Below are 110540 nucleotides of genomic sequence, written 5' to 3'. Positions count from 1 at the left end.
GTACGGCGCCAGCGCCACCTACATGTCCGAGGCCGCCATTCCCGGCCGCCGTGGCTTCCTGTCCTCGTTCCATTACGTCACCCTGGTCGGCGGCCACGTGCTGGCGCAGCTCACCCTGTTCCTGATGCTGAACTTCTGGGGCAAGCCGGAGATTTCCGAATTCGGCTGGCGCATCGCGTTCGGCATCGGTGGCATCGCCGCGGTCGTGGTGTTCTGGCTGCGCCGGGGCATGGACGAGACGATGGAAGAATCGTCGATCGAGGCCGCACGCGAGGGCAAGGCGAAGAAGTCCGGTTCGATGTACGAACTGATCGTGCACCAGTGGCGCCCGCTGCTGCTGTGCTTCCTGATCACCGCCGGCGGCACCATTGCCTTCTACACCTACTCGGTGAACGGCCCGAAGATGATCCAGAGCGCGTTTGCCGCGGATGATCCGATGACCGCCACCCTGGTCAACCTTGGCGTGCTGACGTTCCTGATGGTGCTGCAGCCGGTCGGCGGCTGGCTGTCGGACATCATCGGCCGCAAGAGCCTGCTGGTGTTCTTCGGCGTGGGCGGCGTGCTGTACAGCTGGTACCTGATCACCCAGCTGCCGCACCAGCACGATGCCACCCTCGCCTTCCTGACCCTGGCGCTGGGCTTTGTCATCCTCACCGGCTACACCTCCATCAACGCGGTGGTGAAGGCCGAACTGTTCCCCACCCACATCCGTGCACTTGGCGTGGGCCTGGGCTATGCGCTGGCCAACTCGCTGTTCGGTGGTACCGCCCCGCTGCTGTACCAGGGCGCGCTGAAGACCGGCCACGTCGACTGGTTCGCCATCTACGTCACGGCCACAATCGCGGTATCGTTGGTGGTCTATGTCTTCTTCCTCACCAACAAGGGCCCGAACTGGCTCGACGGCACCCGCAAGTAAGGGCGTCGTACTGATCGCAGCCACCGGTGCAATGCCGGTGGCTGCTACGTCTCCGGCGTCGCCGCTGATGTGGATCGCGGCGGCGCTTGCCGCAGCCACGGCACTGGCCTGGCTGCTGCGCCGCCCCAGCGCGCAGGCCTCATGGCCGCGCATCGGCTTCGGGGTGGCCTTGCTGGTGTTCTCTGCCGCATTGGTGCTGCAGCTGGCAGTCGACCTGGGCAGTGGCCACAGCTCGATGGCGATGAGTACCCACCCGCGCGGCGGGCAACTGCACCCGATGGGCATGCGCACGATGGTGGTGTGCTATCTGGCCGTGCTCGCCGCCAGTGGCTGGGGCGCGTGGGCGCTGCTGCGCCGGCGCCGATGAGCGCGGCTGGGTAGAGTCGACTGTTAGTCGACTGCTCTCCCTAACGAGGCATGAAACCCGCGCTTCGCGCATAGTCGACTAACAGTCGACTCTACCTCCGTCGTCGCACCGGATTGCCGGCCAGCGGCCGGCACTCCCTTCAACGGCGGGCGGCGTCGCTCTTCTCGCGGGCGCCGTGGAATTCCGACTCCTTCTCCCACTGCGGCCAGCGGCGGCTGTTGGCCAGCTCGGCGCCCAGGTCGTAGACCAGCAGGGTGTCGGCGGCATGGCCGGCCGGGTCCCAGCTCGGGGTCCAGGCGTCGCAGGCCTGGTGGTAGCAGTCGGCGAAGTACTTCTCGCGCAGCGCGCGGCCGGCCTCGACGCCGCCGTCCAGCTTGTCCAGGCCCGGGCCGATGGTGATGGCCGGCACGCCCAGGCGGGCAAAGGCGAAGTGATCCGCGCGGTAGAAGAAGCCCGCTTCCAGGTTCGGGTCGGGGCTGTAACTGCGGCCACGGGCCTTGGCCACGCGTTCCAGGTCGCCTTCCAGCGACACCCGGCCCTTGCCCCACGAGGCGATGTCACGGGTCGCGCCATCCGGGCTGAACATTTCGATGTTCAGCACGGCCGCGGTCTTTTCCAGCGGTGCCAGCGGGTGTGCGGCATAGTAGCTGGCACCCAGCAGGCCCTTCTCTTCGGCCGTCAGGGCGACGAAGTACAGGCTGCGCTGCGGCTGCGGGCCGGCAGCGAACACGCGGCCCAGTTCCAGCACGGTGGCCACGCCGGTGGCGTTGTCGATGGCGCCATGGCGGATGCGGTCACCCTTGGCATCGGGCTGGCCGATACCAAACGCATCCCAGTGCGCGGAGAAGATCACGGCCTCATCGCCATGCTCGCCGCCGGGCAGCTTGGCCACCACGTTGCGGGTCACCACCGGCTCGCGCTTGATCGCGAAATCCACGCTCAGCTTGGCGTTGTCCAGCACCACCGGACGGAAGTCGGCCTGCATGGCCTTGCGCTTCTCGGCGTCGAAATCCAGGCCGGCGTCGGCGAAGATCGCCTCGGCCAGCTCGCGCTGCATCCAGCCACGCAGCGGCGTGTGCTGGGCCATCGCTTCGGCCTGGCCGCGCTCGATGTCGAACAGCGGCGAGGTGCCCGAGCTCTTCACCGTGGCCCAGCCGTAGGCGGCCGGCGCGGTCTCGTGCACGATCAGGACACCCTCGGCACCGCGGCGCGCGGCTTCCTCGAACTTGTAGGTCCAGCGGCCGTAGTAGGTCACCGCCTTGCCGTCGAACGCACCCGGCGCATCGGCTTCGAAGTCGGCGTCGTTGATCAGCACCACGGCAATCTTGCCGTGCAGATCCACGTCCTTGTAATCGTTCCAGTGGCGTTCCGGTGCGTCGATGCCATAGCCGACGAACACCAGCGGTGCGTTGTTGATCTGCACGCGCTTGCGCGGCTGCAGGCTCTGCAGGGTCACGTCCACGCCATTGGCCAGCGTGCGCTTGCCCTTCTTCAGCTGCAGGCTGGCCTTGGCCGGGCCGTCCAGCTGCGCGCGCACCAGCGGCACCTGCTGCACCCAGCTGCCATCGGGGCCGCCGGGCTGCAGGCCGTAGCTGCGGAACTGCTCGATCAGATACTGCACGGTGCGCTCTTCGCCCTCGCTGGCCGGTGCGCGGCCTTCGAATTCGTCGGACGCCAGCACCTGCACGTGACGCGACAGTGCCTGCGGATCGATGCCGCCACCGGGCAGGTCGTTGGCCGCATGGGCCAGGCCCCCGACGAAGAGGCAGGACGACAGCAGCAACACACGCATCGGATTCACGGCAATACCACGGCAGGAAGGGGAGTCACCAGAGTGTAACGTGGTCGTGACACCGCCGCGCAGGCCTACGGGTCAGCGGGATGCGCGGTCCAGCCAGCAGGCCAGGCCCTGCGCGTTCAGCTCGATGTCCATCGCCAGCACCTCGGCTACCGCGGCCTGATCCAGCGCGCAGCCATGCTGCTGCGCACGCTCCAGGTACAGCGCCTGCAGCGCGGCCAGCAGGCAACGGTGGCGGTCCGGGCGCCCATCGCACTGGCGGCCGATCGTCGCCATCGCATCGATCTGCTCGAACAGGTCGTCGGCCAGCTTCTGCACCTGCTGCACGCGGCCATAGTGAGTGAGGTACATCGCCTGCGGGCCGTAGCCCAGCATGCGCTGGATCGACGCCTTCATCGCCTCCGGATCGAACTGCACCGGCGAGGACGTGGGAAAGATGAAGGCACCCTGCGCACTGTCCAGCTCGCGGTAGGAGATGCCGAAGGTATCGCCGGTGAACCAGCTGCGGCTGCGCGCATCCCACACGCAGTAGTGGTGCAGCGCATGCCCCGGCGTGTGCAGCAACAGCAGTTCACGGCCGGCCAGGTCGATGCGGTGGCCGTCTTCGGCCACCACCACGCGGGCCTCGGGAATCGCTTCGATGCGGCCGTAGCTGCGTGCGATTTCCTCGGCGCCGTAGACCGCAGTGGCACCGGCAATCAGCCGGGTCGGGTCGATCATGTGCGGCGCGCCGCGCGGGTGCAGTACGGCTTTCGCGTTCGGCAGCTGCTGCATCAGCAGGCCGGCGCCACCGGCGTGGTCCAGGTGCACGTGGGTCAGCAGCAACCAGTCCACCGCCTCCACGCCCAGCCCGGCATCGGCCAGCGCCTGCAGCATGGCCGGCACGGACAGGCCGGTGCCGCAATCGACGAAGGCCGCACGGCCGTTCTCGACGATGAGGTAGGCCGCGTCGAAGTCGGGACGCTGGAAGCCGGTATCGATGGTGTGGATGCTGGGATCGGCGGTCATCGGCACGCACCTGGCAGGATCAGGAACAGACCCCCATGGTAGGCGCGGGCGTGGGGCCGGTTCGATGCGGCTTTGGTCGGGTAGTGCCGGCCGCTGGCCGGCAACCGCGGGATCGCCAGGACAATGCAGGTGCCGGCCAGCGGCCGGCACTACCGGTCCAGGAATCTCGGCCGCAGCAGCAGGGCCAGCACCAGCACCGCCAGGAACGCCCCATAGGCGTACAGCACCGCCAGCACCTGCGGCCAGATCGGGCCGGCGCCGGGCTGCACCCGGCCGATGTGGTAGCCCCACAGCATCGAGGCGATGCTCAGGGCGAAGGCCAGCGCCAGGGTGGTGGTATCGAACAGGCGCCGCCGCGCGGTGCGCGGCTGGCGCGGAAACAGCCAGTACAGGCTGCCCAGCAGCAGGAACCAGGGCAGGAACAGCAGCAGCGACAACCAGGCCATCGCAGACTCCATGTCATCGCGCCGGGGGCGCGTGGGCATCATGCCATGGGTGCAATGCCGTGGTGGTGCCGGCCGCTGGCCGGCATGTCCCGTGCGGTTGCCGGCCAGCGGCCGGCACTACCTGTCATTCGGCGCGCAGCACCGCCAGCGCGGCCAGCACGGCATCGACCTCGGCTTCCAGCTTGAACAGCTCGCTCTGCAGCTGGTCGCCCTGCTCGGCCTGCTTGATCACGGCGATGAGCTGGCCGGCATCGCGCGGCGAATCGAAGCCTTCGCTCTGGATCAGCAGCGTGCCGTCGCCGGCGGTCAGCTTGAAGTAGAAGCGGCCGTCCTTTTCGCGGTACTGCTTGAACAGCGGCGGTGCCGCGCGGGCGACGCCAGCATCCTCGCTGGCGATGTCGCCGGCGCTGGACAGGTCACGCAGGCCCACGGCATGGCGCAGTTCTTCCAGCAGCGGGGCCGCCAGCTGCTCGCGCAGCTGCTGGCCACGGCGCTTGAGCAGCGCTTCGATCTTCTCCGGCTCGGCCATCAGCGCGTTGTAGCGCTCGCGCAGCGGCGACAGTTCGCCGTCGATGCGCTCGAACAGCTGCTGCTTGGCATCGCCCCAGCTGATGCCGGCGGCGAAGGCCTTGGCGAATTCGGCGGTCTGTTCCGGGGTGGCGAAGGCCTGGTACATCTGGAACAGCGCCGAGCCCTCGGTGTCCTTCGGTTCGCCCGGTGCGCGCGAGTCGGTGAGGATCGAGAACACCAGCTTCTTCAGCTCCTCGCGCGGCACGAACAGCGGAATGGTGTTGTGGTAGCTCTTGCTCATCTTGCGGCCGTCCAGGCCCGCCAGGGTCGCCACCTGCTCGTCGATCACCACGTCCGGCAGCGGGAAATACTCCTTGCCGTACACGTGGTTGAAGCGCTGGGCGAAATCGCGCGCCATCTCGATGTGCTGGATCTGGTCACGGCCCACCGGCACCTGGTTGGCCTTGAAGATGAGGATGTCGGCGGCCATCAGCACCGGGTACATGAACAGGCCGGCGCTGACGCCCGCGTCCTCGTCCACGCCCTCTTCACGGTTCTTGTCCACCGCCGCCTTGTAGGCGTGGGCACGGTTGAGGATGCCCTTGCTGGCGATGGCGGTGAGGAACCACATCAGCTCGGTGGTTTCGCGGATGTCGCTCTGGCGGTAGAACCACACGTGTTCCGGGTCGAGGCCGCAGGCCAGCCAGCTGGCCGCAATCTCCAGGGTCGCGCGCTGGGTGCGCTGCGGGTCCTGCGATTTGATCAGGCTGTGCAGGTCGGCCAGGAAGAAGAAACTCTCGATGTCCGGCGCGCGGCTGGCCGCGATGGCCGGACGGATGGCGCCAACGTAGTTGCCCAGGTGGGGCGTGCCGGAGGGGGTAATGCCGGTAAGAACTCGGGTCGTCATGACTGCGTGGGGTAACCTTCGATGAACGGGGCCAGTTTACCGTGCCCGCGACCAACCCCGTCAGGGCCTGCGGCGCGTTTGTTCACCCAACCCCGCTGGAGACGCCCGATGAAACGCCTGCTGCCCCTGCTGCTGATCCTGCCCCTGGCCGGCTTCCGCCCGGCCCCGCTGCCGCCGCCGGTCTCCACGGACGGCCCGGTCCGCATGAGCCTGGTCGACCGCGACCGCGGCACCGAACTGCGCAGCTACCCGGCTGACGGCCAGCGCTGGGTGACTGGCGAGCGCGGCCATCGCTATGCCGTGCGCCTGTACAACGACAGCCCGCGGCGCGTGCTGGTGGTGCTGTCGGTGGACGGCATCAATGCCATTTCCGGCGAAGACGCCAATCCCTCGCAGACCGGCTACGTGCTCAACCCCGGCCAGAGCGCGGACATCACCGGCTGGCGCAAGAGCCAGGACGAGGTGGCCCAGTTCGTGTTCAGCAGCCCCGGCGGCAGCTATGCCAGCCGCACCGGGCGGCCGGACAATGTGGGCGTGATCGGCATTGCGGTGTTCAACGAAATGTACCGCTGGCGCCCGCAGCCCCGCCCGGAACCGCGCCTGCGGCAGTTGCCGCCACCGGCGCCCGCGGCCCCGGCGGCCGAATCGGCCGCTGACAGCAGCGCCAGCGTTGCCGAAGGCTACGCCGCCAAGTCGCAGGCCCCGGCACTGGGCACCGGCCACGGTGACCGCGAGACCTCGCAGGTGCGTGACACCGCATTCGAACGCGCCAGCCGCGGCCCCGCCCAGGTGCAAAAGCTGCGCTACGACAGCGCACGCAACCTGCGCGCACGCGGCATCGTGCTGGATACGCGCTCGCGCCTGCCGCGCGAACCGCAGGCCTTCCCCAACCGCTACGTGCCCGACCCGCCGGCACGCTGAGGCAGACAGCACGACGCCCGCACCATCACGGTACGGGCGCCGGGCTGTGGGGGCGCGCTGTGGGGGAAGCGCGACGGACTTTTACTTGAAGTCCGGATAATCCTTGCGGACGCTGTCGGAGAACTCGTGCACTTCCTTCTCGGCACGGTCCTTGGCCCAGCCATAGCGTTCCTGCAGACGGCCCGCCAGGTATTCGGCGTTGCCCTCGGCCACATCGAAATCGTCGTTGGTCAGATCGCCCCACTTGGCCTGGGCCTTGCCCTTGAGCTGCGACCACTTGCCGGAAATGATGTCTTTGTTCATTGCTGGAACCCTTGGTTGCAACGGCGTTCTTACCGTGGTTCCAGCTTCGCGCACCGGCTGTTGATCGACAGTCAACCTGCAATGAAAGGCATGCTCACCTGCTTGAATGATTCACTACCGACGAGCTCGTCTGCGCGAAATGCGAAAAGAAAAAGGCCGGGACAGTGTCCCGGCCTCTTACATTCGGCACCACCCCGGGCTCAGTTGCCCTTGGCGGCATCCTCAACCGACTGGCCAGCCTTCTGCACATCCTTGCCGGCGCCGGCAACAGTGTTGCAGCCAGCCAGCATGGCCACCGAGAACATCGACAACAGCATCAGGGCAACTACACGCTTCATGGGTTTTCTCCTGGGGTTCGCCACTACATGGTTTTCATCGCGCTTGGCCATTGCCACGGTGGAATGGCCTTGCGTGAAGTGCAATCTGGCGTCTGCCGCGTGCAGCGAGTGTGAACAGGCCCACACGCCATTCAGGCGAAGGTCGCCGGCCTCAGTCGCGCATCAGCGTGGACTTGCCGAACAGGCTCTCCACCAGGTCCACGGCCAGCTCGGCGGTCGCATTCTGCGTGTCCAGCAGCGGGTTCAGTTCAACGATGTCCAACGAGCCCATGCGGCCACTGTCGGCAATCATCTCCATCACCAGTTGCGCCTCGCGGTAGTTCACCCCGCCCGGCACGGTGGTGCCCACGCCCGGGGCGATGCTCGGGTCGAGGAAGTCCACGTCGAAGCTGACGTGCAGGTGCGTGTTCCCGTCGATGCCGGCCAGCGCCGCTTCCACGGCGCGCTTCATGCCGTTCTCGTCGATGTAGCGCATGTCGTAGACATCGACCTTGTGGGTCTTGATCAGGCGCTTCTCGTCCGGGTCCACCGAACGGATGCCGATCTGGTGCATCTGCGCCGGGGTGATGGCCGGGCTGCTGCCGCCCAGCTGGGTCAGCGCGTCCGGGCCGAGACCGCACAGGCAGGCCACCGGCATGCCATGGATGTTGCCCGACGGGGTGACATCGCTGGTGTTGAAATCCGAATGCGCATCCAGCCACAGCACGCGCAGGGTCTTGCCCTGTTCGCGGCACCAGCGGGCGACGGCGGTGATCGAGCCGATGCCCAGGCAATGGTCGCCGCCCAGCATGATCGGCATGCGCCCGGCCTGCAGTTCAGCGTAGCTGGCGTCCATCAGGGCGCGGTTCCAGGCCACCACCTCGTCCAGGTGGCGGTAGCCCTGCACTGGCGAGGTCCAGGGGTTGCGCGGGCCATCCAGGTTGCCCAGGTCGCGCACGTCCACGCCGCGCGCCTCCAGCGCCTCCGGCAGGCCGGCCACGCGCAGGGCTTCCGGGCCAAGCCGCGCACCACGATGGCCCGCGCCCACGTCGGTGGGCACGCCGATCAGGGTGACGGAAATGGGGTGGGCCATGGGTGCCTCCTGCAGACGAAAAAGAAGCACAGTCTAGCCAGAGGGATGTGACACCACTCGCGGCGGTGCAGCAGGGAATCGGATGATCTGCCAGCCCAAAGGGAATCTGGGGTCAGATAAACCCACTCTGGGCCATGCGGAGCTCCGGACTTTATTTACCGACGTCACATGTGAGTCGCGATCGCCTCTTGTTCATTATCTTTCGCGACGCAACTCTGCATTGGCACCTTGATTATCGGTGCACCTTTCTTTCATGCAGAACCGGAGAAGCAATGCTGATGAAGTGCAGGATCAATGGGCTCGTAGCGCTGACAATTGCCCTCGCGACGATTGTCCCCACCGTTGCAACGGCAGCCTCGCCGCGCATCACCCATACCGTCGTTTCCGAAGAGTTTTCCAAGCAGAGCACTGACGCACGGCACGTCCTTGAGTGGGTCACTCAGAATGTCCGCCCTGCATTCGCACCGCTGGGCTATGGCACGGTGCACGTCGAGCACAGTGTGATATCAGTAGGTCGGGCATCTGCAAGCTACAATGACTCGATCCCGGGGAAGCTGCCCACCGAGGGCGTTCCGGGTGAGATCTATAGAGTAGAAAACATACTCCCTGATGGCTCTGTACAGTCCTGGGAATTTACGTGGGTCGCACCATCGTCCGGTCATGGCGGCGGGTGGAGCGTCACCGGGTATACCTACAAAAAGGGTAGCGATCCCGTAGAACAGCAGTGACATTCCCGCGCCGCCGCAGTGTGTAACAGGACAATAGCGCCGGCCACCACCGGCCACAGACCCCGGCACACCGCGCCGGGGCAGTCTGGCACTCAGCGGCGGCGCACCGGGGTCACACTCTGCACTTCACCGTTGTTGCGCAGCATGCACAGGAACCGTCCATCGGGGTAATCGATGATCAGTTCCTGGTAGTCGCTGCCCACCGGTACCTGGGTCACCAGCGTGCCGTGTGCGCCCTTGCGCGTGTTGCACGACCCCAGCGCAGTGCCGCCGCTGGGCGCCGCGTACGCAGCGCGCGAGGTATTGCGGAACACCGCGCGGCAGCCGCCGTTCACCCACACCGAATGCCGCGACAGGCCCCAGTTCTGGCCCTGCTCGCAGCGGGTGTGGCTGATCTGGCGGGCGACTTCCACGTTGCCGCGCGTGTCCATCTCGCACAACACCTGGCGCTGGTCGGTGGACTCGCAGGTGACTTCGCGCGGCAGCGCCGCACCTTCGTCGTCACTGTCATCGTGGCGGCGGTGGTCATGCCGCTCGCCTGCCACGGGCGCGCCGCCGCCGCCGCTGACCTGGCAGATGCCATTGGCGCCGCCCCGGCCGGTGTAGCTGATCTGCGGCGCACCGTCGTCACCGGTGGTGATCGACAGCGTCACCCCGCTCTGCGCGTCGCGCGCTTCGAAATAGCGGTCGTTGAAGCGCTTCAGCGCCGCCTCGCGCCCCTGCACGTACACCGGGCCGCCCTCGTCGGCGTGCACATCCAGGCCACCGGGGCAGCTGGCGTTGAAGAAGGGCACGGCGGCCATGGCCGGGGCCGCGAAGGCGGAGCACAGCAGTGCAGCGGCAAGGGAAACAGCGTGGCGGCGCATGATCGATTCCCGAAGTGGCCCGGACGGGCTGATAGCGACAGTATGCGACGGGACCGGGAGGGCGGTTCGTGAGGAGCGTCATGAAGACGGGGACGGCGCTGCCGAACCTGCAGGACCGGGGCTATCATCCCGGCTCACCCACGGATGATCGATTACCTGCCATGGCCGCACCTGACTTCGAACGTGCCCAGCAGTCGCTGCTGGAACTGCAGCAACGCATCCACGCCTTCAGCCTGGAGACGGCCTGCGAGTACGACCTGGACATCGCCGACCCCGCCGGGCCGCTGTGGTCGGCACTGCAGACACGCCTGACCGTGGCCCCGTTGTACGGCGGCCTGCACGTGGAGTTTTTCGGCGACCCGTGGGACGCGCCGTTCGAATGGACGCTGGCCTGCCTGTCCGATCCGTGCGTGGCCGCGGCAGTCATGTCGCTGCGCTTCACCGGTGGGGATGAAGGCGCGAATGGCAGCCGCGAATGGGAGTTCACTGCCCTGCTGGACAGCAACGTGCAGTTCCCGCGCCTGCGTTCACTGGTGGTCACGCCCACCGCACCGGAGCACCACAATGCCTCGCTGATCCAGCGCGCGGGCCCGATCAGGAAAGAGGCTGGCGAGATCGCCCGCTTCGCCGGCCGTACGACGTATCTGACCGAACTGGTGGTGCCCAACGCCCCCGATGCCACCTTCTTCGATGTGCCGCTGCCGCATCTGAACATCCTGCAGATCGGCCCGGGCAGTGATACCCAGCGCTTCATCGAACACCTGGCTGCATCGCGCAATCTGCCCGCACTGGGCCTGCTGGATTTCAGCGAGTCCACCGAACTGCAGTGCACCTGGGCCGATGAGCGCGAATCCGATGCGGTGACGCCGTTCGCCGCCTACGAGCGTCTGTTCGCCAGTGACGCGTTCGCACCGGTGCACAGCTTCCGTCTGCGTAACAGCGCGCTGTCGCCGGCGCAGTTGCAGGCACTGCAGGCGATGCGGCCGGGCCTGCAGTTCATGGCCATCCAGGCGGGCATGGGCGGTTACGTCAGCCATTTCGCGCGGAACGTGTTCCCGTGGCGACATCTGGTGCCGGGCGATAGCGGGCAGCGCTGAGGCGTGCTTGGTGCTGCGCGGATTGTGTGCGAGGTACGGCACGGCGGTTAAGGCTGCTTTGCAGTGCAGGTACCGATTGGCCTTCAGAGTGGTGGTGTAGTCGCTTGCGCCAGCGCATTGCGATCACGCCCGCGCGAATTGTCGTTTCTGCCTAGAAGACGAGCGAAACAAGCCAATCGCGATAATTCATTCTTTCTTTCGGGAACGGCGAATTCATCAGAACAATTGATTGGTGCGTCACGACTTGGCGTGCCCAAGATGAATTGCTGCCTGCATCGGGTAGCCGGGACTTCCAAGCCCGTGTATCGAAGATGTTTACGCTTGTCAGTCGGCGTCGTCAGGTTGTGGACGACGCCGGCTGGCAATCCGTCTGCGGCGTTATGGCGGGCGGTGCGTGGGGGCTTCGTGCCCGCCGGCTCTTCGATACGGTCTTGGAAGCCACGCATCGCCTGCCACCTTCGCCGGTGGCACCTCCGTTCCCGTTGAGGATGCCCGCATGTCCAAATCCCGCCACCCGTATCTGGCCGCCACGCTCGGTGACGCCATCACCCGCCTGCCGCCCGAACTGGCCCAACCGCTGGAAGCCGCCTTCGCTGCCGCCAACGAAGCGCCCTCCTCCATCACCCTGCGCAGCTGCCTGCAGCAGATCGCGGCCGGCGATACGGCCGACGGACAGCCATGGCATGGCCCGGTCGGCACACCCGGCGAGGCCGTCGCCAACGCGCGCCGGGATCGCGCCGCCACCGGCCTGGTGTCGCTGCTGGAGCTTTACCACGCCACCGAACGCGTGCGCGTGGATGGCGAGGAGAAAGACGATATCGGCGACGGCTCGCGCGAAGGACTGATGCTGGCCTGCCGGGGCCTGGCCGAGTACGTGGCGCTGCAGTCGCGGGCTGGGTGAGCCCTGCAAACTCAGGCGACGTTCTTTGCCGCCGGCTTGCCTGCTTTGCGGGCAGGCTTCGGTTTGGATTTTGCTGGCTTGCCGTTGCCATCGATCGGCACAAGGCTCAATCGAAACCCCAGCGACTTGGCCAGCTTGCTCAGATTGCCCATGGTGGGATTTCCTTCACCACGCAGCATCTTGTACAAGGTCTCGCGGGCGATGCCGGTAGTGCGCGCGAGATCAGCAATGTTGCGCGCTCGTGCCACGACACCCAGCACCGATGCAATGAATGCCGCATCGTCGGGCGCCTCCTCGAGCGCGGCCTCAATGAAGTGGACGATGTCCTGGTTGTCGTGCAGGTGTTCAGCCGCGTCCCAGTCATGCAGTTCCAATGTTTTTTTCATGGCAGCCTGCCTTGTCTGATGTCGCATGCAGCGTGTGGAAGAGTGTGGAATCAGAGCCGGCTCGCCAGTTCGCGAGCGCGCTCGATATCCCGGGACTGGCTGTCTTTGTCGCCTCCGCACAGCAGGATGTAGGTGATGCCCGCCCGCTCTGTGAAGTAGACCCGGTAGCCAGGCCCGAAATCGATCTTGAGTTCCTGCAGGCCACCGCCTAGTGAACGGTGCTGCCCAGGATTTCCCTGTGCCAGCCGGGTGATGCGCACGGAGATGCGCTGGCGTCCTTGCTTGTCACGCAGGCTGCCGAACCAGTCATTGAACTCGGAGGTGGTCTGGATCCTCGCCACATGTCCAATATAATGGACACACGCTGCATTTTCAAGAGGGCGAGAGAGGATGTGTATTGCCAGCTCCTTCAGCGCGTTGCTGATGACTGGCCGGCTGCGTAGCGCGCCGATATGCAGTGTCGGCACGACTCCTCCTTTGCCGCATCACCGGGTTGATTCACAGGCTTAGGACGAAAAAACGCCGCAAGGCGGTTTTCTCACAATGCGCATCGGCGAGGACGACGTTGTCTACCTGTGTGCCGGAACTCCGGAAGATCTACACGAAGGAATTTCGTACTGATTCACGCGCAGCGTGACGCATCTGCCCATGCCCGAGCGGCTGCAGGCGTTATTGCTTCCGCCGGAGGTACATCGTCAAACCTGCAGGAATATTTGCGCTCGCCCTAGCCTGCAGGGCGCTCGCTCGATATGGAAAGGTCGGCTGGATTGAAGCTGCGGATCTAGACGCGTGGCCCCAGTGCGCCTGAAGCGGCAAGATGATGTTCACTCCGCCCACGCAAGCGGATGCGCACTTCTCCTTCCCGTTGGTAGGAGAAGTGCGCTGGCGAACCCCCGCTGTCGGGTGGCGTTCAGGTCGAGGAGTTTCTTGGTCGGCGCACTGCATGCCGTAGACATCGATCAATCCACGGGCGCACTTCTGGCGTGGCACTTGCGAAGGGATATGGAGCATGGCATCCGCCGCTAGGCATCTTCGCCAGCGTTCAGTCGTTCCCTGGCAGGACTTCTGACTTCGGATTTAATTTGGCGTGTCACCACACACTGAACTGACCACTGTAAATTGGAGTTGGAAATGAAAGAGATACTCTTGATTCTGGCGTTGGCTGGCCTCGCAGGATGTGCCCCCACGACAGCTCCTCAGGGCAGCGAGGCAAAAATTTTCGAAGCTGATGAGTCGTCGCACGAGAACCCGATAGATCCTGCGCTCTTAATGAAAATGCATCCGAACGTTGTCGCAGTCGATACTCAACCGTCTGCCACACCACCGCGACTTGTGATGACGCTCAAGGGCAACGGTTGGCGCGAGTCGGACATCCTGCATGGATTCGCTAGCAACGCTACGTCCATACTCAAGAAGATGGCAAAGAAGAAGCTGATTCCGGCTGATCACGGCATCACCTTCATCCTCAGGATTGAAGTGGAATCCGGCGGCGAGATGCTCGACCGCAACGTCCTTCATCTCTCGGTTGACCAACCTTTTGTGGAAGCCGTTGCCGGCGGTGCCAATGTCGGCGCTCAGGCGCTTCTGAATACTTCGGACGTTAGCTTCAATGGCCGACTGGGACGTCGCCTCACAGAGCAGTTCTGCGGAGACGACAAGTATCAGGGTGCAGGTGGTGTGCTGCGTACCGTGGACTTCTGCAGCAAGGCGCTTGGCAATCGGGATCTGTCTTCATCCTGAAGGTCAGGCAGGCAAGTATCCAGCTTGCTTTGGTCGGCAGCGGTGCGCTATGGATGTTTTGCATAGCCGGGTGCAGATACCCGACTGCCAGATGACGAGCGCCCGCATGAAACCTGACGTAGTGCCAAACAAAATTGTTGTTCTCTCTGGCTCCGGCCTGAGCGCGGAAAGCGGCTTGCCTACATTCCGCGATTCGCACGGTCTCTGGAACAACTATTCGTGGCAGGAGGTAGCCAGTCCCGAGGGTTGGAGGCTTCGTCCAGAAGCCGTCCTGGCCTTTTACAACGAGCGTCGCCTGAAGGCATGGAACGCGTTGCCAAACGCCGCACACTCGGCGATCGCTTCCCTGGAATCGGCCTTTGAAGTGGTCGTGATCACCCAGAACGTCGATGAGCTTCACGAACGCGCTGGTTCCAGCAACGTGATTCATCTGCATGGCCAACTTGCCTATGCGCGCGGCACGTCGGATAGCCCGAAGCGCTACCGTATCGAGGACGCTGCGATTTCGCTTGGCCAGCTGTGCGAGGACGGCACTCAGCTCAGGCCTGACATTGTCTGGTTCGGGGAGGAAACGCGGCACATGGATGAGGCGCGATGGCACGTGTCCACTGCAGCAAAGGTTCTTGTCATAGGCACATCACTTGCCGTGCAGCCGGCGGCTTCGCTGGTCAAGGCTGCGCGCGGCCGAGCCGAGAAAGTGCTGGTCTCGCTCGAGATGGACAGGATTCCCTATGGGTTTACCTACCTGCGGGGTCCGGCAACCGCTGTGGCTCCTCGCCTGGCCGAAAAATGGCTCAACGGTGCGAGTTAAGGCTCAAACAGCGCGTCGTGAGGCGCGAAGATGTGGTGCCGCTTATCCGAATCGAACGGATGACCTACTGTTTACAAGACAGTTGCTCTACCAACTGAGCTAAAGCGGCATGGGTGCTTCACCGGCGGCAGCGCCGCGGTGGGGCGATTCTAGCGCAGTCGCGTGCATTCCAGCGACCGCTGCTGCGCGGCACCGCTGCGCTGCTGCGCCTGCGCCGGTTCGCTGCCGGCGGCCAGCTGCCCTTCCAGCCACCACTGGCCAGCGTCACCACTGGCCACCAGGCGCGGCTGGAAACCGGCCGCCTGCACGGCGGCGATGCGGCGCTCGGCGCCTTCGCGGTTGCGGTACTGGCCCAGGGCGATGGCGTTGCTCTCTTCACCCTGGCTGATGATGTAGTAGTCGCTGAGGCCGGCAGCGACGATGCGCTTGACCATGGCCTGGGCGTCTTCGCGGCTGGCAGCGGCCGGCAGCAGCACGCGGTAGCGGGTGCTGCCGCTGGCGGCGGGCTGTTCGCGCAGGCGCGCGGGGGCCAGCAGCTTGCCGGCACGGCCTTGTGCGGCGACGGCCGCGGCACGGTCGGCGAACGGCCCGAGGGCGACGCAGCGCGGCGGCGCCGCAGGCTTCTCCACGGCAGGCGTCTCGACTACGGGCTTCTGCACAACGGGCTCGGCCGGTTTTGCGGCTGCGGCCACGGCAGGCGCGGCCTCCGCAGACGGGGCGGCGGCGGGCGGTGCGGTTGCCGGTGCGGGGGCCTCGGTGGCGGCCACGGCAGCGCTGGGGGCGGCCTCGCGCTCCTGCAGTGCCTCGGTCGGCGCGGCGGTGGCGGCGGTCTGCGCCACGGCAGCGGCATCGGTGCCGCCCGGCAGCCAGCGCAGCTCGGCCACGCCGGTGGCGGGCTGGGGCGGCGTGGCCGGCGCGGGTTCACTGCGCAGCAGCCACCAGCTGGCGACGCCTACGTTGAGGATGGCCAGGACGACGATCAGGGCACGGGTCAGCATGCTGCCGATACTAGCCTGCGGGCTGGTGCACCGCCCAGCGGGCGAGGCCGTCCAGCACCAGCGACGGGTGGTAATCGGCGCCGTCCAGCAACGGCATCAACGCCGGGGCGCCGCCGCCGTGTACCAGCAGCGCGGGGGCCACGCCCAGCAGCGCCTGCGCCTGGCGCGCACTGCGTTCCACCAGGGCAACGGCGGCACCGTCGCAGCCGGAGGCCAGCGCGTCGGCGGTGTCGTTGGCAAATTCGCTGTAGTCGCCGCCACTGGCCGGCAGCTGCACCGCGCGCGCATGCAGTGCTTCGCGCATGGTGGTGGGCGAGGCGGAAATGCGGCCACCGTGATGCTGGCCGTCGGCATCGAGCAGATCGATGGTCAGCGCGGTACCCACGCCTACCACCAGCACCGGGCGCCGCGCGGTAGCCGCGGCCAGCAGTGCAAGGAAACGATCGACGCCGAATTTTTCCGGCTTGGCATAGGCAATGCGCACGCCTGCGCATTCGGCACTGGTGCGCACCACGCGCACATCGCCGAAGCGGGCCTGCAGCTGCTGCAGCATGGCGGTGGTCAGCGACGGCGCGGCCACGCTGGCCACGAAGGCGGTGCCGCCGGTGGGCAGGCTGTGCGGCGGCTGCGCGGCCATGCCTTCGGCGCCATGCGCCCAGGCCTGCACATCACCGGCACGGTCACCCTGCAACGGCGCGAACTTGAAGCGCGAATTGCCGAGGTCGAACAACCAATCGCTCATGCCTTCCTCACGCTCACTTCGCCGGCATGCAGCAGGCGCTCGTGGCCATCGATGCGTACGCGCAGGGCGCCGTCATCGGCCAGGCCCAGGGCGGTGCCGTGCTGCCACTGGCCTTCCAGCTCCACGCGCACCTCGCGGCCGGCCAGCATGTCGAAGGCGGCATAGCGCGGCAGGAACGGGGCCAGGCCCTCGCGGTCGAACACGTCCAGCGCCGGCAGCAGGCGCGCCAGCACGGCGGCCACCACCACGTTGCGGTCGACATGGCTGCCGGCCAGGGTGTCCAGGTCCACCCAGGGCTGGGTGATCTGCTCGGCGAAGGCCGGCGGCATGTGCACGTTGATGCCGATGCCGATGACCGCGCGCGCCGGGCCGGCGTACTCGCCGCCGCCCTCGGCCAGCAGGCCGACCAGCTTGCGGCCGTCCACCAGCACGTCGTTGGGCCACTTCAGCTGCGCCTGGGTGTAGCCGAGGTCGTCCAGCGCCTCGGCCACGGCGACGCCGGCCACCAGGCTGAGGCCGGCCAGGCGGCCCAGGCCACCGGAGAACAGGCGCAGTACCGACAGGTAGACGTGGGCGGCCAGCGGCGAGGCCCAGCTGCGGCCACGACGGCCACGGCCGCCGGTCTGGCGCTCGGCCAGCAGGACGCAAACGCCGCGCTCCGGCGCGCTGCACCGCAACAATTCGGCATTGGTGGAATCCACCGTCCAGGCCACCTGCAGGTCATGCAGCAGGGCCACGGCATCGTCGGGCAGGTGCGCGCGGATGGCCGCCGGGTCCAGCAGCTCCAGCGGCTGGCTCAGTCCGTAGCCCTCGCCTGCACGGCCTTCGATGTCCACACCGGCAGCTCTAAGTCCTTGAATACGCTTCCAAATGGCCGCCCGGGTCTGGCCCAGCTCACGGGCCAGGGCGTCGCCGGACAGGCGACCGGCAGCGAGTTTGGCCAGCAATTGGCGATCGTCCACGGCAGCTTCCACAAGGTCAGAACGGAATTATGCGGGAAAGCCGCCAGCGGCGCCCGCGGGGTGCCGGGGGCGGGGCTTCCAATCCAGGGCCGGGTTCGGGCTAGAATCGGGAACTCACCCTCCCTTAACCTGGATGTCGTCAATGCGCCACTATGCCCATTGCCTGATCCTGCTGGCGATGCCCTTCGCGGCCTCGGCAACAGCATCGCTGGACGACAGCCGTGGGGCCTGTGTGTACTCCACCCCGGATGCCGCTTCGCAGCGTGCTTCGACCGCCACCGCTTCGGCCACCGCGGCCAAGCCGGCGCCGGTGCGCCCAGCGGCGAGCAGCGCGACCAGCAGCGGTGGCGGCGGCAGCGATGACGATGTGCTGCAGCGCATCCGCGCGCCGAAGTGGCACAGCTACCTGCCGGGTATGTTCCGCTGATCAAGTCGTTGCTGCAGTGGCTGCGGCCTGCGCCGCGGCCGATCGAAGATGCAGTGTGGAATGAGGCCTGCGGCCGCGCCGCCTGGCTGCGGGGCCTGGACGATGCGCGCCGCGCGCGCCTGCGCGTGCTGGCCACCCGCTTCCTGCATGAGAAGACCATCACCCCGATTGGCGACCTGCAGCTGCAGGTGGCCGACGGCGTGCTGCTGGCCGCGCTGTGCTGCCTGCCGCTGCTGGAATTTGGCAAGGTCGGGCTGGAAGGCTGGTCGCAGCTGATCGTCTACCCCGATGCCTTCCGCGTGCATCGCAGCCACATGGATGCGGCCGGCGTGCTGCACGAGTGGGATGACGAACTGATCGGCGAGTCGTGGGACAGTGGGCCGTTGATCCTGTCCTGGGCCGACGTGCAGGCCGACCTGGCCGAACCGCACGAGGGCTACTGCGTGGCCGTGCACGAGATGGTGCACAAGCTGGATGCATTGGATGGCGCGATGGACGGCACGCCGCCGTTGCCGCGTGCGTGGCAGCGAGAATGGGCGGCCGCCTTCCAGCAGTCCTACGATGCGTTCTGCGCGCAGGTGGATGCTGGCGAGGAAACGCTGATCGACCCGTATGCGGCCGAGGCACCGGAAGAGTTCTTCGCGGTGGCCAGCGAGTACCACTTCTCCGCGCCGGATGTGCTGGCGCAGGCGCTGCCAGAGGTGGCCGCGCACCTGCGGCGGTTCTATGGTGAGCCGCCGGCGATGGTCGGTTGATTCATCCGTACGCCGGGCATGGCCCGGCGCTACCTGGGGGGCACGTCGAGCGGTAGCGCCGGGCCGTGCCCGGCGGATCGAAGGGCAGTCGAGCAAGCTCGACTCTACGGCCCCGGCGGCAACCGCACTTCGAAGCGCGCGCCGCCCAGTTCGCTGGAACGGGCCACCAGCAGTTCGCCGCGGTAATCCTTGATCAGGTCCTGCACGATCGACAAACCGATGCCGTGGCCCTGCACGCGTTCGTCGCCGCGCACGCCACGCTGCAGCACCTTGCCGATGTCTTCCGGGGCGATGCCCGGGCCATCGTCGTCCACCGCCAGCAGCAGGCCGGCGCGGCGCGCGTTCGGTGCCGGCAGCGGCTGCGCGGTCAGCAGCACGCGGCGCTTGGCCCACTTGAAGGCGTTCTCCAGCAGGTTGCCCAGCAGCTCCTGCAGGTCGCCCGGTTCGCCGTGGAAACGCGCGGCCGGGTCGATGTCGAATTCGCAGAGCACGCCCTTCGACGCGTAGACCTTCTCCAGGCCACGCACGATTTCCTCGGCGTTGGATTCCACCGGCAGCGGCGCGGAGAACAGCTTGTGGCCCGACGAGGCGGCGCGTGCCAGCTGGTAGGACACCAGGTTGTTCATGCGCTGCAGCTGCACGTCCAGTTCCTCGCGCAGGGCGCCATCGCCGGCACCGCTGTCCATCTGCGTGCGCAGCACGGCGATCGGCGTCTTCAGGCTGTGCGCGAGGTCGGCCAGGGTGTTGCGCTGGCGCTCGAGGTTTTCGCGCTCGCTCTCGATGAAGGCGTTGATGCTGTCGGTCAACGGCTCCAGCTCGCGCGGGTGGCGTTCGCTCATGCGCTCGGTTTCGCCGCGCTGCACCTTGGTCAGCTCGGTGATGACCCGGCGCAACGGGCGCAGGCTCCACTGCAGGATGACCGTCTGCAGCAGCAGCAGGATCAGGCCGATGCCGCCCAGGTAGAACCAGACCCGGCTGCGGAACACGCGCAGCTGCGCGCCCAGCGCGCGCGAGTCTTCCATCACGTAGATGGTGTACGGGAATTCGGTGGCGGGGTCAGCGTCGGCATCCCACACCAGGCCCAGGCCGTAGCGGTACACCGAGCCCTGGCTGCCGTCGATCTGGATCATCGGCAGCGGGCCTTCGAACACTTCCTGGCGCGGGGCCAGCAGGCCGCCGCCCACGGTGGGCAGCATCGGGCCTTCGGCGGACATTGAATTGCCCTTGCCGTCCGGCATCACCACCTGCAGGTACAGGCCACTGCCCGGCACGTCGAAGCGCGGATCCGGCGGCTGCTCGCGGATGTACAGCGAGCGGTCGCGGGTGAAGTCGATGCCGGCTGCGTAGGCTGTGGCGTAGTTCTTCAGGCGCTCACGCAGGTTCGCCTTCGCCGTGTCGGCGAAGGCGGCATCGAGCGCGTAACCGGCCAAGGCCAGGAACGCGACCAGACCCACGGACGCGGCGAACAGCTGGCGCGCCTGCAGTGAGCGCGGCCGCCAGCGTCGGAAGAACCACAGACGGCCGGACATCGTTTATCGCCTTGTGGAAGGCTCAGCCCTCGTTGCGCGGGATCGCGAAACGGTAGCCGCGGCCACGCACGGTCTCGATCGGCTTCAGTTCGCCGTCCGGGTCCAGCTTCTTGCGCAGGCGGCCGATGAAGACTTCCAGCACGTTCGAGTCGCGGTCGAAATCCTGCTGGTAGATGTGCTCGGTGAGGTCGGCCTTGGAGACCAGTTCACCGGCATGCATCATCAGGTATTCCAGCACCTTGTACTCGTAACTGGTCAGGTCGACATTGCTGCCGGTGACGCTGACCGTCTGCGCTGCCAGGTCCAGGGCAACCGGACCGCATTCCAGGGTCGGCTTGCTCCAGCCGGCGGCGCGGCGCAGCAGCGCGTTGACGCGGGCCAGCAGCTCTTCCACATGGAACGGCTTGACCAGGTAATCGTCGGCGCCCTGCTTGAGGCCCTCGACCTTGTCCTGCCAGCTCGAACGCGCGGTCAGGATCAGCACCGGGAACTTCTTGCCCTCGTCGCGCAGGGCCTTGATCAGCTCCATGCCCGACATCTTGGGCAGGCCCAGGTCGATGATGCCGACGTCGAACGGTACTTCGCGGCCCATATAGAGGCCTTCCTCGCCGTCCTGTGCAGCATCGACGGCAAAACCTTCGCGCTTGAGCCGGGCTGCCAGGGTCTCACGCAGCGGGGCTTCGTCTTCGACCAGAAGGATACGCATGAACTCTCCCTAGTGTCCTGGGTGTGGCCCGGAGGCCTGTGGGTACGGTGTATTACGGCAACTATCCCTGTTCAGGGGTTATCGCCGCGTAGTGATGACATATCCGACCGCGGCGTGCGCGGCTGTGAACGTGCCGGGGCGGGGTCGTCCATGTAGCGGACCCGGCCCCGGTCATCCATGTACTTGACCCGGTTGATGTCCCGGCCATCGAACGGCACGCGCTCGGCACCCAGGATGTGACCACCGGTGGAGCGCTGCACCCGGCGCACGGCATCGGACAGCGAACGGTCGTCGCCACGGCCACCACGATCCATCATTTCCGCGCGCATGGCCGCACGCGGCTCGCCGCCACCACCGCGCGCTGGCTGCTGGGCCATCGCTGCAGAAAGGGGGGCAGCCGCCAGGGCCACGCAGGTGGCCAGGGCAATGCGGCGGTGGAAGGGAGCGGAAGACATCGATGCGATCCTAGCCGAGCACGGCGATTCGTTCAAAAGTCGTAAATCCGGAGCGCCGGATACGGGACCCGGCCTTTACATTTCCTTTGCAAATGATTGGTTTGGCGCGGTGAATCCGATCTGAACTTTTCCGGGTGCTCTCCGGCGTCGTTCATCTAAGTGAACATTCGGGACGAATCCGCGGGCCTTGTCAAGTCAGGAATGTGACTGAAATCACGCTGCGGCGCGATCGGCGTCGCGCTCGGTGACCGCCAGCGCCTGCTCGATCAGCGCCCAGTCGGCGCCAGGGCGGTGGGCGCCCTCGCTCAGCACCTGGCGGAACGCGCGGCCGCCCGGCTGGCCGTGGAACAGGCCCAGCAGGTGGCGGGTGATGTGCTTCAGGGCCAGGCCCTCGCCCAGGCGGGCCTCGATGTAGGGGCGCATCGCGCGCAGCAGTTCGCCACGCGGGCGCAGCGCGGCGCCGGTGTGCAGCGCCTCCAGCTGATGCAGCAGGTAGGGGTCGTGGTACGCGGCGCGGCCGAGCATGACGCCATCGACATGCGCGGCCTGGGCCTGCACGGCCTCCACCGTGGCCAGGCCACCGTTGATGACCACCGGCAGCGCCGGGCGTTCCTGCTTGAGGCGGTAGGCCCAGTCGTACTTCAGCGGCGGAACCTCGCGGTTCTCCTTCGGCGACAGGCCTTTCAGCCAGGCGTTGCGCGCGTGGACCACGACCATGGCGGCACCGGCGGCGACCTGGCGGTCGACGAAGCTGGCGAACACGTCGTACTCGTTGTCCTCGTCCACGCCCAGGCGGCACTTCACCGTCACCGGGATGTCCACCGCCGCGACCATCGCCGCCACGCACTCGGCCACCAGCGCCGGTTCGCGCATCAGGCAGGCACCGAAACGCCCGGCCTGCACGCGGTCGGACGGGCAGCCGCAGTTGAGGTTGACCTCGTCGTAGCCCCAGTCGGCGGCGATGCGCGCGGCCTGCGCCAGCAGGGCCGGATCGCTGCCGCCCAGCTGCAGGGCCAGCGGCTGTTCGCTGCCGTCGAAGCCGAGCAGGCGCTCGCGGTCACCGTGGATGACGGCGTTGGCGTGCACCATCTCGGTGTACAGCCGGGCACCCGGCGCCAGCACGCGGTGGAACACGCGGCAGTGGCGGTCCGTCCAATCCATCATGGGGGCAACGGACAGGCTGATATCATTCAAATTCAAGGATTTCATAGGCTTATCTTCATTGCTGGCACCCTAAAGCGCCCAAATATTCCCGATATTTCCCGCGTTTTCCCGTTCGTCTGTACCATCTGTGTGCCAGGCACGCCTTGGCACAACAGGGAATGGCACAACGATGGCGACACTGCAGAACCGCAACGGCCGATGGCGCGCTATGGTGCGCCGCAAAGGCCATAAAGACCAAACCCGCACGTTCCCCACGAAGACCGCTGCCAAGACCTGGGCTGACCGCGTGGAGCGCGAGATGGCCGACCTTGAAGCCCGGGGCGGCGCTGCCGGCGATGGCACAACCATCGCCGAGCTGATCACCTGGCGCACCGAAGCGCTGGCCAGCGTGAAAGCGGTGTCCAAGACACAGACCGGCAACATGACGCGCCTGCAGGAGAGCCTCGGGCACATCGTGGCCAGGCAGCTCACTGCCGGCGACGTCATCGAGCACGCCCGGCGACGTATCAGCGGGAACCACATGACGGGAAAGGGGGTCATTATCCCCGCTTGCGCGCCCGCGACCATGAACGTAGAGCTGGGCTACCTGTCCGAGCTGCTCAAACTGGCCGCGCCGATGAAAGGCGTGAAGCTGGTCGCAGACCCTGTCGCAGAAGCCCGGCCGGCGTTGCGGCTGCTGGGCTTGGTGGGGAAGTCCAAGCGGCGCGATCGACGGCCGACAGAGGTGGAGCTGCAGCAGCTGCGGGACCACTTCGGGCAGGCGGCGTGGCGTTCGCAGATCCCAATGGTGGACATCATCGATTTCGCCATCCAGTCAGCGAAGCGCGAGGGCGAGATAACGCGGTTGCTGTGGTCGGACGTCGACCTGGCCACGCGGACCGCCCTGCTCCGTGACGCCAAGCACCCCCGGAAGAAGGCCGGCAACCACAAGCGCTTTCCGCTTCTGGGCGACGCTTGGACCATCGTGCAGCGGCAGCCGCGGATAGCGGGCGAGGACAGGATCTTCCCCTACAACACGAAGTCCATCAGCACCGCGTTCACGCGGGCCTGCATCCGCTTGGCCATCGCGGATCTGTGCTTCCACGATCTGCGGCACGAAGCCACATCGAGGCTGTTTGAACAGGGCTACGACATTCCCGAGGTGGCGTCGGTCACTCTGCATGAGTCCTGGAATGAGTTGAAGCGCTACACCCAGCTCCGCCCCGAGACGCTGCACCGCCTGCCCGTAGATCCAGCCTGACCAGCCCGCAGGCAGTCGCCTACCCCATCCACCCGAAAGGCGGATCGATGCTGGCCTTGGCCAGCCGGTTCGCCTTCACCGCATCGCGGTACCGGCGGATCTGGTCGACGTCGTCGCGCAACCGGGCCTCGTGCCTGGCCACCCACATCTCAGCGCCGGCACGCCCCTGCTCATAGCTGCTGCAGCGCCTGGACGGTCCACCTGGTCCATTCCGATGCCGGTCGAGGGTGGCCACCCAGCTGCCGTCGTCCACGCGCTGGAACATCGCCACCACCCACACCCCGTCGCACGCGATCACGGTCGGCACCTCACCTGGGCGGCTGGTCGAGCTGGTGGTCCACTGGAAGCCGGAGGGCAAGGTCATGCGCGGCAGGATACGCCCAGCGCTCGCACGGCCTGCGACGGATCCAGCAACGACAAAGCGCCGGCGTAGCGTGCGCGGATAGAGCGTGGATATGGCGGCGAGAGGGTGAGTTGGCCCCTTCCCCGCGTTTTTAGGCGATTTAGGTTGTGGCCACCGGAAACAGGTAATTTCTGCAATCGATCCTGAAAAATTGAGAAATACCTTTTACAAACAATGCCTTAGATAACAATTTCAATAGCAATAATTGAGCAATGTTTAGGTAACGGGATTGCTCTTTTGGGGTGCAATTTGGGTCATAAAAAATATCCTTATGAATCAATGACATTGCATTTCCGCCCTCTGGAAATTGCTTCGGATTGCCTCAGTTTGCAATCGCTCATTCCCCAATAGATTCATGCACTTAGAACGCCAAAGCCGGGGCGACACACAGGAATTACCTTTTTCCGGACCCCCCCCATTCCCTGAGCCGTCGCCAAACCCACCTGGCCGCCCCTGAAATGCCCCTCAGCGCGCAGGGATCCGCAGGGAACGGCCCCCCTCTCGCAGAGCCAGACCGCCCTGCTACGGCATGCGCTGGGCGGTGCCGCAGGGGTGCGGAAAAAAAGGGGGGAAAAGACCGCAGGCGTGGCGGGGCGACGACTGCGCGCGCCGGGGGTAGAAGCCACGTCTGCTGGAGTTCTGCCCCTGCAACGCGATGGCAGGCACCATCAGCGCGGCTCTACGCCTCTTGCATCGAGCCCACCCTAGGCCGCCGGTCTCAGGCCGCGGAGGTCGCTAGAGAGGTTGGGCGGTAGAATCGGGGCATGACCTCGACACGATCTGACGGACCAGACACTCAAGTAGCCCCGGTCCTCACCGGGCCTAAGCGTCAACACTACTTGCCCCAGTTCTTTCTCAAAGGCTTCCTAGGTGATGACGAATGCCTGGCTGTGTTTGATCGAGAGAGGAATGAGATCCGGCGCCAGCAGCCAGTCAATACAGGGGCGGTTGGCCACCTCTACACATTGACCGATGATCTGGGTCGCCAGCGGTTTGAGTTGGAAGGCGCACTTAGCCAGATTGAAGCGGCGGCCTCGGAACATTTGCCGGCACTGTTCAGCGGAGGCCAGATATCTGTCGAAGCGCGCGGGGCCATCGCGCACTTCGTAGGAACACTTGCAACACGCACGCCAGAGTTCATCGCAAACATCCAGCACCTAAACGGCGAGCTCATTAAAGCTACATCTCGGATACTGCTGAGCAACGAAGCGCAAGCCAGGCACGCTTTGGCCAAGAATCGCGACCATGCTGGCCTATCTGAGGAAGAGCTCAGTCGCTTAGCTCGTGACCTGGTGGATTTTGCCGAGGGGGAAAATTACGAAGTCAGCACCGACGCTAAGTGGGCAATGACCATGGCTTTGCCCATGGGCGAGCAAGTTGCAGAGATCATGGCTGAGCGTCAGTGGGACGTTTGGCGGGCGCCGCCTAGATGCGCTTTTGTTCTCAGCGACGCGCCCGTCGTTTTAACCACAGCTGCCCGCCGTAGCTCTAACTTCATGGGACTTGGCTTTGCGTCAATGGATGCGCTGGTAATTGTGCCGCTTGATAGCAATCACGCCCTTGCGATGCATTCTGGCGGGCGCTCCAACCACCTCGGCACTGTGAGCAGAGAAGCCGTACGCAGGGTCAACCTCAGCGTAGCAAAGCGAACGCAGCGGTTCTTGATAGGTAGAGACAACCCGCTTGTTGCGTCGATTTCTCGCGCGGCTGGGTTGGAGCAAACAACCTGGAGACCAAGAATGGGGACCGGTTTTTCGCGTTAGCGAAGGGGAGATGCAGCCACTGAAATCAGCGGCTGCATCTGCCTGTGTGATTACAACGATCCGAGACGATTCAACGCCACTTGGGCATAGTGCTCGGTGACCTCGCAGCCGGTCCAGCCGAACCCTTCCATCTGGGCGGCCACCAGCGTCGTGCCCGAGCCGGCAAACGGATCCAAGATCCGGCCACCCGCCTCGCAGATCCGCACGACCTGACGCATCAGGTCGGTCGGCTTGCCGGTCATGTGCAGCTTGTCGTCGCGGCGCACCTTCGCCTTGATCACACCCGGCAGCACCGGCGCGTTGCGGTCAAGCGGCATGGCGCCCTTACTGCCCCACACGATGTACTCGGCCTGGTTACGGAAGCGACCGCGCTGGGGGCGGACGCCCTCGGTCTTGTCCCACACGGTCACCCCGCGCCAGGTGAACCCGGCGCACTGCAGCGCATCAGTGGTGAGCGGCAGCTGCCGCCAGTCGGTGAACACGCACACCGGCGAGCCTTCCTTGAGCAGCCGGGCGCACTCGCTCAACCACATCACCATCCAGCGCAGGTGCGAGCGCTGGTCGCGCTCATCGCCCAGGAAGTCGGCATGCAGATCGGATCGAACGTACTTCTCCGATGGCGGCCGCTGGCGCGCGGCGGCCGTCAGGCCACCGCTGGCATAGGGCGGGTCAGTGATCAGGGCATCGAACGAGCCGGCTTCAAGAGTCGGCAGCAGGGACAGGGCGTCGCCCTTCAACAGCAGGTTTTGCATGGCAGAAGCCTTCTTCAAGTCGCTCGCGGCGAACTGAGGGGAGGCTCTCGGCCTTCATATGGTTGAGCGTGCCGCAGCGCGGGCACTTGATCTGTAGCTCGGCATAGCCGAGGGCGCGGGCGAGCAGCTTGGCGCACTCGCCGCAGCGCAGGTTCTGCATGGCCGGTGGCATTACGCGGCACCGCCCAGGGCTTCCGGGTCGAAGGCATCGAACGCGATCACCTCCTGACCGATCCAGTCGTTCACTCGCAGCATGCGGGTCTGCATGGCCGCCAGTTCCGTCTTGCCCCACACCGTGTAGGCGTCGCGGATGGACCCGAAGCCACCAGCGTTCTGCGGCACCACCCCCAGCAGCTGCGGGGGGATCCGCAGCGATGCCAGGACGTCATCGCGGGTGACGCTCTTGATACCGGTGAATTCATCCTTGGCGGCCACCTCGCTGACCGGGATCAGCTGCAGGCCATCCTTCTTGCCGTTGGGCGAGTGCAGGAACAGGTTGCGGAAGTTGCCCACGCCACGGGTGCTTTTCAGCGACTCGCGCAGCGCATCGACGTCGGCGTCATCGATCTGGTCATCGGTCAGGTAGAGGATGAAGCCGGCATGCGAGCCGTTGTTGTAGTACTTGCGGCGGAACAGGGTGGCCGACTCGTTCAGCAGGGCCGACTGCAGCGAGGGCATCCATTCCGGCAGGCCGTAGATCTCCTGGTTGACGTCGGCCTCGCGCAGCTGGAACACGCTACCCGGCTCAAACTCATGCTCATCCTTCCAGCCGCGGACCTGGTAGAAGGTGCCCGGCTCGACACCGCGCCGCATGTACTTGGCCAGTGCCGGCACCAGCGCCATCGCACTGCCTAGCACCGAATTGCGGCGTTCCAGATACCCCATACCGAAATGCACCCAATCCATGGCGAACTGCTCAAACGCCTCTCGGCTGAGGATCTTGTTCGGCTTGAAGGAGCGGACCAGCATGTTGGTTTTGAAGCGCAGGCCGGATCCCAGGTACACGTTGGCGCGCGTCGCCCGCGACAGGCCGTCCAGCGAAACCGGCGGCTCGTAGTAGCGGCCGTTCTGCCAGCAGTGGACGTAGTCGAGGATGCCGCCCGATTCCAACACCGGCACCGGATCTCCGAAGGTGAAGCTGACCGTGCGGGCGGCGGGGGCCGCAGGTGCGGCGACGTCGTTCATGCGTTGATCTCCAATCGGCTGCGCCGCGCCGAGGTATGCGGGCGCTCAAGCGGTTCGTTGTGCAGGGCATGGAACAGCGCCCACGCCAGATCGGCGTGGCCCGTCTCTTCGCTTCGCCCTGCGGTATAGGTGATCTGCCGCTGACTCTTGGTCAGGGTCTTCTTGATGGCCATGATCGACCGGGTCAGATCGTGCATGCCGGCGTCGTACTCCAGACGGCCATTGCTGATCACGTCGTAGGCCTTCAACACCAGCTTGGCCTTAACTTCCGGCGAGTAGCTGAAAGTGACCAGGCTGGGGAAAAAGGTCTTCACGATCTGGGCAACGCCGGTGCCCATGCCGGTGGTGTCGATGCCGATGTAGGTAACCCAGTAGCGCTGGGTCATCTTGCGGATGATCTCGGCCTGCGCGGCGAAGTCGTTGCCCTTGAACTGGAAGCGTTCCAGCACGCGGAACTTTCCACCCTGCTCGCTTGGGGGTGCCACTACGACCAGGCCGGCGCTGTCCCCCGTCTCGGCCGGGTCGTAGCCGATCCACACAGGACGGTCGCCATAGGGGCGCTGGGCGAAGGGCCGGTAGTCGCCTGCCCAATCCACATAGCTGTCGACGCCGCAGGTCTGCAGCAGGCTCAGGGGGAACACACTGGCGCTGTCGTCCACGAACCCGCACATCAGCAGGTTCTCGAAAGCGTCCGGGCTGTATTCCTCGCGCAGCTCATCGATGTCGAACAGGTCGCAGCCCCGACGCTCGGCGTCGAGGATGGTGACGATCTGCCGCCACATCTTGTCTTGCCCAAGGTGGCCGCCAGCCAACGCATCGTGCGATGTGTCGATCTTGATGCGTTTGTCGGCCGGCTTGCCCCGGTTGCGGCGCTCGCCCGTCCAGAAGCTGTACGCCTGGTGGGCCATGGTCGACGGCGTGCTGAAGTAGGTCTTATGCCACTTCTTGTGCATGGCCATGCCGCTGGCCACCTTGTTCAGCTCATCGAACCCATGCGTCCAGAAGAACTCATCGAAGTAGAAGTTGCCGTGATAGCCCTGTGCGGTGCGGGCGTTGGTGCCCAGGAAGAACAGCTCTGCGCCGTTGTGCAGGACGATGCTGTCGCCGCCCTTGAGATCCTTGTCCAGCGTCTCGCGCACGAAGGACTGCATGTATCCACGGAACAGAAAGGCCTGCGCCTTGGACGCGCTCAGGAAAATCTGGTTGCGGCCCGTCTTGATCGCATCGATCAACGCCTCGCGGGCGAAGTAGTAGGTGGCTCCGATCTGGCGCGACTTGAGGATCATGCGAGTGCGGAGGTTGCTCGCCTTGTACCAGTCCAGCTGATAGTCAAAGCAGCCATCGACAAACGCTGTGGTCAGCTGCTCGACCTCGGCTTCACTGAACTCGTTCCGGCGTTCCTTCTTCTTCGGGCCAGCGTTGCGGTTGGCCACGGCCGGATTCAGATCGGTCTCTGTGCCGCCGCCCCGGTAGCGCTGGATCCGCGCCTGTCGTTCCAGCTGGCGGTGCAGGAGGTCGATTTCCTTGAAGTCGCCGCCGGTCTTGCCGTCTTTGAGGATCAGCTGCACCAGGCGCTGTTCAAGCGCGCCGCCGATGCGCTCAACGTTGTCAGCGCGGTCCCACTCGTCACGCGCCTTCCAGCTGTGTATGGTTTTCTCTTTCTCGCCAATCGCCTCTGCGATCTCGGTGACACGCCAGCCCATCCAGTACAGGAACTTGGCCTGTCTGCGGCTGTCGGTTTGGAGTTGGGCGGCGACGTCGTTCACCGCACTAGGGTCGCGTCCGACGACCGATTCATACAGAAATCAATGACGTAGCGCTGAGTTTTACAACTCGGTTGCGTTGCTGCTGTTTGTCGCTCTGCCGACCATGGACCTGTTGAAGCGCGATCCGCGCACACGGCCAAAATCAGCAGAGGACACCATGTCGGATCCCAAGAAGAAGTACCGCAGCAAATTCTTCCGCGTCGCCGTGGAAGGCGACACCACCGATGGCCGTGTGATCGAGCGTGGCTGGATCCAGCAGATGGCCGGCAGTTACAACCCGTCGCTGTATGGCGCCCGCATCAACCTGGAACACATTCGCGGCATCCTGCCGGACAGCCCGTTCAAGCCCTACGGCGATGTGGTGGCGGTGAAGGCCGAAGAGGTCGACATCGACGGCAAGAAGAAGCTGGCGCTGTTCGCCCAGCTGGAACCGACCGATGCCCTGGTGAGCATGGTCAACAACGACAAGCAGAAGATCTACACCAGCATCGAGGTGTCGCCCAACTTCGCCAAGACCGGCGGCGCCTACCTGGTCGGCCTGGCCGTCACCGACAGCCCGGCCAGCCTGGGCACCGAAAAGCTGTCCTTCGCGGCCAAGCACCCCGAGGCCAAGCTGTTCGATGATCGCAAGCTCAACGCGGAGAACGTGTTCACCGCGTCGTGCGAATCCAGCATCGAGCTGGAAGAGTTCACCGCTGACGGCGCCGACGCCACCGGCAAGCTGCTCTCTGGCATCGCCGGCCTGCTGGATCGATTCACCGGCAAGGCGAACCCGCCTCCGGCACCGGTGACCCCGCCGGCCCCGGAGGGCGCAGCTGATGCGCAGGCGTTCGCTGGCCTGGCCGAGGTGCTGACCGGCATCCGCGATGGCATCAAGGCCAACGGTGAGCAGTTCGCCGCGCTGCGCAAAGACCTGGACGAAAGCCGTGCGGAGTTCAGCGCGCTGGAGAAGAAGCTGTCGAGCACCGCTTCGACCACGCAGGCCTTCCGCCCCGTCGTGAATGGCCAGACCGACAAGACCGCCCTGACCGACTGCTGACGCGAAGCCGCGCCGTAGTCCACCGCCCAATCCCCGCTTCTCGGAGACCTTCCATGCGTAATGAAACCCGCCGCCTGTACGCCGCGTATCTGGCACAGCTGGCCACCATCAACGGCGTCGAGAGCGCCGGCCATTCGTTCAGTGTCGACCCGACCGTCCAGCAGACTCTGGAGAGCCGGATTCAGGAGTCCAGTGAGTTCCTCGGCCGGATCAACATGATCGGCGTCAGGGAGCTCAAGGGTCAGAAGGTTGGCATCGGTGTTTCCAGCACCATCGCCGGCCGCACCGATACCACCGGCAACGGTGAGCGCTCCCCGCGCGACGTCTCGGGCCTGAGCAGCCAGGACTACGAGTGCAAGCAGACCAACTTCGATACCGCCATCCGCTTCCAGCTGCTGGACGCCTGGGCGAAGTTCCCCGACTTCCAGGCGAAGCTGCGCGACGCCATCATCAAGCGCCAGGCACTGGACCGTCTGATGATCGGCTTCCATGGCACCAGCGCGGCGGCAACCACCGACCGTGTTGCCCACCCGAATCTGGAAGACGTCAACATCGGTTGGCTGCAGCAGTACCGCACCAACGCCTCGGCGCGCGTCCTGGACGAAGTGAAGGCCGGCTCGGGCAAGGTGGTGGTCGGCGCTGGCGGCGACTACAAGAACCTGGACGCCCTGGTCTACGACGCGGTGAGCAACCTGATCGATCCGTGGCACCGAAAGGATCCGGGCTTGGTCGCGGTGGTCGGTCGTGGCCTGCTGCACGACAAGTACTTCCCGCTGGTCAACGCAGACCAGCCCTCCACGGAGAAGCTGGCTACTGACATCATCCTGTCCCAGCGCCGCCTGGGCGGACTGCAGGTGGCAGAAGTGCCGTACATCCCGGACGGCACCCTGCTGATCACCTCGCTGGATAACCTGTCGATCTACTGGCAGGAAGAAGGCCGCCGCCGCTACGTCATCGAGAACCCGAAGAAGAACCAGATCGAGAACTACGAATCGTCCAACGATGCGTATGTGGTCGAGGACTACGGCTTCGGCTGCGTCATCGAGAACATCGCCGAACCTGAAGCGGCTGGGGGCTGATCCATGGCCGCCAGTCCCGCCAAGCAACACCTCAGCCGCGTTCGCGCGGCTGAGGAATCGGCCCGCCGCCAGGGTTCGGCGCCGGTGGACAACGCGTCCGAGTACGAACTGCACATGATGAAGCTGCAGGACCATCGCCTGCGCCTCAAGCAGATGCAGTCGAACGAGGCCAAGGGCTTGTTCAAGGCCGAGATCCTGGACGACTACGCGCCCTACCTGCAGGGCGTGCTGCAGGCCGATGCCGGCGGCGACGATGAGGTGGTTGCCACCCTGATGCTCTGGCACATCGATGCCGGTGACTTCGCAGGGGCGCTGCCGCTGGCCGACTACGCCCTGCGCCACAACCTGGCCATGCCCGACCGCTTCGCCCGCACCACCGGCTGCCTGATCGCCGAGGAAGTGGCCGATGCTGCCCTGCGCGCCCAGGTTGCCGGTTCTGACTTCGACGTGGCGGTGCTGGATACCACCACCGCGCTGACCGCCGCGCAGGACATGCCCGACCAGGTCCGCGCCAAGCTCTACCTGGCCGCCGGCCGCAGCGTGATCCGCGCCGACGACGTCGAAGACAACCCGCCGCCCTTCGACCAGCTGGTCAAGTGCGTGGCCAACCTCAACCGCGCTCTGGAGCTGGACACGGCGTGCGGTGGGAAGAAAGACCTGGAGCGCGCAGCCCGCCTCCTCAAGAAACACGCTCCGCCCACCGTCGACGCCCTGCAGAGCACCGCAGCGGATGACAACGGCGACACCGGTACCGGCCCCGCGCCGGGCGCCGGTACCGACAGCGCTGGCACCCCGCCGGCCGATGACGGTGCCACCGGGCAGAGCTAACCGAGCGTCCCCGCAACCCCCGCCGGCTCGGGGCTGATCCACAACGACCTCTCTCCCGTTGTGGTGACGCCCCGACCACCGGCGACTATTCCGAGGCCTTATGTCTGCATTCATCGCCCCCGGCAAGAACGCCCCCAGCGACGACATCACGTCGGGCAGCTGGTGGCCGTCCATCTCGCCGTCGCAGGTGCGAGAGGACATGAGGATTACAGGCACGGTCACCGAGGCGCGCCTGCGCAGCAGCCTGATCAACGCGGTGACCACGGTGAACACCGCGCTCGTCCCGTGGGCACAGCGCCAAATGGCCGAGGGCCACGAATCGCTGGCCGGCATTCCTGCCGATGCGATCTCCGGCGTCTCGTGCCTGGTGCTGCTGTACCGCCGTGCGGTGGCCACCTACGCCGCCGCCGAGCTGACCGAGCGCTACCGCTCCTACGACGCCACCGACAGCGCCAACCAGCGCGCCGACGACCTGACCCCGTCCATCGGTGAGATCCGCCGCGACCACCGCTGGGCCATGCGCGATCTGCAGGGCCTGCCCCGCACCACGGTGGACCTCATCTGATGCTGGTCATCGCTGCCCAAGGCGACACCTTGGACGCCATCTGCTACCGCTACCTGGGAACCACTGCCGCGTGCGTGGAGCAGGCGCTGGCGCTCAACCCCGGTCTGGCCGCGCTCGGCCCGATCCTGCCCCAAGGCACCTCTGTGGTGCTTCCCGACACCACCACCCCAGCCGCCGCCACGCGCCCGCTGGTCCAGCTCTGGGACTGACGATGACCGAACCAACCTCCACCGGCACCCTCTTCGCGCTGGCCACCAGCGTTGGGCTGGCTTCGCTGCTGCCCGGCGTCAACCCCGATGCGCTGATCGGCGCCTTTGCCGGCGCCACCCTGTTCGTGGTGTCGGCCAAGGATCTGCTGCTCTGGAAGCGGCTGTTCTACCTGGCCGTGAGTGTCGTGCCCGGCTACATGGGCGCCACCGACGTCATGCGTCGCTTCGGGCTGGAGTCGGCCGGGCTGGCGGCCTTCCTGCTGGCCGCCTGCGTGGTGACGATCACCCTGCGGCTGATCGAGGGCAGCGGGAGCATCGACTTCAAATCCTTCCGCCGCGGAGATCGAAATGGCTGAGATCACGACCTTCCTCGCCCTGATGGCCAGCCTGGCCATCTGCGTGCGCCTGATCACCTACCGCGCCCACACGGGCGCTACGCACCGGCCAGGGGCTTCGCTGGTGGCGTGGGTGCTGATTGCCTCAACCGGTGGGCAGGCACTGCAGATCTTGCTGTACGGCCCCCGCGCACACGTCAGCCCTTGGCAGCTGGGCCTGCTGCTGGTGGTGCTGCTGCTGACCTTCCAGTCCAAGGGCAACGTCGCCCGCATTCTGAGGACCGACCCGTGACCCTGACCAATGACATCCTTGCCCGTGCCATGCAGATGCCGGCGGCGCGCGTGCAGCGCTGGACCCAGCCGCTCAACGCCGCCATGGCCGAGTTCGGCATCACCACGGGCCGCCAGGTCGCCTACTTCCTCGCCCAGCTGGGCCATGAAAGCGTCAGCCTGACCCGTGTCGAGGAAAACCTCAGCTACAGCACCGCCGAGCGCGTGGTGGCGGTGTTCCGCCGCTTCGACCTCAACGGCGACCGCAAGATCGAGCCGGAAGAGCTGGCCCACGCCAAGGGATTCCTGAACAACCCGCAGAAGCTGGCCAACTTCGTCTACGCCGGGCGCGGGGGTAACGGCAGCGACGCCAGCGGCGACGGCTGGCGCTACCGTGGTCGCGGCCCGATCCAGAACACCCTCAAGGACGGCTACGCCCGCATGGGCGTGCTGCTGGGCCTGCCGCTGCTGCAGAACCCGGATCTGCTGCTGGATCCGGTCAACGGTGCGCGTGCCGCTGCGGCCTACTGGAAAGACAACGGCCTCAACCGCTGGGCCGATGCCGGCGACGTGCTGGCCCTGAGCCGTGCCATCAACCTGGGCAACCCGCGCTCCAAGGCCAAGCCCGAGGGTCTGGAAGACCGCATCGCCCGTACCAACCGCGCCCTGGCGCTGCTGGGGGCCGCGTGATGGGCCTGAGCATCGATCCGATCCGCCCATACCTGACCACGCTCCGCTGGGCTGCTGCGCTGGTCCTGGTGATCGGCTGGGCGTGGTTCTGGCACGGCCAAGGCGCTGCCAAGTGGCAAGGCAAGTACAACACCGAGCAGGCAGCGCACCAGGCCGCGCTGAAAGCCCACGCCGCCGTGCTGGATGGGTTGGCCAAGGCCACCGCCGAGACGGCCGCCAAGGCCCGCGCTGCGGCACTGGCGTTGGCCCACGACCGCACCGACAACGATGACCGCTACGACAAGAAGGTGGATGATGCGAAACAAGCCCGTGATGACCTTGCTGCTGCTCTGCGTCGTGGTGACGTGCAGCTGCAGCCGTGGTGGCAGTGTGGTGCTGCGCCCGGATCCGACCCCGGTGAAGCTGCAGCCCTTGCCCAAGGCGAAGATGCAGCCGCCGACCTTCGGGCAGCGGACACGGCAGCGACTGTTGAGGACGCCGACCACGCCGACGCCTGGATTAGCTGGCTCCAGGACGAACTGACCAGCACGCGCCGGCAGGCCGTTGCCGCCGGCTGCGCGGTGCAGGTCGAGCCATGAAGAAGCCGGCCTCCCTGCGCGCCGCGATTGAGGCCGCTGTGCCTGAGCTGGCCACCGACAAGGATCGCCTGCTCGCCTTCATCGATAACGGCAGCATCGTCTGCACCTCCGTGGAATCGCGCTCGTTTGAGTGGCGCTACACGATGAACCTGATCATCACCGACTATGCCGGCGACCCCAACCAGCTGTGGCTGGCGCTGCTGGATTGGGTGAAGGTGAACCAGTTCCCGCTGCTGGCCAGCCCCAGCCTGCAGGAGCAGATCCGCTTCGAGGTGGACATCCTGGCCGACGACAAGGTCGACCTGGACATCAAGCTTCCGCTGACCGAGAACGTGGTGGTCGCCCGCGACGACCAGGGCAACGAGACCCCATCCGCTGTCGATGAGCCGCTGCCGGCATGGATGATCTGACCTCGCTGGAAAGCTGGATCGGGCCGCTACTGCAGCGGCTTGAACCTGCCGGCCGCGCCCGCCTCGCCCGGCGAATCGCGCAGGATCTGCAGCGTGCCCAAAGCGAGCGCATCGGCCAGCAGCGCGCCCCGGACGGCAGCCAGTACGCCCGCCGCAAGAACCAGAAGCGGCAGAAGGGTGGCCGGATCCGCCGCCGCAAGATGTTCGCCCGCCTCCGACAGTCCAAGCACCTCAAGGCACGCGGCAACGCCAGTGAGGCCTCGGTGTTCTTCATCCGCCGCGCCGCCGCCATTGCCCGCGTCCATCAGGAAGGTCTGGTCGACCAGGTGCGACGCGGTGGTCCGCGCGTGCGATACGAGCGCCGCGAGCTGCTGGGCTTTGCCGATGGCGACAAGCAGCGGGTGATCGACACCCTGCTCAATCACCTGTCCGGTTTGTAGCGCACACCGGTACAGCGCCAGCTCCTGTCGCGCGCGCGTGGGGCTGGCGACCATGGCTGCATGACTACTTTCTCAGCCGTCGACCTGTCTCGCCTGCCTGCGCCGAGCGCGGTCGAAGTCATCGACTACGAGGTGCTGCTCGGCCAGTGGCTGGATATGTACCGCGCGCAGGATCCCAGCTACAGCGCGGTGGTCGAGTCCGATCCGGTCTACAAGCTGGCCCAAGTCGGCGCCTACCGCGAGATGCTGCAGCGCCAGCGCGTGAACGAGGGCATCAAGTCGGTCCTGCTGGCGTACGCAGAAGATTCCATGCTCGATCACCTCGGCGCCTTCTATGGCGTCGAGCGCCGCGTGGTGACCGAGGCCAACCCCGCCCTGGGAACGCCGGCAGTGATGGAGTCCGATGTGGAGTTCCGCCGCCGGATCCAGATGGCGCCCGAGGGCTTTTCTGTCGCTGGTCCCGCCGGCGCCTACATCTTCCATGCCCTGGCCGCCGACGCGCGAGTGTTGGATGCCTCGGCCGACAGCCCCCAGCCGGGCCACATCTCCGTCTACGTGCTCTCGCGCGAAGGCGATGGAACCGCACCCGATGATCTGCTGGCCAACGTGGCCACGGCGGTCACCCACGTCGACGTGCGCCCGCTTACCGACTTCGTGACCGTTCTGAGCGCGGCGGTGATCGAATACGAGATTGAGGCAGTGCTCGACATCTATCCCGGCCCGGATCCGGCCGTGGTGCTGAAAGCTGCCCAGGATGAAGCGGCCGCCTACGCCGAGAAGAACTCGCGGATGGCAGCCCTGGTCAGTCGCTCGGCCTTGGACCGTGCGCTGCACCAGGAGGGCGTGGTGGACGTCAACCTGATCAGCCCTGCGCAGAACATAGCGGTCGGCGTGGGCGAGGCCAGCCGCTGCACCGGTATTCGCATCACCCACCGCACGGTGGGCAATGTCTAGCCTGCTGCCGCCCAACGCCACCACGCAGGAGGTGGCGGTCGCCAAGACAATGGCGCGAATTTCCGACGTGCCGGTTCCCTTCGCGTCCGCTCTGGACCCGATGCGGTCTGCAGAAGAAATGCTTCCGTGGCTGGCGTGGGGATTCAGCGTCGACACGTGGGGGGCTGACTGGCCCGTCTATGTGCGCAGGAATACGGTTCAACGCTCGCTTGGAATCCACCGTCGCAAAGGCACTGTCGGCGCGCTGATGGATGCACTTGCTGCCGTTGGCGTGCCTGTCGAGATCGAGGAATGGCATCAGCGCGCTCCACAAGGCGAGCCGTACACCTTCCGCGTGCTGATCAATTCCATCGCTACGACGGTCACGCGCGAAGACATCGAGCGGATCCTCACCACCATCGAATCGACCAAGAACCTTCGCTCACACCTGGAGGCGCTGGTTCCTGGCCTCACCAGCTACGGATCATCGGTCGCCACTGCGGTGGCGACGGGCGGTACGGATGTGGAGGTCCGCTCTCTGCACTCGGACATATCCATCCTGCTGGCGGCAATCGAGGAAGGGGAACACGAAGTGGAATCCGCTGTGGATGCACTTCACCAACATCTAACCGTAACCATGCCACTTCGGGCCAAGGACTACCTGTGAGCGTCAACAACAAAGTCGATCAGTTCATTGCCGACACCGACACCCTGCACCAAGTCGTCCATGGTCCAGCCGGTGTGGAGGTTCCTACCGATGGCGGCCCGCTGCCGACGCTCGCCGGGATCATCGGTGAGGCGACAACGCTGCCAAGGCGCGTGGACGTACTGGAGAGTGCTCAGTCCTCCGGCAGGCTGGTGCTTTCCACCTGGGCGCAGCTGCTGGCGATTCCCACGACGGGCGGAAATCGGGGCGCCTCCATCATCAGCGATGGTGGCAATCACGTGGATCCGGTCAGTGGTGTCTCTGTCCCCAACAACGGCGACTACACCGAGCAGGCGCAGGGCTGGCATTGGGAGCGCGCCGAAAGCCTTGCCTCCAAGGCAAGCGTCACCTCCGTCGATGCCCTGGCATCCACCCAGAGCGCCCTGAGCTCTGCCCTCGGCGCGGTACACAGCTACACCCGCTCTCACGCAGTGGCGGCCACCGATGTCTACTCCATTTCCAGCTTCCGAGGCTGGCAGGTTGGCTTCGACGTGAGCGATGGCGGCGGCTTTCCGGAAGAAACCGCGCTGGACGGCGTCGGCGTCCCCGGCGTCCGCGTCGCACTGCCAGTCGCCTTCGTCCGTGTGGGTGTCCACCTGCGCACCAAGGAAGGCGGCAATCTCGCCTCGCCGGCGCCAGCTGCGGGTGACAAGACGGTCTACACCGTCGTCCACCGCGTGACCAGCCTCGGCCTGGTGCCCGGCGCATCGCAGTCCGTAGACCTGTTCGTAGTCATCCCCACCGTCAAGGCTGAGGAACTGGCAGGAAAGGTGGTGTTCGTCACTGTCGAAGCGCTCAACGACAAGGGCCAGCTCGCAGACGGATGCTTCATGGGGGTTGGTCGAACCAATGCCGTTGACGCGAGTGTCCCCGGCTATCAGCGCGGGCAGTACATCACAACCGGACTGTGGACGCAGATCAACGGTACGCGCGTGGCGATCTCCGCCTACTCAGGCATCACCGAGATTCCGCAGTTGGAGAAGATTCCTCTGATCGAGCAAGCTGCCAGCAATGCGTCCCTCGCCGCGGATCTGGCCGCGCAGACCACCGGAAAGATGCTGGCCTCTGGCGAGTTCCTGCCGGCATTCATGCAGGTCGGCGGTGTCGATGCGACCGCTACGTATGGCACCAGCAGCTTCACTGGATGGATGGTCGGCGCCGCCGCCGGCTCTGATCTGTCCGTAGGCCACCAAGCACAGCGTTTCAGGCAGTACGCTCGCCTGGGCGGCACTGTCGAGCGTCTGGACCTGGTGGTGTACGAGCGGATTTCCACCGGATCCCAATCCGCCGCGCCAGTGGCCGGGGATGTGACCGTGCTTTCGCAGAGCTTCACGCCTGCTCAGGTCGGCCTTGTTCCCGGACAGGCAGCTGAGGCAGAGGCGACCTTCCCGTGCGATTTCATGGTCAGGGAAGGGCGCACCTACCTGTTTGAAGTCACCGCCTGGGATGGCGCTGGTGTCCGATCCTTCATCGGCGTAGGCAGGCAGAGCGCCGTGGACAGTGACGTTCCGCAGATCAAGCGCGGCTGGTGGCGCACCACCGGTTTGTGGAATGGGATGACCGGATTCCGTGCAGCGTTCGCGGTTGATACCGAGGTGCTGCAGTCCAAGTCCGCAGCTGAGGTTCGCGCCGCGCGGGGCCGCCGGTCTTCGCTCGGCGACCGCCTTGATCGTTGCATCGATCAATACGGCAACCCCGTGCGTTGCTTCAACTCATCTTCGCTCCGCCAGTATCGGTACCGCCGCACGCGCCTGACTGCGGCAAAGCGCAGCGGCGTTGCCGAGAGCATCCAGAACCGCTACGGCGTAATTTCAACCTCATGGGGCCAGAATGGCTTGCGCGGCCAGCAGGCGGTGGCCGAGCACCTCTTCGACACGCAGGGCTTTGCCGCTGCTGGGTTGGTCTCCCTGGGCTTCGCCGCCGGCGGCGGAACCTTTGTAAAGGGTGGCTACCAGCCGAGCAGCATCAACGGCCATGTGCAGCGCGAGCGCTTCAAGCCTGTCTGGCATGGCGCATGGTCCAGCCCTGACTACGGCTACCACTCAACGCCGGACTTCGCCATCTGTGAAAGCTCGGCTCCCGGTGCTTTCGTTGAGCTTGCGATCCCCGAGTCGACCACCGTCGTCCGGCTCTATTGGGAAGCCACGGCCGATGGCGTGTGCGAGTACACCTACGACGGGGTGAACTGGAACACCCTGCCCGTACAGGGTGCGGCGGTCGGCTCGTGCTACTGGTCCGACCTGGCGGCAGCCCCGGCGGCAGGTGCGACCCTCCGCGTCCGCGTGGTGTCTGGCCGCTGTGCGCTGTCCTCGTTCTTCCTGGACACCGGCAGGCCAGGCGCAATGTTCATCAAGCTCGCGGTCGGCGGCGGTGGCATCTCTCGGGTCAAGGACCAGGTCAACAAGGGCCGTTGGAAAGAGGCCATCGCATCGCTGGGCATCAACACCATGATGATCATGCACGGCACCAACGATCAGGGTTCGGTGGCAGGCCCGGCCTTCGGGACCAATCTTGAGATAGTTGCCGACGCGGTTCTGTCGGCGCTGCCGGCCTGCGACATCGGATTCATCGTGGAGCCGGAGAACGCCCGCGCCAACGTGTTCGCGATGAAGGACATGGCGCGCCTCGCAGCAAAGGTTGCGGGTGAACGCGACTGGGCTTTCCTCGACCTGCAGCACGCCTTTGGCAGCGCCGACGATCCCCTCCACTACCAGGCCATCGAGAACGGTGGCACGTTCCCCGCGATCAACAAGGAAGACCTCTTCCACCCGTCCCTCGATGTTGGCGCGCCGCTTATCGCTGGCGAAACCATCCAGCTGCTCGACTTCACGATCTGAGGCCAACATGCAGAAGTTCCGCACCATTCATACCCTCGCAGGCCTCATCAAGCTCAACGCCCTGCGCAGAGGAGGCTCCCTTGAGCTGTCGCAGATCGCGTTCGGCGATGGCAACGGAAACCCGGTGGAGCCGAGCGAAGGCGCGACCGGCTTGGTTCGGGAGTGCTATCGATGCCCGATCAATCGTGTGTACGCCGATCCCGAGAACCCCTTGATGTACTACGCCGAGGCCATCATCCCAGCATCGGCAGGCGGATTCGTGATCCGCGAGATCTGCGCCTTCGACGGTGACGGTGAAATGTTCGTGGTGGGCAACACCCCGGACAACTACATTCCAAAGCCGGAAGAAGGCGCTGTAGGCGACGGCATCTACACACTGGCCTTCGCCGTCGGCAACGCTGGCGACGTAAAGATCATTCTCGATCCCAACTCGGTCGTTGCCTCTCGTAAGTGGGTTATGAGCGTGACCAACTCCGCCACGGTCCTTCCCGGCGGCACCACTGGCCAGGTGGCGAGAAAACTGAGCAACCAGGACGGTGACATCGGTTGGGGTGATCTGGGCGAGGTCAACGTTCTGGTCAGCACGATTGAAGAGCGCCAGTCACTTGCCGAGGGGCAGCGCGCCGTCATCCTGGCCGTAACGACCACGGTGGGACTTGCCATCTACATCAATGGTGAACGAATCTCGCGCGGTGCGGCCATCGATGAGTGGCTGCCCGACGCGGATGATCCCACCAAGCTGATGCTGGGCCAGCCATACCCCGGTGCCCGCCTGATTGCCGCTCAGAATGAGCCGGCAGGCAACATCGGCAATCCGTTGGAACGAAGCGCCAATCTGGCCGACGTCCCCAACAAGGTGGAGGCTCGCAGGAACCTTGGCGTCGTCAGCGCCGAGGAAACCCGGCAGATGGCACCTGCCGGCATGATCGGCACGTTCGCCGGCAGTAACGCGCCCACGGGCTGGCTCAAGGCCAATGGCGCCCAGGTGGCCAAGGACGCCTACCCTGCCCTTTACGCAGCGGTCGGTGACCTGTACACGCCGGCTGGCCAGTCCCCGTCCGCTGGAAGCTTCTTCCTGCCGGATCTGCGCGGCCTGTTCCCCCGCTTCTGGGATGACGGACGCGGCAACGATGCAGGCCGATCGCTGGGCAGCAACCAGGGCGACCAGCTCGCTGCCCATGCCCACAGCGGCCGCACCAGCGAGGCCGGGGATCACGAACACGATTCCTCCTTCGGCGAAGGCAACAAGCACACCGCTGCCGCGCCCTACGGCATGAGTCCTCATCGCCCCGGCAACCGCAACGCAGGCTCCAGCGGCGGCGTCGACTACGACAACTACGCCTGGCAGACCTCCACCGATGGCCGGCACGCGCACGACTTCACCACGGGCGTCACCGGCGGCAACGAGACCCGACCGAAGAACGTCGCCCTGCTCGCCTGCATCAAGTACTGACCATGGCCACCAAGACGGTCTACCTTGTCGACACCGCCGGCCTGCTGGCCGGCACCGCGCAGGCCGATGAGTCGCCGCTGCAGCCAGGCACTTGGCTGCTGCCGGCCGGCGCGGTGGAGACGCCGCCGCCGGCACAGTACCCAGCAGACCGCTGGCCGCGCTGGATCGGCAGCGGCTGGGTGCTGGCCACTGCACCGCGTTCCCGCCGCGCCGCGCTGTAGCGGCGACCGCTACACCCCAGTAGCAGTGCGCACTCCCGCGCGCACGAGCAGCATGGGGATATGGCTCTCGACCTCGCCCGCCTCATCTCCAATCTGATCCGAAACGGCACCATCGTTGCGGTGGACATCGATGCTGGCCTCTGCCGCGTCGAATCTGGCGAGCTGACCACCAACTGGATCCCGTGGCTGACTCTGCGCGCAGGAACCACGGTTACCTGGTCGGCCCCTACCCAGGGCGAACAGGTGATTCTGCTGTCGCCCGAAGGCGAGACCGCCAACGCCATCGCGCTGTGCGGCCTGTACTCCGGGCAAGTGCCCGCCCCAGCCGCCAGCGCTGCCCTCACCCTGATCCAGTTCGCCGATGGCGCGCAGTTGCGCTACGACGCCGACGCGCACGCACTGGACGCCATTCTCCCGGCCGGCGGCACCTTCACCGTCACCGCAGATGGCGGGACGACCATCAACGGCCCGCTGACCGTGAACGGCGTGACCACGCTGAACGGCAACACGGCCGTCGTGGGCGACACCTCGATCACCGGCACGGCAACGGCCGACGTCGACGTGGTCGGTGCCGGCATCAGCCTCAAGGGCCACAGGCACCTCGGCGTGCAGCGTGGCAACGGCCTGACGGATCCGCCGCAGTGAGGGGCATGTCTGCCAGCACCGGCCGCTCTATCGAAGGTGTCGAGCACCTGGCGCAGTCCATCAATGACGTGCTGACCACCCCGCTCAACACCCGCGTGATGCGTCGCGACTACGGCTCGCTGCTGCCCGAGCTGGTCGACCAGCCCTTCAACGGCCAGACCCGAACGCTGCTCTACGGCGCGGTGGCCACAGCGCTGATGCGCTGGGAGCCGCGGATCCGCATCAGCAAGCTCTCGATCTCGCAGGGGGATGCCCCCGGCGCGTTTGTCCTGGACGTGGAGGGCACCCGGACCGACGTCACCCAGGGCAGTGGCTACGCCCGCCTGACCATCCCCCTCCGCTTCCGCTAACTGGAGATACCCCATGGACTACCATCACGGCGTCCGCGTCATCGAAGTGAATACCGGCGTCCGCCCCATCCGTACCGTGGCCACCGCCGTGATCGGCCTGGTCGCCACCGGCGATGCCGCCGACGCCACGCTGTTCCCGCTGAACAAGCCGGTGCTGATCACCGACGTCGACGGCGCCATCACCAAGGCCGGCGCGACCGGCACGCTCAAGGCATCGCTGGAAGCCATCGCCGACCAGACCAAGCCGGTGCTGGTGGTCGTGCGCGTCAAGGAAGAGGACAACGACGGCGAGCAGTCCATCGCCGTGATCGGCAGCAAGACCAACGGCGAGTACTCGGGCCTGCAGGCACTGCTGGCCGCCGAGGCGCAGCTGGGCGTCAAGCCGCGCATCATCGGCGCTCCCGGCTTGGACACCCAGGTCGTGGCCGCCGAGCTGGCCGTGGTCGCCAAGCGCCTGCGCGCGATGGCCTACATCAGCGCCGGCACCGCCAAGACCGTCACTGAGGCCACCGCCTACCGCGATGAGTTCGGTGCGCGCGAGCTGATGATCATCTGGCCGGACTTCACCGCCCTGGACAGCACCACCGGCCAGATCGGCTTGGCCTATGCCGTCGCCCGCGCCCTGGGCCTGCGCGCCCTGATCGACAAGGAACAGGGCTGGCACAAGAACCTGTCCAACGTCGCGGTCAACGGCGTCACTGGCATCTCGCGCGATGTCTACTTCGACCTGCAGGATCCGGCCAGCGATGCCGGCGTGCTCAATGCCGGCGACGTCACCACCCTGATCCAGATGAACGGCTACCGCTTCTGGGGTTCGCGTACCTGCAGCGACGATGTGCTGTTCGCCTTCGAGACCGCCACGCGCACCGCGCAGATCCTGGCCGACACCATCGCCGATGCCATGGCCGTGTACGTCGACAAGCCGATGCACGCCTCGCTGATCAAAGACATCATCGAGAGCATCAACGCCAAGTTCCGCGAGCTGAAAGGCAGCGGCTACCTGATCGACGCCAAGGCCTGGTACGACCCGGACGCCAACACGCAGACCACGCTGGCCTCGGGTGGCCTGGTCATCGACTACGACTTCACCCCGGTCCCGCCGCTGGAAAACCTGCAGCTGCGCCAGCGCATCACCGACAAGTACTTGGCCGGCTTCGCCTCGGCCATCGCCAACTGATCCCACCCTGCCTGCGGCGGTCAGTTGCTGACCGCCTTGGCTCCGCATCGGAGAAAACCCCATGGGCCTGCCCCGCAAACTGAAAGGCTTCAACACGTTCACCGCCGGCGAGAGCTTCCTCGGCGAGGCCAAGACCATCACGCTGCCCGAGCTGAAACGCATCATGGAGGCCTACCGTGGCGGCGGCATGAGCGGCCCGGTGAAGATCGACCTCGGCCAGGATGAGATCCAGATCAAGGTGGTCTACGGCGGCCTGATGCGCCCGATCCTGCGCCAGTACGCTGAGACCAGCCACGACGGCGTGCAGATCCGCTTCGCCGGCGGCTACCAGCGCGACGACAACGGGCAGGTCGACGCGGTCGAGGTGGTCATCCGCGGCCGCCACGAAGGCATCGAATTCGGTGATTCCGAGGCCGGCTCGGACACCGAGTTCACCGTTACCACTGCCTGCAGCTACTACAAGCTGACCTGGAACGGCGAGGTCCTGATCGAACTGGACCTGGTGAACATGGTCGAGAACGTCGGCGGCATCGACCGCCTGCTGTCCCTGCGCACCGCCATCGGCGCGTAACCCCACCGCAACCCGCGACGGGCGCCACGCGCCCGCTCGCTTCCCCCTGCATCCCCGAAGGAGAGATCCATGACCGCCACCACCGTCCCCAACGCCCAGAAGGCCGCACGCAAGGCCACCATCACCCTGGAAGAGCCGCTGCAGCGCGGCGACACCCAGATCACCACGGTGGACGTCCGCCGCCCGGGCGCCGGCGAACTGCGCGGCCTCAAGCTGGTGGAGGTGCTGAACATGGATGTCAGCGCACTGGCCACCCTGCTGCCGCGCATCACCAACCCGACGCTGACCAGCGGCGACGTCGCCGCGCTGGATCCGGCCGATCTGCTGCAGTTCGGCATCGAGACGGCCGGTTTTTTCATGACGCGGGAACAGGCGACTGCCCAGGGCTACCCGACCGCGTAGAGGACTCCATGGCCGACGTGGCCAGCGTCTTCCATTGGCCACCCACGGAAATGGACAGGTGGTCGGTCGAGGAACTGATGGAGTGGCGCGAGCGCGCCCGGAAACGCAGCGGCGCCCCCGATTGAGGGCGCCGTTTTCACATACGGAGACCAGGTAGATGAGCGAGAACATGCGGCTGCGCGTCCTGCTGGACGCGATTGACAGGGCCACCGGGCCGATGCGCCGCGTCCTGGGCGGCAGCCAAGCCCTGACCGCCTCGCTGCGCACCCAGCGCGAGGCTCTGCGCGGCTTGAACGCACAGCAGCGCGACGTGTCCGCGTTCCGCGAGCTGGCGGAGAAGTCCAAGGCATCGACAGCAGCGTTGAAGGACCAACGCGCCAAGGTGCGGCAGCTGGCGGCGGAGATGCGCGCGGCCGAACAGCCCAGCGAAGAGCTGGCGCAGAAGTTCGCCGCCGCCACCCGCACTGCCGGGCGGATGAAGTACGAAGTGAGCCGCAACGCCGAGCGGCTGCAGGCACTGCGCACCCGGCTGGCCGATGCCGGCATCAGCACCAGCCAGCTGGGCACCCATGAGCGTCACCTGCGTACTGACATCGTCCGGGCCAACGAAGCAATCGATCAGCAGCAGAAGCGACTGACCGCGCTCAATGCCGCCCAGAAGCGCTCCCAGTCGCTGCAGAACGCGGGCCTGAAAGCCACAGCGTTGGGCGCGGGGATGGCCTTCGGCGGCCGCAGGGCGCTCGACGCGGCCGTCCTGCCGGTGGGTGAGGCGGTCGGGTTTGAATCGGCCATGGCCGACGTGCGCAAGGTGGTCGACTTCGACACCCCACGCCAGTTCGCGCAGATGGGTCTGGACATCGAGGATCTGTCCCGCCGCCTGCCGATGGTGCCCAACGAGATCGCCAAGATCGTCGCTGCCGCTGGCCAGGCGTCGATCCCTCGCAAGGAGCTTCTGCAGTTCGCGGAGGACGCCACCAAACTGGGTGTGGCCTTCGACACCACCGCCGAGGATGCTGGCCAGACCATGGCCACCTGGCGCACGGCGTTCCGCATGGGCCAGGCCGAGGTGGTCACCCTGGCCGACAAGATCAACTATCTGGGCAACACCGGCCCGGCCAGCGTGCAGAAGATCAGCGACGTCGTGAACCGCATCGGCGCGCTGGGCGAAGTGGCAGGCCTGCAGAGCGGCCCGCTCGCCGCCCTGGGCGCCACCGTTGCGGGCATGGGCATCGAGTCCGAAGTGTCAGCCACCGGCATCAAGAACATGCTGCTCACCCTGTCCTCGGGCGAGGCAGCCACCAAGCGCCAGCTCGCCGCGTTCGACAAGCTGGGCCTCAGCTCTACCAAGATGGCCCAGGCCATGCAGAAGGATGCCGGCGGCGCCATCCTCGACGTGCTGGAGCGGTTGAAGAAGCTGCCGGCGGCGTCGCAGGCGGCCACCATGACCACCCTGTTCGGCCGCGAATCCATCGGCGCGATCGCGCCGCTGCTGACCAACCTTGATCTGCTGAAAACCAACTTCGACAAGGTCACCGACACCCAGCAGTACGCAGGCTCCATGGAGAAGGAATACGCCGCGCGCGTGGCCACCTCCGAGAACGCCATGCAGCTGGCCAAGAACACCATGCTGGTCCTGGCCGGCACGCTCGGCCGCACCCTGCTGCCCGACATCAAGGCCGCCTCCGAGGCCGTGGGCCGCGTGGTGGGCGGCTTCATCAGCTGGACGCGGGAGAACCCGCAGCTGGCGCGCGCGCTCACCGTGAGCGCGGTGGCAGGCGCTGCGCTGGTGACGGCGCTGGGCGGGCTTCTGACCGTGGGCGGGCTGGCATCGATGGCGCTGGGCCAGATAAGCGGCGCGGTGGCTCTGCTGTCCGGTGGCGGTGGTGTCGGCGCGCTGATCGCGCGCTTCGGCACGCTGGCCGCCCAGGTGCTCCCCACCCTGCTCAACGTCGGCCGCGCACTGATGGTGGTGCTGGGTGGCATCAGCTGGCCGGTGCTGGCCATCGCCGCGGCTGTCGCTGTCGTGGCGGCCGTGGTGTGGAAGTACTGGGGGCCGATCAAGGCCTTCATGATCGGCGTCTGGCAAGGGCTGCAGGACGCCTTCGCCCCCGTGCTGGCCGAGCTGCGCACCGCCTTGGCGCCGCTGGCGCCGCTGTGGGATCAGGTGGCATCGGCCATCGGCAAGGTGTGGGATTGGGTCAAACAGCTGTTCGCCCCGTTTGAAGCCACCACCGAGCAGCTGGAGGGTGCCACCAGCGCCGGCCGCACCTTCGGCCAGTTCCTGGGCGTGGCGCTCACGGTGCAGCTGCGCATGGCCGTCAAGGCCATCGGCTGGCTGGTCACCGCTGCCACCACCATGCAGGACGTCGTCATGCGCGTGGTCGGCGGGCTGGGCCAGTACCTTGGCGGCGCCTGGTCGGTGATCGTGGGCCTGTTCACCGGCAACGGTCAGCGCATCACCGAAGGCCTGCAGAGCATGTGGACCGGCATCAACACGCTGCTGGCCAGCTGGCCGGCGAGGATGATGCAGGCCGGCACGGACATGGTCATGGGCCTGGTCAACGGCATCCGGTCGAAGATCTCCGCCGCAACCTCGGCCGTGTCCGGGGTGGGCCGGGGGGTGATCGATCAGTTCAAGGGCATGCTGGGGATCCACAGCCCCTCCCGCGTGTTCGCCGAGCTGGGCGGCTTCACCATGCAGGGCTTGGCCAACGGCCTGCAGGCGGGACAGAACGGCCCCCTGGCAGCGCTGCAGGGCATCACCCGCCGCATCCAACAGGTGGGCGCTGGCGCGGCGCTGGCGGCCCTTGCCGGGCCAGTGGGGGCCGTGGATACCCGGCCGCCTGTGTCGGCCAGCCAGAGCGCGCCTGCGGCCGCTTTCGGGAAGATCGAGATCCACATCCACACGCAGCCCGGCCAGGACGCAGGCGATATCGCCCGGCAGGTCCGCGCCGAGTTCCAGGCGCTGCAGCGAGAGCAACAGGCCCGCGCACGTTCCGCGCTGGGCGATAGGGAGTAACCACCGATGATGATGTGCCTTGGAACCTTCGTGTTTTCCCTACGGGACGGCGCCTACGAGCAGCTGACCCGCGATCAGGCTTGGCGCCACGCCCGCTCCGAGCGGGTGGGCGCACGCGCCGCGTCGCAGTTCGTCGGCCCCGGCGAGGACACCGTGCAACTGAGCGGCCTGATCGCACCGCCGCTGACCGGCCAGTATTCGTCGCTGGCCACCCTGCAGGAGATGGCCGACACCGGCCAGCCATGGGCGCTGGTCTCTGGCGACGGCACCGTGCTGGGGGCATACGCCATCGCCAGCCTCAAGCAGACGCACAGCGTCTTCTTCCCCGATGGCACGCCGCGCAAGGTCGAGTTCCAGCTCAGCCTGGAGAGGGTGCCGGATGAGGCGATGGCCGAGGACCAGGCATGAACGGCCGCACCGGCTACCCGGTCCCCGCCTGGCGCGTCACCCTGGACGGGAAGGATCTGACCGACCGCATCGCCCCGCGCCTGATCGAGCTGACCCTCAAGGAATGCCGCAGCGGCGAGGCCGACCAGCTGGATCTGCGGATCCACGACCATGACGGTCGCATGGCGCTGCCGCGCAAGGGCGTCACGCTCACCGTTGCGCTGGGCTGGCGCGATGCCGGCCTGATCGACAAGGGCACCTTCGTGGTCGATGAGGTTGAGCACAGCGGCCCGCCCGACGTCATCACCATCCGCGCCCGCAGCGCCGAGCTGACCAAGACGATGCGGACGCGGCGGGATCGCAGCTGGCACGACACCACGGTGGGCGCGGTCATCGGCGCCATTGCCGGCGAGCACAGCCTGCGCGCGCGCGTGGCGCCCGCCTTGGCCAACCTGGCACTGGACCACCTGGACCAGTCCAACGAGAGCGACGTGGCGCTGCTGACGCGGTTGGGATCCCGCTTCGATGCGGTGGCCACGGTGAAGGCCGGCAACCTCGTGTTCTCCCCCATCGACAGCGGCACCACGCCCGCAGGCGTCGAACTCCCGCGCGCCTCGATCACCCGGGCCGATGGGGACAGCCACCGGTTCAGCGAGGCCGAGCGCGATACCTACAGCGGCGTGCGCGCGTACTGGAACGACAAGAAGGGTGCCCGCCGCAAGGCGGTGCTGGTGGGCACGTCGACCAACGCCAAGAACCTGCGCGAGACCTACGACAGCGCCAAGACCGCGCGGGAGCATGCCGACGCCGAGTGGAAGCGCGTGCAGCGCGGCGCGGCCAAGATGGATTACTCGCTCGCCCTGGGGCGAGCGGATCTGTACCCGGAGCAGCGCATCGACGTGTCCGGGTTCAAGGCCGAGATCGACGGGCGCACCTGGTTGATCGCAGAGACCACCCACAGCATCACCGGCAGCAGCGGCTTCACCACCGCGCTGGTGCTGGAAACGTCCAGCGCCAATGCCAAGGCGAAAGATCCGGCGGCAGATGACCCATCTGACGCCGAGGACGACGGGGCTACCTGACCGGCCGCAGCCGGCGCACGGATCCAGCCACGGCCTGCCGCAGCCACCGCGCAGAGGATCTGATCACGCCCGGTGTCACGTACCGGGCGCTGGCTCCGCCGGCCAGGAACAGCAGCGCATGCAGCGCGTGCGTGCTGGGCGTGGATCCCCCTGTCGGCAGCGCCAGCCAGGCCTGCCAGATGGCGATGGTCAGCAGCGCCGTCGCCAGCGGCGCACTGCCTGCGCGCCGCCGGTCGTCGTCTTTGGCCTGCTGCTGCCGATCTGCCGCGATGGGGCACGTCATCTCGACGTGCCCCGTGAACACCTGCCCGATGGTTGCCCCTTCGAACACCGTGGTACTGCCGCACCGGCAACCTGCCGGCGTACCTTCACGCGTACTGCCACACCGCATAGTCCTTCACACTCCAATCGCGCAGTCATGCGCCCCCTGTTGGAGGGAAGTAAACCGGGTCCAGCTCGGAAAAAAAGTTAGCGGTTGGTCTTCTTGCCTGAGCCGCTGCCCTTAACGACCAGCTTCTGATTGCGCAGATCCACGTCGCCACTGAACTGCTGGCCGATGCTGGTGTCGTTGAACTGCGTGCGCGGGGCTGCGCCCAGGGTGCTGGCGTGGGACACACCGCCGGTCAATGCCGTCATCGCGGCAGCGCGGGCGGGAGCCGGGGCTGCACGCCAAGCGTCGAGCAGCTCGGTATCGGCAGGGGCCAATCGTTCGTGCTTCCCGACCAATACATATGCAACATCTATGCCCAAATCGTGGGCCAGTGCCAGGTAGGCAGCGCTCGCTCCGACCTCATCCTTTTCGTAGTGGATCTGCGTGCGCTTGGTGACGCCACAGGCCATGCCCATGGCCTCCTGACTCAGGCGCAGTCGATTCCTTTCTTCCTTCAGCCGGTCGCCCACACTCACGCTCAAATCTCCTTGACAGGTGAATAATCTTTCACCAACATTGGTGAAAGAAGTTTCACTAACACAGCATTCAGCTTTTACACAGGGGAAACGGAATGGCGGCACAACGGACTGGTGTAAAGAAGCTGCGAACGCCGGAAGAAGCTCGGCAGTTCCTTCGCGACAACGGCATCACCGTTGTGGAGTTCGCGAGGCAGAACGGCCTGGACCGTCACGCGGTCAACGATGCACTTCGCGGCGTCGGCAAGGGCAACTTCGGCAAGTCTCACCAGGCAGCCATTGCGCTCGGCATCAAGCGCGATCCGGATTCTTGCACAAAACCCGCCAATTCCCGACAGAAACCCACACAGGGTGCCAAGTCGGGCAAAGCCGGTGCCGCCGAGTCGGGGAGCAAGAAACGGTAATGAGCGCTTCGACCAGCAGCAGCCGCGCGACGTTCTCCTGTGAAGCCTGCGATACGCCGTTGCTCAAACGCACCAGCCGTCTGCAGCACCGCCATCTGCGTTCAGATGTGTGGGTGTGTCAGAACCCGCTGTGCGGAGCGACCTACGCTGGTAATTCCGAGCTGACCAGTATCGCCAGCCCCAGCGGCATGCCCGATGCGCCGGCATCTGAGTTGCCACCGACGCCGAGCTACACCAGGGCGCTGCTGCAGATGCAGTGGAAGTTGGAACACGGGTCCAGGCAGCTGGACATGCTCGATGCAATCGAGTTTGTCGAAGCCTCCCGGATCGATGCCGGCGGCGACGCTCGACCGCACCAGGCTGCTGCGCCCTAACGCGTCACACCACCCTTTCCCACCTGCTGGTCTGTCGGCTATGCCGACGGCGATGGACTGCTGCGCATGAACGTTCTGGCACCTGTAAATGTTTCCCACACTTTCCCTCATTTCCCCTTGACTTCCATTCGGGGGGAGAGCACAGTTCGCCGCAAGGAGCTTAGAAACTCCGAGGATACAGCGGCACCCGCGCCCGACAGCATCGCGGTTTTTTTGCGCCTGCATTTCGTGCGCTCCGACGACTTTCTGCGTCGGGAGGCGACAGCTATACAACACCCGCAAGGGGAAGGCTGTCGGCCGGTCTGTATCCCGGTTTCTAACCTCCCGACATCCTCGTTGGGGCGCGTAGAAACGTCTCTTCGAGGCCAATCCTCGGATACAGGAGACGTCTCCATGTCGGATGACACCCCTTCCGCGCCCGGCCCCGGCTCCGCGCGTCAGATCTCGCTCGTTTTCGGCTTCATCGCCGACACCCTTGAATGGCCCCATGCCGACTACCAGGCGCTGATCGCGCGTCTGGAAGCCACCGGCAAGCCTGCGCTGACCATCACCCTCGATGACGTCCTGTCGGCCTACACCGCCCAGCAGAAGGCACGCAGTGGCGGCGCAGCCGGCCAGCAGGGGATGCACTGATGGCCGCCACGCCTCCGCCCCTGCCCGTCCCCCAGCGACCGGTGATCGAACTCAGGACCCCGGTGCCGGGCATCGCCCTGCGTTCCTCGTTCGACCAGCGCAGCGTGATGTACCTGACGCTGGTACACCTCGAAACGGGTGCGCCGATGTCCGTCGCGGTCCACACCATCGACACCATCCGCGCTGCAGCGAACCAATGCCTGCAGTGCGGCCCCGTGCTGTACCTGCTGGCAGATGGCGAAGCCGAGCGTTTCCTCAACTGGCTCCGCAACGGCGGCAGCACCCCGAACGGAGTGAACTGATGGAAAACGACAATCGCGGCCCGCTGCCGCCTCCCGCCCGCAACCCGGCCCCGCCTCTGCCCAAGGGGCTGACCGCCAAGGGTGAGTACAGCCAGGTGGTCAACGGCGACGACTACGACCGTCTCTGGCGTATCGCCTACGCGGTTGAGCTGCTGGCGGCTCTTCCGGCGGAAGCGGCCAAGGTGCTGGGCATCACAGCCGACCACACCCACGCCGTCGCCGAGTACATCTCCGAAGACCTCAAGGGAATCCTCGCCCGCACCAAACCGGCGGACGAATAGCACACACGGCCCAGGGCAGCGCACCACCGCTGCCTCGGGCCGGCAGGAGAGAACCATGCACCACCTGACACCGTCGCCCCGCTTCTTCTAGACCGACCGCACCACACATTCCCAGCGGCGCACCACCGCCGCCGGGGATGCCAGGAGAGAACCATGCACCACCACCACGCCGCTGCTGCGGCTCGACAGGGCTGATTCGGCATGCAGGAAGAGATCCGCCAGCAGGTTCTGTCGCGCATCGAGCGCGACTATGGCCTCAAGCACCGCAATGGCACGCCCTACATGCGCGGCGGCAAGTGCCCGCACTGCAGCAAGAAAGAGCTGTACACCAGCCACGAAAAGCCGTGGGTGCTGCGCTGCGGCCGGCAGGCCAAGTGCGGGCAGGAAGTGCGCGTGCGCGACCTGTACGACGATCTGTTCGACGACTATTCCAAGGCCAACCCGCAGACCTCGGCAGCGCCGAACGCCGCCGCCGATGCCTATCTGGCCACCGGCCGCGGCTTCAACATCAAGCCGCTGAAAGGCCTGTACACGCAGGAGGACTACTACGACCGCGTGAAGCGCGAAGGCACGGCCACCGTCCGATTTCCCCTGGTCAAAGGCGGCTGGTGGGAACGGCTGATCGACCGCCCGCACCGCTTCGGGAAGATGAAGGCCCGCTTTGCCCCCGGCGAGAGCTATGCCGGCGTGTGGTGGGCGGCAGGCGCACTGGACCAGCTGCGTACCGCGCGCCAGGTCTGGATTGTGGAGGGCATCTTCGACGCCATCGCGCTGCTGCAGCGCGGTGTCTGCGCCGTCGCAGCCATGTCCAGCAATGCCTATCCCGAGCTGTCGCTCAAGGAATTGCGCGACGCCCGGCCCAACGACCTGCCCACCCTGGTGTGGGGCTTGGACAACGAGCCGAGCGCCCGCGCCTACACCGTCAAGCATGTGCGCCGAGCCGAGAAGCTGGGCTTCACCTGCAAGGCGGCGCAGATCGAGCAGCCGGGCGACAAGAAGACCGACTGGAATGACCTTCACCTTCGCGCCCAGGCTGCGGAGGACGGCGATGCTCTCTGGCAGGCAGACGTGGACCTGGCCCTGCACAACGGTGCGCTTCTGCTGGCCAAGACCGCCATGGAGAAGGGGTTGATTATCTACGAGCGCGAGAACTGCACGCAGTTTCATCTGGACCACCGTAACCGCATGTATTGGTTCGAGTTCGACCCGGGCCGGTTCGACAAGCTGTGTCGCGAGCAGTCCACGCGCAAGGAGGATGTTGAGGAAGAACTGGATCCTGAGCAGGTCCAGAAGATCCGCCGAGCTTGCTGCAACGTGCGCGAGATCGCCAACTGCAATCCCAAGGCGCTGTACTACCAGCGCAACGAGGTGACCGACGACGCCTGGTACTACTTTCGCGTGGAATTCCCTCACGACGGCGCAGCAGCAACCGGTACGTTCACGTCGTCGCAGGCGCTCAACGCCCCGTCGTTCCGCGACCGTCTGGGCCACATTGCGCGTGGCGCCATCTTCGACGGCACCGCCGGTCAGCTGCTGCAGATCATGAAGATCCAGCTGGACAACATCAAAGAGGTCCACACGGTTGACTTCGTGGGCTACACCCCTGATCACCAGGCCTACATCTTTGGCGACCTGGCCGTGCGCCATGGCGAGATCGCCCAGGCAAATGCCGAGGACTACTTCGACTTCAAGAAGCTGCGCATCAAGACCACCCAGCGCTCCATCCGCATGGACATTCAGCGCGACCACGATAGCTACCGCAAGGAATGGCTGCAGTGGATGTGGACCTGCTTTGGCACCAACGGCATGGTCGCCCTGGTGTTCTGGTTCGGCTCGCTGTTCGCCAATCAGATCCGCAGCACGCACAAGTCCTTCCCGTTCCTGGAGGCCACCGGTGAGGCCGGTGCCGGCAAGACCACGTTGCTGACCTTCCTGTGGAAGCTGCTTGCGCGCAGCGACTACGAGGGCTTTGACCCGGCCAAGTCATCCAAGGCCGGCCGCGCCCGCGCGATGGGACAGACCTCGGGCATGCCGGTGGTGCTTCTGGAAGGTGACCGCGACACGCCGGATGGCGCGCACTCCAAGTCGTTTGAGTGGGATGAGTTGAAGGACTACTACGGCGGCGGCACGCTCGCCACCCGTGGTGTACGCAACGGCGGCAACGAGACCTACGAGCCGCCTTTCAGGGGAACGATCGTCATCAGCCAGAACGCGGCGGTGAATGCCAGCGAGGCGATCATGACCCGTATCGTCAAGCTGCACTTCCGTAAACCACACGCCACCACAGAGAGCCGCCAGGCGGCGGACAACCTTAACGCCCTGCAGGTCGAAGATCTGAGCTACTTCCTGATCAAAGCCTTGCGCGCCGAGGCACAGGTGCTGGAGAAGTTCGGCGAGCGCGTGCGCTTCTACGAGGCGAAGCTGCGCGAGAACAAGGATCTGCGCATGGAGCGCCTGATCAAGAACCACTCCCAGATGCTGGCGCTGCTCGATGGCCTGCGCCTGGTGGTGGATATCCCCAAGGAGATGGTCGAGGAAACCCGGCAGAAGCTGGTGGGGATGGCCTTGGAGCGCCAGTCGGCCATCAGCGCGGACCATCCCCTGGTCAATGAGTTCTGGGAAACCTACGAGTACCTGGAGAGCACCGGCAACGGCGAACGGCCGGTCCTCAACCACTCGCGGGATCCGCAGCGCATTGCCATCAACCTCAACGAATTCGTGGCCAAGGCGGCGTACCACAGCCAGCCGGTCCCGGATCTCAAAAAGCTGCGCGACTTCCTGCGTGATTCGCGGCGCTACAAGCTGTTGGACGCGAATCTCACGGTCAACAGCTGCATCAAAACCAACACGGCCGGAGCAGGCGTAGCCGTTCGCTGTTGGGTGTTCCAGAAGTAAGCGAAAAAGCGGCCCGGCGGGCAGAGCACCACCTCTTACCCCAAGGCCATTCACCAACGAAGTTCAGGAGAGAACCATGCACGACATGATCAGCAACACCGACCACACCAGGGCAAATACGGAGGTTTCAGGCACCGGACCAGGGGCGAAGGCTATCACGGGTGACGGACTGTGTGGATTTGCCCCCAGCCCTGCCAAGGGCTGCAGCGCAACGCTGACGATGCACATCACCCACAACCAGGTGATCGTCACCGCCCAGCTGGATATGGGCGGCCATAAGACCGCCCAGCGAGTGCTCGAGCGCCGCCGTGGCAGCAAGGCCGGGTGGGTGCTGACCGGGGGCTGCGAGGCATTCGCCGTTGATGCCGCCTGGATCTCCGCCGAACTGGCCACCCTGGCCGACCGCCTGCCCTTCCCGTTTGCCGTGGCCAACATGCTGCCGAACGCCAAGGCCAGCCACAGCGCCGTGGCCGCTGCCGCTCAGGAGGTGGCCCATGGGTAAGTACACCACTGTTCGCGGCCAGCAGCCGGCTTCCCAGGCTCTCTCCCGCGTCGTCTATGGCCCGCAGGGCAGCGGCAAGACCTTCCACGGCAAGGCCATCGCCAAACACCTGGGCCTGCTGCACGTTCGGGATCTGGACGACGTCCAGTTCAGCGGTGACCGACTGCAGCGTCGCGGCCACCTGTACCTGGCGGTCGACCGGGACTACGCGCAGCGTGCCGCCGATCTGATCGGTTGCCAGCTGCTCCCCATTGGCAGCGCACTGGCCATGATCGGCGCCAGCAGCAAGGGGGTGGCCCGTGCTTGAGCTGATCCTTCTCTGCCTCGCCCCCGCCGCCGGCGGCGCGGCCCTGCACAAGCTCTGGATCACCCGCCCGGCCCGCCAGCGCCACAGCGGCACGGCCGTGGGCCAGATCCCGCAGCAGATCCGCCGCCGCACCCGGATGGCCGTGCGCCGCGCTGGGGGTGCTGTATGACCGCCTGCGCTTGCATGGATAAGGTCGATCAGCGCCTGGCCGAGGCCGGTGCCAACACGCGGCTGTCACGCTCTTTCTTCTTGGGCGACTCGGTCAGCTCCACGGTGACCATCGCCACCAAGGCCGTGGAGAAGAAGCGCGGCCATTCGCCCTGGTCGGTGAAGCCAACGTTCTGCCCGTTCTGCGGCGTGAAGCTGGACACGCAGGAAGCCAGGGCCGGTGACGACGTGGCCACCGATGAAGAACAGGAACCGATGCCCGACCTGGTTATGAACATTCGACAGGCGCTCGCGCGTGACGGCATCCGTGCTGGCGTCCCCGCTGCCTTCGAATGCAAAGGGGACGGCCCGACGACCTTCGATGTGGTTGTCACTCTGCAGAGCGATTTCCACAACGACACTCTGCTGCGCGCTGCTCTTGATGGCTTGGGGCTGGACGTGCCCAACATCGAGCACGAGATCTATTCGACCTTCAACCGGACGAAGGGAGGGGAGAACGAACACGGCGGCAAGACCTGGGTGGTGCGCGTGGTCGACAGGTCCTATTCCAGCCAGCACCTTGCCGACGCTGAACGTTGCGTCGCGGAGGGCGTCGACCATGGCTGAGGTTTTTGAGATCCGCCACGCTGGCCTGTTCGCTGGTCTTGGCGCAGGTGCGCGCGGCTTCAATCAGGCACGCCCGGACATCGGTGCTGCGCGGGCCACGTTCCGCTGCATCGGCGGAATCGATGTCGACCCGGCTGCGGTAGCAGACTTCGGTCACCTTGCTGGCGTCCCCGGCACCGTTCTGGATCTGTTCTCGCTGCAGCAATACCGCGCGTTCTGGGGCTGCAACCCGCCTCCGGGCTGGCGCGAGGCAGGCACGGCCGATGTGCACCGCGCGTTCGGGCATGAACGGCCGCATGTCGTGTTCCTGTCTGCCCCGTGCAAGGGCTTCTCCGGGCTGATGTCAGAGAGCAAGAGCAAGACGGCCAAGTACCAGGCACTGAATGAGCTGACGCTGCGTGGCATCTGGCTCACGCTGGAGGCCTACAAGGAAGATCCGGTCGAAGTGTTGCTGTTTGAGAACGTGCCACGCATCGCTACGCGTGGCCGCCATTTGCTCGACCAGATCACCGGCCTGCTCCGCGCCTACGGCTATGTCGTGAGCGAAACCACGCACGACTGTGGCGAGTTGGGTGGCCTGGCACAGAGCCGGAAGCGCTTCCTGCTGGTGGCCCGCCATGCTGAGAAGGTTCCGCCGTTCCTGTACGAGCCTGCCAAGCGTCCGCTGCAGGCGGTGGGGACGGTCCTTGGCCGCATGCCTCTTGCCGGCGATGTTGAACGCGCCGGCCCGATGCACCGCGTTCCGTCTCTGCAGTGGAAGACCTGGGTGCGCCTGGCGTTTGTCGAGGCTGGCAGCGACTGGCGCAGCTTGAACCGTCTGTCGGTGGAAGAAGGGGTGCTGCGCGACTACCTGATCGTGCCCGAAAGCCGAGACGGCTTTCTTGGCGTCCGCGGCTGGGAGGATTCCAGCGGCACCGTCGCAGGGAAGAGCGGACCTACGAATGGCGCGTTCAGTGTTGCGGACCCCCGTCACCTGGGGCCGGCCAAACACAACAACGAATACCGCATCGTTCCTTGGGGCGGCGCCGCCGGCGCGGTGACCAGCGCGCATAGCACGGGGCAGTGCGTGCAGGATCCTCGCGCACAGGGCATTTTTGAGGGCGCGGGGAAGTACCCCGTGGCCGCCTTCGATGCCCCATCGCGGACGGTCATCGCTCGCAGCGACACTGGCCATGGGGCCTATGCAGTCGCCGACCCTCGCCCGGCCAATCAGCGCCAGCAGGGCGATGCGTACCTGACCAATGGCCACTACGGGGTGGTGTCCTGGGACGCCAACAGCGGGGCTGTCAGCGCCGCAGCTGGCCATGACAACGGGAAGTGGTCAGTGGCCGACCCGCGCCTGCCTGATGCCCGCAAGAACCTGGTGTGCGTGATCCGCAGCATGGACAACACCTGGCACCGGCCGTTCACCACGCTGGAGCTGGCCGCCCTGCAGTCACTGGTCGACCCGGAGGAGAAGTTGGAACTCGACGGCCTGAGCGACCAGGCATGGCGCGAGCGGATCGGCAACGCTGTGCCGCCGGCCGCTGCTCGCGCCATCGCGGAAGAGATCGGCCGCACTCTGCTGCTGGCATGGACCGGGCAGACCTTCGCCCTGTCGAGTACTCCGATCTGGGTGCGCGACGTTGCCATCGCTATGGCTCTTCCCGGGGAGGTGCGCCAGTGACCCAGCAGCAGAAGGATCCGCCGCGCCCGCTGCCGGCGTGCCCCAACGGTCACCCGGCCAGATACATCATCGACTGCCGGCGGATCGAGGCGCGTGGTGGCCATTTCATCGAATGCCGCTGCAGCCGCACGGCGAAGCATCCGACCTTCGACCTGGCGTGGGCACACTGGCACAAGCAGCATGCGCTGCAGGCGGTGCAGACGCCGGCATCCGCTCCGGTGCCGGCACCCCAGCTGCAGCTGAGGCTGGTGGGAGGAACAGGTTGATGCCTGCACCGGGAACCATCGGCGGCGGTGGATTCGGTACGTTCTGGATGCTGTTCGGCCAGTTCGGTGCCACGCTGACCGTCGAGCAGTTGCGGGACGCCTACTTCCCGGCGTCCAGCATGAAGACCATGGCGAACAAGCACAGCGCTGGCCTGCTGCCGCCCCGCACTGGCGAGGTCTACGACACCCGCGACGTCGCTGACTGGTGGGACGAACAGCGGACGAAGAGGTCGCACTGATCAGGAAACGAAAAAGCCGCCGAAAGGCGGCTTTTTCTATGGCTCGGCACAAACAACGTGTGCCAATAATGTGCCACTACCCCTGAAACCCTTGTGTCACAAAGCAGTCGCACCAGTCCATCATGGGGGCAACGGACAGACGCAGGGAATCGGCGTAACGGGCGGTGGCGGACGTCATTGGGGTGTTGATCGTGGAGACTGGCATTGCCAGTGAGATCAATAGTTTACACCGGGCGGCTGAATGGCGAGGAGCGGATTGGGGGGCGCGCGGCTGCCGTTGACGCATCTGCCAATTGAACGATGTATCCTTCTGGATACGATCACCCGATGACATCCCTGCACGCGACGACGGCGTTTACGCGATGGCTTGAGAAACTCGCCGATGTGCGGGCGCGAGCCATCATTGTCGAGCGCTTGCAGCGCGTGGCGCGGGGCCTGGAGGGGGACATCCGATCCATCGGCAACGGCGTGAGCGAATTGCGGATCGGGTATGGCCCCGGGTACCGCGTCTACTTCACCCGTCGAGAAGGGACGATCGTCGTGCTTCTGATAGGCGGCGACAAATCCACGCAGCCTCGCGACATCCGGCGAGCCATCGCCATGGCCAGCAGGGTGTAGCGCGCTGCTTTCCGCTCCACGTGTTCAGGACCCGCCATGAGCAAGCTCAAGACACTCCCTTTCGATCCCGCTGACTTCCTGCAGGACGATGTTGCGATTGCAGCCTATCTGACCGAAGCCCTCGCGGCTGGCGATGCCGGCCATTTCCAGGATGCGCTTGGGACGGTCGCACGGGCACGCGGCATGGCCGGCATCGCGGAGACATCCGGCCTGGGCCGCGAGAGCCTGTACAAGGCGCTGCGACCGGACGCGCACCCACGATTCGACACGGTGCAGCGTGTGCTGCTGGCCATGGGCGTGCACCTGACGGTACAGGCTGACGCGCAACCCGCTTTACCGGATTGAATGCTTGCGGCGGACGCGTGCCGGCCAGCGGCCGGCACTACCCTACCAGGCGCAGGTAGGCTTCCAGCTGGTCGGCGCGCACGCGCAGACGCTCGGCGTCGTTGCGCGCCTGCTGCAGGTTGTCCACCGGCTGGCTGTCATACAGTGCAGCTTCCAGCGCACCCTCGCTTTCGCGCCACTGCAGCCAGGACCGTTGCGCGGCCACAAGGCGGGCCTTGCCAGCGCTGTCCAGGCGGCCCTGCAGCTGCTTGTAGGCCTGGTTCAAGCGACGGTCCTGCCGCTCCGCTTCGCTGCTCAGGCAGGCAGCCTGTTCGATGGCGCCTTGTGCCTTGCCGGTGCAGGCGTCGAAGGTCGTGCTCAGCCCGCTGGCGGCCCCTGCGTGCCCGGCGGTGAAGGCCAGGACCGCCACGGTGGCAAGGCCCAACATCCTGTTCAACATATTCCATCTCCTGGTCGGGAACGCAGCGCCGCTCCGGAAGCGGTACGCGGTTCGTGCGCGATGACGCAGGCCATGCTACGCCAGCCGCCGTGGCAGCTGGCTGACCTGGCTCACAGTGCACCGCGCGGCACGACTAGTGCCCGCCGCGCGCGCCGCCCACCTGCTCGATCAGGGTCTGGCTGGCGGCATTGAGGCCCACCACCGTCACCTGCGCACCATGCGCGGCCAGCTTTTCCTGCGCGCGTTCCAGCGCCGCCACTGCGGTCAGGTCCCACAGATGGGCATTACGCAGGTCGATCTGCACCTTCGGCGCCACGTGCTGGTAATCAAATGCCGCACCGAGCTGGCCGGCCGAGGCGAAGAACACCTGGCCGCGCACGTGGTAGACCTGGGTATCGGCGGCATCTTCGCGCTGCACATCCAGCATGCGGCCGACCTTGCGCGCGAAGAACAGCGCTGACAACAGCACGCCGCTGAGCACGCCCTTGGCCAGGTCGTGGGTGGCCACGGTGACCACGACGGTCAGCAGCATCACGGCAGACGAGCTTCGCGGATGGGTGCGCAGGTCACGCAGCGAGCGCCAGCTGAAGGTGCCGATGCTGACCATGATCATCACCGCCACCAGCGCCGCCATCGGGATCTGCCGCACCAGGTCGCTGCCGTACACCACCAGCACCAGCAGCAGCGCGCCGGCCACCAGGCAGGACAGGCGGCCGCGGCCACCGGAGGTCACGTTGATGACCGACTGGCCGATCATCGCGCAGCCGGCCATGCCGCCGAGGAAGCCGGTGACCGTGTTGGCCACGCCCTGGCCGACGCACTCGCGGTTGCGCTCGCTGGGGGTCTCGGTGATGTCCTCGACGATCTGCAGGGTCATCATCGATTCGAGCAGGCCGACCACGGCCAGCGTGGCCGACACCGGCAGCAGGATGCGCAGCGTTTCCCAGGTGAGGGGCACGTCGGGGATGAGGAAGTGCGGCAGGCTGTCGGGCAGCTGGCCCATGTCACCGACGCTGCGCACGTCCACGCCGAAGCCGATGACCACGGCGGTGAGCACGACAATGGCGACCAGCGGCGACGGCACCGCGCGGGTGATGCGCGGCAGCAGGTAGATGATGGCCAGCGCGGCGGCACACAGCACGTAGACGGTGGGGCCGCGGCCGATCAGTTCCGGCATCTGCGCCAGGAAGATGAGGATGGCCAGCGCGTTGACGAAGCCGGTGATGACCGAGCGCGAGACGAAGCGCATCAGCGAGCCGAGCTTGAACACGCCGGCCAGCACCTGCAGCAGGCCGGCCAGGATGCTGGCGGCGAACAGGTACTGCAGGCCGTGGTCCTTGACCAGGTCGACCATCACCAGCGCCATCGCGCCGGTGGCGGCAGAGATCATGCCCGGGCGGCCGCCGGCGATGGCGGTGACCACGGCGATCGAGAACGCGGCGTACAGGCCGACCTTGGGGTCGACGCCGGCGATCAGCGAGAAGGCGATGGCCTCGGGAATCAGGGCCAGGGCGACGACCATGCCGGACAGCAGATCACCACGGATGTTGCCGAGCCATTGCTGGCGCAGGGGGTAGGACGTTTGCATGGGAAAACTCCGCGCGCACGGGCATGGGGCCACGTGGCGCTGCAGTGGAAAGACACGGGTTCCTGAGCCGGGCGGGCCGGCTGCCGAAGTGCGGCAAGGGTCAGGGTGGCGTGATCACTGCAGTCGGGAGCCGGTACGTGGGAGGCGCGCAGTCTACGGGAAGCGACCCGGCAGGGGTAGCGCGGGCGGCGGTTGAACGCTGGGTGACATGGCGCGGCCCTACAATCGGGTCATGGCCCTGCCCTCTCCCCGCTTCTTCGACCCCGCCACCGAACAGGGCGTGCTGCGCCTGTCCATTGCCTTCTCGCTGGCCGTTGCGCTGGCCGGGGTGGTGTTCGGCCTGCTGGCCAATTCCTCGCTGATCATCTTCGACGGCATCTACGGCCTGATCGACGTGGTGATGACCTGGCTGTCGCTGCTGGTGGCGCGCCTGATCGCGCTGTCCACGCAGACCGATGCGCTGCAGTCGCGGCTCAACCAGCGTTTCACCATGGGCTTCTGGCACCTGGAACCGATCGTGCTGGGGGTGAGCGGCCTGCTGATGATCGGCGCGGCGCTGTACGCGCTGGTCAATGCGGTGGATGCGCTGATGTCGGGCGGGCGCCACATCGCGCTGGGGCCGGCCATCGTGTTCGGTGTGGTCTCGCTGCTTGCGGAAAGTGCGTTCGGTGCGTTCGTGTGGCGCGCCAACCGCCGCATCGGTTCGGATTTCATCGCCCTGGACGCGAAGAACTGGGTGATCGCCGCCAGCATGTCGGCCTGCTATGTGGTCGCGTTCGTGGGCGGCGTGCTGGTGCAGGGCACGTCGCTGGCCTGGGTCGGGCCCTATATCGATCCGGCCATCCTGGCGGTGGTCTGCCTGTTCGTGATGGTGGCGCCGCTGGGCACGGTGCGTCGCGCGCTGGCCGGGATCCTGCTGGTGACCCCCCCGGAGCTGCAGGCGCACGTGGATGCCGTGGCGCGCGACATCGTGGCCCGGCATGGCTTTGTCGAGCACCGCAGCTACGTGGCCCAGGTCGGCCGTGGCGAGCAGATCGAGCTGTTCTTCGTGGTCCGCGAGGACGACCCGCCGCGGCCGCTGGTGGAGTGGGACCAGCTGCGCGATGAGATCGGCGATGCGCTGGGCGAGGCCTCGCCGGACCGCTGGCTGACGATCATGTTCACTACCGACCGCGAGTGGACGATCTAAGCCGATAGGACGACGCATCAAATATTCAGGACGAACTATCACCCATCGTCCTTCAGGACCGGGCAAAGTAGACCCATCGAAACACCCACCCACTGACCAGGAGCATCCCATGTCCATCGAAAAGGTTCTGTACACCGCCCAGGCCACCTCCAACGGCGGCCGTGAAGGCCGTTCGGTCTCCTCCGACAACGTGCTGGACATCCAGCTGTCGACCCCGCGCGAGCTGGGCGGCGCTGGCGGCCCGGGCACCAACCCGGAACAGCTGTTCGCTGCCGGCTACTCGGCCTGCTTCCTCGGCGCGCTGAAGTTCGTCGCCGGCCAGGCCAAGGTCGCGCTGCCGGCCGAGACCACCGTCACCGGCAAGGTCGGCATCGGCCAGATCCCGACCGGTTTCGGCATCGAAGCCGAGCTGACCATCAACGCCCCGGGCGTGCCGCGCGAGCAGCTGGAAGAGCTGGTGCAGAAGGCCCACATCGTCTGCCCATACTCCAACGCCACCCGCGGCAACATCGACGTGACGCTGATCGTTGCCTGATGTGGTCGGGGTCGGATCCCTTTGCCAACGGCAAAGGGCTCTGGCCCCATCGCGGCATCTTTGGGGTCGGAGCCCTTTCGCGTCGCGAAAGGGATCCGACCCCAAAAAAATGGGCGGATGCCGGTCGAAACCGGGCATCCGCCCATCCCACCTTCGTTGTCCCGCACGGGGGCATGAGGTTGCCGGCCAGCGGCCGGCACTACCAGGTCACTTCTCGCTCGTGATGAGCTGCACGACGCTGGAGAAATCCAGCTTGCCGCGGCCGGCCTGGTGGTTCATCGAGTACAGGTTGCGGGCCACTTCGCCCAGCGGGATCGAGGCGCCGACATTCATCGCCGCTTCCACCGCCAAGCCCATGTCCTTCAGCATCAGATCGCTGCCGAAGCCGCCGCTGTAGCCGCGCGAGGCCGGGGCGTTTTCCAGCACGCCCGGCCACGGGTTGCACACTTCGGTGGCCCAGCTGCGGCCGGTGCTGACCGCCATCATCTGCGACAGCACCTTCGGGTCCAGACCATGCGCCACGCCCAGGGCGATGGCTTCGCCGGTGACGGCCATGATCACGCCCAGCGCCATGTTGTTGCACAGCTTGGCGACCTGGCCGGCGCCGCTGGCACCGACGTGGAAGATGTTCTTGCCCATTGCCTGCAGCACCGGGCGCGCACGTTCCAGCGCGTCCTCTTCGCCACCGACGATGAAGGTGAGCGTGCCCGCCTGGGCGCCGGCGGTACCGCCGGACACCGGTGCGTCGAGCATCTGCAGGCCACGCGCGGCGGCGGCTTCAGAGACCTTGCGGGCGCTGGCCGGAGCGATCGTGCTGCAGTCGATGACCAGCGCACCGGCCGGGATGTCGGCGAGGATGCCGTCATCGCCGAGGTACACGCCTTCGACGTGGCGGCTGGCCGGCAGCATCGAGATCACCACTTCGGCGCCGGCCAGGGTGTCACGCGCCGACGGCGCGGCGCTGGCACCGGCGTCGACGGCGGCCTGGACCGCGGCCGGCACCAGGTCGAACACACGCACGGTGTGGCCGTTCTTGACGAGGTTGGCGGCCATCGGGCCACCCATGTTGCCCAACCCGATGAATGCAATGCGGCTCATGCAAGGCTCCTTTCAGCAAGCGGAGTGCCCAGGTCGGCCAGCGGGTGCGCGGCCTCGGCCCAGGGGGAAACAAAGAAGGTGTCCGCCCACGCGGCGGTGGCCTCGGCCAGGGTGGCCGGGCTCCACTGCGGGTTGCGGTCCTTGTCGATCAGCAGCGCGCGGATGCCTTCGGCGAAATCGCCACGGGCGGCGCAGTGCAGCGCAGTGACGTACTCCAGGCGGTAGACGCTGGCCAGGTCCTGGCCGGCGCTGCGGCGCTGCAGTTCGAAGGCCAGCCGCGCCGAACCGGGCGCACCGGCAGCGAGGGTCTTCTGTGCGGCCTGCAGCCAGGCATCGTCGGTCTGCAGGTCGCAGATGCGCGCGATGATCGCGGGCAGATCTTCGCCTGCGCACAGCGCGTCGACCTGTGCGGCGTTGGCCAGCAGCGGGCCGGTGGCCGCGTCGCTGGCATGCGACTGCAGCAGATGATCCAGGCGTTCGTGGTTGTGCGCGGCATCGCCCGACCAAGCCACCTGCAGCAGTGCATCGAACACCGCGCTGCGGCGTTCTTCCGCGACGTGCACGTCGGCCAGGCCGGCGTAGATGGCATCGCCCGGGTTCAGCAGCGCACCGGTCAGGGCCAGGAACAGGCCGCCCTTGCCCGGCACGCGCGGCAGCAGCCAGCTGCCACCCACATCGGGGAACAGGCCGACGGTGATTTCCGGGAAGGCCAGCTTGGAGCGCTCGCTGACCACGCGGTGGCTGGCGCCGGACATCAGGCCGATGCCACCGCCCATCACGATGCCGTGGCCCCAGCACAGGATCGGCTTGGCGTAGGTATGGATGAGGTAATCGACGCGGTACTCGACGTCGAAGAACTCGGCGGCGTAGTCGTTTTCGCGGATGTCGTCGTGGCCGGCGTCGCGGAAGGCGACCATCGCCTTGTACAGGCTGTGCAGGTCGCCACCGGCGCAGAACGCCTTTTCGCCGGCACCCTGCAGCACCACCATCGCGATGCCGTCATCGTCGGCCCAGGCGTTCAACTGCTTCAGCAGCAGATGCGCCATCGGCAGCGAGAAGCCATTGAGCGTGCGCGGCGCGTTGAGCGTGGCGAAGCCGATGCGCGTGCCGTTGCCGGCCACGCGCTCTTCGAACAGCACCGGTGCGTCGTCGGCAACGGTGTCGGTGGTCATGCGTTCTTCCACTGCGCGGCGCGCTTTTCCAGGAAGGCGCTCACGCCCTCGACCTGGTCGGCGGTGTCGAACAGATCGACGAAGGCTTCGCGCTCGGCCACCAGCGCCGAGGCATGGGTGCCGGTGCGGGTGGACTGCACCAGGGTCTTGCAGGCGGCGATGCTGGTCGGGCTCTGCTTGCCGGCCTTCTTCGCCCACTCCAGCGCCAGCGCCTTGGCTTCGCCCTTGCCGACCTTTTCTTCGGCCAGGCCAATGCGCACGGCGGTTTCAGCATTGATGCGCTCGCCCAGCAGGATCATGCGCTTGGCCCAGCCCTCGCCGACCAGGCGCGGCAGGTTCTGGGTGCCACCGGCGCACGGCAGCAGGCCGACGGTGGCCTCCGGCAGCGCCACCTGGGCGTGGTCTTCGATGATGCGCAGGTCGCAGGCCAGCGCGCATTCCAGGCCACCGCCCATGGCGTAGCCGTTGATGGCAGCGATGGACACGCCACGGAAGGCGGACAGCGCTTCGAAGGCTTCACCGAAACGGCGTGCGGCTTCGCGTGCGGCAGCCTTGTCGCCCGAGGCGAACTGGTTGAGGTCGGCGCCGGCGGAGAAGAACTTCTCGCCGTCACCGGTGATCACCAGCGCGTAGATCTCGCGGTCTGCGTTGAGCGCGCCCACCAGGTCGCGCAGCGCGGACAGGCTGTGCACGGTCCAGGTGTGCGCCGGCGGGTTGTGCAGGGTGACCACGGCGGTGTGGCCATCGGCCTCGACCTTCAGGCCCACGTGCTCCTGGGTACGCCAATCCTTCATCGCAGTTCCTCTTCAGTGTTGAGCAGGTGGCGGGCAACGATCACCCGCATGATCTCGTTGGTGCCTTCCAGGATCTGGTGCACGCGGCTGTCGCGCAGCAGGCGCTCGATCGGGTATTCGCGGATGTAGCCGTAGCCACCGTGGATCTGCAGCGCTTCGTTGCAGATCTTGAAGCCGGCATCGGTGGCGAAGCGCTTGGCCATCGCGCACCACACGTTGGCATCGCTGGCACCGGCGTCGAGCTTGCGCGCGGCCGAGTGCACCATCTGCCGGGCGGCGACCAGTTCGATGGCCATGTCGGCCAGCTTGAACTGCAGCGCCTGGAAATCGGCCAGCGCCTTGCCGAACTGGCGGCGCTCGCCCATGTAGCGGCGTGCGGCATCCAGCGCGCCCTGGGCGGCACCCAGCGAGCAGGCGGCGATGTTGATGCGGCCGCCGTCCAGCCCCTTCATCGCCAGCTTGAAGCCGCCGCCTTCCTCTCCCAGAAGGTGGCTGACCGGCACGCGGACGTTTTCGAAGGTGATGCCACGGGTGGGCTGGCTGTTCCAGCCCATCTTCTCTTCCTTGCGGCCATAGCTGATGCCCGGCAGGTCGGCCGGCACCGCGATGGCACTGACACCGCCCGCACCGGCACCGCCGGTACGCGCCATCACCACCAGCAGCTCGGTGGCACCGGCGCCGGAGATGAAGGCCTTGGAGCCGTTCAGCACATAGAAGTCACCGTCGCGCACGGCGGTGGTCTTCAGCGAGGCCGCATCGGAACCGGCGCCCGGCTCGGTCAGGCAGTACGAAGCCAGCTTGCTGCCCGAGGACAGATCGGTGCCCCACGCATCGCGCAGTTCCGCCTGGCCCCACTTGGAGACCATCCACGAGGCCATGTTGTGGATGCTGACGTACGCCGCGGTCGACGGATCGACGTTGGCGAGCTCCTCGATGACGACGGCGGCGTCCAGGCGGCTGAGGCCGCTGCCGCCGACTTCCGGGTCCATGTACAGACCACAGAAGCCCAGTTCACCGGCCTTGGCGATCGCCTCGCGCGGAAAGATGCCCTCCGCATCCCATCGCGCGGCGTGCGGCGCCAGTTCGGCCTGTGCGAAGTCACGCGCGGCTTCACGATAGGCCTGCTGCGCTTCTTCCTGGTCCGTCGTCATCGAGTGGCTCATGGCTGCTCCTGCCCTTACTTCAGGCTGATGGTGGTGTTGACGCCGTGGCTCAGCGTCTCGTCATCGAACCAACGTGCGGTGACGGTCTTGGTCTGGGTGTAGAACAGCACGACCTGCTTGCCGTACGGGCCCAGGTCGCCCAGCTTGGAGGCGCGCGAACCGGTGAACGAGAACAGCGGCACCGGCACCGGGATCGGCACGTTGATGCCGACCTGGCCGACGTCGATGTCTTCCTGGAAACGACGGGCGGCGGCGCCGGACTGGGTGAACAGCGCGGTGCCGTTGCCGTTCGGGTTGCTGTTGACCATGGCGATGGCCTCGTCCAGCGTTTCCGCTTCGAGGATGACCAGCACCGGGCCGAACACTTCTTCCTGGTAGATGCGCATGTCGGTGGTGACACCGGCAAAGATGGTCGGGCCGACGAAGTTGCCCTTCTCGAAGCCATCGACCTGCGGGTTGCGGCCGTCGAGCACCAGCTTGGCGCCCTGCTCCACGCCCGAGGCGATCAGGCCTTCGACGCGCTCGCGGGCGCTGCAGGAAATGACCGGGCCGACGTCGGTGCCGGACACGGTGCCGCCGCTGACCTTGAGGGTCTTGGCCTTGGCCACCAGGTCCTGCACCCAGTTGCGCGCTTCACCGACCAGCACCAGGGTGGAGGCGGCCATGCAGCGCTGGCCGGCCGCACCGAAGGCGGCGCCGACCATCGCGTTGAGGGTCTGTTCCTTGTTCGCGTCCGGCAGTACCACGGCGTGGTTCTTGGCGCCCATCATGCACTGCACGCGCTTGCCGGCCAGCGAGGCACGGTTGTAGACGTGGGTGCCGACGCGGGTGGAACCGACAAACGACACGGCCTTGATGTCCGGGTGGTCGCAGATCGCGTTGACCACTTCCTCGCCACCATGGACGACGTTCAGCACGCCCTTCGGAATGCCGGCTTCCAGCGCCAGTTCGACCAGGCGCATGGTCACCATCGGGTCCTGCTCGGACGGCTTGAGGATGAAGGTGTTGCCCGTGGCGATCGCCATCGGGAACATCCACAGCGGGATCATCGCCGGGAAGTTGAACGGGGTGATGCCGGCGCACACGCCCAGCGGCTGCATGATGCTGTAGGTGTCCACGCCGTTGGCCACGTTGTTGGCCAGCTCGCCCAGCTGCAGGTTGCCGATGGCGGCAGCGTGCTCGACCACTTCCAGGCCGCGGAACACATCGCCTTCGGCGTCGGGCAGGGTCTTGCCCTGTTCGGCGGTGAGGATGTGGGCCAGCTCGCTCATGTTCTCGCGGATCAGCTGCTGGTACTTCAGGAAGATGCGCGCACGGGTGCCGATCGGGGTCTTGCGCCAGGTCTTGAAGGCTTCCTTGGCGGCGGCGACGGCGGCATCCACTTCACCCGTGGTGGCGAACGGGACCTGGGCCAGCACGTCCTGGGTGGCCGGATTGATCACGTCCTGCCAGTGGGAGGTGGCCGATTCAATGAACTGGCCATCGATCAGCATGCGGATACGGGGCGCTGCAACAGTCATGACGACAATCCCACTGGCTCGAAAGATGCTTGGCATTATTCACAGCACCCTCCTCGATTTCCGGCCTGAATCCGCTTAATCTGGCCAACACGCCAGACGATTCATGTTAATTCTGTGAATTTCCAGCCTTTACAACGCCAGCTGGGCCTGCGCCTGCTGCGCCTGCGCGAGCAGCGCGGCTACAGCCAGGTGGACCTGGCCCGTGCCCTCGGCCTGTCGGCCAGCTACCTGAACCAGATCGAGCGCAACAAGCGCCCGCTGACGCCGGCCGTGCAGAAGAAGCTGGGCGAGGTGTTGGGCGATGTTTCCGCCTTGTTCGACGACGATGAGCCCGCCGCGCTGCAGGAGGCGCTGGGCGAGACCCTGCGCGACCTGGGCCTGGCGGAGGTGAGTGCCACCGAGCTGCGATCGCTGGCCGGCAACCTGCCGCAGGTCAGCCGCGCCCTGCTGGACCTGCACCGTCGCCACCTGGCCCTGCGCGAGCATGCCGCCGCGCTGGAATTCCAGCTGGGCGAGCCCGCGGCCGGCAGCACCCTGCCCGCCGGCGACCAGGTGCGCGAGTTCTTCAACCGCATGCACAACCACATCCCCGAGCTGGACGAGCTGGCCGAGCGCCTGTTCGCTGAGTGGGGGCTGTCACCGGGCCATGTGGCGCCGCGCCTGCGACAGCTGCTGGCCGACCGCCACGGCGTGCTGGTGGAAGTGGCCGCGCTGCAGGCCGGGCGCGAGAAGCGCCAGTTCGATGCCGGCGCGCGGCGGCTGTGGCTGCCCGATTACCTGGAACCGGGCCAGCAGGCGTTCCAGATGGCGGCCGAGCTGGCCCTGCACGGCTACCTGCCGCAGATCGATGCGGTAATCGCCCGCGCGGGCTTCCACGACGATGCGCGCATCGCGCAGGCGCGCATTGGTCTGTCGAACTACTTCGCCGGTGCGCTGGTGATGCCGTACATGCGTTTCCTGCGTGCGGCCGAGGCCAGCAGCTACGACATCGAGCTGCTGGCGCATCAGTTCGGCGTGGGCTTCGAGGCGGTGTGCCATCGGCTGAGCACGCTGGCGCGGCGCAGTGCGCCGGGGCTGCCGTTCTTCTTCATCCGCGTGGACCGTGCGGGCAATGTGTCCAAGCGCCACTCGGCGACCGATTTCCATTTCTCGCAGGTGGGTGGGTCGTGCCCGCTGTGGATCGTCTACGAGGCATTCAACCAGCCGGGGCGGATCCTCACGCAGACCGCGCGCATGCCCGATGGGCGGCGCCACTTCTGGCTGGCGCGGCAGGTCAGCAGCGGGCCGGTGGGTCATGGGCAGCCGCGCAAGACGTTTGCGGTGGCGCTGGGCTGCGATCTGCAGCATGCGGAACGGTTGGTGTATTCGCTGGGGCTGGATGTGCAGAGCCCGGGGAATTCGGTGTCGATCGGGCCGGGGTGCCGGGTGTGCCCGCGGGAGGACTGCATGCAGCGTGCGTTTGCGCAGTTGCCGGGGAGGTAAGGGGGTTTTGCAGGGCTGCGCCCTGCACCCGTGGTAGTGCCGGCCGCTGGCCGGCAACCTGAAAAGCAACAGCGGGCTTTCCGTGGGATGGCGGGGTGGGTCCGGTTGAGGGGGGCGCTGCAAGTACGTCCTTGTAAGCTCGGTCGCCGCATCCATGCGGCTCACGCCCCCTCAACCGGACCCACCCCGCCTTCGACAGTTTCCTGCGAGCTGATGGAACCTGCTGCTGATGCTGGTGGTGATGCTGATGCTGATGCTGATGGTGGGTGCCGACCGTTGGTCGGCACGCTCTGGCCGTGCGCGGGTGCATCCACGCGTGGCGTGGATCTACTGGTAGGTGCCGACCGTTGGTCGGCACGCTCTGGCCATGCGCGGGTGCACCCACGCGTGGCGTGGCTCTACTGGTAGGTGCCGACCGTTGGTCGGCACGCTCTGGCCGTGCGCGGGTGCATCCACGCGTGGCGTGGCTCTACTGGTAGGTGCCGACCGTTGGTCGGCAGGTTTTAGTCCCAGAACACGGTCAGTACGCGGTGGCCTTCCGAGGGCACGGGTGCATCGATGTGCTGACCGTACGGCCAGCCTTCGCCGACGCCGTCGCATTCCAGCCCCTGCAGCCAGCCTTCCACGGTTGCGGCGTCGGCGCGGGTCAGCACGTGCACGTTCTCCGCGGCAGGCCATTCGCTGTCGTCTTCCAGTGCACTGCCCCAGTCCTGGTGCAGGCCCACGTAGACACCTTCCACTTCAGGCTTTTCGGCAATGGCGGCCAGGCATGCGTACAGCTCGGCAATCGGCGGACGGCCGTAGCCCCACTGGTTCGGTGCGATGCACTCTTCGAAATCGTTGCCCTCGAAATACGCGGCCAGCGGTACCACCGGCAGATGCTCCGGATCACGGGCATCGAGGCGTTCAAGCAGATCCAGCAGTTGCTGTCGGACGGACATGGGGCGTTCCTTGCAATGGGGGGCCGCGATTCTATCCATCGCCGTCAGTAGATCGGCGTGACCTTCATCTGCGGCAGCGGACGTGGTGCGCCGTCGGTCAGGTCCGGGCCCAGGTCTTCCCAGGTGCGGCCCTGCTCCACCATCTGCGCCCACAGCTGCTGCGAACCACGACGCTTGTCTTCCGAGCCGAGCTTGTACGACGGCGGCACCGGTTCGCCGCGGGCGACGATGGAATACGCCGCACGATAAGCCAGCACCTGCTGCGCCGGGTCGTCGGTGCGCGCCACTTCCAGCGTGTAGCGCTGGTAGGCCGAAGCGAGGTTGCGCCAACGGATCCAGTAGTGATTCTCGAACGAGAACGCGCAGAAGCGTGCGCCGGCCAGGCTGCCCTTGTCAGCGATGCGGCTCAGCACCTCCTGCGGCATGTCCAGGTTCATGCCGCCTTCGTCGCCCTGCAGGCTCACATGCACGATGCGGTCGCGGTAGCCCGGTGCACGCGCCTGCAGCAGGTCGCGCCAGTTCTGCATGGTGGCCACCACCGCGAACAGGAAGCGACCCAGCTCGGCCGCGGCCAGCGGCGTGGCGATGGACTGGTAATGCCGCTGCCAGCCGTGGCGGTTCTCGGTAGGCAGCACCACCGCACGCTCCAGCGCCTGCTGGCCGGTGGTGCCGTGGCTGACATCCTCGGCGTGCTGCGGGTAGACCAGGTTGATCGCGAAGGTCGGCCAGCGTGGCATCGCCGCGTCGAACAGGTGGATGGGGAAGTTGCTGCTGATGCCGCCATCGGAGAACCAGCAGATGCGGAACGCGGTGATGACCGGCCCGCAGGACTGGCCGGCACTGGTCAGTCCTTCCATGCTGTCGGCCACGTTGTGTTCGGCATCGGCCGCGGCCGGCGACGGCTCGCAGCGGCGCTCGCGGCGCGCGGGTTCATGCAGCGGCACCGCGCTGATCAGCAGCGGGAAACTCAGGCTCATGCGGGTGGCTACCAGCACCGGCAACTGCGGGCCCTGCGGCAGGTGGTAGTACTGCCGGCCCTCCACATCCACCGGCGCACCGGCATGGTCGACCAGCCACTGCACCACGCTGGCCGGGAACAGCTGCTCGAACTCCTCGCGCAGGAACCAGAACTGCGCGCCACCCAGCGGCAGCGTGCGCGGTTCGTTGTGCGATACGCAGGTGGTGATCATCTGCAGGCTGATCGCATGCGGGCTCTCCGGCTCGCCGGCATAGCGGGGCGCGTCGTGCAGATCGGCGAAGGTGAGCGGTGCGTCCAGCGGCTTGCCGGACAGCTGCTGCAGGCTCTCGTGCAGCCATTCGGTCAGCGCCGGCTTGCGCGCATCGCGGCCCAGGCCGCTGCACAGGCCCAGCAGGTTGCGCCGTGCCACCCTCGCCACCCGCAGCGCGGCACCGGCCACACCCGCACCATAGGCGCACAGCAGCGACGGCAGCAGGGTAGCCGCCACGCCGCTCCAACCGCCGCCCCACCAGCCCAGGCCGAGCAGCAGCGCCAGCGACACCAGCACTTCCAGCGGGGCGATTTCGAACACGGCCACCGCCAGGCACAGCAGCTTGCGCGGCCAGCCGTAGCCACCGGTCAGCGCCACCAGCAGCCGGTACGCCGCCCGCGCACCGCGCGCCGGCTGGAACAGGCTGTAGATGAAGCCGCGCCGCGACAGCTGCGCCGACACGGCTGACAGGCCGCCATAGCCGGTGTCGTCGGCCAAGTGCTCGCCGGCCTGCTGGCGGCGATCGCCATAGGCCGCCGCTGCCGCGACCGCCGCGGCAATGGCGCCGGCCGAGGTGCCACCGATGCTCTTGAACCGGTAATCGCGGGCCAGCGCCAGTACCGCATTGGGGTACACGATGCCGCTGGTGATGCCGCCCTTCATGACCAGATCGCAGTACTTGTCTGCCACTACCCTGCCCCCGCTGACTGTGCCTGAGATGCCACCCGACGCTACGGATGCAGTATGACGCGAAGGCTTCTCACAGCCTGAGAACCCGCCCACGGAAGGGCCACTGGCCGCCCCCGCCGTGCCGGGGCACACTGCGCCCAGGACACTCATGCAGGGATTGCCATGACCACCCGTCGCGCGTTCATCGCAGGCTGTGCCGCCGCCACTGCCGCCAGTGCCTGTACCCGGCGCGGCACGCCCGTGGCCAACGACATCAGCCAGCTGGAACCCACCGACGTGGCCGCGGTGCGGGCCGTTGCCGAAACGGCCGACCTGCAGGCCGCCCTGCAGCAGCACCGGGGCACGATCTGCGTGGCCGGCGGCCGCTACAGCATGGGCGGGCAGACCAGTGCGGCCGGCGCCCTGCAGCTGGACCTGACGCCGAGCCACCGCCTGCTGTGGCTGGACGTCGCGCGCAAGGCGGTGCGGGTGCAGGCTGGCATGCGCTGGCGCACGCTGCAGGAATGGCTGGACCCGCACAACCTGTCGGTGAAGGTGATGCAGAGCTTCAGCAACTTCACCGTAGGCGGTTCGGTGTCGGTGAACTGCCATGGCCGCTACGTCGGCAGCGGCAGCATCGCTTCCACCGTGCGTGCGCTGCAGGTGGTACTGCGGTCCGGCGAGGTGGTCGAGACCTCGCGCACGCAGCACCGGGAGCTGTTCGCCGCGGTCATCGGTGGCTATGGCCTGATCGGCGTGGTCAGTGAAGTCGAGCTGGACCTGGCCGACAACGACCGCATGGCGCGGCACATGGAGCGGGTGGCACTGGCCGATTACCCGCAGTGGTTCCGCGAAAACGTGGCGTCGCGCAAGGATGCGTTGATGCACAACGCCGACCTCATTCCTCCGCGTTTCGATGCACCGGTGACCGTGACCTGGCGGCGCAGCACGGCAGCGCTGACTGACACCCGGCGCCTGATACCGGTGGGTGCGAACTATGCCCACGAGCAGAACATGATCTGGGCCGTCACCGAGCTGCCCGGCGGCCCGCAGCTGCGCGAGAACTCGGTGGTGAAGCAGCAGATTGCCGAACCGCGGGTGATCCATCGCAACCTGGAAGCGAGCCTGGACGTGGCCGCGCTGGAACCACGCACGCGCGCGATGTCGACCTACCTGCTGCAGGAATACTTCATCCCCGTGCGCAGCTTCCAGGCCTTCGCCACGCGTATGGCCGCGATCCTGCAGCACCACCGCGTGGATGCGTTGAACGTATCGATCCGCCACGCGCCGGCGGATACGACCGCGTTGATGAAGTGGGCGAACGAAGAAGTGTTCTGCTTCGTGCTGTACCACAAGCAGCGACGACACCCGTGGGGCGACACGATGTCCACGCGCTGGACCCGCGCATTGATCGACGCCGCGGTGGAGAGCGGCGGCCGTTACTACCTGCCCTACCGCCCGCACGCCACACGCGAGCAGTTCCAGCGCGCGTACCCGCAGTGGAACGCATTCGTTGAACGCAAACGCCAGTACGACCCGCAGATGCAGCTGGTGAACCACCTCTGGCAGCGCTACTTGGCCGCCCCCTAGCAATGGGGTCAGAGCCCGTTGCGATGCAACGGGATCCGACCCCGTGCCGTTCCCACAGATCGCGGAAAACCGTCGAAGGCGTGGTGGGTCCGGTTGAGGGGGCGTGAGCCGCATGGATGCGGCGACCGAGCTTACATGGACGTACTTGCAGCGTCCCCCTCAACCGGACCCACCCCGCCAACCCACGGATAGCCAGCTTTTGAAGTTGAGGTTGCCGGCCAGCGGCCGGCACTACCGCAGGTAACCCCACACTTGACCCCCACAACCATCGGCGTAGCATCAGCACCAAGCCAAGGGACAGACCCGCGGCTATCACAACGACATGAGGGATTCTCATGGAATTCGACTATCTCGTCTTCATCGGGCGTTTCGAGCCCTTCCACAACGGCCACGCCGCCGTTGCCCGCCTGGCCCTGAGCCGGGCCCGCAAGCTGATCTTCCTGGTCGGCTCTGCCGATACCCCCCGCAGCCTGCGCAATCCCTGGACCGTGGCCGAACGCGCCGTGATGATCCAGGCCGCCCTCGATGGCCACACCGAACGCCTGCTGATCCGCCCGCTGCGCGACCACCTGTACAACGAAGCCCAGTGGATCGCCAATGTGCAGCGCCAGGTGGCCGAGGCCCTGCGCAACGACGGCGCCGCCGCCGATGCCAAGGTCGGCCTGATCGGCATGGACAAGGACGCCTCCAGCTACTACCTGCGCGAATTCCCGCAGTGGCCGCTGGTGGACGTGCAGCACACCGCCACCCTGTCGGCCACCGAGCTGCGCCGCTACCTGTTCGAAGCCGGCGACGTCGACTTCCATGGTGCGCTGCTGATGCTGCGTGGCAACGTGCCGGCGCCGGTGTACGACATGCTCGAAGCCTTCCGCAGAAGTGCACCGGCCTATGGCCAGCTGGTGGCCGAGTACCGCTTCATGGAACAGTACAAAGCCGCCTGGAAGGACGCGCCCTACGCACCCACCTTCGTCACCACCGATGCGGTGGTGGTGCATTCGGGCCACGTGCTGCTGGTGCGCCGCCGTTCGGAACCCGGCAAGGGCCTGTGGGCGCTGCCCGGCGGCTTCGTCGGCCAGGAACAGAGCCTGCTCGACAGCTGCCTGCGCGAACTGCGTGAAGAGACCCGGCTGAAGATTCCGCTGCCGGTGCTGAAGGGTTCGCTGAAGAGCCAGCAGGTGTTCGACCACCCCGACCGCAGCCAGCGCGGCCGAACCATCACCCACGGTTTCCACTTCGAATTCCCGGCTGGTGAACTGCCGGCGGTGCGCGGCGGCGACGACGCCGACAAGGCGCGCTGGATTCCGGTGAGCGAAGCGCTGGAGATGGGCCCGCAGCTGTTCGAAGACCACCTGCACATCCTGGAGTATTTCCTCGGCCGGGGCTGACCCGACCGGCTTTCCCCACCGGCGGATAGACCGCCGGTGTCACTCGACGCGAAGGAGCTTCCGTCATGCATTACCTCGATAATCCTCTCCTCGACACCGACAGCTACAAGGCCAGCCACTGGCTGCAGTACCCGCCCGGTACCGATGCCACGTTCTTCTACGTGGAATCGCGCGGCGGTCTGCACGACCGCACGGTGTTCTTCGGCCTGCAGGCGATCCTCAAGGACGCCCTGGCACGGCCGGTCACCCACGCCGATATCGACGACGCCGCCGCGGTATTCGCCGCACATGGCGAACCGTTCAACGAAGCCGGCTGGCGCGATATCGTCGATCGCCTCGGCGGCCACCTGCCGGTACGCATCCGCGCCGTGCCCGAGGGCAGCGTGGTGCCCACGCACCAGGCGCTGATGACCATCGAATCGACCGACCCGGCCGCGTTCTGGGTGCCCTCGTACCTGGAAACCCTGCTGCTGCGCGTGTGGTACCCGGTCACCGTGGCCACCATCAGCTGGCATGCGCGGCAGACCATCGCCGGTTTCCTGCAGCAGACCAGCGACGTCCCGCAGGGGCAGCTGCCGTTCAAGCTGCACGACTTCGGCGCACGCGGTGTGTCGAGCCTGCAGTCGGCCGCGCTGGGCGGTGCCGCGCACCTGGTCAACTTCCTCGGCACCGACACCGTCTCGGCGCTGTGCCTGGCCCGCGCGCACTACCACGCGCCGATGGCCGGCTATTCGATTCCCGCCGCCGAGCACAGCACCATCACCAGCTGGGGCCGGGAGCGCGAGGTCGATGCGTACCGCAACATGCTGCGCCAGTTCGGCAGGCCCGGCGCGATCGTGGCGGTGGTGTCGGACAGCTATGACATCTACCACGCGATCAGCGAACACTGGGGCACCACCCTGCGCGATGAAGTGATCGCTTCGGGCGCGACCCTGGTCATCCGCCCCGATTCGGGCGACCCGGTGGAAGTGGTGGCCGAGAGCCTGCGCCGCCTGGACGAGGCCTTTGGCCACACGATCAACGTCAAGGGCTACCGCGTGCTCAACCACGTGCGGGTGATCCAGGGCGATGGCATCAACCCGGATACGATCCGCGCCATCCTGCAGCGCATCACCGCTGACGGCTACGCCGCCGACAACGTGGCCTTCGGCATGGGCGGTGCCCTGCTGCAGCGGCTGGACCGCGATACGCAGAAGTTCGCGCTGAAGTGCTCGGCCGCGCGGGTGGACGGTGCCTGGATCGACGTCTACAAGGACCCGATCACCGATGCCGGCAAGACCAGCAAGCGCGGCCGCATGCGCCTGCTGCGCCGGCTGGACGATGGCAGCCTGCATACGGTGGCGCTGCCGGCCAGCGGTGACGACACCCTGCCGGCCGGCTTCGAGGATGCGATGGTGACCGTGTGGGAGAACGGCCGGTTGCTGTACGACCAGCGGCTGGAGGACATCCGCGCGCGGGCTGCGGCGGGGCGTTGAGGCGCATCCCGCCCGGGGTCAGAGCCCGCTGCTTGGCAGCGGGATCCGACCCCTTCCTTCCGCCGGGCTCTGCCCCCCCTTGCCCCTTGACCCTGGCCGGCAACGCGTCCACCGTGGGCACGCCGAAGGTATCCCTGCCGTCGTTGCGACAACGGCAGGGATTTAAACGGGAATCCGGTGAAGGCGCCTTACGCGCCCATTCCGGAGCTGCCCCGCAGCGGTGAATGGAAACGAATCCTGCCAACAGCACTGGGCTCGCGCCTGGGAAGCGGCAGGTAGTAGGTGGGCTGCGGCCCGTGTCCATCAGCCCGAATACCGGCCCCGGCCGGGGGACACGACCGTCCCCTGACTCGACCTGGAATCTCCGCGGGGAGGTTGCCGGGGCCAATGTCGTCCTGCGCGTGCAGGCGACGTGGCCGCGCGCGTCCTGTTCACGGTTTCCGGCCAGACCCGTTGCCCACGCCCAGATGCACCCGACGATGACCGAGTTCCAACGCCCCGCCCTGTCCCTGCCCGCCGACGGCAAGCGCCTGCTGCTGCATTCGTGCTGCGCGCCCTGCTCGGGCGAAGTGATGGAGGCGATCACCGCCTCCGGGATCGACTACGCGATCTTCTTCTACAACCCCAACATCCACCCGGTGAAGGAATACGAGCTGCGCAAGCAGGAGAACATCCGCTTCGCCGAGCAGCACGGCATCCCCTTCATCGACTGCGACTACGACACCGACAACTGGTTCAGCCGCGCGCGCGGCATGGAGAACGAACCCGAGCGTGGCATCCGCTGCACGATGTGCTTCGACATGCGTTTCGAGCGCACCGCGCTGTACGCGCATGAGCACGGCTACGACACCATCAGTTCGTCGCTGGGCATTTCGCGCTGGAAGAACATGACGCAGATCAACGACTGCGGCGTGCGCGCGGCCTCGCGCTACGAAGGCCTGCAGTACTGGGAATACAACTGGCGCAAGGGCGGCGGTGCCAGCCGCATGGTGGAGATCAGCAAGCGCGAGCAGTTCTACCAGCAGGAATACTGCGGCTGCGTGTATTCGCTGCGCGATGCCAACCGCCACCGCCGCGAAACCGGCCGCGAGCGCATCAAGATCGGCCTGCTGTACTACGGCCAGGAGGCTGAAACGCCGCAGGGCGATTGACGTGTGCGCGGGGGGCGGCCACGCTGGTCGCCCCCTCTGCTGTGCTGGACCCTGCCATGACCGCCCTGCCCGCCGATGTCGCCCTGCTGGTGATCGACCTGCAGCCGGACTTCATGCCCGGTGGCGCATTGGCCTGCGACCAGGGTGATGCGCTGGTGGCGCCGATTGCCGAGCTGCTGGCGCAGCGCCACTACCGCACGGTGGTGGCCACCCAGGACTGGCACCCGGCCGACCACGCCTCCTTCGCCAGCCAGCACCCCGGCACGCGCCCGTTCGAGAGCATCCTGCTGCACGCGCAGCCGCAGACCCTGTGGCCGGACCACTGCGTGCAGGGCAGCGACGGCGCCGCGCTGCACCCGGGCGTGGACTGGACCGTGGCCGACCTGATCCTGCGCAAGGGCACCCGCCAGCAGGTGGATTCGTACAGCGCGTTCCGCGAGAACCATGGTCCGGAGGGCGAACGCCCGCCGACCGGGCTGGCCGGCTGGCTGCATGAGCGCCGCATCCGCGAGGTGCATGTGTGCGGCCTGGCGCGCGACTACTGCGTGCTGTGGAGCGCGCAGGACGCGGTGAAATCCGGCTTCCGGGTGAAGTTACTTTGGGACCTGACCCGGCCGGTGACCGAAGCCAACGACGCGATGGTGCGTGAGGCGCTGGGCAAGGCGGGGATTGCCATCTTCTGAAGCGTGACCGCCGGGCATGGCCCGGCGCTACCGGATCACGCCCGTTGGTAGCGCCGGGCCATGCCCGGCGGACGCGGGGTAGACAATTACCGGAACACCACCGTGCGATGCCCGTTGAGCAGGATGCGGTGCTCGACGTGCCGGCGCACGGCGCGCGCCAGCACCTGGGATTCGGTGTCGCTGCCCAGCCGCACCAGTTCGCGCGGTGCCATGGCGTGGTCCACGCGGGCCACGTCCTGTTCGATGATCGGGCCTTCGTCCAGGTCTTCGGTCACGTAGTGCGCGGTGGCGCCGATGATCTTGACCCCACGCGCGTGCGCCTGGTGGTACGGCTGCGCGCCCTTGAAGCTGGGCAGGAAGCTGTGGTGGATGTTGATCGCGCGACCGGCCAGAGCGCGGCACAGCGTGGGCGAGAGGATCTGCATGTAACGCGCCAGCACCACCAGGTCGATGCGCTCGCGTTCGACAAGGTCGATGATCTGCTGTTCCTGCACGGCGCGCGTGTCCGCGTTCACCGGCAGATGGTGGAACGGCACCTGGTAGGACGCGGCCAGCGGCGCGAAATCGGCGTGGTTGGACGCCACCGCGGCGATGTCCACTTTCAGCTGGCCGCTGTGGGCGCGGAACAGCAGGTCGTTCAGGCAATGGCCCTGCTTGCTGACCAGCACGAGCAGGCGCGCGCGGCGGCGGCCGTCGTGCAGCTGCCAGTCCATGCCGTAGTCGGTGGCCAGCGCGGCCATCGCTGCATGCACGGTGTCCAGCGGCAGGCTGGCGTCGCGGTCGAAATGCACGCGCAGGAAGAAGCGTCCGCTCTCCTCATCGCCGAACTGCTGGGCGTCGAGGATGTTGCAGCCGTGGTCGAACAACAGCCCGGACACGCGGTAGACGATGCCGGTGCGGTCGGGGCAGGACAGGGTAAGAATGGAATCGGGGCGCATCGCCCGAGTTTAGGGCAGCGCCGTGGCAGCGGGGACGATGGTCACCGATGCAACCGTGTGCGCCGATGATCAGCGTGGCGCCTCCATCAGCGCCTGCAGTGCCCGCAGCGCTTGCCCGTCGTTCTCCCAGCCCAGCGCGGTGGTCATCAGCGCGCCGTCCTTCAGCAGATGGAAGGTGGGCGTCTGGCCAGTGCGCAGCGCCGTCCAGGCCGGGCCGGGCTGCAGCGGCTGCATCGGCAGATCGGGATGCGCACGGTTCCAGTCCAGCATCTGCTGGATGGGCCAGTTCTGGTCGTTGGGCACCACCAGCTGCAGGTGTGGCCGCAGCCCTGCGAACGCGGGATCGGTGGTGATCGCCGCCAGGGCACGCTGCGAGAAACCACAGTACGGATGGACCAGCGCTACGATCTGCCAGCCCTGCTGCGGCAGGGTGCGGCGGACGGCGTGGTCGGCGTCTGAAAGCACCAGCACCTGGCGCGCCGCCACCGTATCACCGGTGATCCCAGGCAGAACCTTGGCATCCAGGCCTGCATCGGCGCGCAGCGCATTGGCCTGGGCGAACCGGCGCTGTGCGATCAGCGCACGGTGCAGTTCATCGGCGCGGGCCTTCGCGGCATCGCCCTGACCCCGCAAACGCGGCAACAGGCACTGCATCTGGTCCAGCCGCTGCGCGTCCGGCTCGTAGAAGTTGACCAGCTGGGTGGCCGCGAATGCATCCTCCACGCGCTCGGCCGGTACGGCCTGGCAGCCCTCGGCGAGCATCGATGCCAGCGGATCGGCCTGGTAGGCCACCTGCAGGCGCTGCACGCGCTCGGCCAGTGGCATCGCCCGCGCGTCTTCGTCGATGGCCTGCAGGCGGTCGGCCAGAGGGATCGGGGCGGCGGACACGCCGGCGCTGGCCAACAACAGCAGCCCACCCATCCAACGATGCAGTGCGGTCGACTTCATGCGGCCTCCTTCCCCATGGACGCAGGCAGCCTAGCGCGGTCGATGGGCACACACCAAGTGCGGATACGACAACGCTGCGCGGCTTGGTACAGACCCAAGCGATACTTGCCCTCCCACATGGCAAGCTGGTCGGTCATGAACCTGTTGCAGCTCATCCGCAGCTTCACCCGCACCGCAGAGACCGGCAGCATTGCCGCCGCGGCCCGCCACCTTGGCATCAGCGCCACCGCCGTGGGCCAGAACATCCACCGGCTGGAAGCCCACCTGGGCGTGCGCCTGCTCAACCGCAGCACGCGGCAGCTGGCGCTCAGCGAGGCCGGTGCGGTGTACCTGGCGCAGGTGCGGCACATCGAGGCCGACCTGGCGCGCGCGCAGGCGATGGTCACCGCCGGCGATATCGAACCGTCCGGGCCGCTGCGCATCGCCAGCAGCAGCGCGTTCGGCCGCCACGTGCTGGCACCGCTGCTGCCCCGCCTGCAGCAGCGCTACCCGCAGCTGCAGCTGGAACTGCGCCTGAGCGATCGCGCCGTGCAGCACGGGCCGGAGGCGGTGGATGCCAGCATCCGCATCGGCGCGCAGCTGGAAGACGGACTGGTGGCGCGGCCGCTGGCGCGCATCCCGTTCGTTTTCTGTGCCTCGCCGGCCTACCTGGAGGCGCACGGCACGCCGGCCAATCCGGCCGCGCTGAACGGCCATCGCGGGCTGCTGCACCGCTTCCCCACCGATGGCCGACCGCTGCGCTGGGGCCTGCTGAAGGACGGCCAGCGGGTGGATGCGGCGCTGCCGCCGAGCATGGTCTGCGATGACATCGACGCGCTGGCCGAACTGGCCGCTGCAGGCGCGGGCATCACCCGGCTGGCCGCGTTCGTGGCCGAGCCCTATCTGCGCGATGGCCGCCTGCAGGCGGTGTTCGGCCCGGCCAGCGACTGGCAGCCGGAGCCGATGGAGGTATTCTTCTGCGTGAGCGACCGCCGCGATTTCACCGCGAAGATCCGCGCGCTGTTCGAGCACCTGCAGGCCGGCATCGCGCCGGCCTGGCAGGTCTGAGGCTCAGCGTGCGCGGAACACGTTGCGCGCTTCGCGCGGCTCGCAGCGCAGGTACTGCGGCGACGGCACCACGCTGTCGCCCAGCGCGGCCGCGGCGTGCCACGGCCAGCGCGGGTCGTACAGGATGCCGCGGGCCAGGGCGATGGCATCGGCCTGGTTGTGGCGCAGGATCGATTCGGCCTGTTCCGGCTCGGTGATCAGGCCGACCGCGATGACCGGCATGCGCAGCTTCTTGGCCTTGATGGCCGCCGCGAACGGCACCTGGTAGCCCGGGCCGACGCTGATCTTCTGGCGCTCGTCGAGGCCGCCGCTGGACACGTGCAGGAAGTTGCAGCCGCGCGCGTCGAGGATCTGCGCCAGCGCTTCGCTCTGCACCAGGTCCCAGCCGCCGTCGACCCAGTCGGTGGCGGAAATGCGCACGCCCACCGACACCTTGTCCGACACCGCGGCGCGCACCGCATCGAACACTTCCACCAGCAGGCGCAGGCGGTTCGGCAGCGAGCCACCGTAGCCGTCGGTGCGGCGGTTGCTGAGCGGCGACAGGAACTGGTGCAGCAGGTAGCCGTGCGCGGCGTGGATCTCGATCAGCTCGAAGCCCAGGCGCTCGGCACGCACCGCGCTGGCGGCGAAGGCAGCGATGATCTCGGCGATGCCGGCTTCATCCAGCGCCTCGGGCGCCGGATCGGCGGCATGGAAGGGCACCGGCGACGGGGCGACGGTGGCCCAGCCGTTGGCATCGTCGGCCGGCAGCTGGCGGCCGCCGTCCCACGGGCGGGCGGTGGAGGCCTTGCGGCCGGCATGGGCCAGCTGGATGCCCAGCGGCATCGACGACCAGCGGCGGACGCTGGCCAGCACCTGCGCCAGCGCGGCCTCGGTCTCGTCGTCCCACAGGCCCAGGTCGGCCCAGCTGATGCGCCCGCGCGGCTCGACCGCGGTGGCTTCCAGGATCAGCAGGCCGGCGCCGGACTGCGCCAGGTTGCCCAGGTGCATGGCGTGCCAGTCGCTGGCGCGGCCCTCTTCGGCGGAGTACTGGCACATCGGCGCGATCACGATGCGGTTGGGCAGGGTCAGGGGGCCGAGGGACATCGGCGAGAACAGCTGGCTCAAGACGGTAAGGACATGCGTAGGGGGTGCGTATTGCACCGCTGCACGGCCTGCGGATCAACCATCTGGATGGATCGCTGTTTCGCGCTACCGGGTCGCGAAACCCGCCAACGCCTCGGCGCAGTCCCGTTCATCCTTGAACTGCAGCAGGTCATCGGCGCGGGTGCGGCCGCGGTTCAGCGCCGCCACCGGCAGCCCAGCCTTTGCGGCAGCCTGCACGAAGCGGAAACCGGATTAGACCATCAGCGAGGAACCCACCACCAGCACGGCATCTGCCTGCTGCAGGTGCTCGTGCACGGCCGCCACGCGCTCGCGCGGCACGTTTTCGCCGAAGAACACCACGTCCGGCTTCAGCAGGCTGCCGCAGTACGGGCAATCCGGCACCACGAAGGCGGAGAAGTCGGTTTCCAGGTCGGCGTCACCGTCCGGGGCGATACCCGCGTCCAGCGCGTCCCAGCCCGGGTTGGCTTCGAGCAGGCGCTGCTGGAAATCCTCGCGCCCGCTGCGGCGTTCGCAGCCCATGCAGCGCACCAGGTCCAGCCGCCCGTGCAGGTCGATCACGTTCTGGCTGCCGGCGCGCTGGTGCAGGCCGTCCACGTTCTGGGTCAGCAGCACCTGCAGTTTGCCGCGGGCTTCCAGCGCCGCCAGCGCCTGGTGGGTGCCGTTGGGCAGGGCCAGGCCGAAGCGCGGCCAGCCCAGCAGGCTGCGCGCCCAGTAGCGCTGGCGGGTGGCCGCCTCGCCCATGAAGGCCTGGTAGGTCACCGGCGGCGTGCGTTTCCACTGGCCGTCGGTATCGCGGTAATCGGGGATGCCCGAGGCGGTACTGCAGCCGGCGCCGGTCAGCACGAACAGGCGTTGGGCGCGGTCGATGAAGTCGGTCAGCGGCGGGGTCATGGCAGCGAAATGGGGGCGTTGGGCCGCCCCCGCAAGCGCGTGGTCAGCTGGCCGGGTCGGCCGCCGGAGCGCCCGGCAGGCGCGGCACGGCGGTCGGCTGGCCATCCTCGCCCAGCGCGATCATCACGAAGTGGCCGCGGGTGCACAGCTTGCGCTCGCCGCTGTGCAGGTCTTCGGCAATCAGCTCCACCTCGACCTTCATCGAGCTGCGGCCCACTTCGACGATGCGACCCACGGTTTCCACCATCTGGCCGATGCGGATGGGCAGCTTGAAATCGACCTGGTCGCTGCGCGCGGTCACCACGGTGCGGCGCGAGTAGCGGGCGGCGGCCAGGAAGGCGGCCTTGTCCATCCACGCCAGCGCCTGGCCACCGAACAGGGTGCCCATGTGGTTGGTGTGGTTGGGGAAGACGATTTCGGCCATGCGCACTTCGATGGGCGGCACGGTTTCGGGGATGGGGGTCATGGCGGGGCCATCGGTGTGGGGTGCGGCAATTTTAAGCCAGGCCCGGTGCAGGCGGCGCTACACTGCGCCACGCCCACCGCACGGAACGCCGCCATGCCCGCCGCCACCGACCTGCTGGCCTTCGCCCTGCTGTCGCTGGGCATGGTGCTCACGCCTGGGCCGAACATGGTCTACCTGGTCTCGCGCTCGATCTGCCAGGGCCGCCGTGCCGGGCTGGTGTCGCTGGGCGGGGTGGCGCTGGGCTTTCTGTTCTACATGCTGTGCGCGGCGCTGGGCATCACCGCCCTGCTGATGACCGTGCCCTTCGCCTACGACGCGCTGCGCATCGGCGGCGCGCTGTACCTGCTGTACCTGGCCTGGCAGGCGGTGAAGCCGGGCGGCCGCTCGCCCTTCGCGGTGCATGCGCTGCCCGTGGACAGCCCGCGCCGGTTGTTCGCGATGGGTTTCCTGACCAACCTGCTGAACCCGAAGATCGCGGTGATGTACCTGTCCCTGCTGCCGCAGTTCCTGCACCCGGACGGCCACGGCAGCGTGCTGGCACAGTCGGTGGTGCTGGGCTTCACCCAGATCGCGGTCAGCCTGGCGGTGAACACGGTGATCGTGCTGATGGCCGGCAGCATTGCGGCGTTCCTGGCCGCACGGCCGAGCTGGCAGGCCGCGCAGCGCTGGCTGATGGGCACGGTGCTGGCCGGGCTTGCCGTGCGCATGGCGGTGGAAGGGCGGCGGTAACCGCTCTTTGTAGAGTCGAGCCATGCTCGACTGCTGTTCGCGAAGATCAGTCGAGCATGGGTCGACTCTACAAAAGCACGGCAGCCAAGCATGGGCTTGACTCTACGGAAACAAAAAACCCCGGCATTGCCGGGGTTCTTCGTTGCGACAGACCTGACCGGTTCGATCAGAAGTTCATGTCGAAGGCGACTTCGCCCTGCACGCCGACCTGGTAGGCCGAGACGCGGCGTTCGAAGAAGTTGGTCAGCTCCTGCACGTCCTGCAGTTCCATGAACGGCAGCGGGTTGCGCACGTTGTACTTCTTTTCCATGCCCAGCTTGGCGAAGTGCTGGTCGGCGCAGTGCTGCAGGTACTGGCGCATGTCGCGGGTCGAGATACCGGCCACGCCACCGGACAGCACGTCCTCGGCGAACTGCACTTCACACTCGATCGCTTCAGCCAGCATGTCATAGACCTGCTGCTTCATTTCCTCATCGAACAGGTCCGGCTCTTCCTCACGCACCACGCGCACCGATTCGAACGCGAAGTCCATGTGCGCGCTCTCGTCGCGGAACACCCAGTTGGTGCCCGAGGCCAGGCCCGGCAGCAGGCCGCGCGAACGGAAGTAGTACACGTAGGCGAAGGCGGCGAAGAAGAACAGGCCTTCGATGCACGCAGCGAAGCAGATCTGGTTCAGCAGGAACTGGCGGCGCTCGGCACGGGTCTCGATGCGCTTCAGATCCTGGATCGAGTCGATCCACTTGAAGCAGAAGTCGGCCTTCTTCTTGATCGAGTCGATGTTCTCCACCGCGGCGAAGGCTTTGACGCGCTCTTCCGGATCCGGCAGGTAGTTGTCGAGCAGGGTCAGGTAGAACTGCACGTGCAGCGCTTCTTCGTACAGCTGGCGCGACAGGTACATGCGCGCTTCGGGCGCGTTCAAGTGCTGGTACAGGTTCAGCACCAGGTTGTTGGACACGATCGAATCGCCGGTGGCGAAGAACGCGACCAGGCGGTGGATCAGGTGGCGCTCACCCGGCGACATCTTGCTGTGCAGGTCGGTGATGTCGATCTGGAAGTTGATCTCTTCCACCGTCCAGGTGTTCTTGATCGCGTTCCGGTACATGTCATAGAACTGCGGGTAGCGCATCGGGCGCAGGGTCAGTTCAAAACCGGGATCGAGCAGCATCTGCTTGGGCTTGTCGGCCATGGGTGTTTCCTTGAATTCTCGGGTCAAAACGCCGGGCGTGGCCCGGCGCTACCTTGGTATTTTCTGCAGTCGAGCAGCAGTGCCGACCAACGGTCGGCACCCACCGCGCGATGTATTACTGGCAAGCCTCGCAGGCTTCCGGGTTTTCCAGCGAGCAGGCGATGGCTTCGTCCGGGCTGAACACCTTGGCCGGGGCCGCGCTGCTCACCGTGGTCTTGGCGATCTTGGTGGCCGGACGCGAACGCAGGTAGTAGGTGGTCTTGATGCCCTGCTTCCAGGCGTACATGTACATGGAAGACATCGCGCCGATGTTCGGGCTTTCCATGAACAGGTTGAGCGAGGCCGACTGGTCGATGAAGGCGCCACGCTCGGCGGCCATGTCGATCAGTGCGCGCATCGGCAGTTCCCATGCGGTGCGGTAGACCTCGCGCAGGGTTTCCGGAATCTGCGCGATGCCGGCGATGGAACCTTCGGCCAGCTTGATGGCGTCGCGCATGTCGGCGGTCCACAGGCCCAGCTTCTTCAGCTCGTTCACCAGGTAGCGGTTGACCTGCAGGAAGTCACCGGACAGGGTTTCGCGCTTGAACAGGTTGGACACCTGCGGTTCGACGCACTCGTAGCAGCCGGCGATCGAGGCGATGGTCGCGGTCGGGGCAATCGCGATCATCAGCGAGTTGCGCAGGCCGTGTTCCTTGATGCGGGCGCGCAGGGCATCCCAGCGTGCGGTGTCTTCCGGCACCACGTTCCAGGCGTCGAACTGCAGTTCGCCGCTGGCGGCACGGGTGTCGTTGAACGACGGGTGCTTGCCGCGTTCCTGGGCCAGCTCCGAAGAGGTTTCCAGGGCGTGGAAGTAGATCGTTTCGGCGATCTTCTTCGACAGGGCGCGGGCTTCGGCGCTGTCGAACGGCAGGCGCTTGCGGAAGAACACGTCCTGCAGGCCCATGCAGCCCAGGCCGACCGGACGCCAGCGCAGGTTGGCGCGGCGGGCGGTTTCGATCGGGTAGAAGTTCAGGTCGATGACGCGGTCGAGCTGGCGCACGGCCAGGCGCACGGTCTCGGCCAGCTTCTCGAAGTCGAACTCGTTGTGCTCGTCGAAGTGGTTGCCCAGGTTGATCGAACCCAGGTTGCACACCGCGGTTTCATCGTTGGACGTGACTTCCAGGATTTCCGTGCACAGGTTGGACAGGTGGATCACGTTGCCCGGACGCAGGGTCTGGTTGCTGGCGCGGTTGCACTTGTCCTTGAAGGTCATCCAGCCGTTACCGGTCTCGGCCAGGGTACGCATCATGCGGGCGTACAGCTTGCGGGCGGAGATGGTGCGGTTGGCCTTGCCCTGCGCTTCGGCCTGCAGGTAGGCGGCTTCGAAGGCTTCGCCGAACAGGTCGGTGAACTCCGGCACGACGCGCGGATCGAACAGCGACCATTCCTGGTCGGCCTCGACGCGCTTCATGAACAGGTCCGGCACCCAGTTGGCCAGGTTCAGGTTGTGGGTACGGCGGGCTTCGTCACCGGTGTTGTCACGCAGCTCGAGGAAGTCCTCGACGTCGGCATGCCAGGTTTCCAGGTAGACGCAGGCCGCGCCCTTGCGCTTGCCGCCCTGGTTCACCGCAGCCACGGACGAATCCATGGTCTTCAGCCACGGCACGATGCCGTTGGAATGGCCGTTGGTGGACTTGATGAGCGAACCACGCGAACGCACGCGGGTGTAGCTGACGCCGATGCCGCCGGAGAACTTCGACAGCTGGGCGATGTCGCCGTACTTGGAGTAGATCGATTCCAGCGAATCCTGCGGCGAATCCAGCAGGAAGCACGAGGACAGCTGCTCGTGGGTGGTGCCGGAATTGAACAGGGTCGGGCTGGACGGCAGGTAGTCCAGGTTGCCCATGCGCTTGTACAGCGCCAGGGTCTCGGACACGTCCTCGCTCAGCGCGCTGGCGATGCGCAGGAAGAACTGCTGCGGGGTCTCGATCACCTTGCGGGTGTGCGGGTGGCGCAGCAGGTAGCGGTCGTACAGCGTACGCAGGCCGAAGTAATCGAAGTTCAGGTCCAGCGAGATGTCGATGGCATCGTTGAGCTTGCGTGCGTTGGTCTGCACGAAGTTCAGCAGGCGGTCGTTGATCAGGCCGACTTCGTGGCCACGGCTGACCGACTGCGAGAAGGCGTAGATTTCCTGGCCCGACACTTCCTTGGCGATGTAGTTGGCCAGCAGGCGCGCCGCAAGGCGGCCGTACTCGGGCTCTTCACCGATCAGCAGGGCGGCGGTGCGGATGGACAGTTCGTCCAGCTCGCGGGTGGTGGCGCCGTTGTACAGGCCGGAGATGGTACGGGTGGCCACGCGCATCGGATCGACGGCGTGCAGGCCTTCGGAGGAACGCTGCACCGCGCGCACGATCTTGTTCAGATCCACCAGCTCGGTCGTGCCGTTGCGCTTGGTCACGCTCATCGCGTTGGCCGTCGGCGGCGACGTCAGCAGGAACTCGCTTTCCTTTTCGATGGTGGCGCTGGATTCGGTGGTCACGGCGTGTGTCCTCTTGGCGTGATTGGGGGTGCTGTATGCATCAGGGTTGCTCGACCCGGGACATGACAGCCCAGGGTGGCAGGACGGCGTCGCAGGAGGTGAGACCCTGCGCCTTCCACTGCCGGTTGGCGATCGCTGGCGGGTACCGCGGTAGTGCCCCGTTGCGGACCCCAAGCCATGGGGTCGTTGCGACCGACGGCCACAAGATAGTGGGGGTGATGGGGGCCGTCAACGCCAAATGTAGTGAAATTTGGTAATCCCTTGCGGCGCAAGGATCATGCCATCGGCGCCGCGTCTGGACGCTTTGGACCTGCCGGAACGGGCTGCGCAGTCAAGCCCGGAAGGCGTCACATCGGCGGTACAACGTGCTGCGGAAACGGAACAATGACAGCTTCACATGACAGTGATGAAGCTGGCTAGGGACAACCCTGTGGATAGGTGGTGGGCAGCCGGTGGGAAAGCCGGTATGGCCGGTTGGATGGCCATCGGGCAGTGACTTCCGGCCGGTGACGGCACCGTGCGGGCGCGGGATGCTGGGGCCCTGCACTGACCGGAAAGGATTCCACCATGCGCCTGCCCCTGCCCGCCCTGGCCCTGCTGGCCTGCCTGGCCACCGCCCCGGTGCTGGCCGGCGACGCCCCGAAGCTGCGCTCGGACCAGTGCGGCATGCGCACCGACTACGACGTGCTGGTGGACAGCGGTGGCATCTGGCTGCGGCATGGCCCGCAGGCGCCGCATGAGGTGGTGTTCCACGATGGCGTGCTGAGCCTGGACGACACGATCGTGCCGGTCAGCGAGGCCGACGCCGCCCGCCTGCGGCAGATGGAGGCCGGGGCGCGGCAGCTGATGCCGGCGGCCACCGCGCTGGCCCAGGAAGTGAGCGGACTGAGCTTCGACGTGCTCGACGGGGTCTATGAGAGCCTCACCGGCACCGCCAACAGCCGCAAGGTCCGGCGCCTGCGCCGGCAGGCCGATGACTGGATCGGCGGCACGCTGGGCAAGGGCTACTGGGAACAGGCGGTGTTCGGGCCGGGCTTCGAGGCCAAGGTGCAGGACATGGCCGAGTCGCTGTCCGCATCCATCGCCCGCAGCATGCTGTGGCAGATGGTCACCGGCCGCAGCGAGGCGATGGAGGAGCGCGCCGACCGCCTGGACGCGCAGATGGAACAGCAGCTGGAAGGCCGCGCCGAGCGCATCGAGGCCCGCGCGCAGGCGCTGTGCCCGCTGGTGGCCGCCGTGGCCGAGGCCCACGACGCGCTCGAGGTCCGCTATCAGGGGCAGCCGCTGCGGCTGATCCAGCGCAGTGAGGGCGTGCAGGTGGCGGCCAGCGTGCGCGAGCAGCCGCAGGATGATGCGGTGGCGCCGAGCCGATAAGCCCACCGTGGATGCCGGCCAGCGGCCGGCACTACCGGGGGCACCGCGGGGTAGTGCCGGCCGCTGGCCGGCAACGCGGCCCCCTCACGCCCGGTGCGGCGTACCCAGGTACTCGGCGCTCTGCATTTCGATCAGGCGCGAGGCGGTGCGCTCGAAGGCGCCCTGCAGGCGCTCGCCGGCATACAGTTCCACCGGCGAGGTGCTGGCGGTGCAGACCAGGTTGACGTGGCGGTCGTACAGCTCGTCGATCAGGTTCACGAAGCGGCGCGCGGCATCTTCGTTCAGGCGGTCGAAGGCGGGAATGCCGCCCAGCAGCACCGTGTTGAACTCGTGCGCGATCTCGATGTAATCCGACGGGCCGCGCGGGCCTTCGCAGAGCGCGGCGAAATCGAACCAGGCGATGCTCTTGCCACGGCCCCGCACCGGAATCTTGCGGCCCTCGATCTCGATGTTGCCGGCCTTGGCCGGCTGCCCGCCACTCAGTTCGCCCCAGCGGCTGGCCAGCCAGCCATCGCTGTCGGCGGCCAGCGGCGCGCGGTACACCGGCGAACGGGTCAGCGCGCGCATGCGGTAATCCTCGGTGCCCTCGGCGTACAGCTCCACGCAATAGCGCTGCAACAGGCCGATGGCCGGCATGAAGCTCTCGCGCTGCAGGCCGTTGAGGTACAGGTTCTCCACCGCCGTGTTGGAGGTGGTGACCAGGGTCACGCCCTCGGCGAACAGGCGCTCGAGCAGGCGCGCCAGCAGCATCGCATCACCGATGTCGGTGACGAAGAACTCGTCCAGCACCAGCACGCGCAGGTTGCTGCGCCATTCCTGGGCGATCTTCGCCAGCGGATCGCTCTGCCCCTGGTGCTCACGCAGGCGCTCGTGGACGCTGCGCATGAAGCGGTGGAAGTGCGTGCGGTACTTCTGCTTGATCGGCAGGCCGTCGTAGAACAGATCCACCAGGAAGGTCTTGCCGCGGCCGACGCCGCCCCAGAAGTACAGGCCCTTGACCGGCTCGGGCTTCTTCCAGAACGAGGACAGGCGGTCCAGCCAGCCGTCCTCGGCGCTGTCGACCAGGCCCAGGTGGATGCGGTCCAGTTCGGCCAGGGCCGCGTGCTGGGCCGGGTCGTCCTGCCAGTCGCCGCTGGCAACCCCGGCCGCGTACCGCTGCGACGGGGTCAACGCCTGCTCGCTCATGCCGCCGCGCCCAGCCAGTGCTTGACGCCGTGGGTCAGCGCGCCGCGCAGGTCGATCAGCTTGCGGTGGAAGAAGTGGCTGGTTTCGGGCATGCGCACCAGCTCATGCGGGACATCGAGCGTGTCCAGCCACTGGTAGACGGCCTGCGGGTCGACGATCTCGTCCTGCTCGCCCTGGATGACCAGCCAGCGGGCCGGCGGCTGCACGCCGCTGAAATCCCAGCGGCCGGCCGGCGGCGCGATCGAGATCAGCGCTTCCGGCTGCAGCTCGCCTGCGGCCTTCAGCGAAACGAAGGAGCCGAAGCTGAAACCGGCCAGCCACAGGCGGTCGTCCGGGCGCTGGCTGCGCACCCAGGCGGTGACGGCCTTGAGGTCGTCCTGTTCGCCCCCGCCGTGGTCGAAGCTGCCGGCCGAGCCGCCGACGCTGCGGAAGTTGAAGCGCACCGTGGCGATGCCCAGCTCGCGCAGGGTGGTGGCGGTCATGGTGACCACCTTGTTGTGCAGGGTGCCGCCTTCGGTGGACAGCGGGTGGCAGATGACGGCCACGATCGGCTGCACCGGCACGTCGGCCTTGGGCAGGTCGACGACCACTTCCAGCGGGCCGGCCGGGCCGTCCAGTACGAGGCAGGCGGTTTCGCCGGGGGCGACGGGGAACGAGGGCTTGTGCATGGCACCATGATACCGTCCCCCGCCCCTGCCCTGTGCCCGCCCCATGCTCTACCTGTCCCTGGCCGTGATCTGCAGTGTGCTGGTTTCGGTGTTGTTGAAGCTGGCCAACCGCCGCGCGCTGGACGTGCCGCAGATGGTGACCTGGAACTATCTGGTCGCCGCCACCCTCACTGCCGTGGTGCTGCAGCCGCCGCTGGACGCGCTGCGCGCGCCGCATGCGCCGTGGCTGTCACTGCTGGCGCTGGCGGTGGTGCTGCCCTCGATCTTCCTGGTGCTGGGCCGCGCGGTGGCGGTGGCCGGCATCGTCCGCAGCGACGTGGCCCAGCGCCTGTCGCTGCTGCTGTCGCTGGCGGCGGCCTTCCTGTTCTTCGGCCAGACGGCCACGCCGTGGAAGCTGGCCGGGCTGGGCCTGGGCGTGCTGGCGATGGTGGCCATCAGCCTGCGCCCGCGTGGGCCGGCCGTGGCGGCCTCGCCCGGTGGCTGGGGCTGGCTGCTGGGCGTGTGGGGCGGCTTTGCGGTGGTGGACGTGCTGCTCAAGCAGGTGGCGCTGTCGGGCACGCCGTCGATGGCGGCGGTGCTGGCCAGCTTCAGCGTGGCCTTCGTGCTGATGCTGGCGCTGCAGCTGTGGCGGCATGCCAGCGGCCGCAGCCGGCTGGCCTGGCGCAACCTGGGCGCCGGCGCGCTGCTGGGCCTGCTCAACGGCGGCAACATCCTCTTCTATGTACACGCGCACCAGTCGATGCCGGACAGCCCGGCCACCGTGTTCGCCGGCATGAACATCGGCGTGGTGGTGCTGGGCGCGCTGGTGGGCGTGTTCGCCTTCGGCGAGGCCACCACGAAGTGGAACCGCGCCGGCCTGGCGCTGGCGGTGCTGGCGATCGGATTGATCGCCTGGGGGTGAGGCCGCCCGGGGTCGGATCCCATTCCAACGGAATGCGCTCTGACCCCTGCGTTTGAGACCCCGCGATGCCTTGGGGTCAGAGCCCATTCCGTTGGAATGGGATCCGACCCCGGCGTTTCCCCAAAGCAGTCGAGCATGGCTCGACTCTACAGAAAGCCGCCGGGCGTGCCCCGGCGAATCCTTACTTGCCGAAACCCAGCAGCAGTGGGTCGTGGTCGGAGCTGCGCCACGGGCCCGGCACGTTGCGACCCTGGTAGCCGCTGGCGTCCTGTTCGTCGGCGTTGCTGTGCCATTCGGCGGCCGCGCGCAGGCGCTTGGCCATGCCCGGGCTCAGCAGCGCGTGGTCGAGGCGGCCGGTATAGCCGTTGTAGACGTAGCTGTAGGGATGCTCGACCTTGGCCACCTTGAAGGCGTCCTGCCAGCCGAGGTCATGCAGGGTGCGGATCGGGTCTTCCTGCGCATAGGCGTTGAAGTCGCCCAGCAGCACCGCGTCCTGGGCACCGGTGCCGGTCGGGTTGGTCTTCAGCCAGTCGTTCAATTGCTGCGCCGAGGCGACGCGGGTGGCGTTCCAGCAGCCCTGGCCGTCGTTCCGGTCGGCATCGGCGCCTGCAGCCTCGCGGCAGCCCTTGGACTTGAAGTGGTTGGCGACCACCACGAACGGCGCGCCCTGCTTGGCCTGGAACGCCTGCGCCAGCGGCACGCGGCTGTGCTCGACGAACGGGCCGCCGGTCAGCGTGGCCGGCTTGCCCAGCGGCTGCAGGCGGCTGCTGCGGTAGATGATGCCGACGCGGATCGGGTTGTCGCCCGGGCCGTTGCCGGCGTCGACGAAGCGCCAGTCGCCCTGCGCGCCGCGGTCGCGGTTGAGCGCATCGACCAGTTCGGCGATGGCCGACTGCGGGCCGTAGCCGTCGTTTTCCAGTTCCATCAGCGCGGCGACATCGGCGCCGAGCGAGTTGACGGTGGTGACCAGCTTGGCCACCTGGGCCTTGTGTTCGTCCAGCGTGCGCGCGCCGCGCAGGGTCGGGAAACCACCGCCCTGGCCATCACCGTTGAAGAAGTTCTCCAGGTTGAAGGCGGCGATGTGCAGGTCGCCGGCCACCTTCGGCACCGCCGGGCGCTGCAGTTCCGGCAGCTTCAGCGTGCCCTGCACCTGCAGGCTGGGGCGGCCCTGTGCGTCCACGCGCACGATGCCTTCCACGTTGCGCAGCTGCATGCCGGTGCGCAGCACCGGGTTGCCGGCCAGGTACGGCACGCTGCCCGGGTCGCGGGCATCGCTGCCGTCATCCAGCACCAGACGGCGGCGCTGGTTGTCAGCCATCACCTGTTCGATGCCGGCCGTGCCCGGCGCGGCCACTTCAGTGGGCTGCCAGAGGCGGCCATCGAAGGCCACGGTGAGCTGGCCGAAGCGCTCCAGGCCGTCGGTGCCGGCCAGGGTGAGCGGAGCGGCGATGCGCACGTGCTGGCCGTCCAGCGCGCGCCAGTCGGCCGGGGCCGTGGTCAGCACGACCGGGGCCTTGCTGCGGGCGGTGGTGGAGGTCGGGGTCGGCGCGGCCTGCGGCTGGGCCTGGGCAAAGGCGGTGGCCGGCAGCAGCAGGGACAGGGCAAGGGCGAGGGAACGGCGGCGCATCGACGGGCGACTCCACGAAATGGGCGCACAGACTAACCCCGAAATGTGCAGGCCCGCTTGCAGCGCAGGTTTCGGCCTTGGTAGGCAAAGCCGGGTAGTGCCGGCCGCTGGCCGGCAACCGGCGGCGGGGGCGCGCGGGGGTAGAGTCGACTGTTAGTCGACTGCTCTTCGCTACGTTGCCGAAAAGCCCGCGCTGCGCGCGATAGTCGACTAGCAGTCGACTCTACCCCCGTTCCGCCGTTTCCCGGTTTGGCCGTTCCGGCGGTTACTTCAGGTTGCCCAGCATCCAGTCCACGGTGGCGTGGATCTGTTCCTCGGTCAGCGCCGGATTGCCGCCCTTGGGCGGCATGATCCCGCCATCCGGGCCGGTGTAGCCCTCGATGGCGTGCTTGTAGAGAGTGTCCTTGCCCTGCGCCAGGCGCTGGTCCCAGTGCGCGTGGTCGAGGGTCGGGGCCTGGCCAACGCCAGTGGTGTGGCAGGCGGTGCAGAGGTTGTCGAAGATGACCTTGCCGTCCTTGGTGCCGCCGTAGGCGACCTGCGAGGCGGCCTTGGCCAGTGCGGCCGCCTTGGCCGCGGCCTGCGCGGCGGCGCCGGTGCTGCCGGCATACACCGCGCCAGTGGGCGAGATGCGCTGCTCGGTGCGTTTGGCCGCCGTGGGCGACACCTCGGGCGGAATCCGGGTGTGGATGTACGCCGCCAGGAGGATGAGACCGAGGGTGATGGCCGCCAGCAGCGCGATCACCATGGAGAAGCGTTTCAGGAACTCCAGATCGTAATTCCGCACTCTTCGTTACCCCTGGCTGATAGTCGTTGGACCACGGCTGAGCGACTGCGTGATGGGCCGAGTATAGAACGCGCTTCGCGTGCGACAACAGGCGTCGATGCTGGTGCGGCGCAGCATGCGGCCGTGGCCGCATGCGGGTAGCGCCGGGCCACGCCCGGCGAGCGCGAAGCGCGGCAACAGCCGCCGGGCATGGCCCGGCGAGCGCGAAGCGCGGCAACAGCCGCCGGGCATGGCCCGGCGCTACCGTTTTGAGGGGGCGCCGATCGCGCGCAGGCAGAAGCTGCAGATCGCGTCCACCAGCGCACCTTCGTCGCGATGCACTTCGCGGCTGGGCGCAGTCGGGCCGACCATCGCTTCGGTGAAGGCACCGACCAGGCAGGCGGCCGTGGCATGCGCGTCCTGCGCGGGTAGTTCGCCGGCGGCGACGCCCTCTTCCACCAGGCGCAGGAACACGTCACCGAAGGCGCGGCGCCCGCGCATGCGCTCGGCCTCCACGTCCGGGTCCACCGGCTCGACGATGAAGGCATGGGCCAGCCCCGGCCCGGCCAGGGCGCGACGGACGAAGGCGGTGATCGCCAGGCGCAAGCGCTCGCTGGCCACCTCGGGGCCGCTGGCGATGCGCTCCATGATCTCCACCTCGTGGGCCACGGCGGCGTTGAGCACCTCCACGAACAGCTCGGCCTTGGACGGGAAGTGCCGGTAGATCAAGCCGGTGGACACCCCCGCCTGGGTCGCCACGGCGGTCACCGGGGCATTGCGCCAGCCCCCGGCCGCAACCAGCTCGCGGGTCGCCAGCAGGATCCGTTCACGGGCCCCGGCCAGCCGTTCTTCCATCAATGCAGAGCGTTTGTAGGCCATATCCTGATTCTAGTTTCAATTTTTGAATTTGTATTCACTTCTTTCCCGAACCCCGCTACGCTGGGCCCATCGCCCGTGCTGGCCGCTGCCTTCAACAGCCACCAGCCTCCCCCTGACGGGTGCGTCCATTCCCCCACCTTCCTCGTGGAGCCGCCGCAATGCACGTGCCATCCCTGAACTTCGATCTTGGCGAAGATATCGACCTGCTGCGCCAGAGCGTGGCCCATTTTGCCGCTGCCGAGGTCGCTCCGCTGGCCGCCGAGGCCGATGCCACCAACCAGTTCCCGCTGGCCCTGTGGCCCAAGCTGGGCGAACAGGGCCTGCTGGGCCTCACCGTGGAAGAAGAATACGGCGGCACCGGCATGGGCTACCTGGCCCATGTGGTGGCGATGGAAGAAATTTCGCGCGCCTCCGGCGGCATCGGCCTCTCTTATGGCGCGCACTCCAACCTGTGCGTGAACCAGCTGCGCAAGAACGGCAACGAGGAACAGAAGCAGCGCTTCCTGCCCGGCCTGTGCAGCGGCGCGCTGGTCGGTGCGCTGGCGATGAGCGAACCGGGCGCTGGTTCGGACGTGGTGTCGATGAAGCTGCGCGCGGACAAGCGCGGTGACCGCTACGTGCTCAACGGCAACAAGATGTGGATCACCAACGGCCCCGATGCCGACGTGCTGGTGGTCTACGCCAAGACCGACATGGCGGCCGGTGCCAAGGGCATTACCGCCTTCCTGGTCGAAAAGGGCATGAAGGGGTTCACCACCGCGCAGAAGCTGGACAAGCTGGGCATGCGCTCCTCGCCCACCTGCGAGCTGGTGTTCCAGGATTGCGAAGTGCCGGAAGAGAACGTGCTGGGCCAGGTCGGCGGCGGCGTGCGCGTGCTGATGTCCGGCCTGGACTACGAGCGCGTGGTGCTGTCCGGTGGCCCGCTGGGCCTGATGGCCGCGGCCATGGACGTGGTGATGCCGTATGTGCACGAGCGCCACCAGTTTGGTGAAGCCATCGGCAGCTTCCAGCTGATCCAGGCCAAGATCGCCGACATGTACGTGGGCCTGGGTGCCTGCCGCGCCTATGTCTATGCCGTGGCGCGCGCCTGCGACCAAGGCCGCACCACCCGCCAGGACGCCGCCGGCGCCATCCTGTATGCCGCCGAGAAGGCCACCTGGCTGACCGGCCAGGCGATCCAGATCCTGGGCGGCAACGGCTACATCAATGAATACCCGACCGGCCGCCTGTGGCGCGACGCCAAGCTGTATGAAATCGGCGCCGGCACCTCGGAGATCCGCCGCATGCTGATCGGCCGCGAACTGTTCCAGCGCACCCTGTAAGGCCACTGCGATGACCGTCCTCAACAGCCAGCTGCAACCGGGCAGCGACACCTTCGAAAGCAACCGCGCGGCCATGCAGGCCGTGGTTGATGACCTGCACGCCACGCTGGCGCGCACCGCGCTGGGCGGCAACGAGGCTGCGCGCGCCAAGCACACCGCACGCGGCAAGCTGCTGGTGCGCGACCGTATCGACGCCCTGCTCGACCCCGGCAGCGCCTTCCTGGAAATCGCGCCGCTGGCCGCGCACGGCATGTACGAAGACGCCGTACCCGCCGCGGGCGTGGTGGCCGGCATCGGCCGGGTCAGCGGTGTCGAATGCGTGATCGTGGCCAACGATGCCACCGTCAAGGGCGGCACCTACTACCCTATGACGGTGAAGAAGCACCTGCGCGCGCAGGAGATCGCCGAGCAGAACCACCTGCCCTGCATCTACCTGGTCGACTCCGGTGGTGCGTTCCTGCCACTGCAGGACGAGGTGTTCCCCGACCGCGATCATTTCGGCCGCATCTTCTACAACCAGGCCAACCTGTCCGCACAGGGCATCCCGCAGATCGCCTGCGTGATGGGCAGCTGCACCGCCGGCGGCGCCTACGTGCCGGCGATGAGCGATGAAACGGTGATCGTGCGCGAGCAGGGCACGATCTTCCTGGGCGGTCCGCCGCTGGTGAAGGCCGCCACCGGTGAAGTGGTGACGGCCGAAGAACTGGGCGGCGCCGACGTGCACACGCGCATTTCGGGCGTGGCCGACCACATGGCCGACAACGACCTGCAGGCACTGGCACGGGTGCGCGCGATCATCGCCCAGTTGAACTGGCGCAAGCCGGAACCGGCGATGGCGGTGCAGCCCAGCGAGGAACCGCTGCTGCCGGCGCACGAGCTGTACGGGGTGATCCCGGCCGATACGCGCAAGCCCTACGACGTGCGCGAAGTGATCGCACGCCTGGTCGATGGCTCGCGTTTCGATGAGTTCAAGCCGCGCTATGGCGCGACGCTGGTCACCGGCTTCGCGCATCTGAACGGCTACCCGATCGGCATCATCGCCAACAACGGCATCCTGTTCTCCGAGTCCGCGCTGAAGGGCGCGCACTTCATCGAGCTGTGCACCCAGCGCAACATCCCGCTGGTGTTCCTGCAGAACATCACCGGCTTCATGGTCGGCCGCAAGTACGAACAGGGCGGCATCGCCAAGGACGGGGCCAAGCTGGTGATGGCCGTGGCCTGCGCCAAGGTGCCCAAGTTCACCGTGGTCATCGGCGGCTCGTTCGGTGCCGGCAACTACGGCATGTGCGGCCGCGCCTATTCGCCCAACTTCCTGTGGATGTGGCCGAACGCGCGCATCGGCGTGATGGGCGGCGAACAGGCCGCCAGCGTGCTGGCCACGGTCAAGCGCGATGGTATCGAAGCCAAGGGCGGGCAGTGGCCGGCGGCGGAAGAAGACGCCTTCAAGGCGCCGATCCGCGACCAGTTCGAACAGCAGGGCCACCCCTACTACGCCAGCGCGCGCCTGTGGGATGACGGCGTGATCGATCCGGTCGACACCCGCCGTGTCCTGGCCCTGGCCCTGTCGGCCAGCCTCAACGCCGCCCCGCAGCAGACGCGCTTCGGCGTGTTCCGCATGTGACCCGTGCCATGACCGAGCAAGCTCCCATGAAGCCCGTCGCCATGTTCAGCAAAATCCTCATCGCCAACCGTGGCGAGATCGCCTGCCGCGTCATCGCCACCTGCCGTCGCCTGGGCATCGCCACCGTGGCGGTGTATTCCGATGCCGACCGCAACGCGCGCCACGTGCGCCTGGCCGACGAGGCCATCCACATCGGCGCGGCTGCCGCGCGTGAAAGCTACCTGCGCGGCGACGTGCTGCTGGAGGCCGCACGCCGCAGCGGCGCGCAGGCCATCCATCCCGGCTACGGCTTCCTCTCCGAGAACGCCGATTTCGCCGATGCCTGTGCCGCCGCCGGCATCACCTTCATCGGCCCGCCGGCCAGCGCCATCCGCGCGATGGGCGACAAGAGCGCGGCCAAGGCATTGATGGCCAAGGCCGGCGTGCCGCTGACCCCGGGCTACCACGGTGACCAGCAGGAGCCCGTGTTCCTGCGCGCGCAGGCCGATGCCATCGGCTACCCCGTGCTGATCAAGGCCAGCGCCGGTGGCGGTGGCAAGGGCATGCGCAAGGTCGAACGCAGCGAAGACTTCGTTGATGCGCTGGCCAGCTGCCAGCGCGAGGCCGCCTCGGCCTTCGGCAACGACCACGTGCTGGTGGAGAAGTACGTCGAGCGACCGCGCCATATCGAGATCCAGGTGTTCGGCGATTCCCACGGGGATGCGGTCTACCTGTTCGAGCGCGACTGCTCGGTGCAGCGCCGCCACCAGAAAGTGCTGGAAGAAGCCCCGGCACCGGGCATGAGCGCCGAGCGCCGTGCAGCGATGGGCAAGGCCGCGGTCGATGCCGCGCGCGCGGTGGGCTACGTGGGTGCGGGCACGGTGGAGTTCATTGCCGGCCCGGACGGCGATTTCTACTTCATGGAAATGAACACCCGCCTGCAGGTCGAACATCCGGTGACCGAGTACATCACCGGCACCGACCTGGTGGAATGGCAGCTGCGCGTGGCCGCTGGCCAGCCGATGCCGCTGCGCCAGGAACAGCTGGCCATCCACGGCCATGCCATCGAAGCGCGCCTGTATGCCGAAGATGCCGACCGTGGTTTCCTGCCGTCCACCGGCACCCTGCGCCGCCTGCGCCTGCCGACGCCTTCGGCGAACGTGCGCGTGGATACCGGCGTGGAAGAAGGCGACAGCATCACCCCGTACTACGATCCGATGATCGCCAAGCTGATCGTCTGGGACGTGGACCGCGAGGCCGCCCTGCGCCGCATGAGCCAGGCCCTGGCTGACTGCCAGGTGGTGGGCGTGACCACCAATGCCGGTTTCCTGCGTCGCCTGGTCAACACCGATTCGTTCGCGCACGCGAAGCTGGACACCGCGCTGATCGAACGCGAACAGGCCGCGCTGAACGCCGTGGGCGACAGCGATGATGCGCTGTGGCAGCTGGCGGCCATCGCTGCCGTGGCCAGTACCGCGCGTGCGGGCAGCGATGCACGCGATCCGCATTCGCCGTGGCAGGCGCAGGACGGTTGGCGCCTCGGTGCTTCGGCACCGCGTGTGCTGCCGCTGCAGCAGGGCGAGCGCACGCACACGTTGAAGGTGTGGGCGCAGGCCGATGGCTGGCGCGTGCAGCGCGATGATGCTGCACCGGCCACGGTGCTCGGCAGCGCCGACGGCCAGCACATGAGCGTGCAGCTGGACGGTCGCCGCTGGCAGCTGCAGCTGCTGCGCGAAGGCGACCAGCTGTATCTGTTCGGCGCCGATGGCCAGCACCGCTTCACCCTGCATGACCCGGTCGGTGAATCAGACAACGCCACCGCCGATGCCGGCAGCCTGCTGGCACCGATGCCGGGCAGGATCGTGGCCACCCTGGTCGACGCCGGTACGCAGGTGAAGCGCGGCACGCCGCTGGTGGTGCTGGACGCGATGAAGATGGAGCACACCCTGCAGGCCCCGGCCGACGGCACGGTGAAGGGCTACCGCGCCAAGGCCGGCGACCAGGTGGGCGACGGCGCCGTGCTGGTGGATTTCGAAGCCGCTTGAGAAGTGGGAAGGACGGACGCGCGCTCAGCCGGCGCGCGTCCAGACCTCGCCGGCCGGGTCCAGCTCGGCCGTTTCCATGCTTGCCGCGCGCCAGCCGAAACCACACATCGCCAATGCGCCCTGCTGCACCGGGTCCAGCTGCAGCACCGGTTCCAGGCAGCGCTCGTTGATCGCGCCGGTGATGAAGGCGCCCAGGCCCAGGTCGGTGGCCGACAGGTACATCGTCTGCGACAGGTGCCCCGCCTCGAGCGCGACCACGCGGTAGCCCTTGGCGTGGCGCCGGTATTTCCAGAACGTGCGGTCGAAGCGCGGCACCAGGGTCACCAGGCAGTGCGCATTGGCAAACCAGTGCTGCTGGCCCAGTGCTTCCATGGCGAACGCACGCAGTCCCATCGGCGGATCCGGCAGGCGCAGTAGGCGGTGCCCGTCCAGCAGGTAGCGATACACACCCGGCGCCACGCCGTCCACGTTCTGCACCACCAGGTACGCCTCGGTGGGATGCAGGCCGCCGCCGGATGGGCTGCTCTTCTTCTGGAAACGCAGGTCATCGCTGACCTGTACATGGGCGCGTGCACCGAACACGCGCGCCAGCATGGTGGAGAACATCGCCATCGGCAGTGGCCGGTGCTCATCGAAGTTGCGGCAGGTCGCACGCCGCGCCAGCAGCACATCGAAATCGGTGTCGTCCTGCAGCGGCAGCATCTGGCTTTCCGCATCGGCCGCCACCGCCGTCGGTGCCGGCGGCGGCCCCAGCACCTCACGCATGCCCACGGCCGTATCGGTACCGGAGTCGCGCGTGTTCTTCACGGCATCGACGCCCTCCCACCGCGTGAACGCATGCAGCACCGCCGCCAGCGGATGCCAGTACGCCTCGCGCTGGCGATCATCGGCCTGGCGCACCTGCAGCGCCGCCTCATCGCCGGGTGATGCACTGACCAGCAGGCCCAGGCGCAGCAGCGCCTCGCAGGCGGCGAGCTCGTCCTCGTCCGCGGGCACGTCCTGCCACTGGGTGGCGCCGATGCGGCCCAGCAGCTCGCGCTGCATGGCATCCACGTCCACCGGCTCGCCGAGGTGGGGCGCCAGTGCCACCCAGCGCATCTGGCGGCGGATGCCGTTACCGCCGGAGAGCAGGTCCTGCAGATCGAAGTCGGCGCTCTCGCGCGGTTCCAGCAGCAGGATCTCGCAACGTCGGATGCGGGCGGAAGACACGGCAGGATCTACGGACATGGCATCGGATTCGAAAGGGCGCAGTTCACTAGCGGCCGCCGCCGACGGAACTTCATCGCGCACTCAAGTGCGGGCTGCGTGGGCCGATCTAACAACGCTTGTCCACTTCTTCCGTCGCCGTTCCCGAGGTTCTTCGTGTCCCTGCCTACCCTGCCCGCGCCGATCGCCATGGCGCTGATCTGCGCGCTCGCTGAAGACGATGCGTTCCGCGCGCTGTTCGCTTCCAACCCTGCTTCTGCCCTGGTCAGCCTTGGCCTGCCTGCCGCTGATGCGGAACTGCTGAAAGTGTGCTGCCACGTCAACCAGCTGGCCTCCAAGGAAGCCATCCATGATGCCAAGCAGGAACTGCAGACGATGCTGACCCGGGAGCTCGGTCAGCTGGTTCCGGCGCTGGATGCCAGCCCGGGCCCGGGCTGGACCCTCAAGGGACCGTAATCGCGGCCGCCGTCGGCTCCGGCCGGCGGCGCAGCGTGGCAGCCACGCCTGCGGCGCGGTTGCTGTCGAGGACGTTGAGCGGCTGCAGGCAGTACGCGCAGTCCACCTCGGCATAGGCACGGCCGCGGTTGCCGGCCAGATAGTCCGCCTGCGCGAGTGCCTGCGCGTTGGCGCCCTTGGCCAGGTACGCATCCATCGCGGCCACGCGGGTCTGGAAGCTGGCCTGCCCGGTCAACCAGGGCGCCAGCATGGCCAGCGCCTCATCCGGCTTTTTCTGGTGCGTGGCCAGGCTGGCGCGTACCACGGCCATCGTTTCCGCAACCGGCGGCTGACCCAACACCTCATTGATCGGGGACAAGCGGGCAAGCACCCGCTCCACCAGCGCGGTGTCACCCATCCGCACCGACAACAGGGCCGACGCCAGTGCCACCATCGCGTCATCGCCACCGTCGGCCGGGGCCCGGTTGTCGACCCGTCGCAGGGCGCTGTCTACGTTGTGGCGCAGCTGTGCACGCGTTGCATCATCATCGCCGGCGCCCCACAGCGCGGTTGCCAGTGGCACCAGCATCACCTGCTGGTCGAACCCTGACGCGCTGGCGAACTGCGAGTTGCCGTCGCGGGCGATCTGCACCGCGTGCGTCCACTGCTTGCGGTCGACGGCGATGCTGGTGCGTTCGATGACCACGTGGCGGGACGGTGCAGCGCGATCGAGCATCGATTCTGCAGCCGCGTAGTTGCGCAGGCTGGCCTCGGCCGACCCCAGGTAGCGGTTACTGGCGGTGCGCCCGCCATCGATGGCGCGCTTGAAGGCCTGGCGGGCGCCTGTCACATCGCCGCGCGCCACCAGGATGCGACCCAGGAGATCGTGCGCCACGTTGCTGAGTTCAAACCGCGGATCCGCTGCCTGCCGCGCATACGGCAGCGATTCCTCGAACCGGTTCTCCGCATAGAGCCACAGGGCCGCGTTGTAATGCGCGGCGAAGTAGTCCGGATACAGGCTGGACAGGCGCCGCCATGCATCGGAGGCCTGCCCGCGGTCGCGCAGCGTCGCCGCCCACGCGTCCAGATAAAGCGCCTCGCGGGGTGGCAGGCGGCGCTTGAGGCTCTTGGCGGTGTCCAGCGCCTGCATCGCCCCGGAAAGATCATCCACCGCGAAGTGCGCACGGACCTGCGCCATCCAGGCCAGGGCAAATTCCGGATCCAGCTCCACCGCCTGCTGGAACATGGCCAGCGCACCCTGGTAGTCGTTGCGGGCGTAAAGCTTCTGCCCGAGCGAATAGGCGCGCAGCGCATCCAGGCTGCCGGTGGTGACCGCAGGCAGCGGCGTAGAGTCCTGCTCGACCTGCTCCAGCGTCTCGCCCAGGCGGCCGCGCAGTCGCGCCACCACGTCATCGGTGGAAGCGAGCAGCGATTCCAGGCCACGGCCGTCGGCAGATTCGACGGCAAGCGTGGCACGGCTGGCCGGATCCACCACGCCCACGCTCAGGCGCAGGCGACCGCCGGCTTCGGACAACGTTGGCATCAACACCACCCGCGCGCCCACGCGCTGGGCGATCTCGGATGCATTGTTCGCGTCCAGCGGCGCATCCAGCGAGGCGCGCATCTGCTGCAGCACGCTGCGTGCTTTCAGGTCGCTGATCACGTTGACGTAGCGCGACTGTTCCAGGCTGATGCGCAGTGCCTGCTGGGTGGAACCATCCAGCAGGGTCTCACCGGTCAGGTTGCGCAGATCGCCGACCACCACCCAGTCGCGCTCGGCGAAGGCGATGGCCGGTTGCGGCCGGGTCAGCAACCAGCCGCCGACCAGCAGCGCCGCGCCCAGGGTGACTTCGGCGGTCATCACCAGCGGCTGCCGCCAGACCGGGATGTCACGCGATGCCTTCGCGGTCTGTCGCGGGCGCCCCAGACCGCGCGTCGCCGGGTCGTGCAGGCCGAACACTTCCATCGACTGCGCCACGCCCTTGAAGCGCCAGCGCCCGAAGGACTTCCACTTCAGCCCCTGCGCGACCTCGCCCAGATCGCCGGCGGCGCGGCGCACCATCGACTCGGCGGTGGCCGACACCAGGAACTGGCCGGGCTGCGCCAGCTGCATCAGGCGCGCGGCCATCGGCTTGGCCAGGCCTTCCACTTCCACCGGCTTGGCACCCAGCGCGATCGACTCGGCGCTGTTGTTCCACAGCAGCACTTCACCCACGTGCAGGCCGATGCGTGCGCGCAGCAGGATGTTGCGCTTGCCGCCCAGCGCCTGCAGGCCGCGCTGGTAATCCAGGCCGAAACCGAGGGCATCCACCGGGCGTTCGAACAGCATGAACAGACCATCGGAGCGGTCGATCTGCTGGCCGTTCCAGCGCTGCTGCAGGGCCATCACCAGGCGGTCATGGTCCTGGAACAGCTCAGCCGCCGAGGCGTCTCCCATCCGTTCCACCAGCAGGGTGGAATCGCACAGATCGGTGAACAGCAGGGCACGCAGCTGCGTGGTGTGCGGAGTCGATGTTCCGGAATCGCCGTTCATCGCCACAGTCTCCGCTCACTGTCCGTCCATAGGGTCAGCCCAATGCAGGCAGTTGCCGCCGGCGCGCTTGGCCCGGTACAGCGCACGGTCCGCGCCTGCATACCATTCACTCCAGTCCGCATCGGCCGCCAGCAGGCTGACGCCGATGCTGGCCGGGGTGACGTGCGGGTTGCCATGGCTGCGTTCGAGCAGGCCATGCACCGCGCTGAGGATGAACTCGGCGGCGTGCTGTGCGGCCTCTCGGTCGGCATGGCGCAGGATCAGGCAGAACTCATCACCGCCCAGGCGGCAGGCCAGGTCGTGTTCGCCGGCCATCGAGCGCAGGATGTTGCCCATGCTCTGCAGCACGCGGTCACCGGCCTGGTGGCCGTGGCGGTCGTTGACCTGCTTGAAGCGGTCACAGTCGATCAGCAGCAGCGCCTGCGGTGCGCCCTGCGGCTGGCTGCGGCATTCCTGCAGGTACAGGGTCAGGCCGCGGCGGTTGTGCAGGCCGGTCAGTTCATCGGTACGCACCAGCTCGCGCGTGTGGGTCAGCTGATGGGTGGTGATGTACAGGTTGTCCAGCGCGGTTTCCAGATCGTGGTTGCGCCGGCGGAGCTGGCTGATCAGGGCCTGTTCGTTGGTCAGCACGCGCATGATCGTGCGGCGCAGGAAGTAGGCCACCAGCCCCGGATCGGATTCGACCAGGCAATGGAAATCGGCCGGGCCAAGTTCCAGCACGTGGCAGTCTTCGATCACGCGCGCGCCGGCGCTGCGCGGATGGTCCCCCACCAGCAGGCCCAGTTCACCGAAGAACTCATGTCGTCCCAGCGTCTTGGTCACCAGGTCCTCGCCGAAATCCAGTTCGATCAATCCTTCCACGATGACGTACATGCCATCGCCGCGGTGGCCGCGGTGGAACAGCCATTGCCCGGCCTCGACCTTCAGGGGCCGCGCGAAGCGCGCAAAGAGGGCGACTTCCTCGTCCGACAACAGGGCGTGCACGATCTCGGCCATCGCCACCTGGGCGATACCGGTCGTCATGTCGATGTTCTCGGCCGCACCCCTGCCGGTCATTTCCCGCCGCCAGCGTCCCCTGGTGAGGAGCGGAGCATAGCAGTGAATCAAACTGTGCGCGTCTTCTCATTTTTCATGAAGACACCACGATCGGGACCGATCAGGCGGGCAACCCGCATTCATGAGGGTAGTTCAGGGGCGGCGGCACCCCGGACACAACAACACCGGCAGGTCCCCCGACCTGCCGGCGTCGTCTGGCCCTTCCCTGGCCACCCTGATCGGTTCGAAGGCCCGGGTAGAGTCGAGCTTGCTCGACCGCCCTGGCTTCGGGTGCGGTCACGTCAGTCGAGCAAGCTCGACTCTACCGGGTCGAGGTGGGGTCAGGCGGCGCGCTCGCTGCGGCCGCCATGGAACTGCTCTTCCTCGGTCGAGCCGGTCAGCGCAGTGGTCGAGGACTGGCCCTGCTGGATGGCCTGGGTGACCGCATCGAAGTAGCCGGTGCCGACCTCGCGCTGGTGCTTGACCGCGGTGAAGCCACGCTCGGCCGCTTCGAACTCGGCTTCCTGCAGTTCCACGAAGGCGCTCATCTGCCGGCGCGCATAGCCATGGGCCAGGTTGAACATGCCGTAGTTCAGCGCGTGGAAGCCGGCCAGGGTGATGAACTGGAACTTGTAGCCGTAGCTGCCCAGCTCGCGCTGGAACTTGGCGATCGTGGCGTCGTCCAGGTTCTTCTTCCAGTTGAAACTGGGAGAGCAGTTGTAGGCCAGCAGCTTGCCGGGGAACTTCGCATGGATCGCCTCGGCGAACTTCCGCGCGAACTCCAGGTCCGGCTTGCCGGTCTCGCACCACACCAGGTCGGCATAGGGGGCGTAGGCCAGGCCACGGCTGATCGCCTGGTCCAGGCCGTTGCGGGTCTTGTAGAAGCCTTCCACGGTGCGCTCGCCGGTGGTGAACGGCTGGTCGTTGCCGTCGATGTCACTGGTCAGCAGGTCGGCGGCTTCGGCATCGGTGCGCGCCACCAGCAGGGTCGGCACGCCCAGCACGTCGGCAGCCAGGCGCGCGGCGTTGAGCTTCTCGATGGCCTCACGGGTCGGCACCAGCACCTTGCCACCCATGTGCCCGCACTTCTTCACCGAGGCCAGCTGGTCCTCGAAGTGCACGCCGGCGGCACCGGCTTCGATCATCGCCTTCATCAGCTCGAAGGCGTTGAGCACGCCGCCGAAGCCGGCCTCGGCATCGGCCACGATCGGCTGCAGGAAGTCGATGTCATCCTTGCCTTCGGCATGGTGCAGCTGGTCGGCGCGCAGCAGGGTGTTGTTGATGCGCTTGACCACCGCCGGCACCGAATCGGCCGGGTACAGCGACTGGTCCGGGTACATCTGCCCGGCTAGGTTGGCATCGGCCGCCACCTGCCAGCCGGACAGGTAGATCGCCTTCAGACCGGCCTTGACCTGCTGCATGGCCTGGTTGCCGGTCAGCGCGCCCAGCGCATTGACGAACTCGCGCTCGTGCAGCGACTTCCACAGCTTTTCCGCGCCCAGCCGGGCCAGCGAATGCTCGATGTGGACGGTGCCACGCAGGCGCACCACGTCGGCGGCGCTGTAGTTGCGCTGGATGCCTTCCCAGCGCGGGTGGGTGTCCCAGTCGTGCTGGATCTGTTCGGCAGTGGGCAGGGTGCTCATGTCTTTCTCCAGTTCGGTGTTGTAGAGCCGGGCGCTGCCCGGCTGGGATGGATTCGGGGAAACAGGCCGTCAGTCGATGTGCTCGTAGGCCGGCAGGGTCAGGAAGTCGGTCAGTTCGTCGCTGCGGCTCAGTTCGCCCAGCAGGGCGATGGCCTCGCCGATGCGGGCGCCACCGGGCAGCGCGCGGGTATCGCCCAGCCGCGCCGGCAGCTGGGCCAGGGCGGAGTCGAGCAGCGGCAGGTCGATGGCGGTGCCGTCGTCCAGCTGCTGGCCCGGGGTGTGCAGCCACTGCCACAGCTGGCTGCGGCTGATCTCGGCGGTGGCCGCGTCTTCCATCAGGTGGTGGATCGGCACGCAGCCGTTGCCGTCCAGCCACGCGGCCAGGTAGCGCACGCAGACTTCGACGTTGCCCTCGAAACCGGCGCGGGTGATGCTGCCCGGCGGCCGCGCGATCAGTTCATCGCGGCCCACCCGCACGTCCTGGCGCAGCACCTGGTGCTGGTTCGCGGTGGGCATGTGTTCGTCGAAGATGGCCATCGCCACCGGGATCAGCGCCGGGTGCGCGACCCAGGTGCCGTCGTGGCCGGCACTGACTTCGCGCAGCTTGTCGGCGCGCACGCGGGCCATGGCCTGTTCGTTGGCGGCGGCATCGCTGTTGATCGGGATCTGCGCGGCCATGCCGCCCATCGCA

117 protein-coding genes, 1 tRNA gene, 1 pseudogene and 1 riboswitch (2 of these 120 running past the window's edge) are annotated in these 110540 nt (G+C 67.0%); of the genes and pseudogenes, 68 read left to right on the top strand and 51 right to left on the bottom strand.

Annotated features, from left to right (window positions below; translation table 11 throughout):
• Positions 1-916, top strand: the 3' portion of a protein-coding gene (locus C1925_RS01800; protein WP_108767439.1) for an MFS transporter. The gene continues 419 nt to the left of window position 1, outside the view; the window shows 916 of its 1335 coding nt (coding positions 420-1335); its start codon lies beyond the left edge, outside the window; its stop codon occupies positions 914-916.
• Between the two features lie 31 nt (positions 917-947).
• A complete protein-coding gene (locus tag C1925_RS01795) occupies positions 948-1283 on the top strand; it encodes a hypothetical protein (RefSeq protein ID WP_254051370.1) in 336 nt (111 codons plus the stop codon).
• Between the two features lie 139 nt (positions 1284-1422).
• Here the strand turns inward: C1925_RS01795 and C1925_RS01790 are convergent, their stop codons facing one another.
• The 4 genes from C1925_RS01790 to C1925_RS01775 all read right to left on the bottom strand — a co-directional run bounded on the left by C1925_RS01790 (position 1423) and on the right by C1925_RS01775 (position 5952).
• Complete coding sequence (locus tag C1925_RS01790) at positions 1423-3075, bottom strand: M28 family metallopeptidase (RefSeq protein ID WP_108767437.1); 1653 nt, start codon at positions 3073-3075, stop codon at positions 1423-1425.
• An 81-nt stretch (positions 3076-3156) separates the two neighbouring features.
• On the bottom strand, positions 3157-4089 hold the full coding sequence (locus C1925_RS01785; RefSeq protein WP_108767436.1) for an MBL fold metallo-hydrolase: 933 nt from the start codon (positions 4087-4089) through the stop codon (positions 3157-3159).
• 149 nt (positions 4090-4238) lie between these two features.
• A complete protein-coding gene (locus C1925_RS01780) occupies positions 4239-4535 on the bottom strand; it encodes a hypothetical protein (protein WP_108767435.1) in 297 nt (98 codons plus the stop codon).
• 124 nt (positions 4536-4659) lie between these two features.
• Positions 4660-5952: a tryptophan--tRNA ligase gene (locus C1925_RS01775; RefSeq protein WP_108767434.1), complete on the bottom strand. Its 1293-nt coding sequence runs from the start codon at positions 5950-5952 to the stop codon at positions 4660-4662.
• 108 nt (positions 5953-6060) lie between these two features.
• Between C1925_RS01775 and C1925_RS01770 the strand changes: the two genes are divergently transcribed.
• Positions 6061-6873, top strand: coding sequence for a hypothetical protein (locus C1925_RS01770; RefSeq protein WP_108767433.1), 813 nt, complete (start codon positions 6061-6063; stop codon positions 6871-6873).
• A gap of 81 nt (positions 6874-6954) precedes the next feature.
• Here C1925_RS01770 and C1925_RS01765 read toward each other — a convergent pair whose 3' ends face one another.
• The 3 genes from C1925_RS01765 to rocF form a co-directional block, all read right to left on the bottom strand.
• Positions 6955-7176 (bottom strand): CsbD family protein, encoded by a 222-nt coding sequence (locus C1925_RS01765; protein ID WP_079224919.1) that lies wholly within the window; start codon positions 7174-7176, stop codon positions 6955-6957.
• Positions 7177-7376: 200 nt separating this feature from the next.
• Entirely contained in the window at positions 7377-7514 is a 138-nt protein-coding gene (locus tag C1925_RS01760) for an entericidin A/B family lipoprotein (protein ID WP_079224917.1), read from the bottom strand.
• A 151-nt stretch (positions 7515-7665) separates the two neighbouring features.
• Complete coding sequence (rocF, locus tag C1925_RS01755) at positions 7666-8586, bottom strand: arginase (RefSeq protein ID WP_108767432.1); 921 nt, start codon at positions 8584-8586, stop codon at positions 7666-7668.
• Between the two features lie 278 nt (positions 8587-8864).
• Here rocF and C1925_RS01750 point away from each other — a divergent pair, with 278 nt between their 5' ends.
• Positions 8865-9314 carry a hypothetical protein gene (locus tag C1925_RS01750; protein WP_108770584.1) on the top strand — a complete coding sequence of 150 codons (450 nt, stop codon included), beginning with the start codon at positions 8865-8867 and terminating at the stop codon, positions 9312-9314.
• Between the two features lie 92 nt (positions 9315-9406).
• On the opposite strand, the gene C1925_RS01745 is transcribed toward C1925_RS01750, so the two are convergent.
• Positions 9407-10180, bottom strand: coding sequence for a DUF3011 domain-containing protein (locus tag C1925_RS01745; protein WP_108767431.1), 774 nt, complete (start codon positions 10178-10180; stop codon positions 9407-9409).
• Between the two features lie 161 nt (positions 10181-10341).
• On the opposite strand from C1925_RS01745, the gene C1925_RS01740 reads away from it, so the two are divergent.
• Positions 10342-11277, top strand: coding sequence for a hypothetical protein (locus tag C1925_RS01740; RefSeq protein ID WP_108767430.1), 936 nt, complete (start codon positions 10342-10344; stop codon positions 11275-11277).
• Between the two features lie 496 nt (positions 11278-11773).
• The gene (locus tag C1925_RS01735) at positions 11774-12178 is read left to right on the top strand and encodes a hypothetical protein (RefSeq protein ID WP_108767429.1); all 405 of its coding nucleotides are present in this window, start codon (positions 11774-11776) and stop codon (positions 12176-12178) included.
• A gap of 11 nt (positions 12179-12189) precedes the next feature.
• Here C1925_RS01735 and C1925_RS01730 read toward each other — a convergent pair whose 3' ends face one another.
• Positions 12190-12564: an addiction module antidote protein gene (locus C1925_RS01730; protein ID WP_108767428.1), complete on the bottom strand. Its 375-nt coding sequence runs from the start codon at positions 12562-12564 to the stop codon at positions 12190-12192.
• 50 nt (positions 12565-12614) lie between these two features.
• Positions 12615-13031 (bottom strand): type II toxin-antitoxin system RelE/ParE family toxin, encoded by a 417-nt coding sequence (locus tag C1925_RS01725; protein ID WP_343125660.1) that lies wholly within the window; start codon positions 13029-13031, stop codon positions 12615-12617.
• 664 nt (positions 13032-13695) lie between these two features.
• Between C1925_RS01725 and C1925_RS01720 the strand changes: the two genes are divergently transcribed.
• Both C1925_RS01720 and C1925_RS01715 read left to right on the top strand, forming a co-directional pair.
• A complete protein-coding gene (locus C1925_RS01720) occupies positions 13696-14304 on the top strand; it encodes a hypothetical protein (RefSeq protein ID WP_159097456.1) in 609 nt (202 codons plus the stop codon).
• A gap of 106 nt (positions 14305-14410) precedes the next feature.
• Entirely contained in the window at positions 14411-15115 is a 705-nt protein-coding gene (locus C1925_RS01715) for a Sir2 family NAD-dependent protein deacetylase (RefSeq protein WP_108770583.1), read from the top strand.
• Between the two features lie 33 nt (positions 15116-15148).
• Here C1925_RS01715 and C1925_RS01710 read toward each other — a convergent pair.
• From C1925_RS01710 to birA, 4 genes are all read right to left on the bottom strand, one after another.
• A tRNA-Thr gene (locus C1925_RS01710) sits at positions 15149-15224 on the bottom strand.
• A 40-nt stretch (positions 15225-15264) separates the two neighbouring features.
• Complete coding sequence (locus C1925_RS01705) at positions 15265-16113, bottom strand: SPOR domain-containing protein (RefSeq protein ID WP_108767425.1); 849 nt, start codon at positions 16111-16113, stop codon at positions 15265-15267.
• A gap of 10 nt (positions 16114-16123) precedes the next feature.
• Entirely contained in the window at positions 16124-16855 is a 732-nt protein-coding gene (locus C1925_RS01700; RefSeq protein WP_108767424.1) for a type III pantothenate kinase, read from the bottom strand.
• Positions 16852-17817: a bifunctional biotin--[acetyl-CoA-carboxylase] ligase/biotin operon repressor BirA gene (gene birA / locus C1925_RS01695; protein WP_108770582.1), complete on the bottom strand. Its 966-nt coding sequence runs from the start codon at positions 17815-17817 to the stop codon at positions 16852-16854. The genes C1925_RS01700 and birA overlap by 4 nt, the downstream gene beginning before the upstream one ends.
• A gap of 142 nt (positions 17818-17959) precedes the next feature.
• Here birA and C1925_RS01690 point away from each other — a divergent pair, with 142 nt between their 5' ends.
• Together C1925_RS01690 and C1925_RS01685 are read left to right on the top strand one after the other, a co-directional pair.
• The gene (locus C1925_RS01690; RefSeq protein WP_108767423.1) at positions 17960-18244 is read left to right on the top strand and encodes a hypothetical protein; all 285 of its coding nucleotides are present in this window, start codon (positions 17960-17962) and stop codon (positions 18242-18244) included.
• A complete protein-coding gene (locus C1925_RS01685) occupies positions 18211-18999 on the top strand; it encodes a M90 family metallopeptidase (protein ID WP_174213476.1) in 789 nt (262 codons plus the stop codon). The genes C1925_RS01690 and C1925_RS01685 overlap by 34 nt, the downstream gene beginning before the upstream one ends.
• 104 nt (positions 19000-19103) lie before the next feature.
• Here C1925_RS01685 and C1925_RS01680 read toward each other — a convergent pair whose 3' ends face one another.
• The 4 genes from C1925_RS01680 to dusA all read right to left on the bottom strand — a co-directional run bounded on the left by C1925_RS01680 (position 19104) and on the right by dusA (position 22898).
• Positions 19104-20528, bottom strand: coding sequence for a sensor histidine kinase (locus tag C1925_RS01680; protein ID WP_079224893.1), 1425 nt, complete (start codon positions 20526-20528; stop codon positions 19104-19106).
• Positions 20529-20550: 22 nt separating this feature from the next.
• Complete coding sequence (locus C1925_RS01675) at positions 20551-21234, bottom strand: response regulator transcription factor (protein ID WP_079224892.1); 684 nt, start codon at positions 21232-21234, stop codon at positions 20551-20553.
• 71 nt (positions 21235-21305) lie between these two features.
• A complete protein-coding gene (locus C1925_RS01670) occupies positions 21306-21689 on the bottom strand; it encodes a hypothetical protein (protein WP_108767421.1) in 384 nt (127 codons plus the stop codon).
• A 213-nt stretch (positions 21690-21902) separates the two neighbouring features.
• Complete coding sequence (gene dusA, locus C1925_RS01665) at positions 21903-22898, bottom strand: tRNA dihydrouridine(20/20a) synthase DusA (protein WP_108767420.1); 996 nt, start codon at positions 22896-22898, stop codon at positions 21903-21905.
• A 124-nt stretch (positions 22899-23022) separates the two neighbouring features.
• Between dusA and C1925_RS01660 the strand changes: the two genes are divergently transcribed.
• Positions 23023-24093, top strand: a complete 1071-nt coding sequence (locus tag C1925_RS01660; protein WP_108767419.1) for a site-specific integrase — start codon at positions 23023-23025, stop codon at positions 24091-24093.
• A 19-nt stretch (positions 24094-24112) separates the two neighbouring features.
• On the opposite strand, the gene C1925_RS01655 is transcribed toward C1925_RS01660, so the two are convergent.
• Positions 24113-24457: a hypothetical protein gene (locus tag C1925_RS01655; protein ID WP_108767418.1), complete on the bottom strand. Its 345-nt coding sequence runs from the start codon at positions 24455-24457 to the stop codon at positions 24113-24115.
• An 803-nt stretch (positions 24458-25260) separates the two neighbouring features.
• Between C1925_RS01655 and C1925_RS01650 the strand changes: the two genes are divergently transcribed.
• On the top strand, positions 25261-26259 hold the full coding sequence (locus tag C1925_RS01650) for a DUF4238 domain-containing protein (protein ID WP_108767417.1): 999 nt from the start codon (positions 25261-25263) through the stop codon (positions 26257-26259).
• Between the two features lie 50 nt (positions 26260-26309).
• Here C1925_RS01650 and C1925_RS01645 read toward each other — a convergent pair whose 3' ends face one another.
• The 4 genes from C1925_RS01645 to C1925_RS01630 are packed head-to-tail and all read right to left on the bottom strand — an operon-like array spanning position 26310 to position 29962.
• Complete coding sequence (locus tag C1925_RS01645) at positions 26310-27011, bottom strand: site-specific DNA-methyltransferase (RefSeq protein WP_108767416.1); 702 nt, start codon at positions 27009-27011, stop codon at positions 26310-26312.
• Complete coding sequence (locus C1925_RS01640) at positions 26959-27171, bottom strand: Com family DNA-binding transcriptional regulator (RefSeq protein ID WP_108767415.1); 213 nt, start codon at positions 27169-27171, stop codon at positions 26959-26961. The genes C1925_RS01645 and C1925_RS01640 overlap by 53 nt, the downstream gene beginning before the upstream one ends.
• An 11-nt stretch (positions 27172-27182) precedes the next feature.
• A complete protein-coding gene (locus C1925_RS01635) occupies positions 27183-28196 on the bottom strand; it encodes a phage portal protein (protein WP_108767414.1) in 1014 nt (337 codons plus the stop codon).
• The gene (locus tag C1925_RS01630; RefSeq protein WP_108767413.1) at positions 28193-29962 is read right to left on the bottom strand and encodes a terminase family protein; all 1770 of its coding nucleotides are present in this window, start codon (positions 29960-29962) and stop codon (positions 28193-28195) included. The genes C1925_RS01635 and C1925_RS01630 overlap by 4 nt, the downstream gene beginning before the upstream one ends.
• Before the next feature lie 157 nt (positions 29963-30119).
• Here C1925_RS01630 and C1925_RS01625 point away from each other — a divergent pair, with 157 nt between their 5' ends.
• From C1925_RS01625 to C1925_RS01505, 25 genes are all read left to right on the top strand, one after another.
• Complete coding sequence (locus tag C1925_RS01625) at positions 30120-31001, top strand: GPO family capsid scaffolding protein (RefSeq protein ID WP_108767412.1); 882 nt, start codon at positions 30120-30122, stop codon at positions 30999-31001.
• 53 nt (positions 31002-31054) lie between these two features.
• A complete protein-coding gene (locus tag C1925_RS01620) occupies positions 31055-32080 on the top strand; it encodes a phage major capsid protein, P2 family (RefSeq protein ID WP_108767411.1) in 1026 nt (341 codons plus the stop codon).
• 3 nt (positions 32081-32083) lie between these two features.
• On the top strand, positions 32084-32908 hold the full coding sequence (gene gpM / locus C1925_RS01615) for a phage terminase small subunit (protein ID WP_108767410.1): 825 nt from the start codon (positions 32084-32086) through the stop codon (positions 32906-32908).
• Between the two features lie 100 nt (positions 32909-33008).
• Positions 33009-33473 carry a head completion/stabilization protein gene (locus tag C1925_RS01610; RefSeq protein WP_108767409.1) on the top strand — a complete coding sequence of 155 codons (465 nt, stop codon included), beginning with the start codon at positions 33009-33011 and terminating at the stop codon, positions 33471-33473.
• Entirely contained in the window at positions 33473-33682 is a 210-nt protein-coding gene (locus C1925_RS01605) for a tail protein X (RefSeq protein ID WP_046272348.1), read from the top strand. Before C1925_RS01610 ends, C1925_RS01605 begins: the two co-directional genes overlap by 1 nt.
• 2 nt (positions 33683-33684) lie before the next feature.
• A complete protein-coding gene (locus tag C1925_RS01600) occupies positions 33685-34038 on the top strand; it encodes a putative holin (RefSeq protein WP_046272347.1) in 354 nt (117 codons plus the stop codon).
• Entirely contained in the window at positions 34031-34309 is a 279-nt protein-coding gene (locus C1925_RS01595; RefSeq protein WP_108767408.1) for a phage holin family protein, read from the top strand. Before C1925_RS01600 ends, C1925_RS01595 begins: the two co-directional genes overlap by 8 nt.
• A gap of 29 nt (positions 34310-34338) precedes the next feature.
• Positions 34339-34977: a glycoside hydrolase family 19 protein gene (locus C1925_RS01590; RefSeq protein ID WP_108770581.1), complete on the top strand. Its 639-nt coding sequence runs from the start codon at positions 34339-34341 to the stop codon at positions 34975-34977.
• Positions 34977-35555, top strand: coding sequence for a hypothetical protein (locus C1925_RS01585; protein WP_108767407.1), 579 nt, complete (start codon positions 34977-34979; stop codon positions 35553-35555). Before C1925_RS01590 ends, C1925_RS01585 begins: the two co-directional genes overlap by 1 nt.
• Positions 35552-35965 carry a phage tail protein gene (locus C1925_RS01580; protein WP_108767406.1) on the top strand — a complete coding sequence of 138 codons (414 nt, stop codon included), beginning with the start codon at positions 35552-35554 and terminating at the stop codon, positions 35963-35965. Before C1925_RS01585 ends, C1925_RS01580 begins: the two co-directional genes overlap by 4 nt.
• On the top strand, positions 35953-36405 hold the full coding sequence (locus C1925_RS01575; RefSeq protein ID WP_108767405.1) for a phage virion morphogenesis protein: 453 nt from the start codon (positions 35953-35955) through the stop codon (positions 36403-36405). The genes C1925_RS01580 and C1925_RS01575 overlap by 13 nt, the downstream gene beginning before the upstream one ends.
• A 60-nt stretch (positions 36406-36465) precedes the next feature.
• A complete protein-coding gene (locus C1925_RS01570; RefSeq protein WP_108767404.1) occupies positions 36466-37359 on the top strand; it encodes a baseplate J/gp47 family protein in 894 nt (297 codons plus the stop codon).
• A complete protein-coding gene (locus C1925_RS01565) occupies positions 37352-38005 on the top strand; it encodes a phage tail protein I (protein ID WP_108767403.1) in 654 nt (217 codons plus the stop codon). Before C1925_RS01570 ends, C1925_RS01565 begins: the two co-directional genes overlap by 8 nt.
• Positions 38002-40881, top strand: coding sequence for an SGNH/GDSL hydrolase family protein (locus C1925_RS01560; RefSeq protein ID WP_108767402.1), 2880 nt, complete (start codon positions 38002-38004; stop codon positions 40879-40881). Before C1925_RS01565 ends, C1925_RS01560 begins: the two co-directional genes overlap by 4 nt.
• Before the next feature lie 7 nt (positions 40882-40888).
• Complete coding sequence (locus C1925_RS01555) at positions 40889-42334, top strand: phage tail protein (protein WP_108767401.1); 1446 nt, start codon at positions 40889-40891, stop codon at positions 42332-42334.
• Between the two features lie 2 nt (positions 42335-42336).
• Positions 42337-42555, top strand: a complete 219-nt coding sequence (locus C1925_RS01550) for a phage tail protein (RefSeq protein ID WP_108767400.1) — start codon at positions 42337-42339, stop codon at positions 42553-42555.
• A 60-nt stretch (positions 42556-42615) separates the two neighbouring features.
• Positions 42616-43200, top strand: a complete 585-nt coding sequence (locus tag C1925_RS01545; RefSeq protein WP_108767399.1) for a phage baseplate assembly protein V — start codon at positions 42616-42618, stop codon at positions 43198-43200.
• Positions 43197-43550: a GPW/gp25 family protein gene (locus C1925_RS01540; protein ID WP_108767398.1), complete on the top strand. Its 354-nt coding sequence runs from the start codon at positions 43197-43199 to the stop codon at positions 43548-43550. The genes C1925_RS01545 and C1925_RS01540 overlap by 4 nt, the downstream gene beginning before the upstream one ends.
• Before the next feature lie 13 nt (positions 43551-43563).
• A complete protein-coding gene (locus C1925_RS01535; RefSeq protein ID WP_108767397.1) occupies positions 43564-44727 on the top strand; it encodes a phage tail sheath protein in 1164 nt (387 codons plus the stop codon).
• Between the two features lie 61 nt (positions 44728-44788).
• Positions 44789-45298: a phage major tail tube protein gene (locus tag C1925_RS01530; RefSeq protein WP_108767396.1), complete on the top strand. Its 510-nt coding sequence runs from the start codon at positions 44789-44791 to the stop codon at positions 45296-45298.
• A gap of 69 nt (positions 45299-45367) precedes the next feature.
• The gene (locus C1925_RS01525; RefSeq protein WP_108767395.1) at positions 45368-45700 is read left to right on the top strand and encodes a phage tail assembly protein; all 333 of its coding nucleotides are present in this window, start codon (positions 45368-45370) and stop codon (positions 45698-45700) included.
• Positions 45701-45708: 8 nt separating this feature from the next.
• Positions 45709-45825, top strand: a complete 117-nt coding sequence (locus tag C1925_RS01520) for a GpE family phage tail protein (RefSeq protein ID WP_108767394.1) — start codon at positions 45709-45711, stop codon at positions 45823-45825.
• A 32-nt stretch (positions 45826-45857) separates the two neighbouring features.
• Positions 45858-48719 carry a phage tail tape measure protein gene (locus C1925_RS01515; RefSeq protein ID WP_108767393.1) on the top strand — a complete coding sequence of 954 codons (2862 nt, stop codon included), beginning with the start codon at positions 45858-45860 and terminating at the stop codon, positions 48717-48719.
• 6 nt (positions 48720-48725) lie between these two features.
• Complete coding sequence (locus C1925_RS01510) at positions 48726-49127, top strand: phage tail protein (protein ID WP_108767392.1); 402 nt, start codon at positions 48726-48728, stop codon at positions 49125-49127.
• Positions 49124-50188 carry a phage late control D family protein gene (locus tag C1925_RS01505; protein ID WP_108767391.1) on the top strand — a complete coding sequence of 355 codons (1065 nt, stop codon included), beginning with the start codon at positions 49124-49126 and terminating at the stop codon, positions 50186-50188. The genes C1925_RS01510 and C1925_RS01505 overlap by 4 nt, the downstream gene beginning before the upstream one ends.
• Here C1925_RS01505 and C1925_RS01500 read toward each other — a convergent pair.
• Together C1925_RS01500 and C1925_RS01495 are read right to left on the bottom strand one after the other, a co-directional pair.
• Positions 50181-50519 carry a hypothetical protein gene (locus C1925_RS01500; protein WP_108767390.1) on the bottom strand — a complete coding sequence of 113 codons (339 nt, stop codon included), beginning with the start codon at positions 50517-50519 and terminating at the stop codon, positions 50181-50183. The two genes, C1925_RS01505 and C1925_RS01500, sit on opposite strands and share 8 nt — an antisense overlap.
• 137 nt (positions 50520-50656) lie before the next feature.
• A complete protein-coding gene (locus C1925_RS01495; RefSeq protein ID WP_254051369.1) occupies positions 50657-51094 on the bottom strand; it encodes a helix-turn-helix domain-containing protein in 438 nt (145 codons plus the stop codon).
• Positions 51095-51189: 95 nt separating this feature from the next.
• Here C1925_RS01495 and C1925_RS01490 point away from each other — a divergent pair, with 95 nt between their 5' ends.
• The 15 genes from C1925_RS01490 (at position 51190) to C1925_RS01425 (ending at position 60700) form a co-directional block, all read left to right on the top strand.
• Entirely contained in the window at positions 51190-51498 is a 309-nt protein-coding gene (locus tag C1925_RS01490) for a DNA-binding protein (RefSeq protein ID WP_108767388.1), read from the top strand.
• Positions 51498-51872, top strand: a complete 375-nt coding sequence (locus tag C1925_RS01485; RefSeq protein ID WP_108767387.1) for an ogr/Delta-like zinc finger family protein — start codon at positions 51498-51500, stop codon at positions 51870-51872. The genes C1925_RS01490 and C1925_RS01485 overlap by 1 nt, the downstream gene beginning before the upstream one ends.
• Before the next feature lie 393 nt (positions 51873-52265).
• Positions 52266-52505 (top strand): hypothetical protein, encoded by a 240-nt coding sequence (locus tag C1925_RS01480; RefSeq protein WP_108767386.1) that lies wholly within the window; start codon positions 52266-52268, stop codon positions 52503-52505.
• Positions 52505-52807, top strand: a complete 303-nt coding sequence (locus C1925_RS01475) for a hypothetical protein (RefSeq protein WP_159097455.1) — start codon at positions 52505-52507, stop codon at positions 52805-52807. The genes C1925_RS01480 and C1925_RS01475 overlap by 1 nt, the downstream gene beginning before the upstream one ends.
• Entirely contained in the window at positions 52807-53088 is a 282-nt protein-coding gene (locus C1925_RS01470) for a hypothetical protein (RefSeq protein ID WP_254051368.1), read from the top strand. The genes C1925_RS01475 and C1925_RS01470 overlap by 1 nt, the downstream gene beginning before the upstream one ends.
• Before the next feature lie 201 nt (positions 53089-53289).
• Entirely contained in the window at positions 53290-55983 is a 2694-nt protein-coding gene (locus C1925_RS01465) for a toprim domain-containing protein (protein WP_108767384.1), read from the top strand.
• 76 nt (positions 55984-56059) lie between these two features.
• Positions 56060-56485 carry a hypothetical protein gene (locus C1925_RS01460; RefSeq protein ID WP_254051367.1) on the top strand — a complete coding sequence of 142 codons (426 nt, stop codon included), beginning with the start codon at positions 56060-56062 and terminating at the stop codon, positions 56483-56485.
• Positions 56478-56792 (top strand): hypothetical protein, encoded by a 315-nt coding sequence (locus C1925_RS01455; RefSeq protein ID WP_108767383.1) that lies wholly within the window; start codon positions 56478-56480, stop codon positions 56790-56792. The genes C1925_RS01460 and C1925_RS01455 overlap by 8 nt, the downstream gene beginning before the upstream one ends.
• Positions 56785-56961, top strand: coding sequence for a hypothetical protein (locus C1925_RS21085; RefSeq protein WP_174213475.1), 177 nt, complete (start codon positions 56785-56787; stop codon positions 56959-56961). Before C1925_RS01455 ends, C1925_RS21085 begins: the two co-directional genes overlap by 8 nt.
• A gap of 14 nt (positions 56962-56975) precedes the next feature.
• Entirely contained in the window at positions 56976-57566 is a 591-nt protein-coding gene (locus C1925_RS01450) for a hypothetical protein (protein ID WP_108767382.1), read from the top strand.
• Entirely contained in the window at positions 57559-59232 is a 1674-nt protein-coding gene (locus C1925_RS01445) for a DNA cytosine methyltransferase (protein WP_108767381.1), read from the top strand. The genes C1925_RS01450 and C1925_RS01445 overlap by 8 nt, the downstream gene beginning before the upstream one ends.
• The gene (locus C1925_RS01440; protein ID WP_254051366.1) at positions 59229-59498 is read left to right on the top strand and encodes a hypothetical protein; all 270 of its coding nucleotides are present in this window, start codon (positions 59229-59231) and stop codon (positions 59496-59498) included. The genes C1925_RS01445 and C1925_RS01440 overlap by 4 nt, the downstream gene beginning before the upstream one ends.
• A complete protein-coding gene (locus C1925_RS01435) occupies positions 59498-59737 on the top strand; it encodes a hypothetical protein (RefSeq protein ID WP_108767380.1) in 240 nt (79 codons plus the stop codon). Before C1925_RS01440 ends, C1925_RS01435 begins: the two co-directional genes overlap by 1 nt.
• A 327-nt stretch (positions 59738-60064) precedes the next feature.
• Positions 60065-60355: a type II toxin-antitoxin system RelE/ParE family toxin gene (locus C1925_RS01430; protein ID WP_108767379.1), complete on the top strand. Its 291-nt coding sequence runs from the start codon at positions 60065-60067 to the stop codon at positions 60353-60355.
• Between the two features lie 36 nt (positions 60356-60391).
• The gene (locus C1925_RS01425) at positions 60392-60700 is read left to right on the top strand and encodes an addiction module antidote protein (protein WP_108767378.1); all 309 of its coding nucleotides are present in this window, start codon (positions 60392-60394) and stop codon (positions 60698-60700) included.
• Between the two features lie 37 nt (positions 60701-60737).
• On the opposite strand, the gene C1925_RS01420 is transcribed toward C1925_RS01425, so the two are convergent.
• Together C1925_RS01420 and C1925_RS01415 are read right to left on the bottom strand one after the other, a co-directional pair.
• On the bottom strand, positions 60738-61139 hold the full coding sequence (locus C1925_RS01420; protein WP_108767377.1) for a lysozyme inhibitor LprI family protein: 402 nt from the start codon (positions 61137-61139) through the stop codon (positions 60738-60740).
• Between the two features lie 133 nt (positions 61140-61272).
• Complete coding sequence (locus C1925_RS01415) at positions 61273-62727, bottom strand: SulP family inorganic anion transporter (RefSeq protein ID WP_108767376.1); 1455 nt, start codon at positions 62725-62727, stop codon at positions 61273-61275.
• Between the two features lie 232 nt (positions 62728-62959).
• Between C1925_RS01415 and C1925_RS01410 the strand changes: the two genes are divergently transcribed.
• Both C1925_RS01410 and C1925_RS01405 read left to right on the top strand, forming a co-directional pair.
• On the top strand, positions 62960-63916 hold the full coding sequence (locus tag C1925_RS01410) for a cation transporter (protein WP_254051365.1): 957 nt from the start codon (positions 62960-62962) through the stop codon (positions 63914-63916).
• A gap of 109 nt (positions 63917-64025) precedes the next feature.
• Positions 64026-64451: an organic hydroperoxide resistance protein gene (locus tag C1925_RS01405; protein WP_108767374.1), complete on the top strand. Its 426-nt coding sequence runs from the start codon at positions 64026-64028 to the stop codon at positions 64449-64451.
• Between the two features lie 207 nt (positions 64452-64658).
• Here the strand turns inward: C1925_RS01405 and mmsB are convergent, their stop codons facing one another.
• From mmsB to C1925_RS01380, 5 genes are read right to left on the bottom strand one after another with little or no spacing between them, the layout of a single operon-like run.
• Entirely contained in the window at positions 64659-65549 is an 891-nt protein-coding gene (gene mmsB / locus C1925_RS01400) for a 3-hydroxyisobutyrate dehydrogenase (protein ID WP_108767373.1), read from the bottom strand.
• The gene (locus C1925_RS01395; RefSeq protein ID WP_108767372.1) at positions 65546-66721 is read right to left on the bottom strand and encodes an enoyl-CoA hydratase/isomerase family protein; all 1176 of its coding nucleotides are present in this window, start codon (positions 66719-66721) and stop codon (positions 65546-65548) included. Before C1925_RS01395 ends, mmsB begins: the two co-directional genes overlap by 4 nt.
• Positions 66718-67515 (bottom strand): enoyl-CoA hydratase, encoded by a 798-nt coding sequence (locus tag C1925_RS01390; protein WP_108767371.1) that lies wholly within the window; start codon positions 67513-67515, stop codon positions 66718-66720. Before C1925_RS01390 ends, C1925_RS01395 begins: the two co-directional genes overlap by 4 nt.
• A complete protein-coding gene (locus tag C1925_RS01385; RefSeq protein WP_108767370.1) occupies positions 67512-68678 on the bottom strand; it encodes an acyl-CoA dehydrogenase family protein in 1167 nt (388 codons plus the stop codon). Before C1925_RS01385 ends, C1925_RS01390 begins: the two co-directional genes overlap by 4 nt.
• A 14-nt stretch (positions 68679-68692) precedes the next feature.
• Positions 68693-70198, bottom strand: a complete 1506-nt coding sequence (locus tag C1925_RS01380; protein WP_108767369.1) for a CoA-acylating methylmalonate-semialdehyde dehydrogenase — start codon at positions 70196-70198, stop codon at positions 68693-68695.
• 114 nt (positions 70199-70312) lie between these two features.
• Between C1925_RS01380 and C1925_RS01375 the strand changes: the two genes are divergently transcribed.
• Positions 70313-71680, top strand: coding sequence for a short-chain fatty acyl-CoA regulator family protein (locus C1925_RS01375; protein WP_108767368.1), 1368 nt, complete (start codon positions 70313-70315; stop codon positions 71678-71680).
• 503 nt (positions 71681-72183) lie between these two features.
• Here the strand turns inward: C1925_RS01375 and C1925_RS01365 are convergent.
• The gene (locus C1925_RS01365; RefSeq protein ID WP_108767366.1) at positions 72184-72621 is read right to left on the bottom strand and encodes a hypothetical protein; all 438 of its coding nucleotides are present in this window, start codon (positions 72619-72621) and stop codon (positions 72184-72186) included.
• 44 nt (positions 72622-72665) lie between these two features.
• The gene (locus C1925_RS01360; RefSeq protein ID WP_108767365.1) at positions 72666-74540 is read right to left on the bottom strand and encodes a patatin-like phospholipase family protein; all 1875 of its coding nucleotides are present in this window, start codon (positions 74538-74540) and stop codon (positions 72666-72668) included.
• 162 nt (positions 74541-74702) lie between these two features.
• Between C1925_RS01360 and C1925_RS01355 the strand changes: the two genes are divergently transcribed.
• The 5 genes from C1925_RS01355 (at position 74703) to pncA (ending at position 80803) form a co-directional block, all read left to right on the top strand.
• Positions 74703-76109 (top strand): FAD-binding oxidoreductase, encoded by a 1407-nt coding sequence (locus C1925_RS01355; RefSeq protein WP_108767364.1) that lies wholly within the window; start codon positions 74703-74705, stop codon positions 76107-76109.
• Positions 76110-76438: 329 nt separating this feature from the next.
• On the top strand, positions 76439-77494 hold the full coding sequence (locus C1925_RS01350) for a bifunctional nicotinamide-nucleotide adenylyltransferase/Nudix hydroxylase (RefSeq protein ID WP_108767363.1): 1056 nt from the start codon (positions 76439-76441) through the stop codon (positions 77492-77494).
• 65 nt (positions 77495-77559) lie between these two features.
• Complete coding sequence (locus tag C1925_RS01345; protein WP_108767362.1) at positions 77560-78969, top strand: nicotinate phosphoribosyltransferase; 1410 nt, start codon at positions 77560-77562, stop codon at positions 78967-78969.
• Between the two features lie 109 nt (positions 78970-79078).
• Positions 79079-79308, top strand: a riboswitch (cobalamin riboswitch).
• 140 nt (positions 79309-79448) lie between these two features.
• Positions 79449-80120: an epoxyqueuosine reductase QueH gene (locus C1925_RS01340; RefSeq protein WP_108767361.1), complete on the top strand. Its 672-nt coding sequence runs from the start codon at positions 79449-79451 to the stop codon at positions 80118-80120.
• A 56-nt stretch (positions 80121-80176) separates the two neighbouring features.
• Positions 80177-80803, top strand: coding sequence for a bifunctional nicotinamidase/pyrazinamidase (gene pncA, locus C1925_RS01335; RefSeq protein WP_108767360.1), 627 nt, complete (start codon positions 80177-80179; stop codon positions 80801-80803).
• 86 nt (positions 80804-80889) lie between these two features.
• On the opposite strand, the gene purU is transcribed toward pncA, so the two are convergent.
• On the bottom strand, positions 80890-81741 hold the full coding sequence (purU, locus tag C1925_RS01330; RefSeq protein WP_108767359.1) for a formyltetrahydrofolate deformylase: 852 nt from the start codon (positions 81739-81741) through the stop codon (positions 80890-80892).
• Between the two features lie 69 nt (positions 81742-81810).
• Entirely contained in the window at positions 81811-82689 is an 879-nt protein-coding gene (locus C1925_RS01325; RefSeq protein WP_108767358.1) for a hypothetical protein, read from the bottom strand.
• A gap of 135 nt (positions 82690-82824) precedes the next feature.
• Here C1925_RS01325 and C1925_RS01320 point away from each other — a divergent pair, with 135 nt between their 5' ends.
• On the top strand, positions 82825-83736 hold the full coding sequence (locus tag C1925_RS01320; protein WP_108767357.1) for a LysR family transcriptional regulator: 912 nt from the start codon (positions 82825-82827) through the stop codon (positions 83734-83736).
• A 3-nt stretch (positions 83737-83739) separates the two neighbouring features.
• Here the strand turns inward: C1925_RS01320 and C1925_RS01315 are convergent, their stop codons facing one another.
• From C1925_RS01315 to C1925_RS01305, 3 genes and pseudogenes are all read right to left on the bottom strand, one after another.
• Positions 83740-84843 (bottom strand): NADH:flavin oxidoreductase/NADH oxidase, encoded by a 1104-nt coding sequence (locus tag C1925_RS01315; RefSeq protein WP_108767356.1) that lies wholly within the window; start codon positions 84841-84843, stop codon positions 83740-83742.
• An 84-nt stretch (positions 84844-84927) separates the two neighbouring features.
• Positions 84928-85734, bottom strand: a pseudogene (locus C1925_RS01310) (NAD-dependent protein deacetylase).
• Between the two features lie 43 nt (positions 85735-85777).
• On the bottom strand, positions 85778-86200 hold the full coding sequence (locus tag C1925_RS01305) for an acyl-CoA thioesterase (protein ID WP_108748119.1): 423 nt from the start codon (positions 86198-86200) through the stop codon (positions 85778-85780).
• A gap of 93 nt (positions 86201-86293) precedes the next feature.
• Here C1925_RS01305 and C1925_RS01300 point away from each other — a divergent pair, with 93 nt between their 5' ends.
• On the top strand, positions 86294-86929 hold the full coding sequence (locus tag C1925_RS01300; protein WP_108767355.1) for a LysE family translocator: 636 nt from the start codon (positions 86294-86296) through the stop codon (positions 86927-86929).
• Between the two features lie 166 nt (positions 86930-87095).
• Here C1925_RS01300 and C1925_RS01295 read toward each other — a convergent pair whose 3' ends face one another.
• Together C1925_RS01295 and C1925_RS01290 are read right to left on the bottom strand one after the other, a co-directional pair.
• Complete coding sequence (locus C1925_RS01295) at positions 87096-88115, bottom strand: ribonucleotide-diphosphate reductase subunit beta (RefSeq protein WP_049433139.1); 1020 nt, start codon at positions 88113-88115, stop codon at positions 87096-87098.
• 115 nt (positions 88116-88230) lie between these two features.
• Positions 88231-90633 (bottom strand): ribonucleoside-diphosphate reductase subunit alpha, encoded by a 2403-nt coding sequence (locus C1925_RS01290; RefSeq protein ID WP_108767354.1) that lies wholly within the window; start codon positions 90631-90633, stop codon positions 88231-88233.
• Positions 90634-91200: 567 nt separating this feature from the next.
• Here C1925_RS01290 and C1925_RS01285 point away from each other — a divergent pair.
• Positions 91201-92007 (top strand): DUF2884 family protein, encoded by an 807-nt coding sequence (locus C1925_RS01285; RefSeq protein WP_108767353.1) that lies wholly within the window; start codon positions 91201-91203, stop codon positions 92005-92007.
• Positions 92008-92091: 84 nt separating this feature from the next.
• On the opposite strand, the gene zapE is transcribed toward C1925_RS01285, so the two are convergent.
• The gene (gene zapE, locus C1925_RS01280; protein WP_108767352.1) at positions 92092-93192 is read right to left on the bottom strand and encodes a cell division protein ZapE; all 1101 of its coding nucleotides are present in this window, start codon (positions 93190-93192) and stop codon (positions 92092-92094) included.
• Entirely contained in the window at positions 93189-93860 is a 672-nt protein-coding gene (locus C1925_RS01275; RefSeq protein ID WP_108767351.1) for a CocE/NonD family hydrolase, read from the bottom strand. The genes zapE and C1925_RS01275 overlap by 4 nt, the downstream gene beginning before the upstream one ends.
• 43 nt (positions 93861-93903) lie before the next feature.
• Between C1925_RS01275 and C1925_RS01270 the strand changes: the two genes are divergently transcribed.
• Positions 93904-94761, top strand: a complete 858-nt coding sequence (locus tag C1925_RS01270) for a hypothetical protein (protein ID WP_108767350.1) — start codon at positions 93904-93906, stop codon at positions 94759-94761.
• 181 nt (positions 94762-94942) lie between these two features.
• Here the strand turns inward: C1925_RS01270 and C1925_RS01265 are convergent, their stop codons facing one another.
• The 3 genes from C1925_RS01265 to C1925_RS01255 form a co-directional block, all read right to left on the bottom strand.
• Positions 94943-96388, bottom strand: a complete 1446-nt coding sequence (locus tag C1925_RS01265) for an ExeM/NucH family extracellular endonuclease (RefSeq protein ID WP_108767349.1) — start codon at positions 96386-96388, stop codon at positions 94943-94945.
• 265 nt (positions 96389-96653) lie between these two features.
• On the bottom strand, positions 96654-97172 hold the full coding sequence (locus C1925_RS01260; RefSeq protein WP_079224832.1) for a c-type cytochrome: 519 nt from the start codon (positions 97170-97172) through the stop codon (positions 96654-96656).
• Between the two features lie 240 nt (positions 97173-97412).
• Entirely contained in the window at positions 97413-98030 is a 618-nt protein-coding gene (locus C1925_RS01255; protein ID WP_108767348.1) for a TetR/AcrR family transcriptional regulator, read from the bottom strand.
• A 158-nt stretch (positions 98031-98188) separates the two neighbouring features.
• Here C1925_RS01255 and C1925_RS01250 point away from each other — a divergent pair, with 158 nt between their 5' ends.
• The 3 genes from C1925_RS01250 to C1925_RS01240 are packed head-to-tail and all read left to right on the top strand — an operon-like array spanning position 98189 to position 102997.
• Entirely contained in the window at positions 98189-99352 is a 1164-nt protein-coding gene (locus C1925_RS01250) for an isovaleryl-CoA dehydrogenase (protein ID WP_108767347.1), read from the top strand.
• A 10-nt stretch (positions 99353-99362) separates the two neighbouring features.
• Entirely contained in the window at positions 99363-100973 is a 1611-nt protein-coding gene (locus C1925_RS01245) for a carboxyl transferase domain-containing protein (protein WP_108745717.1), read from the top strand.
• 41 nt (positions 100974-101014) lie between these two features.
• The gene (locus C1925_RS01240; protein ID WP_108767346.1) at positions 101015-102997 is read left to right on the top strand and encodes an acetyl/propionyl/methylcrotonyl-CoA carboxylase subunit alpha; all 1983 of its coding nucleotides are present in this window, start codon (positions 101015-101017) and stop codon (positions 102995-102997) included.
• A 24-nt stretch (positions 102998-103021) separates the two neighbouring features.
• Here C1925_RS01240 and C1925_RS01235 read toward each other — a convergent pair whose 3' ends face one another.
• On the bottom strand, positions 103022-104224 hold the full coding sequence (locus C1925_RS01235) for a putative peptide maturation dehydrogenase (RefSeq protein ID WP_108767345.1): 1203 nt from the start codon (positions 104222-104224) through the stop codon (positions 103022-103024).
• A 135-nt stretch (positions 104225-104359) separates the two neighbouring features.
• On the opposite strand from C1925_RS01235, the gene C1925_RS01230 reads away from it, so the two are divergent.
• The gene (locus C1925_RS01230) at positions 104360-104659 is read left to right on the top strand and encodes an NHLP-related RiPP peptide (RefSeq protein WP_108767344.1); all 300 of its coding nucleotides are present in this window, start codon (positions 104360-104362) and stop codon (positions 104657-104659) included.
• Here the strand turns inward: C1925_RS01230 and C1925_RS01225 are convergent.
• The 4 genes from C1925_RS01225 to aceB form a co-directional block, all read right to left on the bottom strand.
• Complete coding sequence (locus tag C1925_RS01225) at positions 104646-107171, bottom strand: putative peptide modification system cyclase (RefSeq protein WP_108767343.1); 2526 nt, start codon at positions 107169-107171, stop codon at positions 104646-104648. The genes C1925_RS01230 and C1925_RS01225 overlap by 14 nt on opposite strands.
• 15 nt (positions 107172-107186) lie before the next feature.
• Positions 107187-108227: a GGDEF domain-containing protein gene (locus C1925_RS01220; protein WP_108767342.1), complete on the bottom strand. Its 1041-nt coding sequence runs from the start codon at positions 108225-108227 to the stop codon at positions 107187-107189.
• Positions 108228-108547: 320 nt separating this feature from the next.
• Positions 108548-109849 (bottom strand): isocitrate lyase, encoded by a 1302-nt coding sequence (gene aceA, locus C1925_RS01215; protein WP_108745712.1) that lies wholly within the window; start codon positions 109847-109849, stop codon positions 108548-108550.
• A gap of 69 nt (positions 109850-109918) precedes the next feature.
• Positions 109919-110540, bottom strand: partial view of a malate synthase A gene (gene aceB / locus C1925_RS01210; RefSeq protein WP_108767341.1) — the end only. The gene runs 1016 nt beyond the window's last position; the window shows 622 of its 1638 coding nt (coding positions 1017-1638); its start codon lies beyond the right edge, outside the window; its stop codon occupies positions 109919-109921.

This window comes from Stenotrophomonas sp. SAU14A_NAIMI4_5, assembly GCF_003086795.1.
Classification (GTDB): Bacteria; Pseudomonadota; Gammaproteobacteria; order Xanthomonadales; family Xanthomonadaceae; genus Stenotrophomonas.
The sequence above is the reverse complement of the archived record's forward strand: the minus strand, read 5'-3'. Positions and strand labels throughout refer to the sequence as shown.

Bases quoted from the DNA above. Each gene is read 5' to 3' on its own strand.
- C1925_RS01795 (WP_254051370.1), top strand. From the start codon at position 948: ATGCCGGTGGCTGCTACGTCTCCGGCGTCGCCGCTGATGTGGATCGCG.
- C1925_RS01790 (WP_108767437.1), bottom strand. From the start codon at position 3,075: ATGCGTGTGTTGCTGCTGTCGTCCTGCCTCTTCGTCGGGGGCCTGGCC.
- C1925_RS01785 (WP_108767436.1), bottom strand. From the start codon at position 4,089: ATGACCGCCGATCCCAGCATCCACACCATCGATACCGGCTTCCAGCGT.
- C1925_RS01780 (WP_108767435.1), bottom strand. From the start codon at position 4,535: ATGGCCTGGTTGTCGCTGCTGCTGTTCCTGCCCTGGTTCCTGCTGCTG.
- C1925_RS01775 (WP_108767434.1), bottom strand. From the start codon at position 5,952: ATGACGACCCGAGTTCTTACCGGCATTACCCCCTCCGGCACGCCCCAC.
- C1925_RS01770 (WP_108767433.1), top strand. From the start codon at position 6,061: ATGAAACGCCTGCTGCCCCTGCTGCTGATCCTGCCCCTGGCCGGCTTC.
- C1925_RS01765 (WP_079224919.1), bottom strand. From the start codon at position 7,176: ATGAACAAAGACATCATTTCCGGCAAGTGGTCGCAGCTCAAGGGCAAG.
- C1925_RS01760 (WP_079224917.1), bottom strand. From the start codon at position 7,514: ATGAAGCGTGTAGTTGCCCTGATGCTGTTGTCGATGTTCTCGGTGGCC.
- rocF (WP_108767432.1), bottom strand. From the start codon at position 8,586: ATGGCCCACCCCATTTCCGTCACCCTGATCGGCGTGCCCACCGACGTG.
- C1925_RS01750 (WP_108770584.1), top strand. From the start codon at position 8,865: ATGAAGTGCAGGATCAATGGGCTCGTAGCGCTGACAATTGCCCTCGCG.
- C1925_RS01745 (WP_108767431.1), bottom strand. From the start codon at position 10,180: ATGCGCCGCCACGCTGTTTCCCTTGCCGCTGCACTGCTGTGCTCCGCC.
- C1925_RS01740 (WP_108767430.1), top strand. From the start codon at position 10,342: ATGGCCGCACCTGACTTCGAACGTGCCCAGCAGTCGCTGCTGGAACTG.
- C1925_RS01735 (WP_108767429.1), top strand. From the start codon at position 11,774: ATGTCCAAATCCCGCCACCCGTATCTGGCCGCCACGCTCGGTGACGCC.
- C1925_RS01730 (WP_108767428.1), bottom strand. From the start codon at position 12,564: ATGAAAAAAACATTGGAACTGCATGACTGGGACGCGGCTGAACACCTG.
- C1925_RS01720 (WP_159097456.1), top strand. From the start codon at position 13,696: ATGAAAGAGATACTCTTGATTCTGGCGTTGGCTGGCCTCGCAGGATGT.
- C1925_RS01715 (WP_108770583.1), top strand. From the start codon at position 14,411: ATGAAACCTGACGTAGTGCCAAACAAAATTGTTGTTCTCTCTGGCTCC.
- C1925_RS01705 (WP_108767425.1), bottom strand. From the start codon at position 16,113: ATGCTGACCCGTGCCCTGATCGTCGTCCTGGCCATCCTCAACGTAGGC.
- C1925_RS01700 (WP_108767424.1), bottom strand. From the start codon at position 16,855: ATGAGCGATTGGTTGTTCGACCTCGGCAATTCGCGCTTCAAGTTCGCG.
- C1925_RS01690 (WP_108767423.1), top strand. From the start codon at position 17,960: ATGCGCCACTATGCCCATTGCCTGATCCTGCTGGCGATGCCCTTCGCG.
- C1925_RS01680 (WP_079224893.1), bottom strand. From the start codon at position 20,528: ATGTCCGGCCGTCTGTGGTTCTTCCGACGCTGGCGGCCGCGCTCACTG.
- C1925_RS01675 (WP_079224892.1), bottom strand. From the start codon at position 21,234: ATGCGTATCCTTCTGGTCGAAGACGAAGCCCCGCTGCGTGAGACCCTG.
- C1925_RS01670 (WP_108767421.1), bottom strand. From the start codon at position 21,689: ATGTCTTCCGCTCCCTTCCACCGCCGCATTGCCCTGGCCACCTGCGTG.
- dusA (WP_108767420.1), bottom strand. From the start codon at position 22,898: ATGAAATCCTTGAATTTGAATGATATCAGCCTGTCCGTTGCCCCCATG.
- C1925_RS01660 (WP_108767419.1), top strand. From the start codon at position 23,023: ATGGCGACACTGCAGAACCGCAACGGCCGATGGCGCGCTATGGTGCGC.
- C1925_RS01655 (WP_108767418.1), bottom strand. From the start codon at position 24,457: ATGACCTTGCCCTCCGGCTTCCAGTGGACCACCAGCTCGACCAGCCGC.
- C1925_RS01650 (WP_108767417.1), top strand. From the start codon at position 25,261: ATGACCTCGACACGATCTGACGGACCAGACACTCAAGTAGCCCCGGTC.
- C1925_RS01645 (WP_108767416.1), bottom strand. From the start codon at position 27,011: ATGCAAAACCTGCTGTTGAAGGGCGACGCCCTGTCCCTGCTGCCGACT.
- C1925_RS01640 (WP_108767415.1), bottom strand. From the start codon at position 27,171: ATGCAGAACCTGCGCTGCGGCGAGTGCGCCAAGCTGCTCGCCCGCGCC.
- C1925_RS01635 (WP_108767414.1), bottom strand. From the start codon at position 28,196: ATGAACGACGTCGCCGCACCTGCGGCCCCCGCCGCCCGCACGGTCAGC.
- C1925_RS01625 (WP_108767412.1), top strand. From the start codon at position 30,120: ATGTCGGATCCCAAGAAGAAGTACCGCAGCAAATTCTTCCGCGTCGCC.
- C1925_RS01620 (WP_108767411.1), top strand. From the start codon at position 31,055: ATGCGTAATGAAACCCGCCGCCTGTACGCCGCGTATCTGGCACAGCTG.
- gpM (WP_108767410.1), top strand. From the start codon at position 32,084: ATGGCCGCCAGTCCCGCCAAGCAACACCTCAGCCGCGTTCGCGCGGCT.
- C1925_RS01610 (WP_108767409.1), top strand. From the start codon at position 33,009: ATGTCTGCATTCATCGCCCCCGGCAAGAACGCCCCCAGCGACGACATC.
- C1925_RS01605 (WP_046272348.1), top strand. From the start codon at position 33,473: ATGCTGGTCATCGCTGCCCAAGGCGACACCTTGGACGCCATCTGCTAC.
- C1925_RS01600 (WP_046272347.1), top strand. From the start codon at position 33,685: ATGACCGAACCAACCTCCACCGGCACCCTCTTCGCGCTGGCCACCAGC.
- C1925_RS01595 (WP_108767408.1), top strand. From the start codon at position 34,031: ATGGCTGAGATCACGACCTTCCTCGCCCTGATGGCCAGCCTGGCCATC.
- C1925_RS01590 (WP_108770581.1), top strand. From the start codon at position 34,339: ATGCAGATGCCGGCGGCGCGCGTGCAGCGCTGGACCCAGCCGCTCAAC.
- C1925_RS01585 (WP_108767407.1), top strand. From the start codon at position 34,977: ATGGGCCTGAGCATCGATCCGATCCGCCCATACCTGACCACGCTCCGC.
- C1925_RS01580 (WP_108767406.1), top strand. From the start codon at position 35,552: ATGAAGAAGCCGGCCTCCCTGCGCGCCGCGATTGAGGCCGCTGTGCCT.
- C1925_RS01575 (WP_108767405.1), top strand. From the start codon at position 35,953: ATGGATGATCTGACCTCGCTGGAAAGCTGGATCGGGCCGCTACTGCAG.
- C1925_RS01570 (WP_108767404.1), top strand. From the start codon at position 36,466: ATGACTACTTTCTCAGCCGTCGACCTGTCTCGCCTGCCTGCGCCGAGC.
- C1925_RS01565 (WP_108767403.1), top strand. From the start codon at position 37,352: ATGTCTAGCCTGCTGCCGCCCAACGCCACCACGCAGGAGGTGGCGGTC.
- C1925_RS01555 (WP_108767401.1), top strand. From the start codon at position 40,889: ATGCAGAAGTTCCGCACCATTCATACCCTCGCAGGCCTCATCAAGCTC.
- C1925_RS01550 (WP_108767400.1), top strand. From the start codon at position 42,337: ATGGCCACCAAGACGGTCTACCTTGTCGACACCGCCGGCCTGCTGGCC.
- C1925_RS01545 (WP_108767399.1), top strand. From the start codon at position 42,616: ATGGCTCTCGACCTCGCCCGCCTCATCTCCAATCTGATCCGAAACGGC.
- C1925_RS01535 (WP_108767397.1), top strand. From the start codon at position 43,564: ATGGACTACCATCACGGCGTCCGCGTCATCGAAGTGAATACCGGCGTC.
- C1925_RS01530 (WP_108767396.1), top strand. From the start codon at position 44,789: ATGGGCCTGCCCCGCAAACTGAAAGGCTTCAACACGTTCACCGCCGGC.
- C1925_RS01525 (WP_108767395.1), top strand. From the start codon at position 45,368: ATGACCGCCACCACCGTCCCCAACGCCCAGAAGGCCGCACGCAAGGCC.
- C1925_RS01520 (WP_108767394.1), top strand. From the start codon at position 45,709: ATGGCCGACGTGGCCAGCGTCTTCCATTGGCCACCCACGGAAATGGAC.
- C1925_RS01515 (WP_108767393.1), top strand. From the start codon at position 45,858: ATGAGCGAGAACATGCGGCTGCGCGTCCTGCTGGACGCGATTGACAGG.
- C1925_RS01510 (WP_108767392.1), top strand. From the start codon at position 48,726: ATGATGATGTGCCTTGGAACCTTCGTGTTTTCCCTACGGGACGGCGCC.
- C1925_RS01505 (WP_108767391.1), top strand. From the start codon at position 49,124: ATGAACGGCCGCACCGGCTACCCGGTCCCCGCCTGGCGCGTCACCCTG.
- C1925_RS01490 (WP_108767388.1), top strand. From the start codon at position 51,190: ATGGCGGCACAACGGACTGGTGTAAAGAAGCTGCGAACGCCGGAAGAA.
- C1925_RS01485 (WP_108767387.1), top strand. From the start codon at position 51,498: ATGAGCGCTTCGACCAGCAGCAGCCGCGCGACGTTCTCCTGTGAAGCC.
- C1925_RS01480 (WP_108767386.1), top strand. From the start codon at position 52,266: ATGTCGGATGACACCCCTTCCGCGCCCGGCCCCGGCTCCGCGCGTCAG.
- C1925_RS01475 (WP_159097455.1), top strand. From the start codon at position 52,505: ATGGCCGCCACGCCTCCGCCCCTGCCCGTCCCCCAGCGACCGGTGATC.
- C1925_RS01470 (WP_254051368.1), top strand. From the start codon at position 52,807: ATGGAAAACGACAATCGCGGCCCGCTGCCGCCTCCCGCCCGCAACCCG.
- C1925_RS01465 (WP_108767384.1), top strand. From the start codon at position 53,290: ATGCAGGAAGAGATCCGCCAGCAGGTTCTGTCGCGCATCGAGCGCGAC.
- C1925_RS01460 (WP_254051367.1), top strand. From the start codon at position 56,060: ATGCACGACATGATCAGCAACACCGACCACACCAGGGCAAATACGGAG.
- C1925_RS01455 (WP_108767383.1), top strand. From the start codon at position 56,478: ATGGGTAAGTACACCACTGTTCGCGGCCAGCAGCCGGCTTCCCAGGCT.
- C1925_RS01450 (WP_108767382.1), top strand. From the start codon at position 56,976: ATGGATAAGGTCGATCAGCGCCTGGCCGAGGCCGGTGCCAACACGCGG.
- C1925_RS01445 (WP_108767381.1), top strand. From the start codon at position 57,559: ATGGCTGAGGTTTTTGAGATCCGCCACGCTGGCCTGTTCGCTGGTCTT.
- C1925_RS01435 (WP_108767380.1), top strand. From the start codon at position 59,498: ATGCCTGCACCGGGAACCATCGGCGGCGGTGGATTCGGTACGTTCTGG.
- C1925_RS01430 (WP_108767379.1), top strand. From the start codon at position 60,065: ATGACATCCCTGCACGCGACGACGGCGTTTACGCGATGGCTTGAGAAA.
- C1925_RS01425 (WP_108767378.1), top strand. From the start codon at position 60,392: ATGAGCAAGCTCAAGACACTCCCTTTCGATCCCGCTGACTTCCTGCAG.
- C1925_RS01420 (WP_108767377.1), bottom strand. From the start codon at position 61,139: ATGTTGAACAGGATGTTGGGCCTTGCCACCGTGGCGGTCCTGGCCTTC.
- C1925_RS01415 (WP_108767376.1), bottom strand. From the start codon at position 62,727: ATGCAAACGTCCTACCCCCTGCGCCAGCAATGGCTCGGCAACATCCGT.
- C1925_RS01410 (WP_254051365.1), top strand. From the start codon at position 62,960: ATGGCCCTGCCCTCTCCCCGCTTCTTCGACCCCGCCACCGAACAGGGC.
- C1925_RS01405 (WP_108767374.1), top strand. From the start codon at position 64,026: ATGTCCATCGAAAAGGTTCTGTACACCGCCCAGGCCACCTCCAACGGC.
- mmsB (WP_108767373.1), bottom strand. From the start codon at position 65,549: ATGAGCCGCATTGCATTCATCGGGTTGGGCAACATGGGTGGCCCGATG.
- C1925_RS01395 (WP_108767372.1), bottom strand. From the start codon at position 66,721: ATGACCACCGACACCGTTGCCGACGACGCACCGGTGCTGTTCGAAGAG.
- C1925_RS01390 (WP_108767371.1), bottom strand. From the start codon at position 67,515: ATGAAGGATTGGCGTACCCAGGAGCACGTGGGCCTGAAGGTCGAGGCC.
- C1925_RS01385 (WP_108767370.1), bottom strand. From the start codon at position 68,678: ATGAGCCACTCGATGACGACGGACCAGGAAGAAGCGCAGCAGGCCTAT.
- C1925_RS01380 (WP_108767369.1), bottom strand. From the start codon at position 70,198: ATGACTGTTGCAGCGCCCCGTATCCGCATGCTGATCGATGGCCAGTTC.
- C1925_RS01365 (WP_108767366.1), bottom strand. From the start codon at position 72,621: ATGTCCGTCCGACAGCAACTGCTGGATCTGCTTGAACGCCTCGATGCC.
- C1925_RS01355 (WP_108767364.1), top strand. From the start codon at position 74,703: ATGACCACCCGTCGCGCGTTCATCGCAGGCTGTGCCGCCGCCACTGCC.
- C1925_RS01345 (WP_108767362.1), top strand. From the start codon at position 77,560: ATGCATTACCTCGATAATCCTCTCCTCGACACCGACAGCTACAAGGCC.
- C1925_RS01340 (WP_108767361.1), top strand. From the start codon at position 79,449: ATGACCGAGTTCCAACGCCCCGCCCTGTCCCTGCCCGCCGACGGCAAG.
- pncA (WP_108767360.1), top strand. From the start codon at position 80,177: ATGACCGCCCTGCCCGCCGATGTCGCCCTGCTGGTGATCGACCTGCAG.
- purU (WP_108767359.1), bottom strand. From the start codon at position 81,741: ATGCGCCCCGATTCCATTCTTACCCTGTCCTGCCCCGACCGCACCGGC.
- C1925_RS01325 (WP_108767358.1), bottom strand. From the start codon at position 82,689: ATGAAGTCGACCGCACTGCATCGTTGGATGGGTGGGCTGCTGTTGTTG.
- C1925_RS01320 (WP_108767357.1), top strand. From the start codon at position 82,825: ATGAACCTGTTGCAGCTCATCCGCAGCTTCACCCGCACCGCAGAGACC.
- C1925_RS01305 (WP_108748119.1), bottom strand. From the start codon at position 86,200: ATGACCCCCATCCCCGAAACCGTGCCGCCCATCGAAGTGCGCATGGCC.
- C1925_RS01300 (WP_108767355.1), top strand. From the start codon at position 86,294: ATGCCCGCCGCCACCGACCTGCTGGCCTTCGCCCTGCTGTCGCTGGGC.
- C1925_RS01295 (WP_049433139.1), bottom strand. From the start codon at position 88,115: ATGGCCGACAAGCCCAAGCAGATGCTGCTCGATCCCGGTTTTGAACTG.
- C1925_RS01285 (WP_108767353.1), top strand. From the start codon at position 91,201: ATGCGCCTGCCCCTGCCCGCCCTGGCCCTGCTGGCCTGCCTGGCCACC.
- zapE (WP_108767352.1), bottom strand. From the start codon at position 93,192: ATGAGCGAGCAGGCGTTGACCCCGTCGCAGCGGTACGCGGCCGGGGTT.
- C1925_RS01275 (WP_108767351.1), bottom strand. From the start codon at position 93,860: ATGCACAAGCCCTCGTTCCCCGTCGCCCCCGGCGAAACCGCCTGCCTC.
- C1925_RS01270 (WP_108767350.1), top strand. From the start codon at position 93,904: ATGCTCTACCTGTCCCTGGCCGTGATCTGCAGTGTGCTGGTTTCGGTG.
- C1925_RS01265 (WP_108767349.1), bottom strand. From the start codon at position 96,388: ATGCGCCGCCGTTCCCTCGCCCTTGCCCTGTCCCTGCTGCTGCCGGCC.
- C1925_RS01255 (WP_108767348.1), bottom strand. From the start codon at position 98,030: ATGGCCTACAAACGCTCTGCATTGATGGAAGAACGGCTGGCCGGGGCC.
- C1925_RS01250 (WP_108767347.1), top strand. From the start codon at position 98,189: ATGCACGTGCCATCCCTGAACTTCGATCTTGGCGAAGATATCGACCTG.
- C1925_RS01245 (WP_108745717.1), top strand. From the start codon at position 99,363: ATGACCGTCCTCAACAGCCAGCTGCAACCGGGCAGCGACACCTTCGAA.
- C1925_RS01240 (WP_108767346.1), top strand. From the start codon at position 101,015: ATGTTCAGCAAAATCCTCATCGCCAACCGTGGCGAGATCGCCTGCCGC.
- C1925_RS01235 (WP_108767345.1), bottom strand. From the start codon at position 104,224: ATGTCCGTAGATCCTGCCGTGTCTTCCGCCCGCATCCGACGTTGCGAG.
- C1925_RS01225 (WP_108767343.1), bottom strand. From the start codon at position 107,171: ATGAACGGCGATTCCGGAACATCGACTCCGCACACCACGCAGCTGCGT.
- C1925_RS01220 (WP_108767342.1), bottom strand. From the start codon at position 108,227: ATGACCGGCAGGGGTGCGGCCGAGAACATCGACATGACGACCGGTATC.
- aceA (WP_108745712.1), bottom strand. From the start codon at position 109,849: ATGAGCACCCTGCCCACTGCCGAACAGATCCAGCACGACTGGGACACC.